At 66.5% G+C, this 110,473-nt stretch carries 116 protein-coding genes and 3 tRNA genes (2 of these 119 cut by a window edge); 97 read left to right on the top strand and 22 right to left on the bottom strand.

Annotated features, from left to right (window positions below):
• From ACFYLW_RS08830 to ACFYLW_RS08805, 6 genes are all read left to right on the top strand, one after another.
• On the top strand, positions 1-848 hold the 3' portion of the coding sequence (locus ACFYLW_RS08830; RefSeq protein ID WP_313472843.1) for an enoyl-CoA hydratase-related protein. 55 nt of this gene lie to the left of the window's left edge; the window shows 848 of its 903 coding nt (coding positions 56-903); its start codon lies off the left edge, out of view; the stop codon is at positions 846-848.
• Positions 849-857: 9 nt separating this feature from the next.
• A complete protein-coding gene (locus ACFYLW_RS08825; protein WP_313472842.1) occupies positions 858-2,849 on the top strand; it encodes a biotin carboxylase N-terminal domain-containing protein in 1,992 nt (663 codons plus the stop codon).
• Between the two features lie 172 nt (positions 2,850-3,021).
• A complete protein-coding gene (locus ACFYLW_RS08820) occupies positions 3,022-3,420 on the top strand; it encodes a DUF1489 domain-containing protein (RefSeq protein WP_313472841.1) in 399 nt (132 codons plus the stop codon).
• 65 nt (positions 3,421-3,485) lie between these two features.
• Positions 3,486-4,832, top strand: a complete 1,347-nt coding sequence (locus ACFYLW_RS08815; protein WP_313472840.1) for an MATE family efflux transporter — start codon at positions 3,486-3,488, stop codon at positions 4,830-4,832.
• A gap of 73 nt (positions 4,833-4,905) precedes the next feature.
• On the top strand, positions 4,906-6,615 hold the full coding sequence (gene metG, locus ACFYLW_RS08810) for a methionine--tRNA ligase (protein ID WP_313472839.1): 1,710 nt from the start codon (positions 4,906-4,908) through the stop codon (positions 6,613-6,615).
• 23 nt (positions 6,616-6,638) lie between these two features.
• Complete coding sequence (locus ACFYLW_RS08805; protein WP_313472838.1) at positions 6,639-7,355, top strand: 2OG-Fe(II) oxygenase family protein; 717 nt, start codon at positions 6,639-6,641, stop codon at positions 7,353-7,355.
• 42 nt (positions 7,356-7,397) lie between these two features.
• On the opposite strand, the gene ACFYLW_RS08800 is transcribed toward ACFYLW_RS08805, so the two are convergent.
• Positions 7,398-8,240: a TerC family protein gene (locus ACFYLW_RS08800; RefSeq protein WP_313472837.1), complete on the bottom strand. Its 843-nt coding sequence runs from the start codon at positions 8,238-8,240 to the stop codon at positions 7,398-7,400.
• A 93-nt stretch (positions 8,241-8,333) separates the two neighbouring features.
• Positions 8,334-9,209, bottom strand: a complete 876-nt coding sequence (gene rlmB / locus ACFYLW_RS08795; RefSeq protein ID WP_390182960.1) for a 23S rRNA (guanosine(2251)-2'-O)-methyltransferase RlmB — start codon at positions 9,207-9,209, stop codon at positions 8,334-8,336.
• Positions 9,210-9,357: 148 nt separating this feature from the next.
• Here rlmB and ACFYLW_RS08790 point away from each other — a divergent pair.
• The 6 genes from ACFYLW_RS08790 to ACFYLW_RS08765 all read left to right on the top strand — a co-directional run bounded on the left by ACFYLW_RS08790 (position 9,358) and on the right by ACFYLW_RS08765 (position 14,325).
• Positions 9,358-9,441: transfer RNA gene (locus ACFYLW_RS08790), tRNA-Tyr, on the top strand.
• Positions 9,442-9,535: 94 nt separating this feature from the next.
• A tRNA-Gly gene (locus tag ACFYLW_RS08785) sits at positions 9,536-9,609 on the top strand.
• 60 nt (positions 9,610-9,669) lie between these two features.
• Positions 9,670-10,860, top strand: coding sequence for an elongation factor Tu (tuf, locus tag ACFYLW_RS08780; protein ID WP_313413045.1), 1,191 nt, complete (start codon positions 9,670-9,672; stop codon positions 10,858-10,860).
• Between the two features lie 258 nt (positions 10,861-11,118).
• Positions 11,119-12,693: an ATP-binding protein gene (locus ACFYLW_RS08775; RefSeq protein WP_313473092.1), complete on the top strand. Its 1,575-nt coding sequence runs from the start codon at positions 11,119-11,121 to the stop codon at positions 12,691-12,693.
• Between the two features lie 69 nt (positions 12,694-12,762).
• Positions 12,763-12,897 carry a hypothetical protein gene (locus ACFYLW_RS08770; RefSeq protein WP_313473094.1) on the top strand — a complete coding sequence of 45 codons (135 nt, stop codon included), beginning with the start codon at positions 12,763-12,765 and terminating at the stop codon, positions 12,895-12,897.
• A 105-nt stretch (positions 12,898-13,002) separates the two neighbouring features.
• Positions 13,003-14,325 (top strand): hemolysin family protein, encoded by a 1,323-nt coding sequence (locus ACFYLW_RS08765; protein ID WP_313473096.1) that lies wholly within the window; start codon positions 13,003-13,005, stop codon positions 14,323-14,325.
• A 280-nt stretch (positions 14,326-14,605) separates the two neighbouring features.
• On the opposite strand, the gene ACFYLW_RS08760 is transcribed toward ACFYLW_RS08765, so the two are convergent.
• Together ACFYLW_RS08760 and cydD are read right to left on the bottom strand one after the other, a co-directional pair.
• Positions 14,606-16,264 (bottom strand): ATP-binding cassette domain-containing protein, encoded by a 1,659-nt coding sequence (locus ACFYLW_RS08760; RefSeq protein ID WP_313473098.1) that lies wholly within the window; start codon positions 16,262-16,264, stop codon positions 14,606-14,608.
• Positions 16,261-17,877 carry a thiol reductant ABC exporter subunit CydD gene (cydD, locus tag ACFYLW_RS08755; RefSeq protein WP_390182959.1) on the bottom strand — a complete coding sequence of 539 codons (1,617 nt, stop codon included), beginning with the start codon at positions 17,875-17,877 and terminating at the stop codon, positions 16,261-16,263. The genes ACFYLW_RS08760 and cydD overlap by 4 nt, the downstream gene beginning before the upstream one ends.
• Before the next feature lie 218 nt (positions 17,878-18,095).
• On the opposite strand from cydD, the gene ACFYLW_RS08750 reads away from it, so the two are divergent.
• The 4 genes from ACFYLW_RS08750 (at position 18,096) to ACFYLW_RS08735 (ending at position 21,816) form a co-directional block, all read left to right on the top strand.
• A complete protein-coding gene (locus ACFYLW_RS08750) occupies positions 18,096-19,658 on the top strand; it encodes a cytochrome ubiquinol oxidase subunit I (protein ID WP_312064545.1) in 1,563 nt (520 codons plus the stop codon).
• Between the two features lie 27 nt (positions 19,659-19,685).
• Positions 19,686-20,834, top strand: a complete 1,149-nt coding sequence (cydB, locus tag ACFYLW_RS08745; RefSeq protein WP_312064516.1) for a cytochrome d ubiquinol oxidase subunit II — start codon at positions 19,686-19,688, stop codon at positions 20,832-20,834.
• Between the two features lie 22 nt (positions 20,835-20,856).
• On the top strand, positions 20,857-20,976 hold the full coding sequence (gene cydX / locus ACFYLW_RS08740; protein WP_114818411.1) for a cytochrome bd-I oxidase subunit CydX: 120 nt from the start codon (positions 20,857-20,859) through the stop codon (positions 20,974-20,976).
• A 171-nt stretch (positions 20,977-21,147) separates the two neighbouring features.
• A complete protein-coding gene (locus ACFYLW_RS08735) occupies positions 21,148-21,816 on the top strand; it encodes an OmpW family outer membrane protein (RefSeq protein WP_312064517.1) in 669 nt (222 codons plus the stop codon).
• Positions 21,817-21,912: 96 nt separating this feature from the next.
• Here ACFYLW_RS08735 and ACFYLW_RS08730 read toward each other — a convergent pair whose 3' ends face one another.
• A complete protein-coding gene (locus ACFYLW_RS08730) occupies positions 21,913-22,668 on the bottom strand; it encodes a helix-turn-helix domain-containing protein (protein WP_312064518.1) in 756 nt (251 codons plus the stop codon).
• A 66-nt stretch (positions 22,669-22,734) separates the two neighbouring features.
• Positions 22,735-23,121: a hypothetical protein gene (locus ACFYLW_RS08725; protein ID WP_292082350.1), complete on the bottom strand. Its 387-nt coding sequence runs from the start codon at positions 23,119-23,121 to the stop codon at positions 22,735-22,737.
• Between the two features lie 98 nt (positions 23,122-23,219).
• Between ACFYLW_RS08725 and ACFYLW_RS08720 the strand changes: the two genes are divergently transcribed.
• The 7 genes from ACFYLW_RS08720 (at position 23,220) to ACFYLW_RS08690 (ending at position 26,897) form a co-directional block, all read left to right on the top strand.
• On the top strand, positions 23,220-23,756 hold the full coding sequence (locus ACFYLW_RS08720; RefSeq protein ID WP_312064520.1) for a pyridoxamine 5'-phosphate oxidase family protein: 537 nt from the start codon (positions 23,220-23,222) through the stop codon (positions 23,754-23,756).
• A gap of 135 nt (positions 23,757-23,891) precedes the next feature.
• Positions 23,892-23,967: transfer RNA gene (locus ACFYLW_RS08715), tRNA-Trp, on the top strand.
• Between the two features lie 70 nt (positions 23,968-24,037).
• Entirely contained in the window at positions 24,038-24,337 is a 300-nt protein-coding gene (gene secE, locus ACFYLW_RS08710; protein WP_292082347.1) for a preprotein translocase subunit SecE, read from the top strand.
• A gap of 13 nt (positions 24,338-24,350) precedes the next feature.
• Positions 24,351-24,926 carry a transcription termination/antitermination protein NusG gene (nusG, locus tag ACFYLW_RS08705; protein WP_292082346.1) on the top strand — a complete coding sequence of 192 codons (576 nt, stop codon included), beginning with the start codon at positions 24,351-24,353 and terminating at the stop codon, positions 24,924-24,926.
• Positions 24,927-25,124: 198 nt separating this feature from the next.
• Positions 25,125-25,556, top strand: coding sequence for a 50S ribosomal protein L11 (gene rplK / locus ACFYLW_RS08700; RefSeq protein WP_292082345.1), 432 nt, complete (start codon positions 25,125-25,127; stop codon positions 25,554-25,556).
• Positions 25,557-25,559: 3 nt separating this feature from the next.
• Positions 25,560-26,246 (top strand): 50S ribosomal protein L1, encoded by a 687-nt coding sequence (gene rplA, locus ACFYLW_RS08695; RefSeq protein ID WP_292082344.1) that lies wholly within the window; start codon positions 25,560-25,562, stop codon positions 26,244-26,246.
• Positions 26,247-26,360: 114 nt separating this feature from the next.
• Entirely contained in the window at positions 26,361-26,897 is a 537-nt protein-coding gene (locus ACFYLW_RS08690; RefSeq protein ID WP_292082343.1) for a DUF2059 domain-containing protein, read from the top strand.
• Between the two features lie 20 nt (positions 26,898-26,917).
• On the opposite strand, the gene ACFYLW_RS08685 is transcribed toward ACFYLW_RS08690, so the two are convergent.
• Positions 26,918-27,526 carry an NAD(P)-dependent oxidoreductase gene (locus ACFYLW_RS08685; RefSeq protein ID WP_312064523.1) on the bottom strand — a complete coding sequence of 203 codons (609 nt, stop codon included), beginning with the start codon at positions 27,524-27,526 and terminating at the stop codon, positions 26,918-26,920.
• 54 nt (positions 27,527-27,580) lie between these two features.
• Here ACFYLW_RS08685 and ACFYLW_RS08680 point away from each other — a divergent pair, with 54 nt between their 5' ends.
• From ACFYLW_RS08680 to ACFYLW_RS08640, 9 genes are all read left to right on the top strand, one after another.
• Positions 27,581-28,000 carry a helix-turn-helix domain-containing protein gene (locus ACFYLW_RS08680; protein ID WP_312064524.1) on the top strand — a complete coding sequence of 140 codons (420 nt, stop codon included), beginning with the start codon at positions 27,581-27,583 and terminating at the stop codon, positions 27,998-28,000.
• A 109-nt stretch (positions 28,001-28,109) separates the two neighbouring features.
• Positions 28,110-28,766 carry a DUF47 domain-containing protein gene (locus ACFYLW_RS08675; protein ID WP_312064525.1) on the top strand — a complete coding sequence of 219 codons (657 nt, stop codon included), beginning with the start codon at positions 28,110-28,112 and terminating at the stop codon, positions 28,764-28,766.
• 6 nt (positions 28,767-28,772) lie between these two features.
• Positions 28,773-29,774, top strand: a complete 1,002-nt coding sequence (locus ACFYLW_RS08670; RefSeq protein ID WP_312064527.1) for an inorganic phosphate transporter — start codon at positions 28,773-28,775, stop codon at positions 29,772-29,774.
• Complete coding sequence (locus tag ACFYLW_RS08665; RefSeq protein ID WP_312064528.1) at positions 29,774-30,208, top strand: NUDIX hydrolase; 435 nt, start codon at positions 29,774-29,776, stop codon at positions 30,206-30,208. Before ACFYLW_RS08670 ends, ACFYLW_RS08665 begins: the two co-directional genes overlap by 1 nt.
• 52 nt (positions 30,209-30,260) lie before the next feature.
• Entirely contained in the window at positions 30,261-30,428 is a 168-nt protein-coding gene (locus ACFYLW_RS08660) for a hypothetical protein (protein WP_312064529.1), read from the top strand.
• A gap of 9 nt (positions 30,429-30,437) precedes the next feature.
• The gene (locus ACFYLW_RS08655; RefSeq protein ID WP_390182958.1) at positions 30,438-30,764 is read left to right on the top strand and encodes a DUF2059 domain-containing protein; all 327 of its coding nucleotides are present in this window, start codon (positions 30,438-30,440) and stop codon (positions 30,762-30,764) included.
• Between the two features lie 296 nt (positions 30,765-31,060).
• Positions 31,061-31,576: a 50S ribosomal protein L10 gene (gene rplJ, locus ACFYLW_RS08650; protein WP_207826342.1), complete on the top strand. Its 516-nt coding sequence runs from the start codon at positions 31,061-31,063 to the stop codon at positions 31,574-31,576.
• A 55-nt stretch (positions 31,577-31,631) separates the two neighbouring features.
• Positions 31,632-32,012: a 50S ribosomal protein L7/L12 gene (gene rplL / locus ACFYLW_RS08645; RefSeq protein ID WP_105563615.1), complete on the top strand. Its 381-nt coding sequence runs from the start codon at positions 31,632-31,634 to the stop codon at positions 32,010-32,012.
• A 149-nt stretch (positions 32,013-32,161) separates the two neighbouring features.
• Positions 32,162-32,842, top strand: coding sequence for a type 1 glutamine amidotransferase domain-containing protein (locus tag ACFYLW_RS08640; protein WP_312064536.1), 681 nt, complete (start codon positions 32,162-32,164; stop codon positions 32,840-32,842).
• 65 nt (positions 32,843-32,907) lie between these two features.
• On the opposite strand, the gene ACFYLW_RS08635 is transcribed toward ACFYLW_RS08640, so the two are convergent.
• The 3 genes from ACFYLW_RS08635 to ACFYLW_RS08625 all read right to left on the bottom strand — a co-directional run bounded on the left by ACFYLW_RS08635 (position 32,908) and on the right by ACFYLW_RS08625 (position 37,509).
• Positions 32,908-34,896, bottom strand: coding sequence for a peptidase M61 (locus tag ACFYLW_RS08635; protein WP_312064537.1), 1,989 nt, complete (start codon positions 34,894-34,896; stop codon positions 32,908-32,910).
• Positions 34,897-34,946: 50 nt separating this feature from the next.
• Complete coding sequence (locus ACFYLW_RS08630) at positions 34,947-36,890, bottom strand: peptidase M61 (RefSeq protein WP_313473106.1); 1,944 nt, start codon at positions 36,888-36,890, stop codon at positions 34,947-34,949.
• A 97-nt stretch (positions 36,891-36,987) separates the two neighbouring features.
• Positions 36,988-37,509 (bottom strand): FKBP-type peptidyl-prolyl cis-trans isomerase, encoded by a 522-nt coding sequence (locus ACFYLW_RS08625; RefSeq protein WP_312064540.1) that lies wholly within the window; start codon positions 37,507-37,509, stop codon positions 36,988-36,990.
• Between the two features lie 332 nt (positions 37,510-37,841).
• Here ACFYLW_RS08625 and rpoB point away from each other — a divergent pair, with 332 nt between their 5' ends.
• Complete coding sequence (gene rpoB, locus ACFYLW_RS08620) at positions 37,842-41,957, top strand: DNA-directed RNA polymerase subunit beta (RefSeq protein WP_312064541.1); 4,116 nt, start codon at positions 37,842-37,844, stop codon at positions 41,955-41,957.
• A gap of 99 nt (positions 41,958-42,056) precedes the next feature.
• On the top strand, positions 42,057-46,253 hold the full coding sequence (gene rpoC / locus ACFYLW_RS08615; protein ID WP_292082330.1) for a DNA-directed RNA polymerase subunit beta': 4,197 nt from the start codon (positions 42,057-42,059) through the stop codon (positions 46,251-46,253).
• A gap of 111 nt (positions 46,254-46,364) precedes the next feature.
• Here rpoC and ACFYLW_RS08610 read toward each other — a convergent pair whose 3' ends face one another.
• Complete coding sequence (locus tag ACFYLW_RS08610; RefSeq protein WP_313473108.1) at positions 46,365-47,438, bottom strand: hypothetical protein; 1,074 nt, start codon at positions 47,436-47,438, stop codon at positions 46,365-46,367.
• A gap of 382 nt (positions 47,439-47,820) precedes the next feature.
• Between ACFYLW_RS08610 and rpsL the strand changes: the two genes are divergently transcribed.
• The 7 genes from rpsL to ACFYLW_RS08575 all read left to right on the top strand — a co-directional run bounded on the left by rpsL (position 47,821) and on the right by ACFYLW_RS08575 (position 55,588).
• Positions 47,821-48,195, top strand: coding sequence for a 30S ribosomal protein S12 (rpsL, locus tag ACFYLW_RS08605; RefSeq protein WP_008260482.1), 375 nt, complete (start codon positions 47,821-47,823; stop codon positions 48,193-48,195).
• A gap of 78 nt (positions 48,196-48,273) precedes the next feature.
• The gene (rpsG, locus tag ACFYLW_RS08600) at positions 48,274-48,747 is read left to right on the top strand and encodes a 30S ribosomal protein S7 (RefSeq protein WP_292082328.1); all 474 of its coding nucleotides are present in this window, start codon (positions 48,274-48,276) and stop codon (positions 48,745-48,747) included.
• 150 nt (positions 48,748-48,897) lie between these two features.
• Positions 48,898-50,976 carry an elongation factor G gene (gene fusA, locus ACFYLW_RS08595; protein ID WP_292082327.1) on the top strand — a complete coding sequence of 693 codons (2,079 nt, stop codon included), beginning with the start codon at positions 48,898-48,900 and terminating at the stop codon, positions 50,974-50,976.
• Between the two features lie 112 nt (positions 50,977-51,088).
• Positions 51,089-52,279: an elongation factor Tu gene (gene tuf / locus ACFYLW_RS08590; RefSeq protein WP_313413045.1), complete on the top strand. Its 1,191-nt coding sequence runs from the start codon at positions 51,089-51,091 to the stop codon at positions 52,277-52,279.
• Positions 52,280-52,512: 233 nt separating this feature from the next.
• Positions 52,513-53,664, top strand: a complete 1,152-nt coding sequence (locus ACFYLW_RS08585; RefSeq protein WP_312065396.1) for a GNAT family N-acetyltransferase — start codon at positions 52,513-52,515, stop codon at positions 53,662-53,664.
• Positions 53,665-53,678: 14 nt separating this feature from the next.
• Positions 53,679-54,587, top strand: coding sequence for a transcriptional regulator (locus ACFYLW_RS08580; RefSeq protein WP_312065395.1), 909 nt, complete (start codon positions 53,679-53,681; stop codon positions 54,585-54,587).
• A gap of 104 nt (positions 54,588-54,691) precedes the next feature.
• Positions 54,692-55,588, top strand: coding sequence for a GIN domain-containing protein (locus ACFYLW_RS08575; protein WP_312065394.1), 897 nt, complete (start codon positions 54,692-54,694; stop codon positions 55,586-55,588).
• Between the two features lie 155 nt (positions 55,589-55,743).
• Here ACFYLW_RS08575 and ACFYLW_RS08570 read toward each other — a convergent pair whose 3' ends face one another.
• Positions 55,744-56,493 (bottom strand): porin, encoded by a 750-nt coding sequence (locus ACFYLW_RS08570; RefSeq protein WP_292083345.1) that lies wholly within the window; start codon positions 56,491-56,493, stop codon positions 55,744-55,746.
• 584 nt (positions 56,494-57,077) lie between these two features.
• On the opposite strand from ACFYLW_RS08570, the gene rpsJ reads away from it, so the two are divergent.
• The 30 genes from rpsJ to ACFYLW_RS08420 all read left to right on the top strand — a co-directional run bounded on the left by rpsJ (position 57,078) and on the right by ACFYLW_RS08420 (position 73,531).
• A complete protein-coding gene (rpsJ, locus tag ACFYLW_RS08565; protein WP_105563630.1) occupies positions 57,078-57,383 on the top strand; it encodes a 30S ribosomal protein S10 in 306 nt (101 codons plus the stop codon).
• A gap of 23 nt (positions 57,384-57,406) precedes the next feature.
• Positions 57,407-58,138 carry a 50S ribosomal protein L3 gene (gene rplC / locus ACFYLW_RS08560; RefSeq protein ID WP_292083344.1) on the top strand — a complete coding sequence of 244 codons (732 nt, stop codon included), beginning with the start codon at positions 57,407-57,409 and terminating at the stop codon, positions 58,136-58,138.
• Positions 58,138-58,776, top strand: a complete 639-nt coding sequence (gene rplD, locus ACFYLW_RS08555) for a 50S ribosomal protein L4 (protein WP_292083343.1) — start codon at positions 58,138-58,140, stop codon at positions 58,774-58,776. The genes rplC and rplD overlap by 1 nt, the downstream gene beginning before the upstream one ends.
• A complete protein-coding gene (locus ACFYLW_RS08550) occupies positions 58,776-59,081 on the top strand; it encodes a 50S ribosomal protein L23 (RefSeq protein ID WP_003164370.1) in 306 nt (101 codons plus the stop codon). The genes rplD and ACFYLW_RS08550 overlap by 1 nt, the downstream gene beginning before the upstream one ends.
• 4 nt (positions 59,082-59,085) lie before the next feature.
• Complete coding sequence (rplB, locus tag ACFYLW_RS08545) at positions 59,086-59,922, top strand: 50S ribosomal protein L2 (RefSeq protein ID WP_312065393.1); 837 nt, start codon at positions 59,086-59,088, stop codon at positions 59,920-59,922.
• Between the two features lie 2 nt (positions 59,923-59,924).
• Positions 59,925-60,203 carry a 30S ribosomal protein S19 gene (gene rpsS, locus ACFYLW_RS08540; protein WP_184272436.1) on the top strand — a complete coding sequence of 93 codons (279 nt, stop codon included), beginning with the start codon at positions 59,925-59,927 and terminating at the stop codon, positions 60,201-60,203.
• 3 nt (positions 60,204-60,206) lie between these two features.
• Positions 60,207-60,587 carry a 50S ribosomal protein L22 gene (rplV, locus tag ACFYLW_RS08535; RefSeq protein ID WP_105563636.1) on the top strand — a complete coding sequence of 127 codons (381 nt, stop codon included), beginning with the start codon at positions 60,207-60,209 and terminating at the stop codon, positions 60,585-60,587.
• A complete protein-coding gene (gene rpsC / locus ACFYLW_RS08530) occupies positions 60,587-61,330 on the top strand; it encodes a 30S ribosomal protein S3 (RefSeq protein ID WP_292083342.1) in 744 nt (247 codons plus the stop codon). The genes rplV and rpsC overlap by 1 nt, the downstream gene beginning before the upstream one ends.
• Positions 61,331-61,336: 6 nt before the next feature.
• The gene (rplP, locus tag ACFYLW_RS08525; RefSeq protein ID WP_292083341.1) at positions 61,337-61,774 is read left to right on the top strand and encodes a 50S ribosomal protein L16; all 438 of its coding nucleotides are present in this window, start codon (positions 61,337-61,339) and stop codon (positions 61,772-61,774) included.
• Complete coding sequence (gene rpmC, locus ACFYLW_RS08520; protein WP_207826400.1) at positions 61,774-61,971, top strand: 50S ribosomal protein L29; 198 nt, start codon at positions 61,774-61,776, stop codon at positions 61,969-61,971. The genes rplP and rpmC overlap by 1 nt, the downstream gene beginning before the upstream one ends.
• A 10-nt stretch (positions 61,972-61,981) precedes the next feature.
• On the top strand, positions 61,982-62,224 hold the full coding sequence (rpsQ, locus tag ACFYLW_RS08515) for a 30S ribosomal protein S17 (protein WP_105563640.1): 243 nt from the start codon (positions 61,982-61,984) through the stop codon (positions 62,222-62,224).
• A gap of 18 nt (positions 62,225-62,242) precedes the next feature.
• Positions 62,243-62,611: a 50S ribosomal protein L14 gene (gene rplN / locus ACFYLW_RS08510; protein WP_021698481.1), complete on the top strand. Its 369-nt coding sequence runs from the start codon at positions 62,243-62,245 to the stop codon at positions 62,609-62,611.
• Between the two features lies 1 nt (position 62,612).
• Entirely contained in the window at positions 62,613-62,921 is a 309-nt protein-coding gene (gene rplX, locus ACFYLW_RS08505) for a 50S ribosomal protein L24 (protein ID WP_292083340.1), read from the top strand.
• Complete coding sequence (gene rplE, locus ACFYLW_RS08500; protein WP_292083339.1) at positions 62,921-63,481, top strand: 50S ribosomal protein L5; 561 nt, start codon at positions 62,921-62,923, stop codon at positions 63,479-63,481. The genes rplX and rplE overlap by 1 nt, the downstream gene beginning before the upstream one ends.
• Positions 63,482-63,500: 19 nt before the next feature.
• Entirely contained in the window at positions 63,501-63,806 is a 306-nt protein-coding gene (gene rpsN, locus ACFYLW_RS08495) for a 30S ribosomal protein S14 (protein ID WP_292083338.1), read from the top strand.
• Positions 63,807-63,821: 15 nt separating this feature from the next.
• Entirely contained in the window at positions 63,822-64,220 is a 399-nt protein-coding gene (gene rpsH, locus ACFYLW_RS08490) for a 30S ribosomal protein S8 (RefSeq protein WP_292083337.1), read from the top strand.
• A 1-nt stretch (position 64,221) separates the two neighbouring features.
• The gene (rplF, locus tag ACFYLW_RS08485; RefSeq protein WP_292083336.1) at positions 64,222-64,755 is read left to right on the top strand and encodes a 50S ribosomal protein L6; all 534 of its coding nucleotides are present in this window, start codon (positions 64,222-64,224) and stop codon (positions 64,753-64,755) included.
• Between the two features lie 3 nt (positions 64,756-64,758).
• Positions 64,759-65,115, top strand: coding sequence for a 50S ribosomal protein L18 (rplR, locus tag ACFYLW_RS08480; RefSeq protein ID WP_105563646.1), 357 nt, complete (start codon positions 64,759-64,761; stop codon positions 65,113-65,115).
• 13 nt (positions 65,116-65,128) lie between these two features.
• Positions 65,129-65,734 (top strand): 30S ribosomal protein S5, encoded by a 606-nt coding sequence (gene rpsE / locus ACFYLW_RS08475; RefSeq protein WP_292036860.1) that lies wholly within the window; start codon positions 65,129-65,131, stop codon positions 65,732-65,734.
• Between the two features lie 5 nt (positions 65,735-65,739).
• Positions 65,740-65,934, top strand: a complete 195-nt coding sequence (gene rpmD / locus ACFYLW_RS08470) for a 50S ribosomal protein L30 (RefSeq protein WP_105563648.1) — start codon at positions 65,740-65,742, stop codon at positions 65,932-65,934.
• 158 nt (positions 65,935-66,092) lie between these two features.
• Positions 66,093-66,686, top strand: a complete 594-nt coding sequence (rplO, locus tag ACFYLW_RS08465; protein WP_349680920.1) for a 50S ribosomal protein L15 — start codon at positions 66,093-66,095, stop codon at positions 66,684-66,686.
• Positions 66,687-66,833: 147 nt separating this feature from the next.
• Positions 66,834-68,213, top strand: a complete 1,380-nt coding sequence (gene secY, locus ACFYLW_RS08460; protein WP_312065392.1) for a preprotein translocase subunit SecY — start codon at positions 66,834-66,836, stop codon at positions 68,211-68,213.
• A gap of 24 nt (positions 68,214-68,237) precedes the next feature.
• Complete coding sequence (locus tag ACFYLW_RS08455) at positions 68,238-68,798, top strand: adenylate kinase (protein WP_292083334.1); 561 nt, start codon at positions 68,238-68,240, stop codon at positions 68,796-68,798.
• A gap of 65 nt (positions 68,799-68,863) precedes the next feature.
• Positions 68,864-69,580, top strand: a complete 717-nt coding sequence (locus ACFYLW_RS08450) for an energy transducer TonB (RefSeq protein ID WP_390182956.1) — start codon at positions 68,864-68,866, stop codon at positions 69,578-69,580.
• Between the two features lie 84 nt (positions 69,581-69,664).
• Positions 69,665-70,417, top strand: coding sequence for a hypothetical protein (locus ACFYLW_RS08445; RefSeq protein WP_312062999.1), 753 nt, complete (start codon positions 69,665-69,667; stop codon positions 70,415-70,417).
• Between the two features lie 109 nt (positions 70,418-70,526).
• Positions 70,527-70,895 carry a 30S ribosomal protein S13 gene (gene rpsM, locus ACFYLW_RS08440; RefSeq protein WP_105563653.1) on the top strand — a complete coding sequence of 123 codons (369 nt, stop codon included), beginning with the start codon at positions 70,527-70,529 and terminating at the stop codon, positions 70,893-70,895.
• A 16-nt stretch (positions 70,896-70,911) separates the two neighbouring features.
• On the top strand, positions 70,912-71,301 hold the full coding sequence (gene rpsK, locus ACFYLW_RS08435) for a 30S ribosomal protein S11 (RefSeq protein WP_292083332.1): 390 nt from the start codon (positions 70,912-70,914) through the stop codon (positions 71,299-71,301).
• Between the two features lie 94 nt (positions 71,302-71,395).
• Complete coding sequence (locus tag ACFYLW_RS08430; RefSeq protein ID WP_207826445.1) at positions 71,396-72,415, top strand: DNA-directed RNA polymerase subunit alpha; 1,020 nt, start codon at positions 71,396-71,398, stop codon at positions 72,413-72,415.
• Between the two features lie 115 nt (positions 72,416-72,530).
• A complete protein-coding gene (gene rplQ / locus ACFYLW_RS08425; RefSeq protein WP_105563656.1) occupies positions 72,531-72,947 on the top strand; it encodes a 50S ribosomal protein L17 in 417 nt (138 codons plus the stop codon).
• Positions 72,948-73,042: 95 nt separating this feature from the next.
• Positions 73,043-73,531: a GNAT family N-acetyltransferase gene (locus tag ACFYLW_RS08420; protein ID WP_312063004.1), complete on the top strand. Its 489-nt coding sequence runs from the start codon at positions 73,043-73,045 to the stop codon at positions 73,529-73,531.
• Between the two features lie 41 nt (positions 73,532-73,572).
• Here the strand turns inward: ACFYLW_RS08420 and ACFYLW_RS08415 are convergent, their stop codons facing one another.
• On the bottom strand, positions 73,573-74,436 hold the full coding sequence (locus tag ACFYLW_RS08415) for a hypothetical protein (RefSeq protein ID WP_312063006.1): 864 nt from the start codon (positions 74,434-74,436) through the stop codon (positions 73,573-73,575).
• Positions 74,426-75,349: an ABC transporter ATP-binding protein gene (locus ACFYLW_RS08410; RefSeq protein WP_312063007.1), complete on the bottom strand. Its 924-nt coding sequence runs from the start codon at positions 75,347-75,349 to the stop codon at positions 74,426-74,428. The genes ACFYLW_RS08415 and ACFYLW_RS08410 overlap by 11 nt, the downstream gene beginning before the upstream one ends.
• A gap of 100 nt (positions 75,350-75,449) precedes the next feature.
• Between ACFYLW_RS08410 and ACFYLW_RS08405 the strand changes: the two genes are divergently transcribed.
• From ACFYLW_RS08405 to bla, 4 genes are all read left to right on the top strand, one after another.
• Complete coding sequence (locus ACFYLW_RS08405; RefSeq protein WP_312063009.1) at positions 75,450-76,676, top strand: ectonucleotide pyrophosphatase/phosphodiesterase; 1,227 nt, start codon at positions 75,450-75,452, stop codon at positions 76,674-76,676.
• 95 nt (positions 76,677-76,771) lie between these two features.
• Positions 76,772-78,079, top strand: a complete 1,308-nt coding sequence (locus tag ACFYLW_RS08400; protein ID WP_312063010.1) for a TCR/Tet family MFS transporter — start codon at positions 76,772-76,774, stop codon at positions 78,077-78,079.
• A gap of 95 nt (positions 78,080-78,174) precedes the next feature.
• The gene (locus ACFYLW_RS08395; protein WP_312063012.1) at positions 78,175-79,557 is read left to right on the top strand and encodes a trypsin-like peptidase domain-containing protein; all 1,383 of its coding nucleotides are present in this window, start codon (positions 78,175-78,177) and stop codon (positions 79,555-79,557) included.
• 84 nt (positions 79,558-79,641) lie between these two features.
• On the top strand, positions 79,642-80,520 hold the full coding sequence (gene bla / locus ACFYLW_RS08390; RefSeq protein WP_312063014.1) for a subclass B3 metallo-beta-lactamase: 879 nt from the start codon (positions 79,642-79,644) through the stop codon (positions 80,518-80,520).
• Here bla and ACFYLW_RS08385 read toward each other — a convergent pair.
• Entirely contained in the window at positions 80,517-80,939 is a 423-nt protein-coding gene (locus ACFYLW_RS08385; RefSeq protein WP_312063016.1) for a VOC family protein, read from the bottom strand. The two genes, bla and ACFYLW_RS08385, sit on opposite strands and share 4 nt — an antisense overlap.
• Positions 80,940-81,006: 67 nt before the next feature.
• Here ACFYLW_RS08385 and ACFYLW_RS08380 point away from each other — a divergent pair, with 67 nt between their 5' ends.
• The 5 genes from ACFYLW_RS08380 to ACFYLW_RS08360 all read left to right on the top strand — a co-directional run bounded on the left by ACFYLW_RS08380 (position 81,007) and on the right by ACFYLW_RS08360 (position 84,610).
• Positions 81,007-82,314: a replication-associated recombination protein A gene (locus tag ACFYLW_RS08380; RefSeq protein WP_312063018.1), complete on the top strand. Its 1,308-nt coding sequence runs from the start codon at positions 81,007-81,009 to the stop codon at positions 82,312-82,314.
• Between the two features lie 74 nt (positions 82,315-82,388).
• On the top strand, positions 82,389-82,778 hold the full coding sequence (locus ACFYLW_RS08375) for a VOC family protein (protein ID WP_292083321.1): 390 nt from the start codon (positions 82,389-82,391) through the stop codon (positions 82,776-82,778).
• A gap of 69 nt (positions 82,779-82,847) precedes the next feature.
• Positions 82,848-83,300 carry a hypothetical protein gene (locus ACFYLW_RS08370; RefSeq protein WP_312063021.1) on the top strand — a complete coding sequence of 151 codons (453 nt, stop codon included), beginning with the start codon at positions 82,848-82,850 and terminating at the stop codon, positions 83,298-83,300.
• Positions 83,301-83,311: 11 nt separating this feature from the next.
• Positions 83,312-84,040, top strand: coding sequence for an RluA family pseudouridine synthase (locus tag ACFYLW_RS08365; RefSeq protein ID WP_312063023.1), 729 nt, complete (start codon positions 83,312-83,314; stop codon positions 84,038-84,040).
• A 75-nt stretch (positions 84,041-84,115) separates the two neighbouring features.
• Entirely contained in the window at positions 84,116-84,610 is a 495-nt protein-coding gene (locus ACFYLW_RS08360) for a CC0125/CC1285 family lipoprotein (protein ID WP_292083317.1), read from the top strand.
• 74 nt (positions 84,611-84,684) lie between these two features.
• Here ACFYLW_RS08360 and ACFYLW_RS08355 read toward each other — a convergent pair whose 3' ends face one another.
• Entirely contained in the window at positions 84,685-85,113 is a 429-nt protein-coding gene (locus ACFYLW_RS08355) for a hypothetical protein (RefSeq protein WP_312063026.1), read from the bottom strand.
• 374 nt (positions 85,114-85,487) lie between these two features.
• On the opposite strand from ACFYLW_RS08355, the gene ACFYLW_RS08350 reads away from it, so the two are divergent.
• The 8 genes from ACFYLW_RS08350 (at position 85,488) to ACFYLW_RS08315 (ending at position 93,752) form a co-directional block, all read left to right on the top strand.
• A complete protein-coding gene (locus tag ACFYLW_RS08350; protein WP_312063028.1) occupies positions 85,488-88,478 on the top strand; it encodes a TonB-dependent receptor domain-containing protein in 2,991 nt (996 codons plus the stop codon).
• A 108-nt stretch (positions 88,479-88,586) separates the two neighbouring features.
• Entirely contained in the window at positions 88,587-88,985 is a 399-nt protein-coding gene (gene crcB, locus ACFYLW_RS08345) for a fluoride efflux transporter CrcB (RefSeq protein WP_312063030.1), read from the top strand.
• The gene (locus ACFYLW_RS08340; RefSeq protein ID WP_312063032.1) at positions 88,982-89,977 is read left to right on the top strand and encodes an RluA family pseudouridine synthase; all 996 of its coding nucleotides are present in this window, start codon (positions 88,982-88,984) and stop codon (positions 89,975-89,977) included. The genes crcB and ACFYLW_RS08340 overlap by 4 nt, the downstream gene beginning before the upstream one ends.
• Positions 89,974-91,458 (top strand): putative 2OG-Fe(II) oxygenase, encoded by a 1,485-nt coding sequence (locus ACFYLW_RS08335; protein ID WP_312063033.1) that lies wholly within the window; start codon positions 89,974-89,976, stop codon positions 91,456-91,458. The genes ACFYLW_RS08340 and ACFYLW_RS08335 overlap by 4 nt, the downstream gene beginning before the upstream one ends.
• Complete coding sequence (locus ACFYLW_RS08330) at positions 91,455-92,132, top strand: HAD-IA family hydrolase (RefSeq protein WP_312063035.1); 678 nt, start codon at positions 91,455-91,457, stop codon at positions 92,130-92,132. Before ACFYLW_RS08335 ends, ACFYLW_RS08330 begins: the two co-directional genes overlap by 4 nt.
• 11 nt (positions 92,133-92,143) lie before the next feature.
• Complete coding sequence (locus ACFYLW_RS08325; RefSeq protein ID WP_312063037.1) at positions 92,144-92,908, top strand: ATP12 family protein; 765 nt, start codon at positions 92,144-92,146, stop codon at positions 92,906-92,908.
• Positions 92,909-93,081: 173 nt separating this feature from the next.
• Positions 93,082-93,456 carry a hypothetical protein gene (locus tag ACFYLW_RS08320; RefSeq protein ID WP_312063039.1) on the top strand — a complete coding sequence of 125 codons (375 nt, stop codon included), beginning with the start codon at positions 93,082-93,084 and terminating at the stop codon, positions 93,454-93,456.
• Entirely contained in the window at positions 93,453-93,752 is a 300-nt protein-coding gene (locus ACFYLW_RS08315; protein ID WP_312063041.1) for a transcriptional regulator, read from the top strand. Before ACFYLW_RS08320 ends, ACFYLW_RS08315 begins: the two co-directional genes overlap by 4 nt.
• Position 93,753: 1 nt before the next feature.
• Here ACFYLW_RS08315 and ACFYLW_RS08310 read toward each other — a convergent pair whose 3' ends face one another.
• On the bottom strand, positions 93,754-94,521 hold the full coding sequence (locus tag ACFYLW_RS08310; RefSeq protein ID WP_390182954.1) for a pseudouridine synthase: 768 nt from the start codon (positions 94,519-94,521) through the stop codon (positions 93,754-93,756).
• Positions 94,522-94,898: 377 nt separating this feature from the next.
• Here ACFYLW_RS08310 and ACFYLW_RS08305 point away from each other — a divergent pair, with 377 nt between their 5' ends.
• On the top strand, positions 94,899-95,327 hold the full coding sequence (locus ACFYLW_RS08305) for a hypothetical protein (protein WP_312063045.1): 429 nt from the start codon (positions 94,899-94,901) through the stop codon (positions 95,325-95,327).
• Between the two features lie 10 nt (positions 95,328-95,337).
• Here the strand turns inward: ACFYLW_RS08305 and ACFYLW_RS08300 are convergent, their stop codons facing one another.
• Entirely contained in the window at positions 95,338-95,964 is a 627-nt protein-coding gene (locus ACFYLW_RS08300) for a DUF938 domain-containing protein (protein ID WP_312063047.1), read from the bottom strand.
• 216 nt (positions 95,965-96,180) lie between these two features.
• Here ACFYLW_RS08300 and ACFYLW_RS08295 point away from each other — a divergent pair, with 216 nt between their 5' ends.
• Both ACFYLW_RS08295 and ACFYLW_RS08290 read left to right on the top strand, forming a co-directional pair.
• Positions 96,181-98,031 carry a phosphoenolpyruvate carboxykinase (GTP) gene (locus tag ACFYLW_RS08295; protein WP_312063049.1) on the top strand — a complete coding sequence of 617 codons (1,851 nt, stop codon included), beginning with the start codon at positions 96,181-96,183 and terminating at the stop codon, positions 98,029-98,031.
• 48 nt (positions 98,032-98,079) lie between these two features.
• Positions 98,080-99,090 (top strand): FAD-dependent oxidoreductase, encoded by a 1,011-nt coding sequence (locus ACFYLW_RS08290; RefSeq protein WP_312063051.1) that lies wholly within the window; start codon positions 98,080-98,082, stop codon positions 99,088-99,090.
• Positions 99,091-99,105: 15 nt separating this feature from the next.
• Here ACFYLW_RS08290 and ACFYLW_RS08285 read toward each other — a convergent pair whose 3' ends face one another.
• On the bottom strand, positions 99,106-99,840 hold the full coding sequence (locus ACFYLW_RS08285; RefSeq protein ID WP_312063053.1) for a TonB family protein: 735 nt from the start codon (positions 99,838-99,840) through the stop codon (positions 99,106-99,108).
• A 129-nt stretch (positions 99,841-99,969) separates the two neighbouring features.
• Between ACFYLW_RS08285 and ACFYLW_RS08280 the strand changes: the two genes are divergently transcribed.
• Both ACFYLW_RS08280 and ACFYLW_RS08275 read left to right on the top strand, forming a co-directional pair.
• Complete coding sequence (locus ACFYLW_RS08280; RefSeq protein ID WP_312063055.1) at positions 99,970-100,776, top strand: transglycosylase SLT domain-containing protein; 807 nt, start codon at positions 99,970-99,972, stop codon at positions 100,774-100,776.
• Positions 100,777-100,875: 99 nt separating this feature from the next.
• A complete protein-coding gene (locus ACFYLW_RS08275; RefSeq protein WP_312063057.1) occupies positions 100,876-102,018 on the top strand; it encodes a DUF2336 domain-containing protein in 1,143 nt (380 codons plus the stop codon).
• 71 nt (positions 102,019-102,089) lie between these two features.
• Here ACFYLW_RS08275 and ACFYLW_RS08270 read toward each other — a convergent pair whose 3' ends face one another.
• From ACFYLW_RS08270 to ACFYLW_RS08260, 3 genes are all read right to left on the bottom strand, one after another.
• A complete protein-coding gene (locus tag ACFYLW_RS08270; RefSeq protein ID WP_312063059.1) occupies positions 102,090-102,563 on the bottom strand; it encodes an Hpt domain-containing protein in 474 nt (157 codons plus the stop codon).
• Positions 102,564-102,625: 62 nt separating this feature from the next.
• A complete protein-coding gene (locus ACFYLW_RS08265) occupies positions 102,626-103,402 on the bottom strand; it encodes an NAD kinase (protein ID WP_312063061.1) in 777 nt (258 codons plus the stop codon).
• Positions 103,403-103,433: 31 nt separating this feature from the next.
• On the bottom strand, positions 103,434-104,576 hold the full coding sequence (locus tag ACFYLW_RS08260; protein WP_312063064.1) for a DUF2336 domain-containing protein: 1,143 nt from the start codon (positions 104,574-104,576) through the stop codon (positions 103,434-103,436).
• Positions 104,577-104,740: 164 nt separating this feature from the next.
• Between ACFYLW_RS08260 and ACFYLW_RS08255 the strand changes: the two genes are divergently transcribed.
• From ACFYLW_RS08255 to ACFYLW_RS08240, 4 genes are all read left to right on the top strand, one after another.
• A complete protein-coding gene (locus ACFYLW_RS08255; RefSeq protein ID WP_312063066.1) occupies positions 104,741-105,505 on the top strand; it encodes a class II aldolase/adducin family protein in 765 nt (254 codons plus the stop codon).
• Positions 105,502-106,278, top strand: coding sequence for a hypothetical protein (locus ACFYLW_RS08250; RefSeq protein ID WP_312063068.1), 777 nt, complete (start codon positions 105,502-105,504; stop codon positions 106,276-106,278). Before ACFYLW_RS08255 ends, ACFYLW_RS08250 begins: the two co-directional genes overlap by 4 nt.
• 110 nt (positions 106,279-106,388) lie before the next feature.
• Positions 106,389-107,522, top strand: a complete 1,134-nt coding sequence (locus ACFYLW_RS08245) for an efflux RND transporter periplasmic adaptor subunit (RefSeq protein ID WP_312063070.1) — start codon at positions 106,389-106,391, stop codon at positions 107,520-107,522.
• Positions 107,523-107,524: 2 nt separating this feature from the next.
• Positions 107,525-110,473, top strand: partial view of an efflux RND transporter permease subunit gene (locus ACFYLW_RS08240; RefSeq protein ID WP_312063097.1) — the 5' portion only. Its footprint extends 285 nt past the window's final position; 2,949 of the gene's 3,234 nt are visible here — the first part of the coding sequence; it begins with the start codon at positions 107,525-107,527; its stop codon lies beyond the right edge, outside the window.

Raw genomic sequence — 110,473 nt, 5'->3', positions numbered from 1 at the left:
CCGAGGCGGTCGAGATGAACGCCATCGCCCATCCCTTCGTCGCCGATCCGGCGCCGGACGCGGATAATGAGCTGGTCAAGATCGACGCCCTGCCGTCGGGCGTGGTCTTCGTCACCATCAACCGGCCGGAGAAGAAGAACGCCTTCGACGCCGCCACCATCGCGGCCCTGTTCGAAGCCTTCGAGACGCTGCAGGGCGCCGACCGGGTGCGCGTGGTCTTCATCCGCGGCGCAGGCGGCACCTTCAGCGCGGGCGCCGACCTGAACTGGATGGCCGACGCCGCGGGCTGGTCCGAGGCCGACAACCGCGACGACGCCATGGGTCTGGCCAAGATGCTCAAGGCCCTGCACGACGTGCCGGCCCTGACGGTGGCCCTGGTCGAGGGCGCGGCTATGGGCGGCGGGGCGGGCATCGTCGCCGCCTGCGACATGGCCGTGGCGGTCGAGGGCGCGCGCTTCGCCTTCTCCGAGGTCAAGCTGGGCCTGATCCCGGCGACCATCGCCCCCTATGTCATCGAGGCCGTCGGCGCGCGCCGCGCTCGCCAGCTGTTCCTGACGGCCAACATCTTCGACGCCGACTACGCCGCCCATGCGGGCCTGATTGATCTGGTCCTGCCGGAAGGTTCGGTGGACGAGTTCATCTCCATGCTGACCGACAGCCTGACGACCTGCGCGCCCGGCGCCATGGGCGAGGCCAAGCGTCTGGTGAACGACGTGGCGGGCGAGGCCATCGACCATCGCCTGCTGGAAGAGACCGCCAAACGCATCGCCCGCGCCCGTGTCTCGGAAGAAGGCCAGGAAGGCGTTCGCGCCTTCCTCGACAAGCGCGCCCCGAGCTGGGCGCAATAAGGTAGCCGAATGTTCAAGTCCGTCCTGGTCGCCAATCGCGGCGAGATCGCCTGCCGCGTCTTCCGCACCGCTCGCCGCATGGGCCTGCGCACCATCGCCGTCTATTCCGAGGCCGACGCCAACGCCCTGCACGTGCGCGAGGCGGACGAGGCGGTGCTGATCGGCCCGGCGGCGGCGCGCGAATCCTACCTGGATGCGGCCAAGGTGCTGGCGGCGGCCAAGGCGACAGGGGCCGAGGCCATCCACCCCGGCTACGGCTTCCTGTCCGAGAACGCCGACTTCGCCGAGGCGGTCATGGAGGCGGGCATTGTCTGGATCGGCCCGCAGCCGTCCTCGATCCGCGCCATGGGCCTGAAGGACGCGGCCAAGAAGCTGATGATTGAGGCGGGCGTGCCCGTCACCCCCGGCTATCAGGGCGAGGACCAGTCGGTCGAGACCCTGACGGCCGAGGCGAACCGCATCGGCTTCCCGGTCCTCATCAAGGCCGTCGCCGGCGGCGGCGGCAAGGGCATGAAGAAGGTCGACCGCGCCGAGGACTTCGCCGACGGCCTGGCCTCGGCGCAACGTGAGGGCCAGTCGTCCTTCGGCGATCCGCGCGTGCTGATCGAGAGCTACATCACCCGTCCGCGCCATATCGAGGTGCAGGTCTTCGGCGACAGCCACGGTACTGTCGTCCACCTGCATGAACGCGACTGCTCGCTGCAACGCCGCCACCAGAAGGTGATCGAGGAGGCCCCGGCGCCGGGCATGGACGCCGCCACGCGCGAGGCCGTCACCGCCGCCGCCGTGCGCGCCGCCAAGGCCGTGAACTATCAGGGCGCGGGGACCATCGAGTTCATCGCCGACGCCTCCGAAGGGCTGAAGGCCGACCGCATCTGGTTCATGGAGATGAACACCCGGCTGCAGGTCGAGCACCCGGTGACCGAGAGCATCACCGGCGTCGATCTGGTCGAATGGCAACTGCGCGTCGCGGCGGGCGAGCCGATCCCGCTGAAGCAGGAAGAGATCCCGATGAAGGGCTGGGCCATGGAGGCCCGCCTCTATGCCGAGGACCCGGCCCACGGCTTCCTGCCGTCCATCGGACGGCTGGATCACTTCGTCCTGCCCGACGACATTCGCGTCGATACCGGCGTGGAGCAGGGCGGCGAGGTCAGCCAGTTCTACGACCCCATGATCGCCAAGCTGATCGTCCACGCCGACAGCCGCGAGGCCGCAGCCGCCCGCCTGGCCAACGCCTGCCGCGAGGTCGAGGTCTGGCCCGTCCGCACCAACGCCGGCTTCTTGGCCCGCTGCCTGGACCACCCGCGCTTCGTCGAGGGCGACGTGGATACGGGCTTTATCGCGGCGGAGGAGGGCGAGTTGCTGAAGTCGGAAGGCCGCCCGCGCGCGGTCGCCGCCGCCGCCGGCCTGATCGGGCTTGAGGCCGACGCCGCCGCCTTCGACGTCGAGGACAAGTCGCTGGCGCCGTGGCGGGCGGGCCTGTTCGGCTTCCGCATGAATGGCGCGGCCCAGTCGCGCACGGCCCTGCACCACGGCGATCAGCATCACGACGTGACCCTCACCGGCGAGCCCGGCTGGCACGGGCGTCAGTCAAGCTTCGACGTCGGCGTGGGGGGCGAAAGCGCCCGCGTCTATGGTGAGACCGATCTGGTCGTGGTCGACGGTGAGGTCGTCACCGCCTTTGCCCCCGACGCTGAGCGCATCGTGGTCTTCGACGACGGCGACGTCATCGAATTCCGCCGCCGCAAGGCCAGCGCGGGCGCGGGCGGCTCCGCCTCCGACGGCGGCCTGCGTGCGCCGATGCCGGGCAAGATCGTCGCCGCGCCCGCCAAGGCCGGCGACGCCGTGACCAAGGGCCAGCCGGTCGTGGTGTTGGAGGCCATGAAGATGGAGCACGCCCTGACCGCGCCCTTCGACGGCGTGGTGGCCGAGTTCAACGTCGCCGTCGGCGATCAGGTCGTGGACGGCGCGGTTCTGGCCGTGGTGAAGGCGGCGGACTAACCCATCCGTCATCCCGGACGGCCGTCAGGCCGATCCGGGACCCAGGCCCTAGCTGCAAACACGGACAGGGTTGGATCAGGGCCGCCGTCTGGGTCCCGGGTTCCGCTGCGCGGCCCCGGGATGACGGAAGAGGTGGTTTCGCCGATCCGGCCAAGAGACTATCTGCACCCCCATGCCCCTTCACATGATCAAACTCTGCGTCGGCGTGTCCGAGGTTGAGACGCTGGAAGCGAACGCCGCGCGTTCTGACTGGCGCATCGTCCACACCCGCATGACGCCCAAGCGCGCGGCCGAGATCGAGGACGGCGGTTCGCTCTACTGGGTGATGAAGGGCTCGGTGACCTGCCGTCAGCGCATCCTCGACATCACGACCGTGGGCGAGGGCAAGGACAGCCGCTGCGAGATCAGGCTGGACAGCCAGGTCATCCGCACCGCGCCCCTGGCCCGGCGGCCGTTTCAGGGCTGGCGCTATTTGGATCCCAAGGACGCGCCGCCGGACCTGTCCGTGGCCGAGGCGACGGACCTGCCCGACGACCTGGCGCGCGAGCTGCGCGAACTGGGCGCCTGGTGACCCTTTTGTGGCTTTAGGCCGCAAGTGTTGACCTTTGGTCGCACCCGTGGCCTGTCCCGGCTCCCATGACCAACGCCCTGCTCAGCTTCAAGACCCGCGAGACCCTGTCCGAGCTGCTGAAGCTGGCCTGGCCGGTCGTCATGGCGCGTTTGGGCATCATGACCATGGGTCTGACCGACGCCATCGTCGTCGGCCACTACGCCAGCCGCGAACTGGCCTATCACTCCCTGGCCTGGGCGCCGTCCTCGGTCGTGCTGACCACGGCGGTCGGCCTGATGATGGGGGTCCAAGTGATGACCGCCCGCCTGCTGGGCGAGGGGCGCAAGGACGAGGTCGGCGCCGTGTTGCGCCGCGGCATGGTCTACGCCATGCAGATCGGTTTCGTCTCCATGATCGTCCTGATGGCGCTGGGGCCGTTCGGCCTGCGCCACATGGGGCTGGAAGACGGACTGGGCGAGGGCGCCTCGCCGGTCTTGATGATCTTCGCCCTGTCGATGCCCGCTTATCTGATCTCGGTCGCGGCCCAGTTCTTCCTTGAGGGTCTGCATCGGCCCAAGGCCGGCATGGTCGCCATGTGGGTGGCCAATGCGGTCAACCTGGCTCTGAACCTTCTGCTGGTGCCCGACATTCTGGGCCTCGGCATGCACGGCGCACAGGCCTCGGCCTGGGCCACCTTCGGGGCCCGCATGGCGCTGGCGATCTTCCTAGTCATCTTCATCCTGCGCCTGCCTGAGGCGAAGGAATGGGGCCTGTTCAACAAGCCCAGGCGGGACAAGGCGGTCGAGCGCGAGCAGGTCAAGGTCGGCGTCGGGGCCGGTTCGTCCAACTTCATCGAGGTCGGGGCCTTCGCCGCCATGACCCTGTTCGCCGGTCAGCTGGGCGCGGCCGAGACCGCCAGCTGGGCGGTCGTCATCAACGTTTCCGCCATCGTCTTCATGGTTCCCATGGGCCTGTCGTCGGCGACGGCGGTTCTGGTGGGCCGCAGCTACGGCGCGGGCGACAAGGCCGGAGTCATGCGCGGCGGTCTGGCGGGCATTGGCGTGGTGACGGTTCTGGCCTTCATCATCGCCATCGGCCTGTGGCTGACCGCGCCCCTGGTGGTCAGCGCCTATACGACCGACCCGGCCATCCTGGCCATCGCCGCCCCGGCCCTGGTGCTGGCGACCCTGTTCTTTGTCGCCGACGCCCAGCAGGTGGTCGCGGCCCAGGCCAACCGCGCGGCGGGCGACGTGGTCTGGCCGACGCTGATGCACCTCTTGTCCTACGGCATCATCATGATCCCGCTGGGCTGGTGGCTGGCGCACCGGATCGGCGTGGATGGCCTGGTCTGGTCGGTCATCGTGGCCAGCCTGATCTCGGGCGCGCTGCTGACCGGGCGCTTCGTGCGGATCGCCAGGCGGCTTCCGGCCTGAGGAGTGACGGCGGGGTGACGCGGGCGTAACGGGCCTCTATATCCGTCTGCTTCCTCCCGCAGACTGGACGACCATGGCCCGCATCCTCATCACCTCGGCGCTGCCCTACATCAACGGCATCAAGCACCTTGGGAATCTGGCCGGGTCCATGTTGCCCGCCGATGTCTGGGCGCGGTTCATGCGCGGGCGCGGCCACGACGTCCTCTATGTCTGCGCCACCGACGAGCACGGCACCCCGGCGGAACTCGCCGCCGCCGCCGCCGGGCAGGACGTCCGCACCTATTGCGACGAACAGCATGAGGTTCAGAAGAAGGCCGGCGAGGCCTTCAGCCTGTCGTTCGACGTCTTCGGCCGCAGCTCCAACGAGCCGAACAAGCGCCTGACTCAGCACTTCGCCAAGGTGCTGGAAGAACGCGGCCTGATCGAGGAGCGCGTCGACCGGATGATCTACTCGATCGACGACGCCCGTTTCCTGCCCGACCGCTATGTCGAAGGGACCTGCCCCCACTGTGCCTATGAGAAGGCGCGCGGCGATCAGTGCGACAACTGCGGCCGCTTGCTGGACCCGACCGACCTGATCAATCCCTATTCGGCGGTTTCGGGCAGCCGCAACCTTGAAGTTCGCGACACGCGCCACCTCTATCTGCTGCAAACCAAGGTGGCCGACGACGTCCGCGCCTGGGTCGACGCCCGTTCCGAGGGCTGGCAGCCGCTGGCCCGCTCCATCGCCTACAAGCATCTGGACGAGGGCCTGATCGACCGCGGCATCACCCGCGACCTGAAGTGGGGCGTGCCGGTCGTCGGCCCTGACGGCGGCCCGCGTCCCGGCATGGAGGGCAAGGTCTTCTACGTCTGGTTCGACGCCCCCATCGAATACATCGGCGCGACCGAGGAGTGGGCGGACGCCAACGGCGGCGACTGGCGCTCGTGGTGGCGTCTGGACGAGGGCGCGGACGACGTGCGCTACGTCCAGTTCATGGGCAAGGACAACGTCGCCTTCCACACCGTCAGCTTCCCCGCCACCATCCTCGGTTCGGGCGAGCCGTGGAAGACGGTCGATCAGCTCAAGGCCTTCAACTGGCTGAACTGGTATGGCGGCAAGTTCTCGACCAGCATGGGCCGGGGCGTCTTCATGGATCAGGCGCTGGAGCTGCTGCCCGCCGACTACTGGCGCTGGCATCTGACGGCCTATGGGCCGGAACACTCCGACGCGGCCTTCACCTGGGAGCAGTTCCAGGCGACGACGAACAAGGACCTGGCCGATGTGCTGGGCAACTTCGTCAACCGCATCGTCAAGTTCACGGAATCCAAGTTCGACGGCGCCGTGCCCGAGGGCGGCGAGGCCGGTCCGCTGGAGGTCAAGCTGGCCGCCGACATCAAGGCCGGTCTGGAAACCCTGACCGCCGAGTTCGAGGCCATGGAGTTCCGCAAGGCGGCCCAGGCCGCGCGCGCGCTGTGGGTGCTGGGCAATGAGTATCTGCAGGAAGCCGCCCCGTGGACGGCTCTGAAGACGGACCGCGACCGCGCCGCCGTCGTCGTCCGCACCGGCCTGTCGCTGGTCGCCCTGTTCGCCCGCATCACCGTACCCTTCATGCCGGGCAGCGCCGAGCGCATCGGCGCCACGGTCAGCGCCACCGACCTGTCCTGGCCGTCTGCCGAGGCCGACCTGCTGAACCTGGTTCCGGCCGGTCAGACGGTGGCGGCCGCCGCCGTCCTGTTCGCCAAGATCGAGGACGCCCAGGTGGCCGAATGGACCGAACGCTTCGGCGGCGCGGAGGGGTGACGGCGGGAGCGCACAAGCCGGCCTTGAGCGACCTGTCCCCGGACCGGCGCGCGGCGGTGCGCGGGCGTCTCGCGGCGAGCGGTCGGGCCCAGGTCCGCGATATCCTGTCGCCGGCCTCGGCCCAGGCCCTGCACGCGGCGGCCTGCGAGACGGACTATAATGTCGTGACCCGGCGCGGGACGGGCCATGTCGACCTGCCGGGCGCCTGGCTGGCCTCGCTTCAGCCGGGACAGAAGCAGGCCCTGGGTCAGGCGATCCAGTCCGCCGCCACGGACGGCTTCCAGTATCTGTATGACAACCACCCGGTCTTCGACCTGGTTCAGGCGGGACAAGCGGCGCCGATCTGGGCCGATCTGCTGGCCTTCCTGAACGGCGAGGCCTTTCTGGACCTTATGCGCGACCTGACGGACCAGCCGCGCATCGCCCTGGCCGACGCCCAACTGACCCGTTTTCGCGCCGGGCACTTCCTCACCGAGCATGACGATCACGCCGAGGGAAAGAACCGTTATTTCGCCTATGTGCTGAACTTGACGCCGGTCTGGCGGATCGACTGGGGCGGATTGCTGGCCTTCCATGGCGACGACGGCAACGTGGCCGAAGCCTTCACGCCCTGCTTCAACACGTTGAACCTGCTCCGGGTCCCGACGCCCCATTCGGTCACCCAGGTCGCCCTGTCAGCCGGGGAGGACCGGATTTCAGTCACGGGTTGGCTGCGCGGACACGAAGCGCTGACCCAGTAAAAGAGAAAAGGCCCGGATTGCTCCGGGCCTTTTGTTGTCGGGTCAGTGCGCGGGCGCCGCCTCCGGCGGCGCGCTTCGTTGTTCCCGCGCGCCGGGCAGGGCGGCGGGGGTAGCGTCCTTGCTGCCGGCGCCGGCGTGCTTCATGTGCTTGGCCTGCTCCTCGGCGCCGATGTCGAGGAAGGCGGGGGCCGAGGCGTTGAACTGGTCGGCGTGGCCGGTGCGCACGATGACCGAACGGCCGCCGTCCCAGATCATGTGCAGGGCGACGTACAGGACGATGACCAGACCCACATAGGCGATCCAGCGATAGCGGTTCAATAGCTTGGCGATGAAGCTGGCGGCCAGACCCATCAGGGCGATCGACAGGATCAGGCCGAAGACCATGATCCAGGGGTGGTCATGGCTGGCGCCGGCGACGGCCAGCACATTGTCCAGCGACATGGTCAGGTCGGCGATCATGATCTGGATCAGGGCGGCGCCGAAGGTCTTGCGCTTGAGGCCCAGTTCCTCGGGCGAGGGGCCGCCGCCGTGCTCGATGGCCATGGCCCGTTCGATCTCGGCCTCGGCCTCGGCCTGGTCATGGGTCGCCTGCTCGCGCAGCTCGCGCCACATCTTCCAGCAGACCCACAGCAGCAGGAAGCCGCCCGCCAGCAGCAGGCCGACGATGGCCAGAAGCTGCACGGTGATCAGGGCCAGACCGATACGCATGACGACGGCGGCGGCCAGACCGATCAGGATGGCCTTGCGGCGTTGTTCCTGGGGCAGGGCGGCGGCGGCCAGGCCGACGGCGACGGCGTTGTCGCCGGCCAGAACGAGATCGATCATCAGAACCTTGCCGAGGGCGGAGGCCTGACTGAGCAGATGGGGGTCTGAAAGGAATTCCATCCGGGTTTCTTAAGCCCCGGGCCGGGCTGCGCCAAGACGCCGCAGCGGCAAAGTCACGCTCCCGCCAGTCTGTGACCGGCGGGAACGATCCGGTCAGCCGGCGCGCTGTGTGCGCGCGGCTTCATAGAGGGCGATGGCCGCCGCGTTGGAGACGTTCAGGCTTTCGAAGCCGCCGGGCATGGGGATCTTGGCCAGGACGTCGCAGTGCTCGGCCACCAGGCGGCGCACGCCGTCGCCTTCGGAGCCCATGACCAGGACGGTCGGACGCGAATCGAGGGCTTCCTCCAGCGTCTGCTCGGCGGCGCCGTCCAGGGCCACGGCGCGCCAGCCCATGTCGGCCAGTTTCTCGAGCGCGCGACTGAGGTTGGTGACGCGGGCGCAGGGCAGGCGCTCGGTCGCGCCGACGGCCGCCTTCGCCAAGGCGCCGGCCAGGGCCGGCGAGTGCCGGTCCTGCACCACGATGCCCTTGGCGCCGAAGGCCAGGGCCGAACGGAAGATGGCGCCGACGTTCTGGGTGTCGGTCAACTGATCCAGCATGACGATCACGCCCTGGGCGTCTTCGGCAATCTCTTCCAGCGACACGCCTTCCAGCGGCTGAACCTTGAAGACCATGCCCTGATGAACGGCGCCGGCGGGCAGCATTCGGGCCAGGGCGGTCGAATCGATCACCTCGATTCGGTGGCCGTTCGCCAGATTTTCCCGTTCGATTTCAGCGGCTCTGTCCTCCGTGACCATCAAACGGCCCGTTCCGCGGCGGGTCGGATTGGCCAGAGCGGCCAGAACCGGATGGCGGCCCCAGATAAAATTATCCGCATCGGCCTTGCCGCGCGGGGGCTTGGAGGCGGAATCTCCCCCGGAACGACCTGCCGACGCAGCCGATCGACCCTTCTCGGGACGGTTTTCTCCACGCTTGTGGAAAGATTGTTTTTTACCGGGTTTCCGGTCGTTGCGTTCTGAAAATGACGACACTATAAGACGGCCTCCGATTTGGGCCCCAGGGCTTCGGGTCAGGCGCTTCCTCTAAAGCAGGCGTCGCCGGACACGAAGGCTTTCGCGACAAAAATGATCGAAAGATCGTGGTGTTGCGTATTCCAGACCGGTTTTGAAAACGCGCGCTGGGGGAATGTCCCGAGTGGCAAAGGGGGCGGACTGTAAATCCGCTGCGAAAGCTTCGAAGGTTCGAGTCCTTCTTCCCCCACCACGCGCGTTTCGAGGCCGAGAGGACGGGAACCCTGAAAAGGAATCGGGTGCGGAAACGCCAGTCTCTCGCGAGGTTGGGGCAACGCATTCTTCGCGCGGGTATAGCACAATGGTAGTGCAGCAGCCTTCCAAGCTGAGGATGTCGGTTCGATCCCGTCTACCCGCTCCAGGTTTTTGATCTGACAAAAGCGCCCCTCCGTCCTTGGACCCGGGCCACAGGAGTTTGGCCATGGCCAAGGAAAAGTTCGAACGCACTAAGCCGCACTGCAACATCGGCACGATCGGTCACGTTGACCACGGCAAGACGACGCTGACGGCTGCGATCACGATCACGCTGGCGAAGGCCGGCGGCGGCAAGGCGATGAACTACGCCGACATCGACGCCGCGCCGGAAGAAAAGGCCCGCGGCATCACGATCAACACGGCGCACGTGGAATACGAGACGGCCAACCGTCACTACGCGCACGTCGACTGCCCCGGCCACGCCGACTACGTGAAGAACATGATCACGGGCGCCGCCCAGATGGACGGCGCGATCCTGGTCTGCTCGGCCGCTGACGGCCCGATGCCGCAGACCCGCGAGCACATCCTGCTGTCGCGTCAGGTCGGCGTTCCGGCCCTGGTGGTCTTCCTGAACAAGGTCGACATGGTCGACGACGAAGAGCTGCTCGAGCTGGTCGAGATGGAAGTTCGTGAACTTCTGTCGTCCTACCAGTTCCCGGGCGACGACATCCCGGTCGTCAAGGGCTCGGCCCTGGCCGCCGTCGAAGGCCGCGACGCCGCCATCGGCGAAGAAGCCATCCTGAAGCTGATGCAGGCTGTCGACGACTACATCCCGCAGCCGGAACGCCCGATCGACCTGCCCTTCCTGATGCCGGTCGAAGACGTGTTCTCGATCTCGGGCCGCGGCACCGTGGTCACGGGTCGCGTCGAGCGCGGCATCGTCAAGGTCGGTGAAGAAGTCGAGATCGTCGGCATCCGTCCGGTCCAGAAGACGACCTGCACGGGCGTCGAAATGTTCCGCAAGCTGCTGGACCAGGGTCAAGCCGGCGACAACGTGGGCGTGCTGCTGCGCGGCACCAAGCGTGAAGACGTCGAGCGCGGCCAGGTGCTGTGCAAGCCGGGTTCGATCACCCCGCACACCAAGTTCGTGGCCGAAGCCTACATCCTGACCAAGGAAGAGGGCGGCCGTCACACGCCGTTCTTCACGAACTACCGTCCGCAGTTCTACTTCCGCACGACCGACGTGACCGGCATCGTGCACCTGAAGGAAGGCGTCGAGATGATCATGCCCGGCGACAACGCTGAGCTGGACGTCGAACTGATCACCCCGATCGCCATGGAAGAGAAGCTGCGCTTCGCCATCCGTGAAGGCGGCCGCACCGTCGGCGCCGGCGTCGTGGCCAAGATCGTCGCCTAAGCGATGGATCCGGGTCTTCGGACCCGAACAGTAAGCGTACCGGCCTGAAGCAGCCCGCAAGGGCGTCAGGCCAAGCGTAAAGCGTAACAGAGCGGCCCCCGGAGCAATCCGGGGGCCGTTTTGCTGTCGGGGGCGACCTTGGCGAATTGATCGGAGAGAAAATTCGCCGGGCGAGGATAATAAGTATCTGAATATCAATGATATTAACGAAGCTGCGGTGAAGTTGGCGCAAGGCCTTCCTGACGAAAGGGAAGCCTAATGACTGACATTGACTGGCCGCGTCGCGCGGGCCTGTCCGGGGCTCTGGACGAGGCGGCGATCGTGGCCATCACGGACCGCGCCGGCCAGATTCTGTACTGCAATCAGAAGTTCGTGGACGTCAGCGGCTACAGCCGCGACGAACTGGTCGGGCAGAACCACAGGCTGGTCAATTCCGGCCATCACCCGCGTGCGTTCTTCCAGGACCTTTACCGGACCATCGCCGGCGGCGGGGTGTGGCGCGGCACGATCCAGAACCGCAACAAGAACGGTGAACTGTACTGGGTCGACACGACCATCGTGCCGAATCCCGGCGAGGACGGACGGCCCGAGACCTACACGGCCATCCGTTTCGAGGTTTCCGATCACGTCCGGGCCCTGAAGGCGCTGGAGATCGCGCAGGAAGAGACCCGCCGCGCGGCCCAGGTGCGGGACCGCTTCTTCGCCAACATCAGTCATGAGGTGCGAACGCCCCTGAACGCCGTCCTCGGTCTGGCCTCGGCCCTGGCGCACACGACCCTGACCGAGCGGCAGACGCAGATGCTGTCGCTGATCACCGGCGCGGGCGATTCCCTGCGGCGCGTGCTGGACGACATGCTGGACCTGTCGAAGATGCAGGCGGGCCAGTTCCGTCTGGCGCCGGCCCCGTTCGATCTGCGCGCCGACATCGCCGCCGTGGTCGAGATGCGGGCCGCCGCCGCCGAGGAACGGGACGTGACCCTGTCGGTGAGCTTCTCGGAGGCCGCCGAAGGGCAGGTGCTGGGTGACGGCGTGCGGATCACGCAGATCGTGTCCAATCTGGTGTCCAACGCGGTCAAGTTCACGCCGCAAGGCGCTGTGGACGTGCGGGTCGATCTAACGACCGGCGCCGAGGGCGAGCGCCTGCGGATCGAGGTGAAGGACACCGGGATCGGCTTTGATCCTGAGACGGCGCAGCGCCTGTTCAATCCGTTCGTTCAGGCCGACGACACCATTTCGCGCGAGTTTGGCGGCACCGGCCTGGGGCTGTCGATCTGCCGGTCTCTGGCTGAGTTGATGGGCGGCGAGATTTCCGCGCGGTCAACGCCGGGCGAGGGCAGCCTATTCTCCGTCATCCTGCCCATCCAGCGGCTGGGCGCGGCGGCCGACACGGCTCCCGACGACGGCGCCGAAGCGATGGACAGGGCGCAGCGGGTTCTGGTGGTCGAGGACAATCCGGCCAACCAGATGGTTGTGCGCTGCCTGCTGGAACCGCTGGGTTTCGAGATCGACACCGCGGACGACGGCCGTCAGGGCGTGGATCAGTTCTTGCGCGACCGGTACGACATGATCCTGATGGACATGCAGATGCCGGTGATGGACGGGCTGACCGCGATCAGCCTGATCCGGGCGCACGAGGCGGCGCATCGACTGGACCGCACGCCGGTCGTCATGCTGACCGCCAACACGACCGAAGCCCATCAGCAGCAGGCGATGCAGGTCGGCGTGGACGCCCTTGTCGCCAAGCCGGTGACGCTCGAGATCCTGCTGGATGGCCTCAACCAGGGCATCGCTGCGGCCGAGGCCTGGCGCGCCGAGGCGTGCGCCGCCGCCTGAGGTCACGGCCAGGGAACCGCCGTTCGCCCATGACGTTGGCTAACGACGTTAACAATCGGGTAACCATAAATGCGGCGCGCGATCCGGCTGGGACTGTTCATCGGCACCATCATCGGCATGAGCGCCTGCGCGGCGGTTCAGGACGGCGGGCGACCATCCGAGCCAGGAGCTTACGGCTCGGTCGGCGTCGGCCGGACGTGGTGAACCGGCCGTCGGGCGCATGATTTGCTGGCGTAGCCGCATCTTCGGCCTTATTGTCGCCGCGCGGACGCCGATTGTCGCGCCGCGCTGCGGGTTTCTCCCCTTTCGATGTTGACCATCGCTATCGCCGTCGTGCTGCTGCTTGTGGTGCTGAACGGCCTTTTCGCCATGACCGAGCTTGCGGTCGTTTCATCGCGTAAATCCAAGCTGCAAAGCCGCGCCGAGCGCGGAGATCGCGGGGCCCGGGCGGCCCTGAAGCTGTCCGAAGAGCCGACGCAGTTTCTGTCGGCGGTTCAGGTCGGCATCACCCTGATCGGCATTCTGGCGGGCGCCTATGGTCAGGCGACCATAGCGGGCGAGCTCGACCGGATCCTGGAAACCAGCTTCCCGGCGCTGGCGCCTTATTCGCAGTTCGCTTCGACGGCCCTGGTGGTCGTGCTGATCACCTATGTCTCGCTGATCGTCGGTGAGCTGGTGCCCAAGCGTCTGGCCTTGATCTTCCCCGAGACCATCGCCTCCAAGATGGCGGCGCCGATTTCGACCATGGCCCTGTTGATGAAGCCTTTCGTGCTTCTGCTGACGGCGTCGACCTCGGGCATCCTGAAACTTCTCGGCGTCAAGGACCGCGACGGTTCGGACGTCACCCAGGAAGAGGTCGAGAGCATTCTGGCGGAAGGCACGTCCGCCGGCCTGATCGAGCCTGAAGAACAGGAGATGATCGAGGAGATCCTGCGCCTGGGTGACCGCGCCGTGCGCGTGGCCATGACGCCGCGCCACGAGGTCTTCTGGATCGCCCTGGACGATTCTGAGGAAGTGCTGCGCGAGGAAATCCGCACCTGCCCCTATTCGCGCATCGTCGTGGCGCGCGAGAGCGACGTCGATAATCCCCTGGGCGTGGTTCACAAGAAGGACCTGCTTGACGCCCTGTTGACCGACGGCTCCTACGACATCGAGAAGCTGGTGGCGGAGCCGGCTTTCATTCCGCAGTCGACCTCGGTGCTAAAGGCGCTGGAGATCCTGAAGGGCTCCAAGGTTCACATGGCCTTCGTCGTCGACGAGTACGGCGCCTTCGAAGGCGTGGTGACCGCCACCGACCTGCTGGAAATGATCGCCGGCGACTTCAACGAGAGCCACGACGAACTGGGCCAGTCGGTCCGCAAGCGCGAAGACGGCTCATGGGCGGTCGACGGCCAGACCGATCTGGACGAACTGGGCGACGAACTGGGAGAGGACTTCGGCGAGCACGAAAGCTTCCACACCGTCGCCGGGCTGGTGCTGCACCACCTGTCGCGACTGCCGCAGGAGGGCGAAATCCTTCAACTGGGCCGCTTCGAGGTCGAGGTGCTGGATATGGACGATCGTCGGATCGACAAGTTGCTGTTCCGGGCCATCATTCCGGGGCAGGAAAGCGGCCCGACCGACACCGACTGATCGGCGTCGGGCCACGGTTTGCAACAACGACAAAGCGCACGTCCGTTCAACGGGCGTGCGCTTTTTTCATGGCGGGTTCCAGGTCGTTAGTTCTTCGCCTTGTCGTCCATGTTGCTCCAGACGGAGGCAAAGCCGAGGACGGCCATGAAGACCAGGAAGGCCGACACGATGGCGGCGATGACGGGAACGACGTCTGCGGGCATGGGATATCTCCTTTAATCCCAGCAAAGCCGTTCGCGAGCCCGCGCGCCTTGATAGAGATCAAAGGAATGTCGGCGGATCAGGCCGCCGCCTGCGCCTTCCGCAACGCCATCTGAACCGCCCCGGACGGCGACAGACCCGTGACGGCCAGACGCTCGTCGCACAGGGCCAGAGGGGCGGGGCGGTGGCTGACCAGGATCAGACCCTGACCGGTGCGCGCCAGACGCTCCGTCAGGCGCTCCAGCACGCGCGTCTCCGTGGCGGCGTCCAGACCTTCGGTCGGTTCGTCCAGCACCAGCCAGGGCGCGGGGCGCAGATAGGCGCGGGCCAGGCCCAGGCGACGACGTTCGCCACCCGACAGGCGGGCGCCGTTCTCGCCAAGAGGCGCGTTCAGACCGGCGGGCGCGGCGCGGATGCGGGCGGCCAGATCGGCGTCTTCGAGCGCGGCCCACAGGGCGTCGTCATCGGCGCCCGGCAGGGCCAGCTTCAGGTTCTCACGCACCGTGCCGGCCAGCAGCACGGCCTGTTGCGGGGCGTAAGCGAACAGGGCGCGGGCAGCGTCGGGCGCGGTGTCGGCGGCGTCGACGCCGCCCAGGGTCGCTTCGCCGGACAGGGGCGTGCGCAGGTGCATCAGCCGCTCGATCAGGGTGGTCTTGCCGGCGCCGGACGGGCCGGTGACGGCCAGGCGCCGTGGCGGGGCCAGCAAGAGGTCAGCGCTCAGGCCGATGATCGGGGCGGCGGGCTGCGCCGGCGCTGACGCGGGGGCTTCCAGCAGGTCGCCCAGACGCTCGACCGCCGCTTCAACCGCGCCGTTGTGGCGGAAGGCGGTCAGCAGGGCGCCAGCGCTCTCGACGGTGGTGACGGCGGCCAGAATGGCCAGGGCGATCAGGGGCGGGGAGGCGGCCCCGGCGGTCGCCATCACGCCAAGTACAGCCAAGGCCATGGCGGCTGACTGGGGCAGCAGGATCCCGCCGCCGGCCACGGCCAGGCGTTGGGTTGCGCGTTCCAGCGTCGCGCCGCGCTCGGCCAGACGCTCCACTGCCCAGGGCTTGACGCCATAGGCCTGAAGCTCGGGCGCGGCGGCGGCCAGGGCGGCGAACTCGGTCTTGAGATCGCCCGACGCGGCCTGAACCGCGCGCCCGGCGGGCTCGGCCATCCCGCGGCCGACGAGGGCCGCGGCGAGCACGCTGAAGGCGCTGGCCGCCGCGATGGTCAAGGCGGTCATCCAGCCGGTCAGCAGAGCCAGACCGATGCCTGCCACCAGACCGGCGGCGGCGCCCCAGGGCGCGGACAGGCGCACGAAACGGTTCTGAACCGCGTCAACGTCCTGAACCATCCGCGAGGAGGCATCGCCGCCCGCCAACGTCAGAGCGCGGCTTGCGGGGCCGCGCGCGACGCTCTCGAACAACTGAGGACGCAGGGCGGCCAGGGCCTTGAGCGCCGCGTCGTGGCCGGTGACCCGCTCGCCGTAGCGCGACCCGGTGCGGACGATGGCGAGGAAGCGGATCAGGGCGCTGGGCACCATGAAGTTGAAGCTGTGGGCCACCAGGGGCCCCGCAAGACCGGCCAGGGCCGAAGCCGTGATGAACCAGCCTGACACCCCCAGCAGCAGGACGGCTGCGGCGGACACGAGGGCAGCGCAGACGGAGGCGGCCAGCAGGCGAAAGCCCTGACGACGTTCCTGGGCGCGGATCAGGGTCTTGAGGCGGGCGACGCCGGACATGTTCGGTGCGCTCACAGCCGCACCACGACGTCGGCCAATTCGGCGACGACCTCGGAATGGGTGGCGATCAGGGTAGTGCGGCCCTCGGCCGCGGCGCGGATGATCGGCAACAGGGCGGCCTCCGACGCGGCGTCCAGATTGGCGGTGGGCTCGTCCAGCAGCAGGATCGGCGCGGGCTTGAGGAAGGCGCGGGCCAGACCCAGCCGCCGTCGCTCGCCCCCCGACAGACCGCCGCCGCGCTCGTCGATGATCCGGTTCAGGTCGCCGGTGAAGCCGGCGCGGGCGGCGGCTTCCATGACGCGCCCTGACGGCGCGCCGCGCCAGGCCAGGGCGATGTTCTCGGCCAGGGTTCCGGGCACCACGACCGGCGCCTGACCGGCCCAGGCGATCCAGGCGGTCAGGTCGGGATGGTCGGACAGGCGGACGTCGCCAACCTCGACCTCGCCGTCGCTTAGCGGGGACAGGCCGAGGAAGAGATGCAGCAGGCTGCTCTTGCCCGAGCCGCTGGCGCCCAGCAGGGCCACGGTGGCGCCGGGGGCGACAGCCAGATTGAAGCCGGTCAGGACGGGCGCGCCCGCTTCATAGGCGATGGTCACGTCGCGGAAAGCGACGGCGGGGGCGCTGGCGGGCGCGGGGGGCGGCGCGGCGACGGGCGCGGCGCTCTCGGTCAGCTTCCTCAGGCTGGGCACGGCGGATTCGGCGGCCTGACGGTCGTGATAGGCGGCGGCCAGGCGGCGCATGGGGGCATAGACTTCGGGCGCCAGGGCCAGCAGGAAGAAGGCGCGCGTCAGGCTGAGTTGCTCAGGCGCGGGGAAGGGCAGCAGCTTCAGCAGGTTGAAGCCGCAATAGACGGCGACCAGCGCGACCGCCAGGGCCGAGAAGAACTCCAGAATCGCCGAGGACAGGAAGGCGATCTTCAGCACCTTGCCGGTGCGGCGGGCCAGATCGTCGGAGGCGCGAGCGATCACCGCCGTCTGTTGCGTCTCGGCCTGGAAGGCAAGGATGGCGGGCAGGGCGCGGATGCGGTCGAGGAAGAGACCGGACAGCCGTTCCAGCGCCTGGAACTGACGGCGGCTCTCGGCGCCCGCCGCCATGCCGGTCAGGGCCATGCCGATGACGAAGGGCAGCAGGGTGAAGATGAGGATGCCGGCGGTGAAGGGGCTGACCACGGCGGCCACGGCGATCAGCAGAAGCGGCGTCACGGCGGCGGCCATGCGGGCGGGCCCGAAGCGTGAGACATGGCCGTCCAGCGCCTCGACCCCCTCGACGGTCGCGGTCATGGTCTCGGCGTCGGACAGGCGGCCGGAGAAGGCGCCGTTCAGGACCTGACGCCGCAGGTCCCCCTTGACCGCGCGGGCGGCGCGCGCGGCCACGACGGTCGCGACCTGAGTCAGCGCCCCGCGCGTCAGAAGCGAGGCGACGGCCAGGGCCGCGCCGGGCAGGGCGTGGCTGTATCCCTGCGGCAGGGCGCCGACGGCCAGTCCAAGGCCCGCCGCAAACCCTACGGCCGGAATCGCGTCGGCGATCACCAGGCCGCCGGCCAAGGACATGATCCGCGTGCGCGGCGACAGGGCCTTCTTCAGCCATTGGGCCGGTGCGGCGTCTGCTTCGATCGGCTGGGCCGTCATCGTCTCTCCTGCTCCGTCCGCGCGAACAGACATAGACCAGCGCGAAGGCGCATTGGGCGAATCGTCCTTGTGACGAAACAGCCTTGGGCGAAACGCCGTCTAGAGCGAGTCGTCCCGGTTGGGCTTTGATCCGGATCAAGGCGCGCCCCACGGCGCTGCTTTAGGTTATAGTAGAACGCCGGTCGATGGGGGCTGGCGGTCAGGAGCCTGAGCCCATGATCGACCTGGCGGTCGTAGACCTGTCACGCCTTCAGTTCGCACTGACGGCGCTATACCACTTTCTGTTCGTGCCCCTCACGCTGGGCCTCTCCTTCATGCTGGTCATCATGGAGAGCATCTATGTCATGACGCGCAGGCCTATATGGCGAACCATCACCCGGTTCTGGGGCGTGCTGTTCGGCATCAACTTCGTTCTGGGCGTGGCCACCGGCCTGACCATGGAATTCCAGTTCGGCATGAACTGGTCCTATTACTCCCACTATGTCGGCGACATCTTCGGGGCCCCGCTGGCCATTGAAGGGCTGATGGCCTTCTTCCTGGAAGCCACCTTCGTCGGCCTGATGTTCTTCGGCTGGGACAAGCTGCCGCGCGTAGGGCACCTGTTCGTCACCTTCCTGGTGGCGCTGGGCACCAACCTGTCGGCCCTGTGGATCCTGGTCGCCAACGGCTGGATGCAGAACCCGGTCGGCGCCGCCTTCAACCCCGACACCATGCGCATGGAAGTCGTGGACTTCATGGCGGTGATCTTCAACCCGGTGGCCCAGGCCAAGTTCGTCCACACCGTCTCGGCCGGTTACGTCTGCGCCGCCGTGGTCGTGCTGGGCATCTCGGCCTTCTATCTGTTGAAGGGCAAGCACGTCGGGTTCGCCAAGCGGTCCATGACCGTGGCGGCCGCCTTCGGCCTGCTGTCGTCGCTGTCAGTCGTCGTTCTGGGCGATGAGTCGGGCTATGCCCTGACCGACAACCAGAAGATGAAGCTGGCCGCGCTGGAAGCCATGTGGCGCACCGAGCCGGCGCCTGCCGGTCTGACCGCCTTCGGCCTGCCCAGCCTGGAAGACCGTCACACCCATTTCGAGGTCAAGATTCCCTATGTCCTGGGCCTGATCTCGACGCGCAGCATCGACAAGCCGGTGATCGGCATTCTGGAACTGGTCGCTGTCGCCGAAGACCGTATCGAACGCGGTGTTGTCGCCTATGACGCCCTGGAGAAGGTCAAGGCCGACCACACCGACACGGCTGCTCGCGCGCAGTTTGAATCGGTGCGCAACGACCTGGGCTACGGCCTGCTGCTGAAACGCTATGTCGCCGATCCGCGTCAGGCCACGCCCGAGCAGATCAAGCAGGCGGCCTGGGACACCGTACCCAATGTGCCGCTGATGTTCTGGGTCTTCCGCATCATGGCCGGCATCGGCTTCCTGATGATCGGTCTGTTCGCCACGGCCTTCGTCCTGTGCACCCTGCGCAAGCACGACACGCGCTGGTTCCTGCGTCTGGCCGTTCTGGCCATCCCCCTGCCGTGGATCGCCATCGAGTCCGGTTGGGTCCTGGCCGAAGTGGGCCGTCAGCCCTGGGCCGTGGAAGGCGTCCTGCCGACCTTCCTGGGCGCGTCCAGCCTGACCGTGCCGCAGCTTTGGACCACCATCATCGGCTTCACCGTCCTGTACGGCGCCCTGGCGGTGATCGAGGTCGGTCTGATCCTTCGCGCGATCAAGAAGGGCCCCTTCAACCAGCACGACGTCCCCGATGAACCTCAGGCGGAAGGCGAACCGGCGGTCGCCTGACCCCGGTCGTTCAAGGAAACAAGAGAGATGGAACTTCCCCTCGACTACACCACGCTCCGCCTGATCTGGTGGGGACTGCTGGGCGTGCTGCTGATCGGCTTCGCCCTGACGGACGGCTTCGACATGGGCGTCGGCGCCCTGCTGCCCTTCGTCGCCAAGACGGATGAAGAGCGCCGCATGGTGATCAACACCGTCGGCGCGACCTGGGAGGGCAACCAGGTCTGGTTCATCGTCGGCGGCGCGGCGATCTTCGCCGCCTGGCCCTTTGTTTATGCCGTCAGCTTCTCCGGCTTCTACCTGGCCATGTTCCTAGTCTTGTCGGCGCTGATCCTGCGGCCCGTGTCGTTCAAGTACCGGTCCAAGCGTGCCGACAAGCGCTGGCGCTCGATGTGGGACTGGGGCCTGTTCATCGGCAGCTTCGTCCCGGCCCTGGTGTTCGGCGTGGCTGTCGGCAACGTCCTGCTGGGCGCGCCCTTCCGCCTGGATAGCGATCTACGCTCCTTCTACGAAGGGACGCTGCTGGGTCTGTTTTCGCCCTTCACCCTGATCTGCGGCCTGCTGTCGGTCTGCATGCTGGTGCTGCATGGCGCGGCTTGGCTGTCGATCAAGGGCGAGCAGGGGCCGGTGCTGCACCGCGCCCGCGCCATCGGCACTGTCGCCGGTCTGCTCAGCCTGGTGCTCTTCGCGGTCGGCGGCCTGTTCATCGCCTTTGGCGACATCGGCTTCCGTATCACGGGCGTGCTGGACACGGCGGGCTTCTCCAACCCGCTGCGCACCACGGTCGAGGCCGCGCCCGGCGCCTGGATGGACAACTACGGTCTCTATCCGTGGATGATCATCGCCCCGGTCCTGGGCTTCCTCGGCGCCCTGGTGGGCCTGATCGGCATGTGGCGCCGGTCCCCGGCCATGGCCTTCGGCGGTTCCTCGGCTTCGGCGGTGGGGATCATCTCGACGGTCGGCCTGTCGATGTTCCCCTTCATCCTGCCCAGCTCGATCAATCCTCAGTCCAGCCTCACGGTGTGGAACGCCTCGTCCAGCCATACGACCCTGTTCATCATGCTGATCGTGGTCGTGGTCTTCCTGCCGATCGTGCTGCTCTACACCTCGTGGGTCTACAAGGTGCTGTGGGGCCGTTCGAGCACCGCCGCCCTCAAGACCAACCCCGACCTCTACTGATCCCGCGAAAGGAGATCGTCCCATGTGGTATTTCGCCTGGATCCTGGGCCTCGGCCTGGCGGTGGCGTTCGGCGTGCTGAACGGCGTCTGGCACGAGTTCCAGCTGTTCGACGAAGGGGATGAGGGCCGCTCCGAGCCCTGATCGCTTCGGTCAATGAAATCAGCCTCTTCGATCTCGGTCGAAGAGGCTTTTTCATGCGTATTTCCATGGTCTTGCGCTGGATCAAGGCGTCAGTGCAGGGGGCGTGAAAGAGTGTTCTCGACATCGAAGCCGGACCCTCCTCGATCCGGCGATTGTCGGGGATTGATACCGATGAAGACCGCCGCCGCCCTTCTGGCCGCCGCCAGCGTCTTGACCCTGGCGGGCGCCGCCTCGGCCCAAAATTCTAGGGGTATGGACGCCGCTCCCGAGCCCGTCGGCAAGGGCACGCTGATCGTCACCGCCCGCATGACCGGCGTCCTGCCGCAGGCCGACGACGCCATCCTCACCGCCGCGGGCGCCGACAGCGGCCTGCAGGTCGACGTCAGCGACGACTGGATGCCGACCCTGGGCTTCACCTATTTCGTCGCCGACCACTGGGCCGTCGAAGCCATCCTCGGCGCCACCCAGCACGAGGTCCGCGCCAAGGGGGCGGGAACGGATGTTGCGGTGCACGAGACCTGGGTCCTGCCGCCGGTGGTGACGCTGCAATACCGCCCGACGCCGAATGCGACGATCAGCCCCTATGTCGGCGCCGGCGTCAGCTACATGGCCTTCTTCGACGGCAAGGATAAGAACGGCTTCGAGGTCGATCTGGATGACGGCTTCGGCGTCGCCTTGCAGGCCGGGGCGGACTGGAACCTGTCGGGGCCGTGGACCCTGAATCTGGACGCCAAGAAGGTGTGGTTCGACACGGACGCCAGGATCAACGGCGGCGCGCTGAAGAGCAGCGTCAGCCTGGATCCATGGGTCGTGTCGGTGGGCGTCGGTCGGAAGTTCTAGGACTTCCGCGTCGATGCGGGGCGGGGGTGCGGGACGTCAGCCTGCACCCCCATCGCCCGTTTGATTTCAGGCCGCGCCTGCGATCATTCTTTCAGCTCAGGCCGCGCCCTCGCCCAGGGCCTTCAGCGCATCGGGATCGGGCAGGGCCACTTCATTGTTCGGCAGCAGTTGGATCAGGCCCGAGGTCTTGAACTGGGTGAAGACCCGGCTCACCGTCTCGATGGTCAGGCCCAGGTAGTCGGCGATGTCCAGGCGGGTCATGGGTAAGTGAACGCGGCCCTCGGCGCCGCCCAGTTGCACCTGCCGCGCCGACAGGCGGGTCAGGAAGCTGGCGATCCGCTCGCGCGCCGTCTTGCGGCCCAGCAGGACGATCTGTTCCTGCGCCGCCATCAGCTCGTCGCCGGCCATGGCCACCAGACGGTGCTCCAGCGCGGGCAGGGCGTTCAGCAGTTGATCGAAGTCGCCGCGCCGGAAACGGCAGGCGCTGAGCGGCGTCAGAGCCTCGGCGGTAAAGCTGGAGGGTCCGCGACCGCCCAGACCCAGGAAGTCGCCCTGGAACAGGAAGCCGGTGATCTGACGGCGGCCGTCGGGCAGCAGCCGATAAAGCTTCACTGCGCCCTCGACGACATTGAAGACGAAGGGATTGGGATCGCCTTCGTGGAACAGGGCCTGACCGGGCTGGGCGCTGATAGTCTCGCTGGCGCAGGCCATGCTCTGCAGTTCATGGCCCTTCAGGTCGGCGCAGACGCCCAGGGGCCGCGCCCCGCAGGTCGCGCAGGGATGGACGTCTTCCAGGCGGACGTCGGCAGGATCGGCGGCGGGTTCGGCCAGGGCGGCGTTACGGGCGGTCATGGTCGGCTCCAGCATTGCGCTGCAGCCTAGCTGAACGCGGATCGCTTTCGAAGTGGGCAGGCTGTCCTAGGCGACGTCTTCGGCATAGCGCAGCTTTGCGCCCAGCCGATGCGCCAGGGCGGTCAGCTCCACCGCCAGACTTTGCCGCACCAGAGGCCGCACGCCCATTTCCCGGACCACGAAGGGGCCGGCCCACAGGGTCTCGCCGTATTCCAGATCCGGTTGACGCCACCAACTGACGAAGCCCAGGACGCCGCCGCGCTGATTACGGGCGCTGAGGATGCCGCGACTGTCGGGGGCTGTGCGCCAGTCGCGCAGGAAGGTGCGCCATTGGTCCGCGCCCAGATCGGGCCGCCACATTCGGGCGAGGGCGAACTCGGCCGGCGCCTCGGCCTCGGTGAGGGGAACGACATCCAGGCGCGGCGCGTCTGGCATCAGGCGGGACTCGGTCATGCGGCCATTTCGCGCGCTCGGGGCCAAATCGCCTTGATCTGTGTCAAGGTGAACCCGGCGGCCCCGCCGCAGGTTCTCTCAGCCAAGGAGTTCAGGTCATGACCGCAGAGTCGACATCCAGCGTGGTCCCTATCCACGGCGGCGCGGTGGCCGCAATTTTGAAGCTGCTCGATGGCCAGCGGCTGATGACCCTGGCCTCCAATCGCGCCGACGGACGGCCCCAGGCCAGCACCCTGGGCTATCTGAACGACGGGCTGAACCTCTACTTCGTCACCGCTCGCGACAGCGAGAAGCTGCGCAACATCATCGCCGATCCGCGTGTCGGCGTCGCCGTGCGCGGCGTGGCCGGCGAGGGGGAGGCGGTCGGCCTGTCCATCGACGGCCGGGCCGAGGAGGTGACCGACGGCGACGAGGTGCAGCGTCTGAACGATCTGATCATCAAGCGTTCGCCCGAGATCAGCCCCTGGGCCCCCGGCGGCGATGCAGTGGCGGTGGTCAAGGTGATTCCCGAACAGGTCGAGGCGGTGGCCGTGATTGACGGCCGCAGCCGCGCCCAGACCTTCTCGATCGGCGATCCCGACCGCGTCGTGCATGGCGTCAGCTATGAGCCGAGCGCCGTGGCGCGGCTGTTCTGAACAAAGCTGCGCATCTATCGACGGTTATCGTGAAACGCCCCTTGAAATGCGATCGGCCGTCAGGCATATGCGCCCTCTGGCGAGGTTAGCGCCGTCGAGCTTGCTCACGGCGCATTGATCTTTGTCCGGGACACTAGGAGTGTAGCTCAGCTGGTAGAGCATCGGTCTCCAAAACCGAGGGTCGTGGGTTCGAGTCCCTCCGCTCCTGCCATTCCCCCTGTCGCGGTCGCTTGGGAGTTCCCATGTGAGGCGACAGGTTCCAGAGGTTGAAGAGACGTCATATGGCCAAGGCGAAGACCCCCGGCGGTCGCCGCACCGTGGGAAACCAGACCGCAGCCGCCGCATCCGGCGCAGCCACGGTCGCTGTTGACGCGCCTGCACCCAAGAAGAAGACGTCGCCTGCCCAGTTCTTCAGCCAGGTTCGCGCTGAAGCCCGCAAGATCGTCTGGCCCAGCCGCAAGGAGACCTGGATCACCTCGGTGATGGTCTTCATCATGGTGCTGATCGCCTCGGCCTTCTTCTGGATCGTCGACATGGGTCTGGGCTTTGCGTCCCGCTTCATTCTCGGCCTCGGCCAATAAAGGAGACGCGCACATGAGCGATGCAGCGCCCAAGCCGGCGGCCAATCCCCGCCACAAATGGTATATCGTCAACGCCTACTCGAACTTCGAAAAGAAGGTCGCGGAGCAACTGCGCGAGCAGGCGAAGCAACAAGGCCTGGAAGACAACTTCTCCGAAATCCTGGTTCCGACCGAGGAAGTCGTCGAGATCCGTCGTGGCCGCAAGGTGAACTCGGAACGCAAATTCTTCCCCGGCTACGTACTGGTGAAGATGGAGATGACCGACAACGCCTATCACCTGGTCAAGAACACGCCGAAGGTCACGGGCTTCCTGGGCGCCGCGGGCGGCACCAAGCCCCTGCCGGTCTCGGAACGTGAAGTTCAGAACATCATCGGCGCCGTGGAAGAGGGCGTCGAGCGTCCGAAGCCCACCATCCGCTTCGACATCGGCGAGACCGTCAAGGTCATCGACGGTCCGTTCGCCAGCTTCGACGGTCAGGTCGAGAGCGTCGATGAAGACAACGCCCGTCTGCGCGTGGCCGTCTCCATCTTCGGCCGCCCGACCCCGGTGGATCTGGAATACAATCAGGTCGAGAAGACCGCCGGCTAAGCCAGGTCTTTTCGGTTCAGACATTCGAGGGTCGCGCCTGCGGCCCTCGTTTGCGTTTGCAGGGCCGCCCTGCTAAACGCGCGCCTTCGCCCGTCGGCCTTTGAGTCGATCGGCGGCAAATCCGTGGGAGGCAGCCATGCCGGACCACGGCTCACCGGCCCCTTCAGTCTCTGTCGGGGTCATCCATAGGAGAGACCAATGGCCAAGAAGATTCTCGGCTATATCAAACTGCAAGTTGCGGCCGGTTCGGCCACGCCTTCGCCCCCGATCGGCCCGGCACTGGGTCAGCGCGGCGTCAACATCATGGGCTTCTGCAAGGAGTTCAACGCGCGCACCGAGAAGGTCGCCAAGGGCACCCCGCTGCCGACCGTCATCACGGTCTACCAGGACAAGTCCTTCACCTTCATCACGAAGACGCCCCCGGCGACCTTCTACCTGAAGCAGGCCGCCGGCATTAAGTCGGGCGCCAAGCTGGTCGGTCGCGAAACCGCCGGCAAGGTCACGCAGGCGCAAGTCCGCGAGATCGCTGAAGCGAAGATGAAAGACCTGAACGCCAACGACATCGATGCCGCCATGCGCATCATCGAAGGTTCGGCCCGCGCGATCGGCATCCAAGTGGTGGAGGGCTAATCCATGGCTAAGCAAACCAAGGCTCAGAAAGCCCGCACCGGCGTCACCCAGGAGCTGATGTCGTTCTCGGACGCCATCAAGCTGGTCAAGGACAACGCCAAGGCCAAGTTCGACGAGTCGATGGAAATCGCCGTCAACCTGGGCGTCGATCCGCGTCACGCCGACCAGCAGGTTCGCGGCGTGGTCAACCTGCCGTCGGGCACGGGCCGCGACGTCAAGGTCGCCGTCTTCGCCAAGGACGCCAAGGCTGATGAAGCCCGCGCCGCCGGCGCTGAATACGTCGGCGCCGAAGATCTGTACGAGCAGATCAACGGTGGTCTGATGGACTTCGACCGCGTCATCGCTTCGCCCGACATGATGGCCCTGGTCGGCCGTCTGGGTAAGGTCCTGGGTCCGCGCGGCCTGATGCCGAACCCCAAGGTCGGCACCGTGACCCCGAACGTCGCTCAGGCCGTCAAGGACGCCAAGGGCGGCGCCGTGGAGTTCCGCGTCGAGAAGGCTGGTATCGCTCACGGCGGCATCGGCAAGGTCTCCTTCACGCAGGAAGCTCTGGAAGCCAACGTCAAGGCTTACGTGGACGCTCTGAACCGCGCCAAGCCGTCGGGCGCCAAGGGCACCTATGTGAAGCGCATCACCCTGTCGTCGACGATGGGCCCGGGCTTCAAGGTCGATCCGGCTTCGCTGGGCTGATCTCAAGCCTCGCGCTGAAAATGACGAAGGCCCCGGAGAGCGATCTCCGGGGTCTTTTTCATTGACCGACGGTCTTTCAGTGGGCATGGCGAGTGGGTCTAAGGGGGAGCGATCATGCCGAAAATTTTCATTGGCCTTTGCTTGGCGCTGGCGATGCTGGCCGCGCCCATCGCGGCCGAAGCCCGGGATGAAGCGTCCGAGAAACTTGAGTTGGCCCATCGTTTCGTCGGCTTGGTACAGCCTGAAGACATGGGGCGTGCCATGGCGGAATCCCTGAGCGGGCTCTTTCCCTCTGCGGACGGCTTGCCGCCCGAGAAGGCGCGCGCCGTTCAGGAGACCATGTCCGAAATGATGCAGGAGTATATGCCGGCGCTCTTCAAGGCGATGGCGCCGGTCTATGCCGACATCTTCACCCTGCAGGAACTTCAGGCTCTGGTCGCCTTCTATGAAAGTGACGTGGGGCGGTCGATGGTCCGCAAAAGCTATGAGGCGACGCCGCGCGTCACCGCCGTGGCCCAGCAAGTGCTCCCGTCTGTGATTGAGCGCGCGATGGACCGCCTGTGCGACCGGCTGGAATGCACGGCTCAGGAGCGGCGGGAGATGAAGTCGCAACTGCAGGGTCTGAAGGCGCAGGCGGCGACCGCGAACTAGTCGACCGCCTGCAGCGAGGCTCAGTAGGCGGCGGTAAAGCGACGGCGGCTGTGGCGGTGCTGTTCCAGTTCATCGACCATGGCGATGGCGTAGTCGGCGAAGCTGATGTGGCTTTCTCCCTTGTCGTCGACGACCAGTTGGTCGCCGCCTAAGCGGTAACGGCCGAGGCGCGGGCCGTCCTCAATGAGGGCCGCCGGTGAGAAGAAGGTCCAGTCGACATCCGTTTCCGAGCGCAGTCGGTCCAGGAAGACCACACCGCCTTCGGCATAGGGTTTCCACTCGGCAGGGAACTCGGGGGTGTCGAGCAGGCGAACGCCCGGCGAGACCTCCAGGCTGGCGGCGCCGCCGGTCACCAGCAGGCGCGGCACGCCCGCGTCCTTGACGGCCATTAGCAGGGTATCCGCCGGTACATCGAAGTGAAGCGCGCTGATGACGGCGTCGGCTCCGCGCAGGATTTCGAAAAGCGCTGCGGGATTAGAGGCGTCGCCCTTCACCGGGGTCACGCCGTCGGCGGTGGGGATGGCTTCCGGGTTGCGGGCCACGCCCGTGACCTGATGGCCGCGACGGGCCAGTTCCTTGGTGATTTCCGATCCGGCGCGGCCGCTGGCGCCGAGGACTGTGACTTTCATGGGGAGGACTCCATAGGTTACCAATGGAGACCAGGTGTGATATTGGAAGCAACCATGCAAGAAGGCACCGAAACCTCATCAGGTCACCCTGCGGGAACCGCCCCGACGCTTTGGCGCGGCGACGTCTACGCCGCCAACTGCCCGACGAGGCTGCTGCTGGACCGCATCGCGGACAAGTGGACCGTGCTGCTGCTGACCACGCTGGCGGACGAACCGATGCGCTTCAACGCCCTGAAGCGACGGATCGAGGGGGTGTCCCAGAAGATGCTGAGCCAGACCCTGCGCCAGATGGAGCGGGACGGGCTGGCGACACGCACGGTCGAAGCCACGGTGCCTGTGTCCGTCACCTATGCGATCACGCCCCTGGGGCTCACGTTGGTTCAGGCCTTGCAGCCTGTGATCGACTGGGCCGAGACCCGGATGCCGGAGGTGGCGCTGGCCCAGGCGGGGTACGACGCGGCTCAGGGCCGCTGAGCACTAATGGTTGCAGGAAACGATTTCCGTGTTCTGACGACTTGACGGCAGGGGGGTAATTCCGGTCTTGGGGCGCAGTCGCTTCGGGCGGCCCTTTCGGAGACGACTGATGCTGAGCTGGTTCCAGGCGCTGCTGCCCAAGGAAGACAACTTCTTTCGCCTGTTCGACGCCCACGCCGCCACCCTGGTCAAGGGAGCGCAGGCCCTGCGCGGCATGATGGACGGCGGCGAGGCCACGCCCGACTGGTGCCAGAAGATCGTCGATCACGAGCACGAAGCCGACGATGTCGCGCGCGAAGTCCTGTTCGCCGTGCGTCGCAGCTTCATCACCCCGTTTGACCGCTCGGACATTCGCGGCCTGACCAACTCGCTGGACGACACCATCGACCAGATGCAGAAAACGGCCAAGGTCGTGACCCTGTACGAGATGCGCGAGTTCGCCCCCAAGATGCGCGAGCTGGCCGACATCGCCGTACAGTGCGGCGCGCTGACCGTCGAGGCGGTGGCCCTGCTGCCGGCGATGCGCAAGAATCACGACCGGCTTAACGAGTTGACCGAACAGATCGCCAAGCTGGAGAGCGCGAGCGACACCCTCTACGATGAAGGCATGAAGGCGCTCTACGAGCTGCATCGCCACGACATGACCGGCGGCAACACCCTGGGCTTCATCATCGGCGGCGAGGTCTATGATCACCTGGAGAAGATCATCGACCGGTTCGAGGATGTGGCGAACCGCATCAACGGCGTTCTGGTCGAGCACCTGTAGGGTCCGATGGATCACGCCCTCCTGATCCTGATCTTCCTGATCGGCGTCGCCCTGCTGTTCGACTTTCTGAACGGCCTGCACGACGCGGCCAATTCGATCGCCACCATCGTCGCGACGCGGGTTCTGCCGCCGATCTATGCGGTCGGCTGGGCGGCCTTCTTCAACTTCATCGCCTTCCTCTTCTTCGGCCTGCACGTGGCCGACACGATTGGGCGGGGCATCATCTCGCCGGACGTGATTTCGGATCAGGTGATCTTCGGCGCCCTGATGGGGGCCATCAGCTGGAACGTCATCACCTGGCTGGCGGGCATTCCGTCGTCCAGTTCGCACGCCCTGGTCGGCGGCCTGCTGGGCGCGGGCATCGCCAAGGCCGGGACCAGCGCGGTCGTCATCGCCGGGGTGCTGAAAACGGTCGGCGCCATCTTCATGTCGCCGGCCATTGGCTTCCTCTTGGCCCTGCTGCTGGTGCTGATCGTGTCCTGGCTGTTCGCCAAGGCCAATCCTAATTTCGCGGACCGCGTGTTCCGGGGACTGCAGTTCGTTTCGGCCTCGGCCTATTCCCTGGGCCACGGCGGCAATGACGCGCAGAAGACCATGGGGATCATCGCCATCCTGCTGTACTCGCGCGGCATGCTGGGCGGTGAGTTCCACGTGCCCTTCTGGGTGGTCATCACCTGTCAGGCGGCCATCGCGCTCGGCACCCTGTTCGGCGGCTGGAAGATCGTCCACACCATGGGGTCGCGCATCACGCGTCTCAGCCCGCAGCAGGGCTTCTGCGCCGAGACGGGCGGGGCGATCACCCTCTTCGCGGCGACCAGCATGGGCATTCCGGTGTCGACCACCCACACCATCACCGGCGCCATCGTCGGCGTGGGCGCGGCCAAGCGGGTCTCGGCCGTGCGCTGGAGCGTGGCGCGCAGTATCGTCACGGCCTGGTTCATCACCATGCCCGCCGCCGCCGCTATCGGCGCGATCTTCTACTTTGTCGGCGGCTTCTTCCTGACCTGATGAGCGCGACCACCCGAACAGAGACTTCCGAGACGCGTCAGGTCGCGGCCCTGCCGTGGCGGCTGGGCGACGACGGCGTCGAGGTGATGATGATCACCTCGCGCGAGACGCGACGCTGGGTCATCCCCAAGGGCGGCCGCATGGTCGGCAAGACCGATCCGCAGGCGGCGGCTCAGGAAGCCTATGAGGAGGCAGGGGTTCAGGGCGAGACCCTTGAGGCTCCGGTCGGCCATTTCCGCTACGCCAAGCGATTGAAGACCGGCGCCGAACAGGCCTGCGTGGTCGCCGTCTATCCTCTGGAGGTCCTGATTCAGTTGGGGGCCTGGCCCGAGGATCAGCAACGCCAGCGCCGCTGGATGAAGCAGGCAGACGCCGCGGACGCCGTGCATGAAGCCGATCTGGCGCAGCTGATCCGGGATTTTCGACCGCAGTAGGTGCATGGCGAACGTCGTTCGACTTCGCTATGAGTGGCGGCAGGAGAACTCCATGCGCCATCTCGCCGCCATCGCGATCATCGCCGGTCTGTCTTTCGGAACGGCGGCCTCGGCCCAGACCTCAGAGCGACAGGCCTTGGCCGAACGCTATGTCCAACTGTCCATCACCGGCATGGACAAGGCTATGCAGGAACTGCTCGACGGACAGGTCGCTCAGTAGGACGCCTCGGTGCCCGAGGAGCAGGCGAGGTGGTTTCGCCGTCACGCCCTGCAGATCATGAACACCCACATGCGGCCCATGATCGATGAAATGACCCGCGACTATGCCGAGCGCTTCAGCGAGGCGGAGCTTCGGGCGCTTGTCGCTTTCTACGAGACGCCGATGGGGCGCGGGATCGCGCGCAAGCAGATGGAGGCGGGCATGGCCCAGGGCGAGATCATGCAGCGGTTCGAGGTGGCCTATCTGACCGATCTGATGACCAAGTTCTGCGCCGAGTTCGACTGCCAGGCCGAGGCCCCGAAAGGGCAGGCCGCGAGAAAGCCTTCGGCCCGTTGATTTATCCGCCCAGCCGTGTATAGAGCGCGACTTCTCGTCAGGGCTTCGGCCTTGGCGGATCCTGTCCGAGAACTTCGGGACGCGGGGGTCGCCTGCGTCATAATCGTCAGAGAGCCTTCTGACGCCGTGGGGAGATGGGGATGCAAAGACCTTTCATCCAGCCGTTTTCGGCCGGATAGGCCTGCTTCCTTCGGACAATAAGACCGGCCTGAACGCTGTGCAGCGATGCATGGCGCTTAAGCCAAATCCGTCGTCGGGAATTAGCCCGGCGGCGAATACCAAAACTGGAGACCGCAATGGACCGCGCACAAAAAGCCGAGTCGATCGAATCGCTGAAAAGCGTGTTCGCCGACGCGGGCGCCGTGGTCGTGACCCACAACCTGGGTCTGACCGTTGCGGAGATGGAAGACCTGCGTGGTCGCCTTCGTAAAGAAGGCGGCGCGTTCAAGGTGGTGAAGAACCGTCTGGCGCTGAAGGCGCTGGGCGTCGAGGAAGGCTCGGCCTACCACGATCTGTTCAAGGGTCCGGTGGGCATCGCCTACGCCGCTGATCCGGTCACCGCTGCGAAGGTCGCGGCTGAATTCGCCAAGGGCAACGACAAGTTCAAGCTCATCGGCGGTTTCATGGGCGACAAGGTGCTGGACGCTGCTGGCGTCGACGCCCTGTCCAAGCTGCCGTCGCTGGACCAACTGCGTGGCAAGCTGATCGGCCTGCTGCAAGCCCCGGCGACCAAGGTTGCTGGCGTCCTGCAAGCACCCGCCGGCCAACTGGCTCGCGTCTTCAACGCGTACGCGACCAAAGACGCCGCCTAAGCCTCGTCATCTCTGCATATCTCTCTGAACCTCATCCTACCGAAGGAAGACTAAAATGGCTGATCTCGCCAAGATCGTTGAAGAACTGTCGGCTCTGACCGTCCTGGAAGCCGCTGAACTGTCGAAGCTGCTGGAAGACAAGTGGGGCGTCTCGGCTGCTGCTCCGGTCGCCGTTGCTGCCGTTGGCGGCGCTGCTGCCCCGGCTGAAGCTGCTGAAGAGCAAACCGAGTTCACCGTTGTCCTGGTTGACGGCGGCGACAAGAAGATCAACGTGATCAAGGAAGTCCGCGGCGTCCGCACCGACCTGGGTCTGAAGGAAGCCAAGGACCTGGTCGAAGGCGCTCCGCAGAACGTCGTCGAGAACGTCTCGAAGCAAGTCGCCGAAGAGCTGAAGAAGAAGCTCGAAGAAGCCGGCGCCAAGATCCAGATCAAGTAAGATCGGATTTTGCGCTTCGACCCTCGGGTCGAGGCTCAGACTTCAAGGAACGGGTCGGGGGGAAACCTCCGGCCCGTTTTCTTTTGGGCGTGGCGGATCGTTCCAGGGGTCCCCATCTGTGACCTCCACAATCGAAAGGACGCCCTCCCATGAAGATCCTGATGGTCCTGACGTCGCACGACCAGCTTGGCGACACCGGCCACAAGACCGGCTTCTGGCTGGAAGAGTTCGCCGCCCCCTATTACGCCCTCAAGGACGCCGGGGCTGAAATCGTGATCGCCTCGCCCAAGGGCGGTCAGCCGCCGCTGGACCCCAAGAGCGACGCCGAGGACGCCCAGAGCGACGACACCCGCCGCTTCAAGGCCGACGCCGAGGCCCAGGCCGCGCTGGCGAGCACGGTTAAACTGGCTGATGTGAAGGCTGAGGATTTCGACGCCGTCTTCTATCCCGGCGGGCATGGACCGCTGTGGGACCTGGCCAATGATCCCGTCTCCATCGGCCTGATCCAGGCCTTCGCCGCTGCGGACAAACCGACAGGCTTCGTCTGCCATGCGCCCGGCGTGCTGAAGGACGTGAAGGGCGCGGACGGGCAGCCCCTGGTCAAGGGGCGGGCCGTCACCGGCTTCACCAACAGCGAGGAAGAGGCCGTGGGCCTGACCCAGGTCGTGCCCTTCCTGGTCGAGGACATGCTGACGGCCAACGGCGGCCGCTACAGCAAGGGGGGCGACTGGGCGTCATACGTCCTGACGGACGGGACGCTGGTCACCGGCCAGAACCCCGCCTCGTCGCGCGAAGCGGCCGAGGCGCTGCTGAAGCTGCTGCAAGCCTAGGCGACAGGTGCATACGAAAAACGGCCCGGGAGCGATCCCGGGCCGTTTCTGTTTCTGACGCGGTCTTAGCGGCGGCGCGGGCTGAGGATGTCGCCGATCCGGTCCGGCGTGCCGGGGATGCGCTCCAGACGCGGGTAGCGCAGGCCGTCGTGGTAGTCGAAGGCCACGGTGCGGTAGCGGTCGCCGTTCTTGAGCAGCAGGCTGATCGACTTGTCCGTGCCCTTGGCGGCGGTGACGGCGTCACGCAGCACCTCGGCCGAGGCGGCGCGGTCGTTGACGGCGACCAGTTCCCAGCCGGGACCGATGTCGGCCTCGAAGGCGCGGCCGCCCCAGCGAATGCCCGTCAGCTTGTTCGACGAGGACAGGGTGAAGCCCAGGGAATACTGGAAGTCGGTGGCCCAGCCGGACTGGATGCGCTTTTCACCGGCCGTCAGGCTGTCGGTATAGGTCAGGCGGTAGCCGCCGCGCGCCAGACCGTCCAGCGGCGCCTTGGCGTCCGGGCCGTTGGCGTCCAGGCGGGCGCGCAGGAAGCCGGCCCAGTCGTGCGGATGGACGGCGTTCAGGGCCGTGACCACATCGTCGAAGGTGTAGCCGCGCGGGGCGTAGGAGCCGTCGTCGCCGCCGAAGAAGCCCTTGGCGAAGTCGTCCAGCGACTTCTTGCCGCCCGTCGCCTCGCGGATCAGGGTGTCGGCGTCCAGCCAGATCAGCAGGCTTTCGCGGTAGTAGTCGCCGGTCCCGCGCATCCACGACGAATAGGGATTGCTGGTGCGGTAGCCGAGCAGGTTGTGGTTGTTGACGTCCTGCAGCGGACGCCACTCGCGGCCCGGCTGGTTGTCGTAGAAGGCGGCGTTCTCGGCCACGGTGACCAGGATATCGTCCTTCGACGCCAGGCCCGAGCGGGCCGTCAGGACGTCGCCCCAGTATTCCGTCTGGCCCTCATAGACCCACAGCAGGGTGTTTTGGGTCGGGATGTTGTGGTTGGCGGTCAGTTCGTCGGCCGGGCGCTGGCGCTTGCCGTTCCAGGCGTGGACGAACTCGTGAGGCAAGAGGCCGACCGCGCCCATGCTCTTGCCCCAGTTGGTGAAGAAGTCGGTGGGGACCGAGTTCTCGGACGAGCGGTGATGCTCCAGGCCGATGCCGCCCATCTTGGACGTGGCGGCGACCAGGAAGTCGTAGCGGTCATAGGGGCGGGCGCCGAACAGGCGGTCGGTCTGGGTGACCAGGTTCTCGAACCAGGCGATCTGCTCCGGCGTTGGGGCGATGTTCTTGGCTTCGTCGGCGACGATGTTCAGGTGAACCGCCTCGCCGCGCGGGTCGATCTCGATGCGCTGGAAGTGAGCGCCGCCGAACAGGGGGCTGTCGATCAGGGTGTAGAGGTCGGTGGGGCGGAAGGTCGCCACGCCGTTCTCATAGCGCTCGGTGTCCAGCGCCACGCCGTACTTCCAGCCCTCGGGCAGGCGGATCGACGGGGCGAAGGTGATGCCGGTCGAGCGGTAGCCGGCGGGGTAGAGCAGGGCCTTCTCCCACTGCAGGTTGACCATTTCCGGCGTCATGACCACACGCCAGGTGGCGTTGTCGGGCTGGGTCAGCCACTGGAACTCGACCACGATCTCGCTGACGCCTTGGGGCACGTCGATGTGGAAGGCGTTGGGCTCGATGGTGTCGCGTAGCCAGTCGATGCGATTCCCGCCGCCCGTGACCGTCACGCCCGAGATTAGCTGGATCGGGCCGGTGGCGGCGTGATTGCCTGGCAGGAACTTGGGATAGAGCAGGACCAGAGGCCCGGCCGTGACGGGGATGGTCTGGCGGACGCGGACGATCTTGCGCTCCACGTCGGTGGCGTCGACCTCATACTTGATGACGCCGGGATAGGTCTCGGCGGTCGGCGCCGGGATCGGCGGCAGGGCGCGGGGCAGGCCGAGGGGCGTGTTCTGGGGCGTCGGCGAGGGCGGCGCCTGCGGGCCGGTCCAGGCCTGCGGGGCATGAGCCAGGGCGGTCGAGGCGACCGAGGTCAGCAACAGGGCGAGGGCGGCGGCAGGCAGGCGTCGGGTCATCGGGTATCCAGAACTCAGGGGTAATCAGGCGTAAGGCTTGGCAGGCCGCGTCAGCGACGGCGAGGCGACAGGATGTCGCCCAGCCGGTCCGGCGTCCCCTCGATCCGCTCCAGATGCGGGTAGCGCAGGCCGTCGTGGTAGTCGAAGCGGACGGTCTTGAAGACGTCGCCGTTCTTGAGGATCAGCTCGATGGGGGCGGATGTCCCCTTGGCGGCGGTGACGGCCTCCTTCAGCGCATCGGCCGAGGCGGCGCGACCGCCGACGGCGACCACTTCCCAGCCCGAGGTGAGCCCCTGTTCGAAGGCCGGGCCGCCCCAGACGACCGAGGTGATCCGGTTTGTCCGGTTCATCATGAAGCCGAGCGAATAGGTGAAGTCGTTGCGGCCCAGTTCCTTGTAGAGCGCGCCCATGTAGCCGGACGGCTGCTCCTTGAAGACCAGGCGGTATCCGCCGCGCTCGATGCCGTCCAGCGGACCGCGCGAGTTTGGTCCAACCGCGTCCAGACGCTCGCGCAGGAAGGCGGGCCAGTTGTTCGCCTGGACCCCGTTCAGCGTCGAGGTGACGGTGTCGAAGGTGTAGGGGGCCGGGTTCCAGTCGCCGTCCTGGGCGCCGAAGAAGGCCTTGGCGAAGTCGTCCAGCGACTTCTTGCCGCCGGTCTGCTCGCGGATCAGGGTGTCGGCGTCGAGCCAGATCAGCGAGCCCTCGCGGTAGTAGTCCTCGCTGCGCTGGTAGCTGCCCCAGGGCTGAGGGCGGCGCTGGGCGATGATGGGGTCGTTGGTGGTGTCCTGCATGGCGCGCCACTGGCGGCCGGGGATGTTCTGGAAGCTGGCGGCGGTCATGGCCAGGACGTCCAGCGCCTGTTGCTTGCTCATCAGGCCGGCGCGGGCGGTCAGGACCAGCCCCCAGTACTGCGTCTGGCCCTCATAGACCCAGAGCAGGGAGTTCTGCAGCGGCTCGTTGAGGTTGGGCGTCATCTGGTCGGCGGGACGGCGCCACTTGCCGTTCCAGCTGTGGGTGTATTCGTGGCCCAAGAGGTCGCGGTCGGCCAGAGTGGCTTCGCGGTCAGTGAAGTATTTGGGATCGACGCTGTTCTCGGACGAGCGCTGGTGCTCCAGACCGATGCCGCCCAGCTTGTCCGTCACCGCCACGAGGAAGTCGTAGTGGTTGTAGTGGCGCGCGCCGAACAGACGGTCGGCCTGCTGGACCAGATTGCGGTGCAACTGGATATGCTCGTCGCTGGCTTCCAGCATCTTGGCGGTGTCGGCCACGACATTGAGGCGGACGGGCGAGCGACCGCCCGGATCAAGGTCGATCTGGCGATAATGCTGGCCGGCGAAGACGGGGCTGTCGGCCAGATGGTCTAGCGTTATGGGGGCGAAAGTGGCCAGGCCGTTCTCGAAGCTGACGGTGTCGAGGCCCGCGCCGTAGCTCCAACCGGTCGGCAGCTTCAGCGTCGGCTTGAAGGTGATCTGGCGCGAGTAGTAGCCCGCCGGATAGAGCAGGGCCTTCTCCCACTGGATGTTCAGCATTTCGGGGGTGACGACGACGCGGCCCTGACTGCCCTCGATCGGCGTCAGCCACTGGAAGGCGACCTCGATCTGGCTGACGCCGGCGGGGACCTCGATCTGATAGGCCCAGGGCTGGACCGTGTTGCGCACCCACTCCAGCCGCTGACCGTTGGCGGTGAAGGTCAGGCCGCCGACGTTGGCGACGGGACCGGCGGGGCTGTGGTTGCCCGGCAGCCATTGCGGATAGAGCAGGACCATGGGCCCGGCCTGGGTGACGGGAATGGTCTGACGCACCTGGATCAGCCGACGGTCGATGTCGGTGGCGTCTACCTCGAGGCTGATGACGCCGGGATAGGCGACGTCGCGCGGGGTCGGGATGGGCGCAAGCGCCACGGGCAGGGCGGGCGTGCCGACTTGGGCCAGCGCGGGCGCGCCCATCGAAATCAGCAGGGCGGCGGCGCTGACGGCCAGGGCGAAACGCTTCATCACAGGAGATCCGGAAACGGCCGCCCCCACGCGGCCCGATGCGGGGCGCAGACCACAATGTGTCGCACCCTGCGTCAAGCCGTATGACGAAGCTGTGTCAGCTCGCCGGGTTCACTTCCAGAAGCTCGACGGTGAAGCGCAGCACCGAGTTCGGCGGGATCTCGCCGCCGACCCAGCGCGCGCCATAGGCCAGGTCGGCGGGGATGACGAACTCATAGGTCTCGCCGGTGCGCATCAGGGCGACGCCCTCGGTCCAGCCCTTGACGACGCGGTTCAGCGGGAAGCTGGCCGGTGCGTTGCGCGAGTAAGAGCTGTCGAACTCGCGGCCGTCGATGAAGGTCCCGCGATAGTGGACCTTGACGGTGTCGGTCGCGGTCGGCTGGACGCCCTCCGGCCTGGCCTTGCCGACGCGGCGGTACTGCAGGCCCGAAGGCGTGGTGGTCCAGCCGCGCTGCTGGCCGTTCCACATCAGATAGGCGGTTTGGCCGACTTCCCAGTTCTCCTGGGTGGCGGGGCCCTGCGGCGCGACGGGGGCGGTCGTGGCGGGCGCGATGGCGCAAGCGGACAGGGACAGAGCGAGGGCGGTCGCGGCGAGCGCGGGCAGGGCGATACGGTTCATACCGCTAGGCTTATCACGCGGATCGAAACTGTCACCTGTCTGCGCCAGAGGCCTTTATTTCGCCGGAGATCGGCGTATATATGCGCGCTCCGCAGATTCCAAGAATCCCGCGCGAAAGCGCCGAGGCCCGGTTTGTCGCCCTCCGACCGGTGCGCAGGCGTCGCTCCTTTCCCAAGGAGCGGGCATATCAGGCGCCCTGATCCCGTAGCGGATCGAGGGTGGGCGCCGCGAGAACTTACGGTCACGGATCGCTGTTTGGCGTTCCGTGGCTGCTGCATTGACGTCGGGTCTTCATTCCTTTGTGGGGGTGAGCTCGCGATTGGGAAAACAGAATGGCAAACTCCACTGACGGTCTCGCCCTGGGTAAGATCGCCTCCGCCACCTCGTTCACCGGAAAGAAGCGTATTCGTCACTCGTTCGGGCGCATCCCCGAAGCGGTGAAGATGCCGAACCTGATCGAGGTTCAGCGCGCTTCCTACGAGCAGTTCCTGCAGCGCGAAGTGCGCAGCGGCCTGCGCAAGGACCAGGGCATCGAGGCGGTCTTCAAGTCGGTCTTCCCGATCAAGGACTTCAACGAGCGCGCCGTTCTGGAGTACGTGTCCTACGAGTTCGAGGACCCGAAGTACGACGTCGAGGAATGCATCCAACGTGACATGACCTTCGCGGCTCCGCTGAAGGTCAAGCTGCGCCTGATCGTCTTTGAAACCGAGGAAGAAACGGGAGCCCGTTCGGTCAAGGACATCAAGGAGCAGGACGTCTACATGGGCGACATCCCGCTCATGACGGACAAGGGCACCTTTATCGTCAACGGCACCGAGCGCGTGATCGTCTCGCAGATGCACCGTTCGCCGGGCGTCTTCTTCGACCACGACAAGGGCAAGACCCACTCGTCGGGCAAGCTGCTGTTCGCCGCCCGCGTCATTCCCTACCGCGGCTCCTGGCTGGACTTCGAGTTCGACGCCAAGGACGTGGTCTACGTTCGTATCGACCGTCGCCGTAAACTGCCGGCCACCAGCTTCCTGCTGGCCCTGGGCATGGACGGCGAGGAAATCCTCAAGACCTTCTACGAGACCGTGCCCTACGAGAAGCGCGGCGAAGGCTGGGTCACGCCCTACAAGCCCGAGCGTTGGCGCGGCGTGAAGCCGGAGTTCGACCTGGTCGACGCCGACACCGGCGAAGTGGTCGCGCAAGCCGGTCAGAAGATCAGCGCCCGCGCCGCCAAGAAGCTGGCCGACGGCGGTCTGGTTTCGCTGTCGCTGGCGGCTGACGCCCTGCTGACCAAGTATCTGGCGGCCGACGCTGTCAACTATGAGACCGGCGAGATCTACGCCGAGGCCGGCGACGAGCTGGACGCCGAAACGATCGCTCTGCTGGAAGAGCGCGGCTTTACCACCATCGACGTGCTGGACATCGACCACGTCACGGTCGGCGCCTACATGCGCAACACGCTGCGCATCGACAAGAACACGGGTCGTGAAGACGCCCTGTTCGACATCTATCGCGTCATGCGTCCGGGCGAGCCGCCGACCCCGGAAGCCGCCGAGGCCATGTTCAACTCGCTGTTCTTCGATGCCGAGCGCTACGACCTGTCGGCCGTGGGCCGCGTGAAGATGAACATGCGTCTGGAAACCCCCGAGGTTTCTGACGAAATCCGCGTCCTGCAAAAGGACGACGTGCTGAAGGTGCTGCAGATCCTGGTCGGCCTGAAGGACGGCCGCGGCGAGATCGACGACATCGACAACCTGGGCAACCGTCGCGTGCGTTCGGTCGGCGAGCTGCTGGAAAACCAGTACCGCGTCGGTCTGCTGCGCATGGAGCGCGCCATCAAGGAGCGCATGAGCTCGGTCGATATCGACACGGTCATGCCGCACGACCTGATCAACGCCAAGCCGGCCGCCGCCGCCGTGCGTGAATTCTTCGGCTCGTCGCAGCTGTCGCAGTTCATGGACCAGACGAACCCGCTGTCGGAGATCACCCACAAGCGTCGTCTTTCGGCGCTTGGCCCGGGCGGTCTGACCCGCGAGCGCGCCGGCTTCGAAGTCCGCGACGTTCACCCGACGCACTACGGCCGCATCTGCCCGATCGAAACGCCGGAAGGCCCGAACATCGGTCTGATCAACTCGCTGGCCACCCACGCGCGCGTCAACAAGTACGGCTTCATCGAGAGCCCCTACCGTCGCGTGAAGGACGGCAAGGCCACGGACGAGGTGGTCTACATCTCGGCCATGGAAGAGGCGAAGCACGTTATCGCCCAGTCCAACATTGAGCTGAAGGCGGGCGAGATCGTCGAGGACCTGGTCCCCGGCCGGATCAACGGTGAATCCCAGCTGCTGACCAAGGCCGACGTCGACATGATGGACGTGTCGCCGAAGCAGGTCGTTTCGGTCGCCGCGGCCCTGATCCCGTTCCTGGAAAACGACGACGCCAACCGCGCACTGATGGGCGCCAACATGCAACGTCAGGCCGTGCCGCTGGTGCAGTCGGACGCGCCGCTGGTCGGCACCGGGATGGAAGCGGTCGTGGCCGTGGACTCGGGCGCTGTGGTGATCGCCAAGCGTGACGGCGTCGTCGAGCAGATCGACGGCACGCGTATCGTTTTGCGCGCCACCGGCGACGTGGACGCCGGTCGCTCGGGCGTCGACATCTACCGCATGTCGAAGTTCCAGCGTTCGAACCAGTCGACCTGCATCAACCAGCGCCCGATCGTGCGCGTGGGCGATGAAGTGAAGGCCGGCGACGTGATCGCTGACGGTCCGTCGACGGACCTGGGCGAACTGGCTCTGGGCCGTAACGTCCTGGTCGCCTACATGCCCTGGAACGGTTACAACTTCGAAGACTCCATCCTGATCTCGGAGCGCATCGTGCGCGACGACATCTTCACCTCCATCCACCTCGAGGAATTCGAAGTGATGGCGCGTGATACGAAGCTTGGGCCGGAAGAAATCACCCGCGACATCCCGAACGTCGGCGAGGAAGCCCTGCGCAACCTCGACGAAGCGGGCATCGTGGCCATCGGCGCCGAAGTCCAGCCGGGCGACATCCTGTGCGGCAAGGTCACGCCGAAGGGCGAAAGCCCGATGACGCCGGAAGAGAAGCTGCTGCGCGCCATCTTCGGCGAGAAGGCTTCGGACGTCCGCGACACCAGCCTGCGTCTGCCGCCCGGCGTCGCCGGCACGGTCGTCGACGTGCGCGTCTTCAACCGTCACGGCGTCGACAAGGACGAGCGCGCCGTGGCCATCGAACGCGCTGAAATCGAGCGCCTCGGCAAGGACCGCGACGACGAGCTCAAGATCCTTGAGCGCAACGTCTATGGCCGCCTGAAGCCGTTGCTGCTCGGCAAGGACGCCGTCTCGGGCCCCAAGGGCATGGGCCGCGGCGAAGTGACCGAAGAGAAGCTGGCCGAAGTGTCCAAGGGCCTGTGGTGGCAGGTCGCCCTCGACGACGAGAAGGCGATGGGCGAACTCGAGGCGATGAAGAAGCAGTTCGAGGACGCCCGTAAGGCCCTCGACCGCCGCTTCGAAGACAAGGTCGAGAAGCTGCAGCGCGGCGACGAGCTGCCGCCGGGCGTCATGAAGATGGTCAAGGTCTTCGTGGCCGTGAAGCGCAAGCTTCAGCCGGGCGACAAGATGGCCGGCCGTCACGGCAACAAGGGCGTCATCTCCAAGATCCTGCCGATCGAGGACATGCCGCACCTGGACGACGGCACCCACGTCGACATCGTTCTGAACCCGCTGGGCGTGCCTTCGCGCATGAACATCGGTCAGATCTTCGAAACCCACCTGGGTTGGGCTGCCGCCGGTCTCGGCAAGCAGATCAAGGGTCTGCTCGATAACTGGATGGACGGCGGTCTGCGCGAGGCCCTGGTCACGCGCCTGACCGAGATCTACGGCGCCGACACGCCTCTGCCGGAATCGGACGAGGACCTGATCGAGCTGGCTCAGAACCTGGCCAAGGGCGTGCCCTTCGCGACCCCGGTCTTCGACGGCGCGCACATCTCGGACATCGAGGACCTGCTGGAGACGGCCGGTCTGGATCGTTCGGGTCAGTCGATCCTGTTCGACGGTCAGACGGGCGAGCAGTTCAAGCGCCCGGTCACGGTCGGCTATGTGTACATGCTGAAGCTGCACCACCTGGTCGACGACAAGATCCACGCCCGCTCCATCGGCCCGTACTCGCTCGTCACCCAGCAGCCGCTGGGCGGTAAGGCGCAGTTCGGCGGTCAGCGCTTCGGGGAAATGGAGGTCTGGGCTCTGGAAGCTTACGGCGCCGCCTACACCCTGCAGGAAATGCTGACGGTGAAGTCCGACGACGTGGCCGGCCGCACCAAGGTCTACGAAGCGATCGTCCGCGGCGACGACAGCTTCGAAGCCGGCATTCCCGAGAGCTTCAACGTGCTCATCAAGGAAATGCGCTCGCTGGGCCTGAACGTGGAGCTGGAGAACGGCTGATCGGAAACAAGGCCCTCTCCCGCACGGCGGGGGAGGGCGGTCCGACCGCCTCTCCTCTCTGAATGATTTTCGCGGGGCAGCCCCGCAGAAGGAAAAAAGATGAACCAGGAAGTCCTGAACATCTTCAACCCGGTTCCGGTCACCCCGACCTTCGACCAGATCAAGATCGCCCTGGCCTCGCCGGAGAAGATCCGTTCGTGGTCGTTCGGCGAGATCAAGAAGCCGGAAACCATCAACTACCGCACGTTCAAGCCCGAGCGTGACGGCCTGTTCTGCGCCCGTATCTTTGGCCCGACCAAGGATTACGAATGCCTGTGCGGCAAGTACAAGCGCATGAAGTACAAGGGCATCATCTGCGAGAAGTGCGGCGTTGAAGTCACGCTGGCTCGCGTTCGCCGTGAGCGCATGGGTCACATCGACCTGGCCGCCCCGGTCGCCCACATCTGGTTCCTGAAGTCGCTGCCGTCGCGCATCTCGCTGATGCTGGACATGGCGCTGAAGGACGTGGAACGCGTCCTCTATTTCGAGAACTACATCGTCACCGAGCCGGGCCTGACCCCGCTGAAGCAGAACCAACTGCTGACGGAAGACGAGTTCTATCGCTACCAGGAAGAATACGGCGACGACGGCTTCACGGCTGAAATCGGCGCCGAGGCCGTCCGCAACCTGCTGATGGGCATCGACCTGAACGCTGAGGCCGAGCGCCACCGCGCCGAGCTGGCCGACAACCCGTCGGAAATGAAGGCCAAGAAGGCGTCCAAGCGCCTGAAGCTGATCGAGGCCTTCCTGGAGTCGGGCAACAAGCCCGAGTGGATGATCCTGACGATCGTGCCGGTCATCCCGCCCGAACTGCGTCCGCTGGTGCCGCTGGACGGCGGTCGCTTCGCGACGTCCGACCTGAACGACCTCTATCGCCGGGTCATCAACCGTAACAACCGCCTGAAGCGCCTGATCGAGCTGCGCGCGCCCGACATCATCATCCGCAACGAAAAGCGGATGCTGCAGGAGTCGGTCGACGCCCTGTTCGACAACGGCCGTCGCGGCCGCGTCATCACGGGCGCCAACAAGCGTCCGCTGAAGTCACTGGCCGACATGCTGAAGGGCAAGCAGGGTCGCTTCCGTCAGAACCTGCTGGGCAAGCGCGTCGACTACTCGGGCCGTTCGGTCATCACCGTGGGCCCCGAGCTGAAGCTGCACGAGTGCGGCCTGCCGAAGAAGATGGCGCTCGAGCTGTTCAAGCCCTTCATCTATGCGCGTCTGGACGCCAAGGGCCTGTCGGGCACTGTCAAGCAGTCCAAGCGCATGGTCGAGCGCGAGCAGCCGCAGGTCTGGGACATCCTGGAAGAAGTGATCCGGGAACACCCGGTGATGCTGAACCGCGCGCCGACGCTGCACCGTCTGGGCATCCAGGCGTTCGAGCCGAAGCTGATCGAGGGCAAGGCCATCCGCCTGCACCCGCTGGTCTGCACCGCCTTCAACGCCGACTTCGACGGCGACCAGATGGCCGTTCACGTCCCGCTGAGCCTCGAGGCCCAGCTGGAAGCGCGCGTCCTGATGATGTCGACGAACAACATCCTGTCGCCCGCCAACGGCAAGCCGATCATCGTGCCGTCGCAGGATATCGTTCTGGGCCTGTACTACCTGTCGCTGGTCAAGGATAACCAGCCGGGCGAGAACAAGCTGTTCGCCAACATGGGTGAAATCGACGCCGCCCTGGACGCTGGCGTCGTCAAGCTGCACACCAAGATCAAGGCCCGCTGGACCGAGATGAACGAGGCTGGCGAAGTCGTCACCAAGGTCATCGACACGACCCCGGGTCGGATGAAGCTGGGCGCTCTGCTGCCGCACAACGCCAACATCGGCTACCGCCTGCTCGACAAGAACCTGACCAAGAAGGAAATCGGAAACCTGATCGATCAGGTCTATCGTCACTGCGGTCAGAAGGCGACGGTCATCTTCGCCGACCAGATGATGCAACTGGGCTTCCGCGAAGCCGCCAAGGCCGGCATTTCCGTTGGTAAGGACGACATCGTCATCCCCGCCAAGAAGGAAGCCCTGGTCAACGAAACCCGCACCCAGGTCGAGGAGTACGAGCAACAGTACGCCGACGGTCTGATCACCAAGGGTGAGAAGTACAACAAGGTCGTCGACGCCTGGGCCAAGGCTACGGACAAGATCGCTGACGAGATGATGGGCGAAATCGCCCAACCTCGCGTCCTGATCAAGGGCCAGGAGCCGGACATCAACTCCGTCTTCATGATGGCCAACTCCGGCGCCCGTGGTTCGCAGGCGCAGATGAAGCAGCTGGGCGGCATGCGCGGCCTGATGGCCAAGCCCTCGGGCGAGATCATCGAGACGCCGATTATCTCGAACTTCAAGGAAGGCCTGACCGTCCTTGAATACTTCAACTCCACCCACGGCGCCCGTAAGGGTCTGGCCGACACCGCGCTGAAGACCGCCAACTCGGGCTACCTGACCCGTCGTCTGGTGGACGTGGCGCAGGACTCCATCGTCACCGAGGAAGACTGCGGCTCGACGCGCGGCATCACCCTGCGCGCCGTGGTCGAAGGCGGCGACGTCCTGGTCTCGCTGGGCCAACGCGTCCTGGGTCGCTATGCGGCCGAGGACATCAAGGAACCGGGCGGCGACACGATCCTCTTCCCCGCAGACACCTACCTGCAGGAAGAAGAGATCGAGGTCATCGATCAGGCCGGCGTCCAGTCGATCAAGGTCCGTTCGGCCCTGACCTGTGAAGCTGAAGCCGGCATCTGCGGCATGTGCTATGGTCGCGACCTGGCGCGCGGCACCAACGTCAACATCGGCGAAGCGGTCGGCGTCATCGCCGCTCAGTCGATCGGCGAGCCGGGCACCCAGCTGACGATGCGTACCTTCCACATCGGCGGTACGGCCCAGGTGGCGGAAACCTCGTTCTACGAGGCGACCAACGCCGGTACGGCCAAGATCGTCGGCCCGACCGTCACCGCCGCACACGGCGACCTGGTGGCCCTGAGCCGCAACGTGGTCGTGGTCGTGGTCGTCGACGGCAAGGACCGCGAGACCCACAAGGTCCCCTACGGCGCCCGCATCCGCGTCAAGGAAGGCGCAGACATCGCCAAGGGCCAGCGTCTGGCGGAGTGGGACCCCTACACCACGCCGATCCTGACCGAAGTCGGCGGCGTCGTTCGCTTCGAGGACCTGGTCGACGGCCTGTCGGTCCGCGAAGAAACCGACGAAGCGACGGGCATCGCCCAGCGCGTGGTTTCCGACTGGCGCGCCAGCCCCCGCGGTTCGGACCTTCGTCCGGCCATGGGTATCACGACTGGCGACACCTACGCCAAGCTGGCCTCGGGCTCTGACGCCCGCTACCTGCTGCCCGTGGGCGCCGTTCTGTCGGTGTCGAACGGCGACGAGGTCAAGCCGGGCGAGATCATCGCCCGTGTTCCGACCGAAGGCGCCAAGACCCGCGACATCACCGGCGGTCTGCCGCGCGTGGCCGAACTGTTCGAAGCCCGTCGTCCGAAGGACTGCGCCGTCATCGCCGAAATGGATGGCCGCGTTGAGTTCGGTCGCGACTACAAGAACAAGCGTCGCATCAAGATCACCCCGGAGCCGGATGCCGACGGCAACCAGGCCGAGGCGGTCGAGTTCCTGATCCCGAAGGGCAAGCACATCTCTGTGCACGACGGCGATCTGATCCAGAAGGGCGACTACATCATCGACGGCAACCCGGATCCGCACGATCTGCTGCGCATCCAGGGCGTCGAGGCGCTGGCCGAGTATCTGGTGAACGAAGTGCAGGAGGTCTACCGACTGCAGGGCGTGCCGATCAACGACAAGCACATCGAAGTCATCGTCCGTCAGATGCTGCAGAAGGTCGAAGTCATCGACTCCGGCGAAACCACCCTGATCCGTGGCGACACGGTCGAGGTGGCCGAGGCGGCCTTCGAGAACGCCAAGGTCGAGAAGCGCGGCGGCCGTCTGGCTGTCACGCAACCGGTCCTGCTGGGCATCACCAAGGCGTCGCTGCAAACCCGCAGCTTCATCTCGGCGGCGTCCTTCCAGGAAACCACGCGCGTCCTCACCGAGGCTTCGGTCCACGGCAAGAAGGACCTGCTGGAAGGCCTCAAGGAAAACGTCATCGTCGGTCGTCTGATCCCGGCGGGCACGGGCGCCTATCTGCGCTCGCTGCAGAAGCTGGCGAACGAGCGCGACGCCCAACTGACCCAGGCTCGCGAAGACGCCATCGAGCCCCTGCCGGCCGATCTGGCGCTGGAACTGGAGCAGCCGGAAGGCTGATCCGTTCTCGGACCTGAAGACTGAAGAGGGCGGCGCCGGCGACGGCGCCGCCTTTCTTTTTTGCGCCGTTGGGCGGCTTGAGGCCGAAGCGGGCCGGGGCTCCCAGGCCTTCTATTGCGGCGGACGCTCAAGCGTTCGACGTTCGCCTTCGTTGACGGTGCTGCGCGCGCCTTGGCGCATGTCGACGCCCTGGACGTCCCTGAGGTGGGCGCCGGCGCAGCCTGTGCCGAAGTTTGAGCCGGGGCAGTCGGCCGGCCCCAGGACGCCGACGCCGCCAGACAGAGGGCGACGTTGCTGTTCGTAGCGCTGCATCTCCCGCGCGCCTTCGCGAGCGAAGCGGGCGTCGCGTTGGGCGTTGCCGCTGCCCGTGATGGCCCGCTGGGCGCCCTCGGCGGCGCGGGCGTTGAAGCGCTCGTCGCAGATGGCCTGTTCGCCGCGCGTCAGGATGGCCGAGGAGGGGCATCCCGCCGGAGAGGTTCGCAGGGCGCGGGCGTTGCGTCCGGCCTGGCCTTCAGGGGCGACGCGCCAGGCGTCGGAGACGCCGTCCACGCCTGAAGCCGCCGCCGAGGGGGCGCCGGGCGCCGGGTTGGCGAGCCGCGGGGCTGGGGCGGCGGGCAGGCCGTCGCGCGCTTCGTCTTCATCCTTCTTGCGGGGACGGAGCGCCGTGACGGGGGCGGTAGCGGCCGGCGCCGCGCGTTCGGCTGCAGCGGGAGGCGCCGGCGTGGGCGCAGGGACGGGCGCCGGGGCGGGCGGAGCGGGAGCACGCGTCGGTGCGGGCAGGGGCGTCGGGGGAATTGTCGGCGCAGTCCGGGGCGGCGCCTGAGGCAGCGGCTGCGGCGCAGGTGTTGGAGCGGGCGTCGGCAAGGGGGCGGGTGCTGATCGTTCGGGCGTGGGCACGGCCCGTTCGGGCGTCGGCGTCGGAAGCGGCTCGACGGTCGGTTCAGGCAGCAGCGGCGTCGGCCGCAGGATCGGCTGGAGCGGCGGCAGGGACGGCCGCTCGATCTCGAGCTGGATGATGGGTTGCAGGTCGGGGGGCGCGACCGGATGCTCTTCGCTGGCCGCAAGCAGGACCATCGAGCCCAGAACGACCACATGCATCACGAGCGAGGCGCCGGCCAGCAGCGTGCGGCGCGTCCCAGGACGTAGACGACGAACTGGCGCGCGGGCCAGAACTGCAACGCTCATTGCGGCTCCCCAATCCTCGTCGAGAAAGATGGCAAGGCAAGCATGGCAATATAGGGGCGAGTCTCGCCCTTTATGGAACCGTGTTTCTGACGGGGCGCGTTGGCCGCCTCCGGGCGTGAATCACTTGACGCCTTTACCCATCGCGCGTAAACGGCGCGCACTTTCGAGACGTGGGCGGTTCGCTGTCTGCTGAGATCGTGACAATTGAACGGACGGGCTGTGCCCGCCGGAACGCCCAAAGCGCGCGTTCCGGCTTTTTCGTTTGGCTGTTCCGGCTCGCTCGATCAACACCCGGGCGGCGCTTCGGCGGCGTCCAAAAGAAGGCTCATGAGGCGCCCCGGCCGAAAGGCACACGCCTCCACATCGAAAAGAGACAAATCGTATGCCTACGATCAACCAGCTGATCCGCAAGCCGCGCAAGCCCAAGCCCACCCGCAACAAGGTGCCGGCTCTGGAGGGTTCGCCCCAGCGTCGCGGCGTTTGCACCCGCGTCTACACCACGACCCCGAAGAAGCCGAACTCGGCTCTGCGTAAGGTCGCCAAGGTCCGTCTGGCCAAGAACGGCTACGAAGCCGTTTGCTACATCCCCGGCGAAGGCCACAACCTGCAGGAGCACTCGGTCGTGCTCATCCGCGGCGGCCGCGTGAAGGACTTGCCCGGCGTTCGCTACCACATCCTGCGCGGCGTGCTCGATACGCAAGGCGTCAAGGACCGCAAGCAGCGTCGTTCGCACTACGGCGCCAAGCGTCCGAAGTAAGCGAACCGCTTTCAGGCCTGCTGGTCTGGACCCTCAGAGATTTTCCCGGCGTCAGTCGGGTACTGCAAGGAATAACCCATGTCGCGTCGTCACCGCGCCCAGAAGCGTGAAGTTCTGCCGGATCCCAAGTTCGGGGACCTGGTGGTCACCAAGTTCATGAACTACGTCATGTACGAAGGTAAGAAGGCCGTCGCCGAAAACATCGTTTACGGCGCCTTCGACATCCTGGCCGAGAAGAAGAAAGACCACACCGCGGTCGAAACCTTCCACGCCGCTCTCGACAACGTCGCCCCGTCGGTCGAAGTCCGTTCGCGCCGCGTCGGCGGCGCCACCTACCAGGTGCCGGTCGAAGTCCGTCCGGACCGTCGTCGCGCCCTGGCCATCCGTTGGCTGGTCAACGCCGCTCGCAAGCGCGGTGAAAACACCATGACGGAAAAGCTGGCTGCTGAGCTGCTGGACGCCTCGAACAACCGCGGCACCGCGGTCAAGAAGCGTGAAGACACCCACAAGATGGCCGAGGCCAACCGCGCCTTCAGCCACTACCGCTGGTAAGCGTCTTAAAACCGTCCCCCTTTGCGTTTATGGGGACGGCGGCGTTCTAAGACGATCCGGCGCGGGCGTTCAGACTGAACCGCCCGCGCCGTCATATCCGACACCAATGGGCGCTCGCCGCGTCCGGGAAGCAGCCCGAAGGCAACTCCAATGCCCCGCACACACAAAATCGAAGACTACCGCAACTTCGGCATCATGGCCCACATCGACGCGGGCAAAACGACGACGACCGAGCGGATCCTGTTCTACACCGGCCGTAACCACAAGATGGGCGAGACGCACGACGGTGCGTCCACCATGGACTGGATGGACCAGGAGCAGGAACGCGGCATCACCATCACGTCGGCCGCGACGACCGCCTTCTGGAAAGGCAAGCGCCTCAACATCATCGACACCCCCGGCCACGTGGACTTCACCATTGAAGTCGAGCGCTCGCTGCGCGTGCTCGACGGCGCCGTGACCGTTCTGGACGGCAACGCCGGTGTTGAGCCGCAGACGGAAACCGTCTGGCGTCAGGCCGACAAGTACAAGGTTCCGCGCATCGTCTTCGTCAACAAGATGGACAAGATCGGCGCTGACTTCGCTGCTTCGGTGCAGTCGATCCGCGACCGTCTGGGCGCCAAGGCTGTGCCGATCCAACTGCCGATCGGCGCTGAAAACCTGCTGAAGGGCGTCATCGACCTGGTCGAAATGAAGGCTCTGGTCTGGGAAACCGACACCGTCGGCGCCGACGCCGATGTCCGCGACATCCCGGCCGACATGGCTGACGAAGCCGCCGCTGCTCGCCAGTACCTGATCGACAACGCCGTCGAACTCGACGACGACGCCATGGAAGCCTACCTGGGCGGCGAAGAGCCCTCGGTCGAAGTGCTGAAGAAGTGCATCCGTAAGGCTGTTCTGACCGGCGCCTTCTACCCGATCCTCGGCGGCTCGGCCTTCAAGAACAAGGGCGTTCAGCCCCTGCTCGACGCCGTCATCGACTACCTGCCGTCGCCGACCGACATTCCGGCCACACCGGGCATCGACTTCCGTACGGAAGAGCCGGTCACCCGCAAGGCCTCGGACGAAGAGCCCCTGTCGGTTCTGGCGTTCAAGATCATGGACGACCCCTTCGTCGGCTCGCTGACCTTCTGCCGCCTGTACTCGGGCAAGATGGAAACCGGCATGTCGCTGCTGAACTCGTCGCGTGACAAGAAAGAGCGCGTCGGCCGCATGCTGCAGATGCACTCGAACAACCGCGAGGACATCAAGGAAGCCTACGCCGGCGACATCGTCGCCCTGGCCGGCCTGAAGGAAACCCGCACGGGCGACACCCTGTGCGACCCGATCAAGTCGCCCATCATCCTCGAGAAGATGGAATTCCCGGCGCCGGTGATCGAGATCTCGGTCGAGCCGAAGACCAAGGCCGACCAGGAGAAGCTGGGCGTGGCTCTGGCCAAGCTGGCTTCGGAAGACCCCTCCTTCACCGTCTCGACCGACCACGAGTCGGGCCAGACGATCCTGAAGGGCATGGGCGAACTGCACCTGGACATCAAGGTCGACATCCTGAAGCGCACCTACAAGGTCGAAGCCAACATCGGCGCGCCGCAGGTGGCCTACCGTGAATCGCTGGGCCGCAAGGTCGACATCGACTACACGCACAAGAAGCAGACCGGCGGTACGGGTCAGTTCGCTCGCGTCATGATCACCTTCGAGCCGGGTGAAGCCGGTTCGGGCTTCGTGTTCGAAAACGCCATCGTCGGCGGCGCGGTGCCGAAGGAATACATCCCGGGCGTCGAGAAGGGTCTGGAATCGGCCAAGGAAAACGGTCTGCTGGCCGGCTTCCCGATGATCGACTTCAAGGCGACCCTGACGGACGGCAAGTTCCACGACGTCGACTCCAGCGTCCTGGCCTTCGAAATCGCGTCGCGCGCCGCCTTCCGTGAACTGAAGGAAAAGGGTTCGCCCAAGCTGCTCGAGCCGATCATGGCGGTCGAGGTCGTGACCCCCGAGGAATACCTCGGCTCGGTCATCGGCGACCTGAACGGCCGTCGCGGCATGATCCAGGGCCAGGACATGCGCGGCAACGCCATCGTCATCAACGCCTTCGTGCCGCTGGCGAACATGTTCGGCTACGTGAACACCCTGCGCGGCATGTCGCAAGGCCGCGCCCAGTTCACCATGCAGTACGACCACTATGAGCCGGTGCCGCAACACGTCGCCGACGAAGTGATCAAGAAGTACGCCTAAGTCCGTCATTTCGACGGACCCACTTGAAAACGGGGCGGTTTGACCACAAATCGCCCCGCCTATCCCCAAACCAAATGGACCCCCGGTTCGGGGACCCTCCAGGAGCTAGAGAATGGCCAAGGAAAAGTTCGAACGCACTAAGCCGCACTGCAACATCGGCACGATCGGTCACGTTGACCACGGCAAGACGACGCTGACGGCTGCGATTACGATCACGCTGGCGAAGGCCGGTGGCGGCAAGGCGATGAACTACGCCGACATCGACGCCGCGCCGGAAGAAAAGGCCCGCGGCATCACGATCAACACGGCGCACGTGGAATACGAGACGGCCAACCGTCACTACGCGCACGTCGACTGCCCCGGCCACGCCGACTACGTGAAGAACATGATCACGGGCGCGGCTCAAATGGACGGCGCGATCCTGGTGTGCTCGGCCGCTGACGGCCCGATGCCGCAGACCCGCGAGCACATCCTGCTGTCGCGCCAGGTCGGCGTTCCGGCCCTGGTGGTCTTCCTGAACAAGGTCGACATGGTCGACGACGAAGAGCTGCTCGAGCTGGTCGAGATGGAAGTTCGTGAACTTCTGTCGTCCTACCAGTTCCCGGGCGACGACATCCCGGTCGTCAAGGGCTCGGCCCTGGCCGCCGTCGAAGGCCGCGACGCCGCCATCGGCGAAGAAGCCATCCTGAAGCTGATGCAGGCTGTCGACGACTACATCCCGCAGCCGGAACGCCCGATCGACCTGCCCTTCCTGATGCCGGTCGAAGACGTCTTCTCGATCTCGGGCCGCGGCACCGTGGTCACGGGTCGCGTCGAGCGCGGCATCGTCAAGGTCGGTGAAGAAGTCGAGATCGTCGGCATCCGTCCGGTCCAGAAGACGACCTGCACGGGCGTCGAAATGTTCCGCAAGCTGCTGGACCAGGGTCAAGCCGGCGACAACGTGGGCGTGCTGCTGCGCGGCACCAAGCGTGAAGACGTCGAGCGCGGCCAGGTGCTGTGCAAGCCGGGTTCGATCACCCCGCACACCAAGTTCGTGGCCGAAGCCTACATCCTGACCAAGGAAGAAGGCGGCCGTCACACGCCGTTCTTCACGAACTACCGTCCGCAGTTCTACTTCCGCACGACCGACGTGACCGGCATCGTGCACCTGAAGGAAGGCGTCGAGATGATCATGCCCGGCGACAACGCCGAGCTGGACGTCGAACTGATCACCCCGATCGCCATGGAAGAGAAGCTGCGCTTCGCCATCCGTGAAGGCGGCCGCACCGTCGGCGCCGGCGTCGTGGCCAAGATCGTCGCCTAAGCGATGGATCCGGGTCTTCGGACCCGAACAGTAAGCGTACCGGCCTGAAGCTGCCCGCAAGGGCGTCAGGCCAGGCGTAAAGCGTAACAGAGCGGCCCCCGGAGCAATCCGGGGGCCGTTTTGCTGTCGGGGTGAAGGGGCGCATAAACCATGGCGGTAAACGCTGCCGAAAGGCGGGGGCGTCAGAACCGGCTGGAATGGATCTTGCTGTCCATTTGCTCAAAGAGAGACCGATGTCCGGCGCACTGATCCTCGATATCCGATCCATGGACAGCCTGACGGCTGACGAGCGCGGGCAGTGGAACGGCTGGGCTGCGGCCGATCCGGATCTGGCCAGCCCCTATTTCCGCGTCGAGTTCGCCGAGATCGCCGCGCGGATCAGCCCGGACTGCGGCCTGGCCGTCTTCCGTCGCGACGGCGCCGTCGTCGGCTACTTCCCCTATCAGAAGCGCGGGGGCGCGATTCAGCCGATCGCCGCGCCGATGAACGACTATCACGGGGTCATAGGCCCGAAAGGCGCTACGCCGAGCCTGGATGAGGTCGCCCGCCTGCTGGGCGGCCGGCGGTTCAGCGTCAACGGCTGGGTGGGGGCGGCGTCGGGCGGCGTCCGGGGCGAGAGCTTCCGCACCACGATTCCCCAGGAGGGGGGCTATGACGCCTGGTACGCGGCGCGACGTCAGGCCTTTGGCAAATACTTCAAGGACAAGGAGAGGGCGCGGCGCAGCATGGCGACCGAGTTCGGTCCGGTCGAGGTCGAGATGGGCCTGCGCGACGGCGCCCTGCTGGACGAGCTGATCGCGCTCAAACGCGAGCAGTACCGGCGGACCACCCGGCACGATGTGTTCGCTTGCGGCTGGACCCGCGACCTTCTGCACGCCCTGATGACTGAGGGGCATGAAGATTTCGGCGCTTCAATCGCGGTGCTGCGCGCCGGCTCCAGGATCGCCGCCATGGAGTATTCGCTGCACGCGGGCCAACGGTTCCATTTCTGGTTCCCTGCTTATGTTCCCGCCCTGGCCCGGTGCTCGCCTGGGATCATCCTGAGCATGGAGACCATCCGGCTGGGGGCGGAGCAGGGGTATCGCGACTTCGACTACGGCTTCGGCGGCGAGGCCTACAAACGCTACTTCTGCGACACGGTGCAACCGGTCACAGAGGCGGCGATCCTTCGACCGGGGCTCCCGGCCGTGCTGGGCGACATGACCGAGGCCGTGCTGAAGCTGGCGGGGCCGGAGCGGGCGGAGAAGCTGGGCAACAGCCTGCGCCGCCGCTGGAACGTCATCGAGGCCTGTGAGACCAACGGCGTGGACCGCTTGAAGGGCGCCGCCCTGGCCGCGCGCGTGGCCTTTTCCAACGCCATGGATCGATCGGCGAACGCATCATGAAGACGAGGACCATCATGTCTGAACGCGGCACCCGCTATCCGGGCCCTATCGCCGAAGCCGCCGTTCATCCGCATAGCCTGATTGCTCAGGGCTTCGCCGAGGATGCGGCCTTGGCCGAGGTTCTCGACCGCTATCCGGCCGAACTGTTCGACATCAACCTGTATGACTACGACGATGAAGGGCAGGTCTCGCTTCGCACCGGCGCGCGCGGACGGCTGGACGGCGGGCAGTTGTTGGAAGCGATCCAGCAGGGCCGGCTGTGGGTCAACCTGCGCGGCGTGCAGACGGGGTGGCCGGCGCTGTGGGCTGCGGCCATGACTGAATATGGCCAGATCGAGAAGACCTATCCGGGGCTGAGGGCGGTCACCAACGCCGGCCAGCTGATCCTGTCGTCGCCCAAGGCGCGGGTGCCCTATCATTTCGACGCGGCCGGGGTGGTGCTGTTCCACCTGCGGGGCCGCAAGCGGATCTTCGTCTATCCTGGCGACGAGGCGCATCTGCCCGAGCGCAACATGGAACAGGTCGTGGCGCGTCAGACGACCGAGGAACTGCCCTACGCCCTTGCCTTTGAGCAGGACGCGCGGATCATCGATCTGGAGCCGGGGCAGGCCCTGACCTGGCCCCTGTATGCGCCGCACCGGGTGGAGAACCTGGACCGGTTCTGCGTCTCCCTGTCGATGGATTTCCAGACCTGGCCGTCGCGGTTCCGCAACGGGGCGCTCTACACCAATGCGGTGATGCGCAGCCGGGGCGGGGCGCCGCGCTTCACTGACCAGATGGGGCAGGGGGAGCTGGCGGCGCGCTGGGCGGCGTCCCTGGCCCTGCGCCGCATGGGAGCATTGAAGAGCCGGATCGCTCATTTCGAGCGGGACTTCGAGCCCGAGGTCGGCGCGGCGGACGGGGCAGGGGCTCTTCAGTCCTGAGCGCTCCAAGCCCATTCCTTACAACGGCTTCATGACCTCGATTTAAAATGACTTGGCGGGCGCCCGCGGTCACCTTCGCCACAGATCAGGAGAGGGACACCGCCATGAAGATCGCCGTTTACGCCGCAGCCTCCGCCGCCGTTCTGGCCGCAATCGCCGCCGCACAGCCCGCCGCCGCCCAGGAGGCCGAAATCCGCAATGCGGTCGCCCGGGTCATCGTGATCCCCGAGGACCGGGCCGACATCGGCGTCGAGATCACGCAGGGCTCGGCCGACCTGCCGCAACTGACCATCGAGCGCCGTGGCGACAAGGTTCGCATCGACGGCGGGCTGGGTCGCCGCCGCAGCATGCTGCAGTTCTCCAACGACAGCATCCGCGAGTGCAACAACGGCCGGGCGGATGCGCGCCAGCCGGGCGAGGGCGCGACGGTCGAACTGGCCGGCAAGGGGCGCATTCGCCTGGGGGACGCGCCGCTGATCGTCCTGCGCACGCCGCGGGAAGTGGACGTCAGTTCGGGCAGCGGCGTTTACGGCTCGATCGGACGCGGGGCCCGCTCCGTCGATCTGGGCGCCGGCGGCTGCGGCAACTGGACCGTGGCCAATGTCGACGGCCGACTGGAGATCGGCGTCGGGGGCTCCGGCACGGTCCGCGCCGGAACGTCGCGATCGCTGGAGGCGTCGGTGGGGGGCTCGGGTTCGATCTTCGCCGGGGCCACGGGTGATCTTGAGGCCAATGTCGGCGGCTCGGGTAATATCGTCGTGGCGAACGTGAACGGCCCGGTGGACGTTTCCATCGGCGGTTCAGGCGATGTGAGCATCCGCGGCGGTCGCGCCTCCAACCTGGACGTCGCCGTCGCCGGTTCGGGCAATGTGCGATTTGACGGAACGGCGGGTAGCGTGGATGCGTCCATCGCCGGGTCGGGCGACGTTCGCATCGCCGAGGCGACCGGTCCGGTGTCGCGCTCGATCGTCGGTTCCGGCGAGGTGCGCATCGGACGCTGATCCGACAGCCTCGCCGCGAAGAAGGCCCGGGAGCGTGGAACCCCCCGGGCCTTTCTCATGTCTGGTCGTGGCCTGCTCTGGCCAAGTCCATAAAAAAACCCCGGCGGATCGCTCCGCCGGGGTTTTCGACCTAGAAGTCGAAGGTCTTCGTTGGCTTAGAAGCCGCGGACGACCGGCAGGCTGGCCAGGGTGCGGCCCAGGTTGGCGCCGGCGCGGTCCAGCGACTGCAGGGTGCCGCCGAAGTTGTAGCGAGCGCCGATCATGAAGACGTCAGCGTCGACGTCGACGTTGGCGATCTCGCTCGACACGCGCTGGTACGAGCCGTTGACGCTGAACGGGCTGTTGGCGAACTGGTACTCAGCGCCGGCGCCGTAGGCCCAGACGTCCGAGTCGCCCAGGTCGGTGTCGACGTTGCTGTACGACACGCCAGCGTTCAGGCGGAACGACGGGTTGACGTAGTAGGCGGCGTCGCCGCCGACGGTCCAGGCGTCAGCGCCGTCCAGGTCCGAGTAGGAGACCAGGCCGGTCAGGGTGGCCGAGGCCAGGTACTTCTGGATTTCAGCGCCAACCGTGAAGGTCTCGTCGCCGCCCAGGTCGGTCACGCCGACGAAGCCGCCGGCGCGCAGGTCCGAACCGAAGGTCTTGGTCAGGTGGGCGGCAGCGGCGGCCGTGGTGTCGTCGCCGAAGTCGCTGTCAGCATAGTTGACGGCGCCGTTGACGGTGACGGTCCATTCCGGGGCGACCTTGAAGGCGCCGACGCCGTCCAGTTGAGCGCCGTCGGTCTTGAAGCCTTCGGTGTCCGAGTGAACGTAGCCGATGCCGGCCGAGCCGACAGCGTCTTGAGCGAAGGCCGGAGCGGCGATCAGGGTGGCGGCGGCGACCGAAGCGAGGAAGACGGTTTTCATTATGATTATCCTTTTTATACGCCGCCGGGTTCGCACCGTGGCGGCACGGGGAAGATAGGCCCCGCATTGTCGTTTCGCTGTTACGAACTTGTCATCTTTCAGCGGTTTAGGGGCGATGTTGCCGAAGGGTGACGCATTGCGGCACGTTTGCGTCGCGAGCCGGGGCGACAATGCGGCGGACGGTTAACAAGCCCGTCATGTGGCCTCGCTTTCGCCTCAGGCCTTAAAAAACGCCCGGCGTCCGATGCGGGATCGGCCTATTATAAGGAGTCTCGGGGCAGGCGAGGGGATGAGTCTCAAACGCCCGCCACGCAACGGTTTCGGCGCTTGACGAAAACGGAATCGGCGGGCATAAGCAGCCCTCTTGTTGGACCGGCTGTGCATCTTCGGGTGCAGACGCGGTTCGCAGGAACGACCTAAGTTACTGTTCTTTGCAGCATTCTTGGGACTTTATGGCCTTCGCGGGGAACTGCGTGGGCCAATCGTTTTTGCGGATTTGCGTTCCTTGGGGCTCTGCCCGAGGCTTCGGTCTTTGAAATGGTTCACAGGGACGCGGTTCCGACCGCTTGGGAATAACAACCGATATGGATCAAAGCATCCGCATCAGGCTCAAGGCCTTCGACCATCGCGTCCTCGATTTTTCGACGCGCGAAATTGTCAACACCGCCAAGCGCACCGGGGCGACCGTTCGTGGTCCGATCCCGCTGCCGACCCTGATCGAAAAGTTCACCGTGAACCGCTCGCCGCACGTCGATAAGAAGTCGCGTGAGCAGTTTGAAATCCGCACGCACAAGCGCGTGCTCGACATCATCGACCCCACCCCGCAAACCGTGGACGCGCTCATGAAGCTCGACCTGTCGGCCGGTGTGGACGTCGAGATCAAGATTTAAGAAAGAAAGAGGCGGGATCCGACATGCGTACGGGCGTGATCGCCAAGAAACTGGGTATGACGCGCGTCTTCGCTGAAGACGGCGCGCACATCCCGGTCACGGTTCTGCAGCTGGATGGCTGTCAGGTCGTGGGTCAGCGCACTCAAGAGCGGGACGGCTACGTCGCCCTGCAACTGGGCGCCGGGACCAAGAAGGCAAAAAACACCAACAAGGCTCAGCGCGAAGTTTTCGCCAAGGCCGAGGTCGAACCTAAGCACTATGTGACCGAGTTCCGCGTTGACGCGGATGCTCTGCTGGACGTGGGCGCCGAGCTGTCGGCCGATCACTTCCTGGCGGGCCAAAAGGTCGACATCCAGGGCGAGACCATCGGTAAGGGCTTCGCCGGCGCCATGAAGCGCTGGAACTTCGGCGGTCTGCGCGCCACGCACGGCGTCTCGCTGTCGCACCGTTCGCACGGTTCGACCGGCCAGCGTCAGGACCCGGGCAAGACCTTCAAGGGCAAGAAGATGGCCGGCCACTACGGCCAGGAAGTCGTCACCCAGCAGAACCTGACCGTCGTCCGCGTGGACGCCGAGCGCGGCCTGATCCTGATCAAGGGCGCTGTCCCGGGTCACGACGGCAGCTACGTCAAGGTTCGCGACGCCGTTAAGAAGGCTCGTCCGGCTGAAGCCCCGTTCCCGGGCGCTGTGAAGTCGGCTGCTGCTCCGGCTGCTGCTGCTCCGGCAGTGGAAGCCAATGAAGGCGGTGAAGCGTAATGAAACTCTCGGTCATCAAACTCGACGGCAAGGCTGCTGGCGACGTTGAGCTGTCGGAAGCCGTCTTCGGCATCTCCGACATCCGCGGCGACCTGCTGGCCCGTTACGTCAACTGGCAGCTGGCCAAGCGCCGCGCCGGCACGCACAAGGTTCAAACCCGCAACGAGAACTCTCGTACGGGCAAGAAGATGTACAAGCAAAAGGGCACCGGCGGCGCTCGTCACGGTTCGCGCCGTGCACCGCAGTTCGTCGGCGGTTCGCGCGCCTTCGGTCCGGTCGTTCGCGACCACGGCTATTCGCTGCCGAAGAAGGTCCGCGCCCTGGCTCTGCGTCACGCTCTGTCGTCCAAGGCCAAGGCCGGCGACCTGATCGTGGTCGACAGCGTTTCGGTCAAGGAAGCCAAGACGGCCTCGCTGCGCGAGACCTTCGGCAAGCTCGGCTGGACCAAGGCCCTGATCATCGCGGGTCCGGAAGTCGACACGAACTTCGGCCTGGCCGCTCGCAACATCCCGCACATCGACGTGCTGCCGAATGCCGGCCTGAACGTCTATGACATCCTGCGGGCCGACAAACTGGTGCTGACCAAGGCCGCCGTCGAGGCGATCGAGGCGCGCTTCGCTGAGAAGGAAGCCGCATAATGGCCGCCGCTCAACCCACCGCCAAGCACTACGACACCATCCTGGCTCCGGTGATCACCGAGAAGGCCACGATCCTGTCGGAACAGAACAAGGTCGTCTTCCGCGTCGCCGGGACCGCGACCAAGGACGAGATCGCTGCTGCGGTCGAAAGCCTGTTCAAAGTCAACGTCCTCAAGGTCAACACCCTGGTTCAAAAGGGCAAGACCAAGCGCTTCCGGGGCATCCTGGGCCGTCGCGTGGACATCAAGAAAGCGATCGTGACGCTGGCCGAAGGTCAGTCGATCGACGTCACGACGGGGCTCTAAGAAGATGGCTCTGAAGCATTACAATCCGACGTCGCCGGGCCGCCGCGCCCTGGTGCTGGTCGACCGGTCCGAGCTCCACAAGGGCCGTCCCGAGAAGTCGCTGACCGAAGGCCTGACCAAGTCGGGCGGCCGTGGTCAGGGCGGTCGCATCGCTGTCCGCTTCCGCGGCGGCGGCGCCAAGACCCTGTACCGCAAGATCGACTTCAAGCGTCGCAAGTGGGACGTGGTCGGCACGGTCGAGCGTCTGGAATACGACCCGAACCGCACCGCCTTCATCGCCCTGGTGACCTACCCGGACGGCGAGAAGACCTACATCATTGCTCCGCAACGCCTGAAGGCCGGCGACGTCATCGTCGCTGGTGAGAAGGTCGACGTGAAGCCGGGCAACGCCATGCCGCTGCGCTCGATGCCCGTGGGTACGATCATCCACAACATCGAGATGAAGCCGGGCAAGGGCGCTCAGCTGGCCCGTTCGGCCGGCGCCTACGCCCAGCTGGTCGGTCGCGATCAGGGCTACGCCCAGATCCGTCTCGGCTCGGGCGAGCTGCGCATGGTTCTGGACTCGTGCATGGCCACTGTCGGCGCCGTGTCGAACCCGGACCACATGAACCAGAACCTCGGCAAGGCCGGTCGCGTTCGTCACATGGGCTTCCGTCCGCACGTTCGCGGCGTCGCCATGAACCCGATCGACCACCCGCATGGTGGTGGTGAAGGCCGGACCTCTGGTGGTCGTACCCCGGTTACGCCGTGGGGCAAGGACACCAAGGGCACCCGCACCCGCAAGAACAAGGCTACGGATAAGTTCATCATCCGTACTCGCCACGTGAAGAAGGCTCGCTAAGAATGGCCCGCTCCTCCTGGAAAGGCCCGTTTGTCGACGGGTATCTGCTCAAGAAGGCCGACGCCGTTCAAACGTCGGGCCGCAAGGACGTGATCAAGACCTGGTCGCGCCGCTCCACCATCCTGCCCCAGTTCGTCGGTCTGACGTTCGGCGTCCACAACGGCCAGAAGCACGTGCCGGTGATGGTCAACGAAGACATGGTCGGCATGAAGTTTGGCGAGTTCGCCCCGACCCGGAACTTCCCGGGTCACGCGGCGGACAAGAAGGCCAAAAGGAAGTAACTGATGGCCAAGTCCAACAACCCCCGCCGCGTCGGCGCCACCGAGGCTCGCGCCAAGCTGGTCAACGTTCGCATCAGCCCGCAAAAGCTGAACCTGGTCGCCGCTTCGATCCGCGGTCTGCCGGTCCAGAAGGCGCTGAACGAGCTGGAATTCAGCCGCAAGCGCATCGCCACCGACGTCCGCAAGGTTCTGTATTCGGCCGTTTCGAACGCTGAAAACAACCACAACCTCGACATCGACAACCTGGTCGTCGCCGAGGCCTTCGTGGGCAAGAACCTGGTGATGAAGCGTTTCGCGAGCCGCGCTCGTGGTCGCTCGTCGCGCATCCTGAAACCGTTCAGCGAGATCACGATCGTGGTCCGTGAAGCCGGCGAGGCCGCCTGATGGGACAGAAAATCAATCCGGTCGGTCTGCGCCTCGGCGTCAACCGCACGTGGGACAGCCGCTGGTTTGCCGGCGGCGCCGACTACGCCCGCCTGCTGCACCAGGACCTGAAGCTGCGTACGTGGCTGAAGGAACGCCTGGTCGCCGCCGGCGTGTCGCGCATCATCATCGAGCGCCCGCACAAGAAGTGCCGCGTGACGATCTACGCCGCTCGTCCGGGCGTCGTGATCGGCAAGAAGGGCGCTGACATCGAGAAGCTCCGCAAGGACATCTCGGCTCGCACCGAAGGCGAAGTTCACCTGAACATCGTCGAAGTCCGCAAGCCGGAAACCGATGCTCAGCTGATCGCTGAAAACATCGCTCAGCAGCTGGAGCGCCGGATCGCCTTCCGTCGCGCCATGAAGCGTTCGATGCAGTCGGCCATGCGCCTCGGCGCCAAGGGCGTCCGCATCAACGTTTCGGGCCGTCTGGGCGGCGCCGAAATCGCTCGTATGGAATGGTACCGCGAAGGTCGCGTGCCGCTTCACACCCTGCGCGCCGACATCGACTATGGCTTCTACGAAGCCAAGACGACCTACGGCATCATCGGCGTGAAGGTCTGGGTCTTTAAGGGTGAAGTGCTCGAGCACGACCCGATGGCTCAGGACAAGCGTTGGGCCCAGGAAGCCTCGGGTCCGTCGTCCAACGAAGGCCGTGGCGGCCCCCGCGGTGATCGCGGTCCGCGCCGTGGTCGTGAGGGCTGATAGGCCATGTTGCAACCGAAAAAGACCAAGTACCGCAAGGCCTTCAAGGGCCGCATCCATGGCTCGGCCAAGGGTGGTTTCTCGCTGAACTTCGGCTCCTACGGCCTGAAGACGGTGGAACCCGAGCGCATCACCGCGCGCCAGATCGAGGCGGCTCGCCGCGCGATCACGCGTCAGATGAAGCGTCAGGGCCGCGTCTGGATCCGCGTCTTCCCGGATCTGCCCGTCACGGGCAAGCCGGCTGAAGTCCGGATGGGTAAGGGCAAGGGCGCCGTGGACCATTGGGCCGCGCGCTGCCACCCGGGCCGTATCCTGTTCGAAATCGACGGCGTGCCGGACGATGTGGCTCGCGAAGCGCTGCGCCTCGGCGCCGCCAAGCTGCCGGTCCGCACCAAGGTGGTCACCCGCCTGGACGCCGGCATCGTTATGGAGCAAGCCGCGTAATGACCAAGATCGCTGATCTGCGGGCTCAAACCCCCGACCAACTGGCCGACGAGCTGCTGAAGCTCAAGAAGGAACAGTTCAACCTGCGCTTCCAGGCCGCCACCGGCCAGATGGAAAAAACCCACCGGGTCTCGGAAGTGCGTAAGGACATCGCCCGTATTTCCACGCTTCTGCGTGCGAACCGCGCGGCGGGTTAAGGAAACACCTATGCCCAAACGTATTCTTGAAGGCGTGGTCGTGTCCGACAAGGGCGACAAGACGGTCGTCGTGAAGGTCGAGCGCACTCTGCTGCACCCGGTCCTGAAGAAGATCGTCCGCCTGTCCAAAAAGTACCACGCTCACGATGAGGGCAACGCCCTCAAAGTCGGCGACGTCGCGCGCATCGTCGAGTGCGCCCCCAAGTCCAAGCTGAAGCGTTGGGAAGTCGTTTCCCCCGCCTCGGCTTCCTAAAGAAAAGGATCGGATCCCATGATCCAGATGCAAACTAACCTGGAGGTCGCCGATAACTCGGGCGCCCGCCGGGTCATGTGCATCAAGGTGTTGGGCGGCTCCAAGCGCCGCTACGCCTCGGTGGGCGACACTATTGTCGCCTCGGTGAAGGAAGCGATTCCTCGCGGCCGCGTGAAGAAGGGCGACGTCGTTCGCGCCATCGTCGTTCGCACCGCCAAGGACATCCAGCGCAAGGACGGCTCGGTCATTCGTTTTGACAAGTCGGCCGCCGTCATCGTCAACAAGCAGAACGAGCCCGTCGGCACGCGGATCTTCGGCCCGGTTCCTCGCGAACTGCGCGCCAAGAACCACATGAAGATCATCTCGCTGGCTCCGGAGGTCCTGTAATATGGCCGCCAAGATCAAGAAGGGCGACACGGTCGTCGTCCTGACCGGCAAGGACAAGGGACGCACCGGCCAGGTGCTGAAGGTCCTGCCGACCGAAAACCGCGTCGTCGTGCAAGGCGTCAACATGGTTCAGCGCCACACGCGCCCGACCCAGGCTGACCCGCAAGGCGGCATCAAGCACAAGGAAGCCTCGCTTCACCTGTCGAACGTCGCGATCGCCGACGCCAACGGCAAGGCGACCCGCGTCGGCTTCAAGGTCGAAGGCGACGCCAAGGTTCGCTTCGCCAAGACCACGGGAGACGTCATCTAATGGCTGACACCAAGTACACGCCGCGTCTCAAGACCGAATATCAGGAGCGCATCCGCGCCGCCCTGAAGGAAAAGTTCGGTTACACCAACGAGATGCAGATTCCCAAGCTGGACAAGATCGTCCTGAACATGGGCGTCGGTGAAGCTGTCGCAGACTCCAAGAAGGTCAATGCGGCCCTCAAGGACCTGACGGCCATCGCCGGTCAGAAGGCTGTGCCGACGAAGGCTCGTAACTCCATCGCCGGCTTCAAGCTGCGCGAAGGCATGGTCATCGGCGGCAAGGTCACGCTGCGCGGCGCCCAGATGTACGAGTTCCTGGACCGCTTCATCACGATCGCGCTGCCGCGCGTGAAGGATTTCCGTGGTCTGAAGGGCACCTCGTTCGATGGTCGCGGCAACTACGCCACGGGTCTGAAGGAACACATCGTGTTCCCTGAGATCAACTACGACCAGATCGATCAGATGTGGGGCATGGACATCGTCGTCTGCACCACGGCCAAGACCGATGAGGAAGCCAAGGCTCTCCTCACCGAGTTCAAGTTCCCGTTCATCAAGAACTGAGCGGGAAGGGAAGAGAACAATGGCTAAGAAAAGCGCCGTAAACCGTAACGAAGCCGTCAAGGCTCTGGTTGCGAAGTATGCCGCAAAGCGCGCCGCCCTTAAGGCGACCGCCAACGATGAAAGCCTGCCGCTGGAAGAGCGTTTCGACGCTCGTCTGAAGCTGGCAGCCCTGCCGCGCAACTCCGCGCCGGGCCGCATTCGCAACCGTTGCGAAGTGACGGGTCGCCCGCGGGCTTACTACCGTAAGCTCAAGATGAGCCGTATCGCCCTGCGCGAACTCGGCAACCTGGGGCAGATCCCCGGCCTGACGAAGTCGAGCTGGTAAGGGGAGCGAACAGATATGATGATCAACGATCCCCTGAGCGACATGATCGCTCGCATCAAGAACGCGGCGACCCGCAAGCGTTCCAAGGTGCTGACCCCGGCCTCCCGTCTGCGCCAGCGCGTCCTCGACGTGCTGCAGGACGAAGGCTACATCCGCGGCTATTCGCTGGTTCAGAACCCCGGCGAGTTCCCGCAGTTCGAGATCGAGCTGAAGTACTTCGACGGCCAGCCGGTGATCGCTGAGATCGCCCGCGTGTCGAAGCCCGGCCGCCGCGTTTACTCGGCCATCAACGAGCTGAAGCCGGTCAAGAACGGCCTCGGCATCTCGATCCTTTCGACTTCGAAGGGCGTCATGTCCGACGCCGCCGCTCGCGACGCTAACGTCGGCGGCGAAGTCCTCTGCAGGGTCTACTGATATGTCCCGTATTGGCAAGAAAACCATTGCTGTGCCGAAGGGCGTGACTGTCACGCTCAACGGCCAGACCGTCTCGGTCAAGGGTCCCAAGGGCGAACGCTCCTGGACCGTGGCCGAAGAGATCGAAGTCAAGCAGGAAGGCGACGAACTGTCGCTGACCCCGCGTTCGGACACGCCTCGCGCTCGCGCGATGTGGGGTCTGTCGCGCACCCTGGTCGACAACATGGTCACCGGCGTGACCTCGGGCTTCGAAAAGACCCTGGAACTGGTGGGCGTGGGTTACCGCGCCGCCCTGAAGGGTCAGGCCCTGTCGCTGCAGCTCGGCTTCTCGCATGAAGTCGACATCGCGCCGCCGGCCGGCATCACCTTCGTCGTGCCGAAGCAGACCGAGATCAAGATCTCGGGCAACGACAAGCAGGCCGTCGGTGAAATCGCCGCCGTCATCCGCAAGCTGCGTCCGCCGGAACCCTACAAGGGCAAGGGCGTGCGCTATCAGGGCGAGACCGTCCGGCGCAAGGAAGGCAAGAAGAAGTAAGTCATGGCTCTTTCTCTGCAACAACAAGCCAAGCGCCGCGCCGAACGCAACCGTCGCCGCCTCAAGGCTGTCGCCAACGGTCGTCTGCGCCTGTCGGTCTTCCGTTCGGACAAGAACATCTCGGCTCAAATCATCGACGACGCCCAGGGCGTCACGGTGGCCGCCGCCTCGTCGCTGGAAGGCGGCAAGGGTTCCAAGGGTTCGGACGTCGCCGCAGCTGCTGCGATCGGCAAGCTGATCGCCGAGCGCGCCAAGGAGAAGGGCGTCACCGACGTCGTCTTCGACCGCGGCGGCTACATCTATCACGGCCGCGTCAAGGCGCTGGCGGAGGCCGCGCGTGAAGCCGGCCTGAACTTCTAAGGGATCGAGAAGCATGGCTCGTGAACCCCAACGCGGACAAGGTGGTCAGAACCGCGACCGCCGCGACCGCAACGCTCCTGTTGTCGACGGCCCGGATTCGGACATCGTCGAAAAGCTGGTGCACATCAACCGCGTCGCCGCCACCGTTAAGGGCGGACGTCGTTTCTCGTTCGCAGCCCTGATGGTCGTCGGCGACGGCAAGGGCCGCGTCGGCTTCGGTCACGGCAAGGCGCGCGAAGTGCCGGAAGCCATCCGTAAGGCGACCGAAGAAGCCAAGAAGACGATGATCCGCGTTCCGCTGCGCGAGAACCGCACCCTGCACCACGACGGCAACGGCCGTTGGGGCGCCGGCAAGATCATGATGCGCGCTGCCCCTCCCGGCACGGGCGTCATCGCCGGCGGTCCGATGCGTGCGGTCCTCGAAACCCTCGGCGTCCAGGACGTCGTGGGCAAGTCGACCGGCTCGTCGAACCCCTACAACATGATCCGCGCGACCTTCGAAGCTCTGAAGGTTCAATCGTCGCCGCGTCAGGTTGCTGCAAAGCGTGGCAAGAAGGTCGCCGACCTGATGGGCCGCCGCAACGACGGCGCCTCGGCGCCTGAAGCAGTCGAGGGCTGATAGACATGGCCAAGAACGAAAAAGCCACCGTCACGGTTCGCCAGACGGCCAGCCCGATCCGCCGCAAGTCGGATCAGCGCGCCACCCTGTCGGGCCTGGGTCTGAACCGCATCGGCCGCGAGTCGACGCTGGAAGACACCCCCTCGGTCCGTGGGATGATCGCCAAGGTCGCCCACATGGTCGAAGTGGTCGAGAAATAAGACGATGCGCCCTCTCCCGATCCCGGGGGAGGGCGTTTCTCTTTGAAGAAGCATCTTGCGATGCTGCGACGGGCCGCCTAGAAGCGGCCCTTCAATTTTTCCAACGCCGAGTCAGAGTCGCCTGCGGCCTGGCGCTAGAACCCGAAAGGATCAGGCATATGAAACTGAACGAAATCCGCGACAACGAAGGCGCACACAAGAAGCGCATGCGCGTCGGCCGCGGCCCGGGTTCGGGCAAGGGCAAGACCGCCGGTCGCGGCGTCAAGGGTCAGAAGTCGCGTACCGGCGTCGCCATCGGCGGCTTCGAAGGCGGCCAAATGCCGCTGTACATGCGTATGCCGAAGCGCGGCTTCAACAACCCGAACGCGCTGAAGCTGGCCGAAGTGAACCTGTGGCGCGTGCAAGAAGCCATCGACGCCGGCAAGCTGGACGCCAAGGCTGAAATCAACGGCGCCGCCCTGGTGGCCGCCGGCGTGATCCGTCGCGTCAAGGACGGCGTCCGCGTTCTGGGCGAAGGCGAACTGAAGGCCAAGCTGAACCTGGTCGTCTGGTCGGCCTCGTCGGGCGCGATCAAGGCCATCGAAGCCGCCGGCGGCAAGGTCGAGCAACAGCGCATCGCCGCTGAAGCCAAGGCCGCTGCCCGCGTCGAGAAGCGCAACGCCGCCAAGGGCAAGGCTCCGGCCGCCAAGGCGCCGCTGGGCGACGCCAACAAGGTCTCGGCCCGCGCCAAGCGCGCCGCCGCCAAGGCCTAAAATCGATATCGTCATCCCGTGCTAGCGCCGCTGATGCGGCGTTCGCCGGGATCATCCGCACCGGGATGACGATTTTCCGAAAGCGGCTCTCGCAAGGGAGCCGCTTTCCGCCTATCTGACGACGGGCATAGTCGTGGGGACCGCCTGATGGCTTCGGCCGCTGAACAACTCGCTGCCAATATGAACATGGGCTCGTTCGCGAAAGCGACCGAGCTGCACAAACGCCTGCTGTTCACGCTGGGCGCGCTGCTGGTCTATCGGATCGGCACCTATGTTCCGATTCCCGGCATCAATTCCGAGGCCTTCCTGGCCTTCTTCCAGAACCCGGACGGCCAGCGCGGCATCCTGGACATGTTCAACATGTTCTCGGGCGGCGCGGTCGAGCGTATGGCTGTCTTTGCGTTGAACGTGATGCCGTACATCTCGGCCTCGATCATCGTGCAGCTGATGGGTGCGGTTTACCCGCCCTGGGAGAAGCTGAAGAAGGAAGGCGGCGAAAGCGGCCGCAAGCAGCTGAACCAGTACACCCGTTACCTGACGGTCTTCCTGGCTCTGGCCCAGTCCTTCGGCATCGCGGCGGGCCTGAACGCCCAGGCCGGCCTGATCGACCAGCCCGGCATCTTCTTCATCATCTCGACGGTCACCACCCTGACCGGCGGCACCATGTTCCTGATGTGGCTGGGTGAGCAGGTGACGGCGCGCGGCGTCGGCAACGGCATCTCGCTGATCATCTTCGCCGGCATCGTGGCGGTTCTGCCGTCCACCGTGGCGCGTCTGCTGGGTCTGGCCCAGCAGGGTCAGATGTCCGCCTTCACCCTGCTGTTCATCGCCATCATGGCCGTGGCCGTGATCGTCTTCATCGTCTTCATGGAACGCGCCCAGCGCCGTCTTCTGATCCAGTATCCGAAGCGCCAGGAAGGCAACCGCATGACGGGCGGCGAGCGCTCGTTCCTGCCGCTGAAGGTCAACACCGCGGGCGTCATCCCGGCCATCTTCGCCTCGTCGCTGCTGATGCTGCCGACGACGGTCGCCACCTTCACCGCCCAGGCCAACCTGCCCGAGTGGATGAGCTGGCTGCCGCTGGTGACGGCTCAGCTGACGCACGGCCAGCCGCTGTTCATGATCCTGTATGCGGTCCTGATCGTCTTCTTCTGCTTCTTCTACACCTCGATCACCTTCAACCCCGAGGACACGGCCGAGAACCTGCGCAAGTACGGCGGCTTCCTGCCGGGCATCCGTCCGGGCAAGCGCACGGCCGAGTACCTGGACTATGTGCTGACGCGCCTGACGGTGATCGGCGCCGCCTACATCACCGCGGTCTGCCTGCTGCCTGAGTTCCTGGTCAGCAGCCTGGGTAACAGCCTCTACTTCGGAGGAACGTCTATCTTGATCGTCGTCTCGGTCACGATGGACACTGTCGCCCAGATCCAGTCCCAACTGCTGGCGCACCAGTACGAGGGCCTGATCAAGAAGGCCAAGCTGCGTGGTCGCGGCGGCCGGGGCGGTTCCGCCCCCGCCCGCCGCTGATCGTCGGGTAGGGGAGCCCGCAAGATGAATCTGATCCTATTCGGGCCGCCCGCGGCCGGCAAGGGCACGCAAGCCAAGCGTCTGGTCGAGGAGCGGGGCATGATCCAGCTCTCGACCGGCGACATGCTTCGCGCGGCGATTGCGTCCGGCTCGGAACTGGGCCTCAAGGTCAAGGACGTGCTGGCGCGCGGCGACCTCGTCACCGACGAGATCGTCATCGCCCTGATCGAGGACCGCCTGCCGGAGGCCGAGGCCGCCGGCGGCGCCATCTTCGACGGCTTCCCGCGCAACGTCGCCCAGGCCGAGGCCCTGGACGCCATGCTGGCCAAGCGGGGCGCTCAGATCGACCGCGTTGTTCGCCTGAAGGTCGACGACGAAGCCCTGACCGCCCGCATCGGCAAGCGTTTCGCCGAGCAGGGCCGTCCGGACGACAATCCGGAGACCTTCAAGGATCGCCTGGCCGTCTACAACGCCCAGACCGCGCCGCTGCTTCCCTATTACGAAGCCCAGGGCAAGCTGACCGAGATTGACGGCATGGGCGATATCGCCACGGTCGCCGCCGCCATCGACGGCGCTTTGGTCTAGGACGCCCTGATCGGAAGCGATGTTCGGGCGTTAGGCGTTCGAGCATTCGCTTCAAAGGGGCGCAGATGAGCAGCAGACCGTCGTCTCGAAACGTCAGGCTCGCCAAGGCGAGCGTGACGGTGGGTGTCGGTTTCCTGCATCTGGTCCTGTTCGGCCTGCTCGGGCGCCTTCAGCCCGACATAGCCCCCACGCCTATGTCGCGGCCGGTTGAGGTAGAGCTCGTCCGGCCGTCGCCAATTCCGCCCCGACCGCTTCCTCCGCCCAAGCCTGCGCGCGCCGAAGGCGGCGGGGCCCCGGCGGCGGCGTCCAGGACCCATTCGCCGCCGCGCAAGGCCGAGCGCCGGCCGGAGTTGACTGCGCCGCCTCGGCCCGCGCCTCAGCCGCCGCTGGTGATCGGCGTCGCGCCTGAAGCCAGCCCGACGCCTGGGCAGGGGTTGGGCGGCGAGGGGGGCGGGTCCGGCGTCGGTGTCGGCTCCGGGGCGGGGCCAGGGTCAGGGGGCTCCCGTTTCAGGTTGTTGCGCGGGCCGACCCAGGCCGATCTGCGGGCGGTCCATCCGCCAGCGGCCTTTCGACGACGCATGGGGGGGCGTGTATCCCTGTCCTGCCGTATCCGGTTGGACACCCGTCTGGAGGCGTGCCGAGTCATGGAGGAGGCCCCGCCGGGCTTGGGCTTTGGTCAGGCGGCCCTGGCGGTATCGGTCCATTTTCGCTTTCAGCCGCCGGTTCGCGACGGTGCGCCTGTGGACAATCAGGAGGTTCCTGTCGTGGTCATCTGGCCCTGACGGTCGGCTAGGGGTTGAACGCCGTGCATCCTGGCGCATGATGGCCGCATCTCGTTGTTATTTTGAATGCGGCGGAGAGGCCCGATGACGATTGCCGTGAATTGGGGGGCTGGCGACCAGAGGCGTCTGGGCGTGGTTGCTCTGGTCAGCGTTGCGCATCTGGCCCTAATCATCGCTTTCGCCATGAACCGGCTTGAGGCGGCTGAAGAGCCGCTGGCGCAACCCGTGTTTGATGTTCTCATGATGCGACGTCCCCTCACGGCGTCGACGGCGAGGGGCCTAGAGGCGGGCGGAGAGGGCAGGGCGACGCCGTCGCGAATTCACGTCCAACCGGACCCCGACGTTGAACGGGCCGAGTTGGCGGCGCCGCAGGCCTTGGCGCCGCTGCCGGCGCTTGAGATCGGTCAGGCTGTCGCGCCTTCCATCGACGCGGGCATGGGCCTGGGCGATAGCGGGGAAGGTCGCGGTCTGGGGGAAGGCGACGGGAATGGCTCAGGGCTGGGGCGCGGCGCGGGGCCAGTCTTGATCAGCGGCCCGCGGGGCGCCGTCATGACGACGGACGTCGCCGCCAGTTCTCTGGCTGCGCTTCCCGGCGCCTATGCGATCATGCAGTGCTATATCCGAGCGGGTCGCGACCGGCTCGAGGACTGTCGCGTCAGGGAGGAACACCCCGTCGGCCGGGGCGTGGGGCAGGCCGCCTTGCGCAAGGCGGCCGAGTTTCGCTATCAGCCGCCCAGTCGGTTGGGCCGATTTGGCGGTCGGCACCGGCAGATGATCGCAGTGGCCTTTCCCCCGGCTGCGGTGGAAGCCGAGGCCGCTGGCGAGCGCGCCCGTTGACGCCATGAGAATCCCCTGTATAAGGGCCGCTTCCGCGAAGGGCGCACACGTTCCAGGTCTGTTGACCGGAGCGGTTTCCGCGTCTGTTTAAGCGTATCTGGAGATTCTCGTGGCCCGTATCGCTGGCGTCAACATTCCGACCAACAAGCGCGTCGAAATCGCGCTTCAGTACATCCATGGCATCGGCGCGCACGCCGCCAAGGAAATCACCGCGAAGGTCGGCATTGAGCCTGCTCGCCGCGTCAACTCGCTGACTGATGCTGAAATCCTGCAGATCCGTGAAACGATCGACAAGGATCACACCGTCGAGGGCGACCTGCGCCGTGAAACCTCGATGAACATCAAGCGCCTGATGGACTTGGCCTGCTACCGCGGCCTGCGTCACCGCAAGGGCCTGCCGGTCCGCGGTCAGCGCACGCACACCAACGCCCGCACCCGCAAGGGCCCGGCCAAGCCGATCGCCGGCAAGAAGAAGTAAGAGAAAGAGCTGACCGATGGCTAAGGAACCGGGTCGCATTAAGCGCCGCGAACGCAAGAACATCACGTCGGGCGTGGCTCACGTGAACGCCTCTTTCAACAACACCATGATCACGATCACGGACGCCCAGGGGAACGCGATTTCCTGGTCGTCGGCCGGTCACATGGGCTTCAAGGGTTCGCGCAAGTCGACCCCGTACGCTGCCCAGATGGCTGCTGAAGACGCCGGCAAGAAGGCTCAAGAGCACGGCGTGAAGACGCTGGAAGTCAACGTCTCGGGTCCGGGTTCCGGCCGTGAGTCGGCGCTCCGCGCTCTGCAGGCCGTCGGTCTGACGATCACGACCATCCGCGACGTCACCCCGATGCCGCACAACGGTTGCCGTCCGCCCAAGCGTCGCCGCGTCTAATCGCGACAGCGTTCCAGGCACCCCCAATCTCCGTCGGCTCCACCATGGCCTCGTCGACAAGGCCGGAGCCGACGAAACCCGTTCGAGGGACTCTATGATCGAAAGAAACTGGCAAGAGCTGATCCGTCCCGAGAAGCCGCAAGTGGAAGGCGGTTCCGACCCGCTGCGCAAGGCGCGTCTGGTCGCTGAGCCCCTCGAGCGCGGTTTCGGTGTGACGCTCGGCAACGCGCTTCGTCGCGTTCTGCTGTCCTCGCTGCAAGGCGCGGCGGTCACGGCTATCCAGATCGACGGCGTTGTTCACGAGTTCTCGTCGCTGGAAGGCGTGCGGGAAGACGTGGTCGACATCGTCCTGAATATCAAGCAACTGGCGCTGCGCATGCACGCCGAAGGCCCCAAGCGCATGACCCTGCGCGCCACGGGCCCCGGCGTCGTCACGGCGGGCCAGATCGAAGTTCCGGCTGACATCGAGGTTCTGAACCCCGATCACGTCATCTGCACGCTGGACGACGGCGCTTCGATCCGCATGGAACTGACGGTCCAGAACGGCAAGGGCTATGTCGCCGCCGAACTGAACCGTCCGGAAGATGCGCCGATCGGCCTGATCGCCGTCGACGCCCTGTACTCGCCGGTCAAGCGCGTCGCCTATCGCGTCGAGCCGACCCGTCAGGGCCAGTCGATGGATTACGACAAGCTGATCCTGGAAGTTGAAACCAACGGCGCCGTCTCGCCGGTTGACGCGGTGGCCTATGCCGCCCGCATCCTGCAAGACCAGCTGCAGATCTTCATCACCTTCGACGAGCCGACCAAGGCGGTTGAGGCGACGGACGGCAAGCCCGACCTGCCCTTCAACCCGGCCCTGCTCAAGAAGGTCGACGAACTGGAGCTGTCGGTCCGTTCGGCGAACTGCCTGAAGAACGACAACATCGTCTACATCGGCGACCTGATCCAGAAGACCGAGGGCGAAATGCTTCGCACCCCGAACTTCGGCCGCAAGTCGCTGAACGAGATCAAGGAAGTTCTCGCGACGATGGGCCTGTCGCTCGGCATGGACGTGCCGAACTGGCCGCCCGAAAACATCGAAGATCTGGCCAAAAAGTTCGACGACCAGATCTGATCATCAACCCTCCGCCCAGCGCCTGTCGGCGCGGATGGGGCGGTTAGAATGAAAAGGCCCCAGGTCCCGCCCCTATGATTAGGCCGGAAACCAGGGTTGAGTAGGAGAGACCCCGATGCGCCACGGCGCCGCTTACCGCAAGCTCGGCCGTACGGTCAGCCACCGCCAAGCCATGTTCGCCAACATGGCCGCCTCGCTGATCAAGCACGAGCAAATCACGACCACCCTGCCGAAGGCGAAGGAACTGCGTCCCTTCGTTGAGAAGCTGGTCACGCTCGCCAAGAAGGGCGACCTGCACGCTCGTCGTCAGGCCATCAGCGCCGTCCGCGACGTGCCGCAAGTCGGCAAGCTGTTCGAAACGATCGGCCCGCGCTACGCCGAACGTTCGGGTGGTTACATCCGCATCATGAAGGCCGGCTTCCGTCACGGCGACAACGCCGCGATGGCCGTGATCGAGTTCGTCGATCGCGACGTCGAAGCCAAGGGCAAGGACTCCGGTCCGGTCTTCGCCATCGAAGGCGACGAAGCCTGATCGGCTTCTTCAACCTGAAGACATGAAGAGGCGGCTGGAGCGATCCAGCCGCCTTTTTCATTGTCCGCCGCGATGCGGGGGGCGATAGAGCGAGCATGAGTAAGCTCGAAGACCGCATCGTCGCCTACACGCCCGACCATCGCGCCGTTTGGAAGGCGCTCAACGCGGATTGGCTGGCTGAGGGCGGCTTCGCCCTGGAGGCCAAGGATCATCTGACGCTGGACGATCCCGAGGGCCAGATCCTGGCCAAGGGCGGTCACATCTTCTTCGCCGAGCGGGGTGGGGTTTCGGTCGGCTGCTGCGGCCTGATCGCCATGGCGGACGGCGGCTATGAGGTGACCAAGATGACGGTGCGGCCTGAGGCGCGCGGCGGCGGGCTGGCCCTGCGGCTTCTGGAGGCCTGCGAGGCGGCGGCCCGGGATGCGGGCGCGCACCGCCTCTATCTGGAGACCAGCTCGACGCTGGGCCCGGCGCTGGGGCTCTATGCCCGGTTCGGCTTCGTGAACCTGCCGCCCCAGCCGACGCCCTATGCGCGCGCCGACGTCTGGATGGAGAAGCGGCTGATCTCTCAGGCGAAGATCTGAATTTGGACGCGAGGGCGTCCAAACCGATTTCGCTCTCGCCGCTACTCCTTCGACAGGTCCTGACGGCTGAACCAGGCGATGGCGGCCCCAAGGGGGACGAGGCTCCACAGAGCCAGGCTGACGATGGCCTTGATGGCGACGCCGTCGGGCAGGGTGGTGGCTGCCATGCCGCCCTTGATCAGCGTCTTGAGCGTCTCGAACGCGGCGCCGGGGAGCAACAGGTGCGTCAGCCAGTCGCCCGGCTCCAGCCCCAGCAGGGGCGCGAACGGCCCGCCGAGGAAGAACTGGCCGATGCCGAGCACCAACGGGATGAACAGGGCCGCCAGCAGGGATCGGGTGACGGTGGCGGCCAGCAGGCTGATCATCAGAAACTGAACCACCCGCACGAAGGACAGCAGGAAGAGCAGCCCGAACTGGCCAGCTTCGGTCGCGCCGAAGGTGAAGGTCAGGGGGCGGGCGAAGATCGCGGCCTTGATCACTTCGGACAGGGCGTCGCTCAGCAGGAAGATCAGCATGGCCGCCAGCGCCAGCATTTTCAGCACCCCGACCTTGCCCAACAGCAGGTTCGGTCGGCTGTTACGGGCGCTGATCAGACGCCAGGTCTCCCAGCGATAGTCGCCGGCATAGAGGGTGGCGGCGCCGATCAGGAGGAAGGCGAGGATGGCCGGGTTGGCCAGGTCGCCGGCATTGCTGGCGAGAGCCTGACCCAGGTCCAGAGGGCCGCCGAGCGACAGTTCGGGGGGCAGTTGGCCGCCGTTGATCTGGGCCGCCTTCGACTTGAGCAGGAAGAAGCCGAGGGCCGATACGAGCAGGCCGACGACGGGCACGAAGAAGATGCTCCAGAAGATCGCGGTGCGGTTCTGAAGCAGGCGCCAGGATTCGGAGCGGATGGCGTCAGCCAGCATGGAGGGCCTCGCGGATTTGCGCCTCGGTGCGCGCGGGGCCGGTCTCGGCCATGAAGACGCTTTCCAGATCGGCGCCGACCCAGCGGGCTTCGTCGATGTCCACGCCCTGTTCGATCAAGGCGCGCAGCAGGGCGGGACCCTCGGCGCGCGGAATGGCGGCCAGAACGGCGTCGCCGTCCAGCGACCCCTTGTCGCCCAGGACGCCCATGATCCTGGCCAGGGGCGTGGCCGACAGGCGCAGGCGCTCGCCCGCAGCGGTCAGTTCGCTGACCTTGCCCTCGGCGGCCAGGGTCCCGCGATTGAAGATGGCGACGCGGTCGCAGACGCGCTGGACCTCGAGTAGCTGGTGGCTGGCCAGGATGATGGTCACGCCGTCGTCGTCGGCCAGGCTGCGGATCAGGGCGCGCATCTCCTGGATGCCGGGCGGGTCCATGCCGCTGGTCGGCTCATCCAGGATGACGAGATCGGGCTTGGTCATCAGGGCGGCGGCGACGCCGAGGCGCTGCAACATGCCGACCGAGAAGCCGCGCACCCGGCGGTTGGCCGCCTCGGTCAGGCCGACGCGGTCCAGCCAGGCGTCGATGGCGGCCTCCTTGCCCATGCCGTGGGCCAGAGCCAGCCATTCCAACACCTGACGCGCAGTCATGTAGGGCGGGAAGCGCGGGGTCTCGATCATCGAGCCCATGCGGCGCGTCACGGCGGGATCGCCCGTGTGCTGGCCCAGGACCCGGACCTCGCCTGCCGTCGGCCGGATCAGGCCCAGCAGGATGCGGAACAGGGTGGACTTGCCGGCGCCGTTCGGCCCCAGCACGCCGTAAACCCCGCCGCGCGGGATAGAGAGGCTCAGCCCGTCCAGGGCGCGCACCGCGCCATAGGTCTTGGTCAGGCCGATCGTTTCGATAACAGTGGTCATGCTGCAGAGCTTGGCCCGGTGGGGATAAACCGGCAAGCCGTCTTCTGCCTGTCGCAGATTAAGCTTAGGCAATCTCCCCGAAATCGCTTCGGAGTTCCCCATGTTTTCTCGCGTCGCGGGCCTGTGTCTGGCCCTGCTGCTGACCGCCTGCGCCACCACGCCGGTTCAGACCCCCGAGCCGCAGCCGGTCGAGCCGCCGCTGGTCATGCTGATCTCCATCGACGGGTTCCGCGCCGACTATCTGGACCGGGGTGTCACGCCCAACCTGTCGCGTCTGGCGGGCGAGGGGGCCACGGGGCCGATGCGGCCGTCCTTCCCCAGCGTGACCTTTCCGAACCACTACACCTTGGTGACGGGGCTGCATCCCGACCATCACGGCATCGTCGGCAACAACATGGTCGACGCTGAACTGGGCCGGTTCTCGCTGGGCAACAAGCAGGCCGTGACCGACCGCCGCTGGTGGGATCAGGGCGAACCGATCTGGGTCTCGGCTGAGAAGGCAGGGGTGAAGACGGCGACCATGTTCTGGCCGGGCTCCGAGGCCGATATCCGCGGCGTGCGCCCGACCTACTGGACCACCTTCGATCAGGGGATGCCGGGCGATGCGCGCGTGGACCGCGTGCTGCAATGGATGGACCTGCCGGCGGATCAGCGACCGCAACTGACCACCCTCTATTTCGACATCGTCGACACGCAGGGCCACCACAACGGTCCTGACGCGCCCGAAACCGCCGAGGCGATCCGCTCGGTCGACGCCTCCATCGGCCGTCTGGTCGAGGGGCTGAAGGCGCGGGGCCTCGATGAGCGCACCGTGCTGGTGGTCGTGTCCGATCACGGCATGGCCGCGACCTCGCCCGAGCGGGTGACGTGGATCGATGATCTGATCGACCCTGCGGCCATCCAGATCATCTATTCCGGCGCGGTGACCTTCCTGAACCCCGTGGCCGGTCGCGAGGCCGAGGTCGAGGCGGCGCTGCTGGGCTCACGTCCGCATCTGGACTGCTGGAGGAAGAGCGAGATTCCGGCGCGGTTCGTGCTGGGCTCCAACCCGCGCGTCTCGGCCATCGTCTGCGCCTCCGAGCCTGGCTGGACCTTCACGACCAGGGCGCGGCCGGTGACCAAGCCGGGCGGGGCGCACGGCTATGACAACGCCTCGCCGGACATGGCGGCCATCTTCATCGCCCACGGGCCGGGCGTGGTTCCGGGTCGACGGTTGACCGATCTGGACAGCGTGGACGTCCAGCCCTTCCTGGCCCGCCTGCTGGGCGTCGACGCCCCGCAGGGCGACGGACGTGCAGAAGACACCCTGCCGGTGACGACCCGCTGACGGCGCCATCTGTGGTCCCGGATAGCCCTGCGGGCTTCCGGGATGACGGGAGAGGGGGCGCGGTCTAGAACACCCGTCCAACAGATCGGCGTTCCATGTCCCTGCATCATCCCAAGGTCCGCCGCGCGGCGATCGCCTTCATCCTCGTGACCGCGGTGCTGGACATCGTGGCCATGGGGATCGTCATCCCTGTGCTGCCGCACCTGATCGAGGAGTTCGTCGGTTCCAACGCCCAGGCGGGCTTGCTGAACGGACTCTTCATCGCCCTGTGGGCGGGGATGCAGTTCCTGGCCTCGCCGGTGATCGGCTCGCTGTCGGACCAGTACGGGCGTCGGCCGGTCATCCTGATCAGCTGCGCCGGGCTGGCGGCGGACTATGTGCTGATGGCCCTGGTGCCGAACCTGTGGTGGCTGGCGGCAGGAAGGCTGATTGCGGGGGTCACCTCGTCCAGCTTCACCACCATCTACGCCTACATGGCCGACATCACTGAGCCGGAGAAACGGGCGCGCGCTTACGGCCTGATCGGCGCGGCCTTCTCGGGCGGCTTCGTGCTGGGGCCGGTGCTGGGTGGGTTCCTCGGCGAGTTCGGGCCGCGCGTGCCCTTCTGGGTGGCGGGCGGTCTGTCGGGCGTGGCCTTCCTCTATGGCCTGTTCATCCTGCCCGAGAGCCTGGCGCCCGAGAAGCGGATGAAGTTCAGCTGGGGCCGCGCCAATCCGGTGGGGGCCATGATGCTGCTGCGTCGCCATGCGGAACTGACCGGCCTCGCGATCGTGAACTTCCTGCTCTACTTCGCCCACCACGTCTTTTCGGCGGTCTTCGTCCTCTATGCCGGGCTGAGATACGGCTGGGGGCCGTGGGAGGTCGGGATGCTGCTGGCCCTGGTCGGCGTGCTGGACATGATCGTCCAGGGCGTTCTGGTGGGGCCGGTGTCGAAGAAGCTGGGCGACCGGATGACCATGATCTTCGGTCTATGCGGCGGCACCGTGGGCATCGCCCTGATGGGCTGGGCCCCGACGGGCGTCGCCTTCATCATCGCCATGCTGCCCAACGCCCTGTGGGGCCTGGCCATGCCGACGCTGCAATCCCTGATGACGCGGCGGGTAGGCGAGAGCGAGCAGGGCCAGTTGCAGGGCGCCAACATGAGCGTCGCCTCCATCGCGGGCGTGGCCTCGCCGCTGTTCTTCGGCTGGATCTATTCGGTGTCGGTGGGCGAGGGCTTTGGGCCGGCGACGGCATGGTTGCGGGGCGTCGGCATCGACGCGAAGCTAGCGTCGGCAGCGGTGGACGCCATTTCGACGCCGGGTCTGGCCTTCTATCTGGCCGCCGTCGTCCTGGCCCTGGCCGCCCTGATCGGCTGGATCACGGCGCGACGGGCGGAACGAGATGAGGTCACGCTCGTTTGATCGCGGCGACGCTTCGAGGCGTTCGGCGGCCTTGATCCTGTCGAAAAGCCGAGGCGGAATGGCGTGAACGCCCAAGCTTGTAGAACCGGGACGAGATGAAGACTTCCAGACTGGCCCTCGCCGCCGCCCTGATGCTGTCCGCCTGCGGCCAGCCGCAACCGTCCAAGGCCCAGGAAGGCGTCTTCGCCGAACAGCCGCGCCAAGCCCCGCGCGACGCCGGCTCGATGAAGTCCAGCTTCGCCCCCGTGGTGCGCGAGGCCGCGCCCGCCGTGGTCAACATCTCGGCTCTGAGGCGTGAGCAGGCCGATCCATTCTGGACGATGTACACAGGTCAGACAGTTCGACAGTCCGGCTCAATCGGATCGGGTGTCATTGTGAGGGCGGATGGGATCGTGGTGACCAACAACCACGTCATCCAGAACATGCAGCAGATCCGAGTCACCTTGAATGATCGGCGCGAATATCCCGCCAAGGTTTTGCTGGCTGATGAGCGCTCTGACATTGCGGTACTGCAGTTGGAGGGGGGCGAGGGCGACCTGCCGGTGATGCGGATCGACGATCAGGAAGAACAGCAGGTCGGCGACCTGGTCCTGGCCATCGGCAATCCTTTCGGCGTCGGTCAGACGGTGACCACGGGGATCGTGTCCGCCCTGAACCGCACCGAGACGGGGATCAGCGATTCCAGCTCCTTCATCCAGACCGACGCGGCCATCAACCCTGGCAACTCCGGCGGGGCGCTGGTTGACATGGACGGCGATCTAATCGGGATTAATACGGCTATTTTCTCGCGCAGCGGCTCGTCCAGCGGCGTGGGCTTTGCTGTGCCGGCGACCATGGTGAAGCGGGTGGTCGAGTCGGCTGTCGGCGGCGCCAAGGCCGTGGTGCGGCCATGGCTGGGCGTGAAAGGGGATGCTGTAAGCGCCGATATCGCCCGCAGCCTGGGCCTGTCGCGGCCGCAGGGCCTGATCATCACCGAGGTCTATCCCCAGGGGCCGGGCGCGCGCGCCGGCCTTGAGGAGGGAGATGTCGTCACCGCCATCGACGGGGCCGAGATCAACGATCAGGGCGGGCTGAACTTCCGCGTGGGGACCCGCTCGCCGAACGACACGGTGGCCGTGACCATTCTGCGCGAGGGCCGGATCCAGACGGTCAATGCGCGCGTCTCGGCCTTGCCGGGCGACGCCGATCCGGGGCAGGGGACAAGCGTGGGGCAGGGGGCGCTGGCGGGTCTGCAGGGCGTGGCGCTGAACCCGGCCTTGGCCGACCGTCTCGGCGGCGACCCCTTCACCAGCGGCGTGGTAGTGACCGGCCTGCAGCGCAACAGCATTCCGGCCCGCATCGGCCTGCGTCCCAACGACCTGATCGTTCAGGTGGACGGTCGCCCGGCGACCTCGGTCGCCGCCCTCGGCCGGGCCCAGCGCGGCTCGGAACTGACCATCGTGCGCGGCGGACGGAAGCTGACGGGGCGCCTGCCCTAGGTCGCCGGAGACGAGGCTGGGGATAGCTGCGCCGTTCGGTTTGGCGCGGCTTGCGTCGGGGCGCGGCGCGTGTGGAATGGCGGGATGATCCTGCCCTTCGCCGCCGCGCTCGCCCTGATGTCCGCAAGCGGGGGCGCCGTCCATGACGATCCCCTGACCCAGCCGATCCCCGGCAATGCCGACTGGGAGAAGCCGCAGGCGCCGCTGAAGCTGTACGGCGACACCTATTTCGTCGGCACCGGCGGCCTCAGCCTGGTGCTGATCGACACCGGCGACGGCCTGATCCTGATCGACGGCGCCCTGCCTCAGACCGTCGAGGCGACGAAGGCGAACATTCGCCATCTAGGCTTCCGGGTGGAGGATATCCGCTACATCCTGAACACCGAGGCGCACTACGACCATTCAGGCGGTCTCGCCGCCCTGGCGCGCGACAGCGGGGCGGAGGTGATCACCAGCCCCGTCGGCGCCGCCGCCCTGCGGACAGGCCAGACCGACGTCCATGATCCGCAGGCCTCCAGTGTTCCGGCGCATCCACCGGTTCTCAATGCTCGGGGGATCGGAGACGGCGAAGCCGTGCGCCTGGGGCGGACTGCCGTAACGGCCGTCTTTACCCCCGGCCACACGCCCGGCAGCGTCAGTTGGACGTGGAAATCCTGCGAAGCCGACGCCTGCGTGGACGTGGTGTTCGCGTCCAGCCTCAACGCCGTGGCCAGCGGGGACTACACCTATACGGCCCATCCCGACGTGACGGCGACGCTGCGGGCCTCCATCGCCCGCGTGGAGGCGCTGCCCTGCGACCTGCTGATCTCGGCGCATCCCGACAACTCGGGCGGCGACGTCAAGATCGCGGCCTTGCAGGCTGGCGCAACGCCCAACCCCTTCCTCGATGCCTCAGCCTGTCGGGCCTATGCGGAGCGGGCCAGGGGTAGGCTTCAGGCGCGGCTGGATCGCGAAGCCTCCTAGACGCTCTTTGCCGGGCCGCCGATGGACCAAGTGTGGCCGAAGGGGTCGCGGACCTGGCCGTAGCGGTCGCCCCAGAACTGATCCTCCAACGGCATGACGGGGATGGCGCCGGCCACCAGGGCGCGGGTCCACCATTCGTCGGGATCATCGACCTGAAGGTGCAGGGTGACGCCTTTGGGCGTGATGTCGGCCTCGCCGGTCCACTCCGGGAATTCGTCGGCCAGCATCAGACTGGCGCCGTTGATCTTGAGGTGGGCGTGCATCAGCCGTTCGCCGTCCTCGGCGGGCGCCCGCATGATCTCCTCGGCGCCGAAGGCCCGGCCATAGAATTCGATGGCCGCCTGGCCGCCCCGCGACGGAATGGTCAGATGGGGCGTGAGGCCGCCGGTCGGGCCCTGGTTCGGCTGGGATTCGGACATGGTTCCTCCGTTCGGGCCGCTGGAAGTGCGTGTATTCGCCTGAACGAACGCCTATCTAGGCTGTTCCATGACTGACCTGTTCGAAGCCTCCGGCATCCACGCCCCTGACGCGCCCTTGGCCGACCGTCTGCGTCCGCAGACGCTGGAACAGGTCGTGGGTCAGGATCATCTGCTGGGCGAGGGCGGTCCGATCCGCCGCATGATCGGGGCCGGACGTCTGGGTTCCATGATCCTGTGGGGGCCGCCTGGCACCGGCAAGACGACCATCGCCCGCCTGCTGGCCAAGGCGACGGGCTATGAATATCAATCGATTAGCGCCGTGTTTTCCGGCGTCGCTGACCTGAAGAAGGCCTTCGAGGCGGCGAGGATGCGCCGGGCCGCGGGCCAACAGACCCTGCTGTTCGTGGACGAGATCCACCGCTTCAACCGCGCCCAGCAGGACGGCTTCCTGCCCTTCGTCGAGGAGGGGGTCGTCACCCTGGTCGGGGCCACGACCGAGAACCCCAGCTTCGAGCTGAACGGCGCGCTGCTGTCGCGCAGTCAGGTCTATGTGCTGAAGCGTCTGGACGACGCGGCGCTGGATCAGTTGCTGGATCGGGCGGCGGCCCTGATGGAGCGGTCCCTGCCGCTGACGACCGAGGCGCGTCAGGCCATGCTGGCCCTGGCCGACGGCGACGGCCGCTATCTGCTGACCATGTCCGAGGTCCTGTTCGATCTTCCCGAAGGCGAGCCCCTGGACGTTCAGGCGCTGGCCGGCGTGCTGCAGAAGCGCGCGCCCGCCTACGACAAGTCGCGCGAGGAACACTACAACCTCATCTCCGCCCTGCATAAGTCGGTGCGGGGGTCGGACCCGGACGCCGCCCTCTACTGGCTGGCGCGGATGCTGAACGGGGGCGAGGACCCGCTGTATCTGGCGCGGCGTATCGTGCGGATGGCGGTCGAGGACATTGGTCAGGCCGACCCCCTGTCCATCCTGGTCGCCAATGCGGCCAAGGACACCTACGACTTCCTGGGATCGCCCGAAGGGGAGCTGGCGTTGGCGCAGGCGGTGGTCCACCTGGCCACGGCGCCCAAGTCGGTCGGGGTCTATGAGGCCTTCAAGGCGGCCAGGAAGGCGGCGCATGAAACCGGCTCCCTGATGCCGCCCGCCCATATCCGCAACGCCTCGACCAAGCTGATGAAACAGCTCGGCTACGGCAAGGGCTACCAGTACGATCCCGACACGCCCGAGGGCTTCTCGGGCGCGAACTTCTTTCCCGACGAGATGGAACGCCGCACCTTCTACAGGCCCAAGGGCGAGGGGCATGAGGAGAAGGTCAAGGCGCGGCTGGAGCGCTGGGCGGCGCTGCGGGAACGAGCGCAAAGGGAAGGCTGAGGCGCGGGCGGCGTTGAAGCGAGGCCGTGGGATTCCTAAGTCCTGCGTCCCTCAGTTGTGAAATGCGTACCGCCATGAATCTCAATCAGGTCACAGTCGAAACGACGGACATCCCGCGCGCCAAGGCCTTTTATCAACGGCTGGGGCTGACCATGATCGTGTCCAGCGACCACTATGCTCGCTTTGTTTGCCCCGGCGACGGATCGGGGGCGCCTGCGACCTTTTCCATCCATCTGGCCGAACAGGTCACCCCCGGCGGCGTCGGCGTCTATTTCGAGTGCGCCGATCTGGACGAGCGGGTGGCGGCGCTGAAGGCGGCGGGCGTGGCCTTTGATCATGATCCCGTGGATCAGACCTGGCTGTGGCGCGAAGCCTGGCTGCGTGACCCCGACGGCAATCGCCTGTGCTTCTACCGGGCGGGCGAGAACCGGATGGACCCGCCGTGGCGTGTCGCGGGTTCCTGATCGCCGTTCATTGTTAAGCATGGCCGTTCGGGCTTAGCCTCTGGCTGATCGCAACCTGGGGAGGGAATGATGATCGATATTGCGAGGCGTCAAGCGACGCCCTGGCATCTGTGGCTTGTGGGCCTGCTGTCGCTGCTGTGGAGCGGCTATGGCGGATACGACTTCATCCAGACCACGACGCGCGGCGAAGCCTATATGCGCGAATCCGGTTTCGGCGACAACATGATCGCCTATTTCAACGCCATGCCGACTTGGATGTATGTGCCGTGGACGCTGGGCGTCTGGGGCGCGGTGATCGGGTCGCTGCTGCTGTTGTCGCGCAGCCGCTGGGCGGTGCACGCCTTCGCTCTGTCGTTGCTGGGGGCGGTGGTCAGCCTGGTCTATTCCAAGTTCATCAACCCGCCGCCGGCCCTGCCGCCCCAGTTGGCCATGATGGAGTGGATGCCCTTCGTCATCGTCGGGATCGCGGCCCTGTTGCTGTGGTACGCCTCGGCCATGGCGAAGAAGGCCGTCCTCCGCTAAAGGCTCGGCGGGTGAAAACCCGCCAGCCCGCTTCCCTGACCGAAGAAGACATCGCCGCCGTCCGTTCGTGGGTCATCCACGAGGACGCGCACATCATCGCCTTCAACAAGCCCTCGGGCCTGTCGAGCCAGGGCGGGCGCATCCAGGCCCATACCCTGGACGACCTTTTGTGGGCCTTCGCTCGCTCGAACGGCAAGCGGCCCGAACTGGTGCATCGGTTGGACCGCGACACCTCGGGCGTCATCCTGGCGGCCAAGACCAAGCCCGCTGCCGGGTTCCTGGGCAAGGCCATGCAAATGCGCCGGTTCCAGAAGACCTATCTGGCCCTGGTGTCGGCCGCTCCTGAGCCCAAGTCGGGCCGCATCACCGCCGCCCTGCGCCGCGAGGAAATCGGGCGCGAGAGCTATATGCGGGTGGTCGAGTTCGATGCCCCGGGCGCGCAGGGCGCCGTCAGCGGCTATCGCACCCTGGCCGCCAGCGAGGAGGGGGCCCTGGTCGAACTGGCGCCCGAGACGGGACGGATGCATCAGTTGCGGGTTCACATGGCCTCGATCGGCCGGCCTCTGGTCGGCGACGTGCGCTACGGCGGGGCTCTGACCTTCGCCGGTCGTGGGGCTTCGCGTCTGATGCTGCACGCCGCCAAACTGTCCTTCCCGCACCCTGAGGGCGGCGAGCGCGTGACGCTGGAGGCGCCCTTGCCCGAAGATTTCATGGCCCTGAAGGCGGCGGCGGGGCTCTAGCCGGTTCAGTCTCTGTTCAGCTTCGCGGCGGAACATCCCGGCAGGCTCGACGCTAATCGGGCAGGGAGATTTCGCATGAAACGTCTGACCTTCGGCCTGATCGCAGCCTCCGCCCTGGCGCTGAGCGCCTGCGCCAGCCTGGCCCCCTATGGCCCGCAGCAGTCTGGGCGAGGCCAGGGCTTCAGCGAGCAGCAGATTGAAACCAACCGCTTCCGTGTCACCTACAACGGCGTCGGCGCGCCCGGCCCAGTGGCGGACCGCGCCCTGTTCCGCGCGGCGCAACTGACCGTCGATCAAGGCTATGACTGGTTCGAGGTGACGCAGCGCTGGATCGACGGCCGCCCCGACAGCGCCGGCGGCGTGCGCCCTAGCGTCTCGATCGGCGCGGGCTCGGGCCGCTATGGCGGCTGGTCGACCTCGGGCGTCGGCGTGGGCCTCGGCTTTGACCTAAGCGGGCCGCAGCCGACCTCCACCACGCTGGAGATCGTCATGAGCCGGGGCGCCAAGCCGGATCGTCCCGACGCCTATGATGCGCGTCGGGTTCAGGATGCGATCAGATCAAGGCTCTAGAGCGGCTGGCTAGCTAGAGCGTACAGGGCGAACGCTCTGCCTTTACTGTTCTAGAAACGCATATTTCTTGACCGCTACTGTCTCTTGGCGCGCACCGCGGGGTAATCAGCGACCTTCAGCAGGTAGCTGCCCATGGCGGCGCGGCGGATCTTGATGGGCAGGCCGGCGCGCGCGCGGAACTGGAGCGGGGTCGTGTCGATCTGACGCCAGACCGACCCGTCCGCCAGATAGAAGGTCCATCCTTGGCCCGCCGCATGGCTGGCGCGCTCCAGCGACGTTTCGACCTCGTTCAGGGCTTCCGTTTCTCCGCCGAGAAGGCTGCTGGGGAAGGCGGGCAGGCTGAAGCCGAATACGGCGCGCCTGGCTTCTATGACGCGCTCACGCTCGACGACGACGATTTCGCCCTGGCGTTCGGCGGCGTCGAGCGATGCCGCCGCTGCGTCGTAACAGTCGACACGGGTGCTGCGATCCTCGATGCGCCTGCAGTCGAGAAGCTGCTGCATCTGTGCCGCCTTTGGGGCCGGATCTGCGTTCGCGTAACTCTGATTTGCAAAGGTGCACATCGCCGACATTGCGCACAAACTTGCAATAATTCTTCCGTGAACAGCGTTCATGTTCGGAAACTCTTTTGTCATTTCGTTAAATATGAGGCGGTGTTGCCTGGCGGCGTGCTTCGTCAAAGCGTGGCTAGTTTGCGACATATGGGACAACTTAATCTTACGGCTCAGTAATTTTGTGTCGTAAATTGGACGCCATGGCGTAATCGGTAGGGGATTGGCGGGCGAATCTAAGATTTGTCTCGCGTCAGGATGCGGGGGCGGAAGCGAGGAAAAGGTCCTCTGCTTTGTTGCCGAACGCCAGGAGAGGGTTTTAAAAATTGACCAACAAACGTGAACGGTTGCTGGCCACGACGATGATCGCGGGCATTGCGCTGGCGGGCTTTGCCGCGCCGGCCATGGCCCAGTCGCAGGCCCAGGATGAACAGGCGACCCAGGTGGGCGAGATCGTCGTCACCGGCTCGCGGATTGCCCGTCAGGACTATCAGTCGACGAGCCCGATCGTCACGGTCGACGCTCAGGACTTCCAGGCCACGGGCTCGGTGACGATCGACAGCCTGCTGAACGACATGCCGCAGTTCGTGCCGTCGGTCAGCTCGACGTCGAACAACCCGTCCAACGGCGGTCAGGCCAACCTGAACCTGCGCGGTCTCGGCACCTCGCGCACCCTGGTGCTGATGAACGGCCGTCGCGTCGTGCCGTCCAACGCCACCGGCGTGGTCGACATCAACATCCTGCCTACCGCCCTAATCAAGAACATCGAAGTCATCTCGGGCGGCGCTTCGGCCGCTTACGGCTCCGACGCTCTGGCCGGCGTGGCCAACTTCATCCTGAACGACAGCTTCGAAGGCGTTCAGATCGACGCCCAGTACGGCGAAACCGACCGTAGCGACGGCATCACGGAAAGCTACTCGCTGACCGTCGGCGGCAACTTCGCCGACGACCGCGGCAACATGGTGCTGTCGATCGGTCGCTCGACCCGCGCTCAAATCTACAACGGCGCCCGCGACTGGGCGGCCGTCTCGGGCGCTTCGGGCACCACGCCGCTGGGTTCGACGACCTTCGACTCGAACAACCTGCCGACCCAGGCCTTCATCAACACCTACTTCGGCACGCCGACCGTCTGCGCGACCTCGTCCAACCCGTCGGCGCCCTGCGTCGGCAACTCGGGCCAGTTCGGCTTCAACAACGACGGCTCGCTGTTCAGCTATGTTCTGACCCGCAACTTCAAGAGCCCGGGCGGCATCACCTATGATGGCTTCGCTCAACCGGGCGTGGGCACCTACGCCTTCAACACCGGCGCCCTGAACTCGCTGCAACTGCCGCTGGATCGCTGGAGCGCCTATGCCGGCGGTCGTTACAAGCTCAACGACGCCGCCGAAGTCTATTCGAGCCTGCTGTTCACCCAGTACACGGCGCAGCAGGAACTGGCGGCGACGCCGGCCGCCGGCAACGTCCCCAGCACCGGCTTCCGTATCCCGACGACCAACCCGTTCATCGGCGCGACGCTGCGCTCGTTCCTGAACGCGCGCCCGAACCCGAACGGCTCCTTCCTGCTGAACAAGCGCTTCACGGAAGTCGGCGGCCGCATCGGCAATGACCGCTACAACGTCTATCAGCTGACGACTGGCGTCCGTGGCGATATCCCGGACAGCGAATGGACCTATGACGTCTATGCGCAGTACGGCCGCGTGGACAACACCACCACCCAACTCGGCAACGTGTCGCGTTCGGCCGTGCAGCGTCTGCTGGACGCGCCTGACGGCGGCCGCAGCCTCTGCGAAGGCGGCTTCAACCCGTTCGGCGAGTCCAACCTGTCGGCGTCCTGCGTCAACTACATCTCGCGGGCCGGTCAGAACACGACCATCTCCGAGCAAACCGTCGTTGAAGCCTCGCTCCAAGGGCCTCTGTTCACCCTGCCGGCCGGCGAAGCGCGCGGCGCCTTCGGCGTGCAATACCGCCAGGACAACTACGCCTTCCGCCCCGACGCCTCGCTGGCCCAAACCAATACGGTCGTGCCGCGTCCCGACGGCGGTTCCAACGGCGGTTCGGAAATCGCGGGCTTCAATGCCTCGCAGGCCCTGAACGGCGACACGAACTCCAAGGAACTGTTCGCCGAAGTCCTGCTGCCTCTGCTGTCGGATCTGCCGTTCGTGCAGCAGTTCGACCTCACGCTGGGCGCTCGTTATTCGGACTACAGCTCGATCGGCGGCGTTTCGGCCTACAAGGCTGATTTCGAATGGCAGGTCATCGACGGTCTGCGCTTCCGCGGCGGCGCCAACCGCGCCGTGCGTGCGCCTTCGATCGGCGAGCTGTTCGCACCGACCAACACCAGCTTCCCGTCGATCGGCACCCCGTCGGCGACCGGTCTGTCGGGCGACCCCTGCGATATCCGCAGCAGCTACCGCAATGGTCCGAACGCGGCCAAGGTCCGGGCGCTCTGCATCGCTCAGGGCATTTCGGCTAACGCTGTCGACAGCTACCAGTTCGGCAACAACCAGGCCACGGGCATCACCGGCGGCAACGTCAACCTGCAGGAAGAAACCGCCGACACCTGGTCGGTCGGCGCCATCTATCAGTCGCGCTTCCAGCATCCGCTGCTGTCGGGCTTCTCGGCTTCGATCGACTACTACAACATCGAAATCACCGATGTGATCGGCACCGTGGGCGCCTCGGCCCAGCTGCAAGGCTGCTACAACGCCCAGGGCCAGAACCCGAACTACGATCCGACCAACAGCTACTGCCAGCTGTTCATCCGTGACTCGCTGACCGGCAACGTGACGCAGGCGCGCGAACTGAACCAGAACCTGGCTACGCTGAAGACCTCGGGCATCGACGCCCAGTTCGACTGGAACGTGCAGTTGGCTGACGCCGGTCTGCCGGATTGGGGTTCGCTGAACGCCAACGTCGTGGTCGGCTGGCTGGACACCTGGGAGCGCCAAGACACCGCCGGTGGTCCGTTCATCAACCGCACGGGCACCATCGACAGCGTCTTCGGCAACACCTTCCCCGAGTGGAAGATGCTGTCGTCGCTGAACTGGTCGATGGGTTCGTTCGGCGCGGGCGTGCGTTGGCGCCGGGTGGGTGAAATGACCCAGTTCGGCACCACGACGGTGCTGGAGCCGCTGCACTACTTCGACCTGAACGGCTCCTGGACGCTGAACGACGCCGTCGTCCTGCGTGCGGGCGTGAACAACCTGACGGACGAGGATCCCCGGACCTACGCCCCGGGCGTTCAGGCGAACACCGACCCGTCGACCTACGACGTGCTCGGCCGTCGCTACTACGTCGGTCTGACCGCGCGCTTCTAAGCCCGGCCATCACGACCAAGAGAGAGGGCGGCGGATTTCGATCCGCCGCCTTTTTCCTTTCAGGACAGCGCCTTCGCCAAAGCGGGTCGGTCGGTGTACAAGCCCGGCATGACGCAATTTCTTCTTGTCGCCGCCGGCGGCGCCCTGGGGGCTGTGGCCCGGTATGGGCTGGGCCTGACGGTCGGGCGACTGGCGCCCGGCGCGGCTTGGCCTTGGGGCACCTTCGCCGCCAACATCGTCGGCGGCCTGCTGATGGGGCTGCTGGCCGGCTGGCTGGCGCTGAAGGCGGGCGCGGGGCAGGAGAGCATCCGTCTGTTCGCCGCCGTCGGCGTGCTGGGGGGCTTCACCACCTTCTCGGCCTTTTCGCTGGAAGCGGCCTTGATGATCGAACGCCGTGAACTGGCCACGGCTTTCGTCTATGTGGCGGGTTCGGTGGTTCTTTCCATCGCCGCCCTGTTCGTCGGCCTGATGATCGCGCGCAAACTGTTTACCGGAGTGGGCGCATGAGCCGCGAAGTCCAGACCCTCTACGTCGCCGAGGACGAGCACGACATCCGCCTGGACCGTTGGTTCAAGCGCCGCTGGCCGCACCTGACCCACATCCAGGTCGAGAAGATGGCCCGCAGCGGCCAGATCCGCGTCGACGGATCGCGGGTCAAGCCGCAGGACCGCCTGACCGCCGGCGCCGCCGTGCGTGTGCCGCCTCTACCCGACGCCAATCCGCGCAAGCCCGGCGATCTGCATGAACTGAGCGAGCGCGACGTGGCCTACGCCAAGTCGCTGGTCCTCTATGAAGACGACATGGTCATCGCCCTGAACAAGCCGCACGGCCTGGCCGTGCAGGGGGGCACCAAGACCACCAAGCACGTCGACCGCCTGCTGTCGGCTTGGGGCGAGGGGATGGGCCGTCCGCGCCTGGTCCATCGCCTGGACCGCGACACCTCGGGCGTCCTGCTGCTGGGCAAGGGGCCGGAGGCGGCCAAGCGTCTGGCCGGCGCCTTCGCCCGCCGTCAGGCCAAGAAGACCTATTGGGCCATCGTCATCGGCAACCCCAAGCCCTCGGCCGGTCAGATCGACATGGCGCTGAAGAAGACCGGCATCAACGACTTCGAGATGATGCGCCCCGCCGATCCCAAGGACCCCAAGGGCGAGCCGGCCGAGACCGCCTTCGCCACCATCAGCCGCGCCGCCCACCGCGCCGCCTGGATGGCCCTGCGACCCTTCACCGGCCGGACGCACCAGCTGCGCGCACACATGGCCGCCATCGGCCACCCCATCCTGGGCGATCCCAAGTACGGCGATGAGAAGTCGCGCGAACTGTCCGGCGTGCTGAAGCTGCAGCTTCACGCCCGCCGTATCGAACTGGACCATCCGCGCGGCGGCAAGCTGATCGTCGAGGCGCCGCTCAGCCCCGAGATGAAGGCCGGCTTCGCCCACTTCGGCTTCTCCGAGGACGAAAGCGAGGTCGACCCGTTCGAAGGGGTCAAGCGCCAGCGATGAGCCACGACGGTCGTCTCAACCCGGGTCTAGCGGCCATCGACGGGCTGATAGCGGCCGGACGCCTCGACGAAGCCCTGGCGGCTTTGCAGGCGGGGCCGAACGCGACGGAGACCCGGCCGATGCAGGCCGATCTGCTCAAGCGGTTGGGACGGCTGGACGAAGCTTTGGCCCTGCGCGTCGCTCAGGTCGAGGCCAGGCCGGCCAGCAGCGTGTCGGAGCATAACCTGGCGGCGCTTCTGGGCGACATGCGCAGATATGCCGAGGCAGAGGCCGCGGTCCGTCGCGCCTTCGCAAAGGGCGGGAATGCTCCGGAGACCTGGCTGGTGATGGCCCGTGCGCTGGCCGGGCAGGAGAGGCATGACGACGCGGAACAGGCCTATCGTCAGGCGGCCGCGCGTCGACCGGCCTATGCCGAGGCCCTTCGCGAACTGGCGCAACTGATCTGGATGCGGACGGCGGACGCCGCCCTGGCTCTGAGCCCCGTTCGCGAGGAACTGGACCGGGCGCCGCGCGACAGCGGGCTTCGTCGCCTGATGGCCCTGTTGATGGAGTATATGGGCTCGACGCCGCGCGAAGTCCTGAGCGCTCTGGTCGAGGGCGGGGCGAGGGACGCCGGGATCGATCTGGCCGCGGCCAGTGCGGCCCTTTCATTCGATCTGGACCTGGCCTTGCAATACGCCGAGGCGGCCGTAGCCGGGGCGCCGGGTCACCCCGTCGTCGTGCTGAAGCTGGCCGAGATCCGCCTGGCGCGCGGAGAGCTGGATCACGTCGCGGCCTTGCTTGCGCGAACCGTCAGGGCGGCGGACGATCAGAACTGGTTGTCGCTGCAGGCCACATATGAGCGGCTGGCGGGCGTGACCGGCGGCGCACGGCTGAACGACTATGACGCCTTCGTGCAGGGCGCGATGATCGACACGCCCGAGGGCTGGAGCGACCTGACCGCCTACCTGAAGGATCTCGCGGTCGCCCTGCGTCGTCTGCATACGCTCAAGACCCATCCCGTGGGGCAGAGCCTGCGGCACGGCACCCAAACACCGGTTGATTTGCGATCCAGCGACGATCCGGCCATTCAGGCCTTCTTCGTCGCCATCGACGGCCCGATCAAAGGCTATATCGCGCGCCTCGGCGCCGGCGACGATCCTCTGCGGCGACGCAATACGGGCGCCTATCGCCTGTCGGGCTGCTGGTCGGTGCAACTGGCGCCGAACGGGTACCATGCGCCCCACGTCCACCCCGAGGGCTGGCTATCCTCGGCCTGCTATATCGACCTGCCGGCCGCCGTCGACGCGGGCGGGCGCGAGGGCTGGATCGGCTTCGGCGCGCCGCCGTTCGACTGTGCCGCGCCCACGCCGCCTGAGCATTTCGAGAAGCCGGAGCCGGGCAAGCTGGTGCTCTTTCCCTCCTACATGTGGCACGGGACCGTGCCTTTCACCGGCGAGGAGACGCGCCTGACCATCGCCTTTGACGTGGTTCCCGCATGATGCGCCCGCTCGCTGTTTTCGACATCGACGGCACCTTGGTGGACAGTCGGGCCTCGATCCATCGGGCCTCGTGCGAGGCGGCGAGGGTCCTGGGCCTGCCCGAACCCTCCTATGACCGCGTGCGCCAGATCGTCGGCCTGTCGCTGGACAAGGCGTTGCACGTGCTGGAGCCCGATCTGACGCTGGCGGAGCTGGCCGATTTCGTCGCGGCTTTTCAGGCCAGCTTCCGCGCCATGTACGACGCCGGGCACGAGGAGCCCCTCTATCCCGGCGTCATGGACACCCTGCGCCGTCTGAAGCGCGACGGCTGGCGCCTGTCGCTGGCGACGGGGCAGAACCGGCGTGGCGTGGCCCGCAACCTGGCGCGTCCGGAGTGGAGCCAACTGTTCTTGTCCAGCCATTGCGCCGCCGACGGTCCGGGCAAGCCCGATCCGGCCATGCTGTTCGCCGCCATGACCGCTTGCGGGGCCGATGCGGCCTCGACTGTCATGATCGGCGACACCAGCCACGACATCACGATGGCGCTGAACGCCGGTGTGCATCCGCTGGGCGTCGGCTGGGGTTTCCATACGCATGAGGAACAGGTCGCGGCGGGCGCGCATCACGTCGCCGTCGACTGCCCTGACCTGGAGGCGGCGCTGGATCGCTTCGCCTCTACCGCCATCGCCGCCTAGAAGACTGTCCCATGTCCCACATCCCCCCGCTTGATCCCAACGTCGCGGCCCGCAAGGGCTTTCGCGAGTCCGAGGAGCGCGTCAAACGCTTCTGGAAAGCCGTTGATGTGACCAGAGACGACGCCGGCTGGACCGTGCGTCTGGACGGGCGGACGCCCAAGACCCCGGCGGGAAACACCCTGACGCTGCCGACAGAGGCCGCCGCGCAACTGGTCGCGGACGAATGGGCGGCGCAAGGCGAGTTCGTGGAGCCGGGGACCATGCCCGCCACCCGTCTGGCTTCGACCGCCATCGACCGAGTCAGCCAGACGCGCGAGCCGGTAGCCGCCGAGATCGCCGCCTACGCCGGGTCGGACGTCATCTGCTACCTTGCCGAGCATCCGACGACCCTGATCGAGCGTCAGCAGGCCGAATGGGGGCCTTGGCGCGACTGGGCGGCGCGTGAGTTGGACGTGGTGCTGCACACCGCCGAGGGCATTGTCCACCGGCCTCAGGCCCCCGAGGCGCTGGAGCGGGTGAAGACGCTGGCGCTGGAGATGGACGACCACGCCCTGACCGGGCTGGCGACGGCGGTGCCGCTGTTCGGCTCGGCGGTGCTCGGGCTGGCGGTGCAGCGGGGGGCGCTGTCGGGCGCGGCGGCGCTGGACCTGTCGCGTCTGGACGAGGCCTTCACCGAGGAGCGCTGGGGCGTGGACGAGGAAGCCGCCGCCCGCGTCGACGCCCACCGCGCCGAGGCGACCCTGTTGCAGCGGTGGTTCGAGGCTCTGCGGTCTTAATTTTCCAATCTGGAAACTTATGACTTGCCTATCTGGAAAGTCGCCTCTATTCTTTCCGTATTGGAAAGCGAGGTTTGGTCATGTCGCAAAATCCCCAGGGTCCTCAAGACGCCCCGAATCCTCAGGACGCCTTGGCGTCGATACGGGCCGCGCGCAGCAGTATCGCGCCATCGATGGATTACCCCATTGGCTATGATCTGGCCTACGGCGCCGTATGCGGCCTTCTGGTGGCGGGGCAGGGCATGCCTCAGCCATGGTCCCTGATCGTCCTGCCCATCGCCTTGGGGGGTCTCGCCGTCATGGTGATGTGGTGGCGCAAGAAGTTCGGCTGGTGGGTCAGCGGCTACTCGCCCAAACGCGCGCGCTGGGTGGCGTTCGGACTCCTCGCTGTCTTTCTCGGACTGATCAGCCTGTCGCTTTATGGGCGCTTCGTCGGGCCCTGGTGGCTGTTCATAGTGTCCGGCGCGCTGGGCTTCATCGCCGCAATCGCGGGCAGCAGGCTTTGGATCGCCGTCTGGCGGCGGGAGTTGGCGGAGACGGGCCAATGAGCACCGCGCCGGTTTTCGACACCGTCATCCATGCGCCGGGGCGGCTTCAGATCTGCGCCCTGCTGTCGGGTGTTGATGATGCTGAGTTCGCCATGATCCGCGACCGGATCGAGGTCTCGGATTCCGTACTGTCCAAGCATTTGAAGCAGTTGGAGGAGGCGGGCTATGTCACGCTTCGCAAGGCGGCGTCCGAGGGACGTCAGCGGACATGGATCAGTCTGACGTCTGCAGGCAGAAAGGCCTTCGCCAGCCATGTGGCGGAACTGACCCGGTTGGCCGGGATCGCCCTGACCTGAATCAGTCCATCTGACCGCTGATCAGGGCGTCGCGTTCCTCGGCCGTGATCATTCGCCACTTGCCCTCGGGCAGGTTGTCCAGGCGGATCGGACCGACGCGGATGCGCAGCAGGTCAACGACCTCAAGATCCACCATCTCGCACATGCGGCGGATCTGGCGGTTGCGGCCCTCGGTCAGGGTGAAGCGCAGGCGGTTCTGCTCCATGCGCGAGACCTTGGCGTACTTCAGCACCCGCCCGTCCAGCATCAGGCCGCGGCGCAGCAGGGCCAGCTTCTTCTCGGTCACGTCGCCGGCGACGCGGACCAGGTATTCCTTGTCCAGGCTTGACTGCGGCCCGATGACCGCCTTGGCGACCACGCCGTCCGACGACAGCATAAGCAGGCCGCGCGAATCCTCGTCCAGCCGGCCGATCGGGGGCAGGGAGGCATCCTCCGCCGGGACGACGCCTTCACCGACGCGGTTGGCCTCGGTCAGCAGACGCACGGCGGGGATCTTGTCCGGTTCAGGCTGGCCCGAGACATAGCCGACCGGCTTGTGGATCAGAATGGTGACGCCCGAGGCCAGCGCAGCCTCGCCCTTGTCGCTCAGGGTCAGGGTCTGGCCCGGCTCGATCTTGCGGCCGGCGTCGGTGACGACCTCGCCGTCGATGCTGACCAGGCCCTCCGCGATCAGTCCGTCGGCCTCGCGACGAGAGCAGACGCCGCTCTGGCCCAGCCACTTGTTGATGCGGACGGGCTCGGGGCCGTCATAGGTGCGTGTGAAAGCCATGGCGTCGGTCCTCGAAGATGCCGCTCTGTAGAAGGCCGGGGCCAGGGCAGGCAAGGCGTCAGACGACGGATGTGCGGAAAGATTTCGCAGCGCTTTTCTAAATATCGCTGAGATCAAGTGGTCCCGATCTGGCATTGACGCTCAGCGCAAGGGGCCTATATGCTCAGTCACCCTTAAAAACTGATCCAGATCGCGTTCGGCCACGCCGTGACGCGGCGATTTGCGTTTTCAGTTTGTCTTCAGGGCCATTTCACCCAATCGGTTCCGAGCGGGTGATCGAATATTGAACGACAACCTTTGAAGGAGACGTCTTGTCCGCTCAACGCAACAGCTCGACCGCTTCACGCCCTCGTCAGGGATTCAACCGACCCGCCCCCGTGCGTCTGCGCGTGGGCCTGATTATGCGCAAGGGCATGGATTTCGGTCCTTTGGGCGACATGGAGACAGCGCTGCGCTTTGACGGCGTGTCCCTGGCGCCGATCTCCACCGGCGACGCCAGCCTGATCAGCGGCGGCGTGACCGTTCTGGCCACCGCCACGGCGGACGACATCACCAGCGGAAGGGTCAAGGGCGTGGTCGTGCCGGGCGGCGAGGCGGATGAAGCGGGCGTGGCTCAGGTCAAGGCGCTGCTGGGTCTGGCCAAGGCGCAGGGCCTGCCGGTGCTGGCCTTCGCCGACGGCGTGGCCCTGGCGGCTGAAGCCTTCGGCGTGGCGGCGGATGCGCCGGGCGCCGTCTTCCGGGGCGGCAAGGTCGCGCTGATCAACGAGCGCGCCGAACTGTCGGCGGTGGTCGCGACGATTTCCTGATCGCGCCTGACTAGGTTCGTCTGAACAGAAGGCTGATGTTGTTGGCGGGCATTTCCGTCCGCAGCGTCAGCGTCAGGCCATGCGATCGGGCCAGAGCGACGACCTCGTCCCGGTCACGCAGGCCCCAGGCTGGATCGCGGGCCTTCAGATTGGCGTCAAACGCCTCGTTCGACGGCGCCAGCGGGATCTCGGCCTCGTGATAGGCCCCATAGAGATACAGCAGTCCGCCGGGACGGGGCAGGGCGCGCTCCGCCAGCTTCATCAAGCCTTCGGTCGCGGCCCATGGACTGATGTGGATCATGTTGATGCACAGGACCGCGTCGAACTGACCCTCGGGCCAACTCGTTGGGTCCATGCAGTCCAGCGCCAGCGGCGTTTGCAGGTTTGGGGCCCCCGCCTGAGCGGCCCAGGCGGCGATGCTGGCGCGGGCGTCCGGGCTGGGATCGCTGGGGGTCCATTCCAGGCCTGGCAGGGCGCTGGAAAAGGTCAAGGCGTGCTGGCCGGACCCGGCGGCGATCTCGAGCACCCGTCCGGTTTTCGGCAAGTGCGCGCGCAGCAGCTTCAGGATGGGCTCGGCGTTGCGAACCGAAGCCGGCGAGGCCAGCGCGCCGTCGGGCAGGGCGGTCAGGGTGTCCATGGTTCGCATCGGTCCGTGATATCGCCGCCAGGCGTCTGTCGCGACCGGAAAACTTGCTGCGACGCAGCAAATTTATTCCGACAAGAGTGAATTGCAGCAACGGTTGACCTTACGTCGTCTCCGGTGGCATTGCGCCCTGTAACAGGGCGTGATCGGCGCCCGACTCGTCACGACGGCGTCAGATCGTCGGGCGGCACGGTTCAGGAGACCATTACTGTGACTGCAGACGTATCGATTCCCGGACTCTATCCGGCGCCCACCGCCCACAAGGGCCTGATCGCCTGGGTCGAGCAGATTGCGGCCCTGACCAAGCCGGACCGGGTGCATTGGTGCGATGGATCCGAGGCCGAAAAATCGGCCATCATCGCCGACCTGATCGGCGAGGGCACGCTGAAGGAACTGGATCAGTCCAAGCGTCCCGGCTGCTATTACGCCGCCTCGGACCCCAAGGACGTGGCCCGCGTCGAGAGCCGCACCTTCATCTGCTCGGAAGACGAGGCTGACGCCGGCCCGACCAACAACTGGGCCGATCCGATCGAGATGCGCGATCGCCTGGACGGCCTGTTCGACGGCTGCATGAAGGGCCGCACCATGTATGTGGTGCCGTTCTGCATGGGCCCGCTGGGCTCCAAGATCTCCGCACTGGGCGTCGAGATCACCGACAGCGGCTATGTCGCCGTGTCGATGGGCGTCATGACCCGCATGGGCAAGGGCGCGCTGGACATGCTGGGCGCCGACGGCGTCTTCGTCCCCGCTGTTCACACCCTGGGCGCGCCCCTGGCTGACGGCCAGGCCGACGTGCCGTGGCCCTGCAACGACGACAAGTGGATCGTCCACTTCCCCGAGACTCGCGAAATCTGGTCCTACGGCTCGGGCTACGGCGGCAACGCCCTGCTGGGCAAGAAGTGCTACGCCCTGCGCATCGCCTCGATCATGGCCCGCGACGAGGGCTGGCTGGCCGAGCACATGCTGATCCTCAAGCTGACCAGCCCCGAGGGCGTGTCCAAGTACGTGGCCGCCGCCTTCCCGAGCGCCTGCGGCAAGACCAACCTGGCCATGCTGCAGCCGGCGCTGGACGGCTGGAAGGCCGAGACGGTCGGCGACGACATCGCCTGGATGCGCTTCGGCGACGACGGCCGCCTCTATGCCGTGAACCCGGAAGCGGGCTTCTTCGGCGTGGCGCCCGGCACCAGCCGCAACACCAACCACAATGCGCTCGAGACCCTGGCGAAGAACACCATCTTCACCAACGTCGCCCTGACCGCTGACGGCGACGTCTGGTGGGAAGGCCTGACCAAGGAAGCGCCCGCGGGCCTGACCAACTGGAAGGGCCAGCCGCACGATCCGGCGTCCGGCGAGCCCGCCGCTCACCCCAACGCCCGCTTCGCCGCCCCCGCCGGCCAGTGCCCGGCCATCGCGCCCGAATGGGAAGACCCGGCGGGCGTGCCGATCGACGCCATCCTGTTCGGCGGTCGCCGCGCCTCGGCCGTGCCGCTGGTGACGGAAGCCTTTGACTGGGAGCACGGCGTCTTCATGGGCTCCACCGTGGCCTCGGAAGGCACCGCTGCCGCTGAGAACAAGGTCGGCGAGCTGCGCCGCGACCCGTTCGCCATGCTGCCCTTCTGCGGCTACAACATGGGCGACTACTTCGGCCACTGGCTGAAGATGGGCGAGAAGGCGGATGCCTCGAAGCTGCCGCGCCTCTTCTTCGTCAACTGGTTCCGCAAGAACGAAGACGGCAAGTTCGTCTGGCCGGGCTTTGGCGACAACGCCCGCGTGCTGAAGTGGATCGTCGAGCGTCTGGACGGCAAGGCCGAGGCCGTGGACACCGCAGTCGGCCGTGTGCCGACCAAGGCCGCGCTGGACCTGTCGGGCCTCAGCCTGTCGGACGCCGATCTGAAGATCCTGCTGGACGTCGACGCCGACGTCTGGACCGAGGAAGCGGCCCTGATCCCCGCCTTCTACGAGAAGTTCGGCGAGCGCCTGCCCAAGGCTCTGTGGGGCCAGCACGCAGCCCTGACCAAGCGTCTGGAAGAGGCCCGCGCCGCCAAGCTCGCGGCCGAGTAAGACAAAAGCCGGGTTGAAATCGGGGCGCGGGAGGTCGAAGGACAGCCCGTGCCCCTTTTCAATTCTCAAGACATCCTGGTGGTCGGCGCGGGCGTTCTGGGCCTGTGCGCGGTGGCGGAACTGGTCCGGCGCGGCCATGCGGTGACGGTGGTCGATCCCGGCGGGCTGAACGCCTCGGGTGTCGCGGCGGGGATGATCGCCCCGGCGATGGAAAGCGCCGTCGATGACCTGAGCCCCGAGCACGCCGCCCTGCTGCGCCGCGCCCGCGACGCCTGGCCAGATTTCGCGGCGGCGACCAGTGTTCGGCTGGACCGCGATCTGGCCGAATGGCGGGGCGGGAACGTCGAGGTGTTGGCCGGACGATTGGCGGCCTTGGGCTTTGAACACGCCTACGACCGCGTGGCCGGGCGACTGACGACAAGCGAAGACTGGAAGATCGAACCGGCTCAGGCCCTGGCGGCGCTGACGCAGGGTGTTCGGAGGCTGGAAGGCCGCGCGACGTCCTTGTCGCGGACAGACGGGCGTTGGCGCGTCGAGGCGACGGCGGGGCTGGTCGAGGCGGATCAGGTCGTGCTGGCGACCGGGGCGGGGGCGGCGCCGGACGGCCTGCCTGAAACCGTAGCGCGTCTGCTGGGCCTGATCTCGCCCATTCGGGGGCAGATCGGTCTGGTGAGCGAGCGGCTGGTCGACCACGTCGTGCGCGGTCCCGGCGCCTATGTCGCGCCTATGGGAACCGGCAGCGTCATCGGGGCGACCATGGAGGCGGGCGAGCGGTCGCTGACGCCGGATCCCGAACGCTGCGCACAGATGCTCGACGCGGCCTGGGCCGTGCTGGGCCAGACGCCGCGTCCGCTTCAGATCGAATGGCGCGCGGGCGTGCGCGGCGCGACGCCGGACGGCCTGCCGATGGCGGGTTCAGTCGAGGCCGGGCTGCATCTGGCGGTCGGGCCGCGTCGCAACGGCTGGCTGCTGGGGCCGCTGGTCGCCGGCGTGGTGGCGGACGAAGTCGAGGGCCGGTCCTCGAAAGAACCGACCCTCGCCCCCCGTCGCTTCATCTAGCTTTCGAGGGCAGTCCTATTCGGGCAGGTTGAAGCGAATGGCCATGCTGACGCGGGCGCCGTCGACAGCTTGACCGTCCACGGTGCGCGGGCTGAGGCGGAAGTAGCGGGTCAGGCCCATGGCGGCGCGTCCGAAGCCCTGATTGCCGGGCGTCTCGGATGTCACCGAACAGCCGGTCAGGCTCCCGTCGACCCTCACCAGACAGGACAGGTTGGCGACGCCGTTGACGCCCCGCGCTTCGGCCGCTGAGGGATAGGCTCGCATCATCTGTTCCGCCGTCGGTTTGCGCACCCAGTCGGGGTTGGTGATGACCGGCGGCGATCGGACCGGTTCGGCCGCAACCGCGGTTCCGGTCGATGGCTCGCTGGCGGGCGCGGTCAGGTTGATGACCGGCCCGGCGTCCAGCGAGGTGACCGGGGCGATGGGAACCACCAGAGGCGGCACTTGGGACGAGATGATGTTTTCCGCCCGATGGATCGGCGGCGTCGGCGCCGGCGGGACCTTGGGCGCGATAGTCGGCTCCGGAGGCTTCGGCATGGGCAGGATGTCGATGACGGTGGTCGGCCCGTCCTCGACCGCCGGGATCTCCGCCAACTCGAACCGTTGATTGTAGAGCCACACCCCGGCGCCGACGTGGACCAGGGCGGATGCCCCGATCGCCGCCCACATCCAGCGTGGAATCGGCTTCTTGCGTTCGGCAAAGTCTATCGGGCTCACCAGTCCGGGGCCGCCCGCGGTTCTGATCATCATGGCCTTCAACGCCTCCTGTCGCAGGCCCTCCCCAGCGCCCACGGAACAATGGTCGCGCTCGGCTTGCGGCTTTATTGCGGCGCTTGGGCGTTAGGTTTTCGTTAACCTTAGTTAGCGACCGTCAACCATATGAGCGTAGGAGCGATTCCATCATCTGGCGGGGTTGAGGCGGCCATCCGGCGTGCGTCCAGCACGACCGGCGTGGACTTCGATTTCCTGATGAAGACGGCGCGCCGCGAAAGCGCGATGAACCCGTCGGCGCGGGCTCCGACCTCCTCGGCATCGGGTCTGTTCCAGTTCATCGAGCAGACCTGGCTGGCCACGGTGAAGCAGCACGGCGCCAAGCACGGTTACGGTCAGTACGCCGACCTGATCCATCGCGGCGATGACGGGCGCTGGCGGGTGCAGGGCTCGGCCCGCAACGTGGTGCTGGACTTGCGGTTCGATCCTCAGGCCGCCTCGACCATGGCGGCGGAGCTGACGGCCTCCAACGCCGCCTATCTGCGCGGCCGCACGGGGCAGGAGCCGGGCGCGGGCGATCTTTACGCCGCCCACTTCCTCGGCCCGGCGGGCGCCGCCAAGCTGATGGAGGCCATGCAGGCGCGACCGGGCGCCAGCGCCGCGTCCTTGTTCCCCGAAGCGGCGTCGGCCAATCGTTCGATCTTCTATCGCAACGGCCGCCACGCCACGGTGGCCGAGGTTCACGCCAACCTGCAACGCACGGCGGGCGAGGGCGCTCCGGCGGCGGGCGTCGGCTCGGGTCCGAAGAACGCCGTGCCGGACCTGAGCGAAAAGGACCGCATGCTGGCCGCGCGTCTGGATCGCCTGAAGCAGGACCAGAGCCTCTTGGCCTTGCTGCTGGGACAGGACGGCCAGGGCGGCAAAAGCAGCGGCTTCGGCGGGGCTTTCGCGCCGCCCTCGGAGACGGCGGCGTAAAAGAACGTGGTTTCGCCTCATTCCTAATAAGGCGTTAACTATGTAACGCTAAGCGTGACGATTGATTCTTCGCCCGCCGCCTAGCTTACGAGCTCCCGCATGACCGCCTACCGCGCCCGACTGACGGAAAGCGATATCCGGCGCCTGATCAAATCGGATGCCGAAGACGACCGCGCCGCGGCGGCGCACAAGCTATGCCGCAGCATCGACCGGATGCAGATGGACGACGCCGATCGGGCGGCGGCTCAAAAAATTCTGGGCGTTCTGGCCAATGACGCCGCCGAACTGGTTCGTCGCGCCATGGCCGTCACGCTCAAGGCGTCGGACCTGATGCCGCGCGAGGTGGCGCGCCGCCTCGCCGCCGATGCAGACAGCGTGGCCCTGCCCATCATCGCCAGTTCGCCGGCGTTCACCGACGACGACCTGATCGAGATCATTCGCGCCGGCTCGGTCGTGCGCCAGAACGCCGTCGCCTCTCGCGGGCGCGTGCCGCGCGACGTGGCCACGGTCCTGGCGGCCGAGGGTTGCCGCTCGGCGGTGCAGATTCTGGCTTCGAATGATAACGCCGACCTTTCCGAGGCCGCCCTGGGCGTGGTCATTGACCGCTTCGGTCAGGCGTCCGAGGTCGTGTCCGCCATCGCCTACCGTCAGGTTCTGCCCCTGTCCGTGACGGAACGCCTGGTGGCCCTGGCCAGCGACGCCGTGCGCGAGCATCTGGTGACGCGCCATGCCGTGGCCCCTGAAACCGCCATCCAGTTCGCCCAGTTCACGCGCGAACGGGCGACGGTCGATCTGGTCGATCAGGCGCGGGTCAGCAACGACCTGCCGGCCTTCGTCGCCGGGCTGAACGCGCGCAAGGTTCTGAACGCCTCCCTGCTGCTGCGGGCGCTGGCTCGCGGACAGATGGCCCTGTTCGAGCACGCCCTGGCCGAGTTGGCGGGCACGCCGCATCATCGCGCCTGGCTGATGGTGCACGACGCCGGGCCGCTGGGGCTCAAGGCCATCTATGACCGGGCTGGCCTGCCGCCGCGTCTCTTCCAGGCCTTCCGCGCCGGGGTCGACACCTGGCGCGCCCTGCAGGCTGAGGGCGGCGACACCGCCAGCGACGCCTTTCGCCAGCGCATGCTGGAGCGCTTCCTGAGCCAGCGGCCCAACGCCTCGCGCGACGATCTGACCTATCTGATGGAGCGCCTGGATCGTCCGGCGGCGCCGGGCGCGGAGGCGGCGGTCAGCGCGGCCTGATCCAGGCCATCGCCCATGAAAAAAGGCGCCCCGACATCGGCGGCGCCTTTTCTTGTGGCTGTGAGCGGGCCTCAGGCCAGATGTTCGGCGACGCGGGCTTCCAGGGCTTCGGCCAGGTCGCGTCCCACCGGATGATCGTCCGTCTGGATTTCGTCGCGGACCACGGCGCGGATGGCGTCGACATGGGCGTCCAGAATGGCGACCGGCGCCTGCATCCGCTTGTCGGCGTCGTCCATCATCCGGCACAGGGAGCCGGCGATCCGGGTCACCAGCGGATACTGATAGGTGGCGCCCAGCCCCTTAAGGTCGTGGGCGCGGAAATACAGGGCCTCGGCGGTTTCCGACGTATAGCCCTTGGCGCGGATGTCGGCCTGGGCCTGATCCAGCTTGACGACCTCGTCGTTTAGCCACTGGCCGAACTGGGCCGACATGGCCTTGAGCGCGGCCTCGGCCTTGGCGATGGCGTCGGCGTCGATGCCGCCGAATCCGCCGACCTTGGCGCGCAGCGGGTGGGGCGGGCGAATGACCTGGGGAGGATTGCTCACGTGACGGCTCCTGAACTCTTGGCGGAGAGCCTAGGGGCGGAGGCTTAAAATCCCGTGACGTTTCAGCTGGCGAACTGTTCGGCCATGACGCGCTCCTCGAACGAGCGCCCGGCGTCGAACAGCATGGTCAGGCTGATGTCACGGCGCTCGCGGACCTCGACCCGTGTGACGCGGCGGACTTCGAAGTTGTCGGCGGTGGCGCTGACCGGGCGCTTGTCGGGCTCCAGCACCTCGAAGCGAACGCGGGCTGTGTGCGACAGCAGGGCGCCGCGCCAGCGCCGGGGGCGGAAGGCGCTGATCGGCGTCAGGGCCAGGCTGGGCGCGTCCAGCGGGATGATCGGACCATGTGCTGACAGGTTGTAGGCGGTCGAGCCGGCGGGCGTGGCCACCATGCAGCCGTCGCAGCTCAACTCCTCAAGCCGCACCTTGTCGTTGATGCTGACGCGCAGCTTGGCGGTCTGACGCGTCTGACGCAGCAGGGAGACCTCGTTGATGGCCAGGCCGCTGTGGACTTCACCGCTTTCGACCCAGGCGTCCATCTGCAGGGGGTGGATGACGGTCCGGTCGGCGCCGGCCAGGCGCTCCTGCAGGTCGTTCTCCTCATAGTCGTTCATCAGGAAGCCGACCGAGCCCCGGTTCATGCCGTAAACCGGCGTACGGAGCTGCAGGTTGTTGTGCAGGGTCTCCAGCATGAAGCCGTCGCCGCCCAGGGCGATGATGACGTCGGCCTCGGCCACCGGAACCGAGCCGTAGCGTTCGCTCAGCCGTTCGCGCGCCGCCTCGGCTTCGGGGCGGTCGCTGGCGACGAAGGTCAGGGCGAGGGGAGCGGTCTTGTTCACAGTGCTAGGCAAGCGGAGCAGGGGGCCCGTGTCAAACGGAAGCGCCGCCCAGTTCCGCCATCAGCAGGCGGAATTCGTAGGCGGCTTGATCCGCCGAGCGGTCCGCCAGCCGCCAGGCCGAGGCATCGGGATCACGCGGGAAGCCTCCGTTCAGCTTTCGGATTTCGGTCAGAAGCGCGGGGAAGGCGGCCCGGTCCAGTCCCACGGCGATGCAGGCCAGGAAGAGCGGGCGGGCCGTGTCGCCGGCCAGGGCCCGGCGGATCTGGGCGATCTCGAAGCGCCCCAGCACGGCCAGGCCGTGAGCAAAGACTCCCAGCTTTTCCTCACGCAGGGCCCGGATCAGATAGGCGGGGCGCAACTGACCGGCCGCGTGCAGCTTGGCCACCAGTCGGGCGTCCGTTTGGTCGGCGGATGCGGCGTCCCAGGCGACGGCCGTGTCGCGAACCGTGGCCTGGGCCGTGGTCTGGACCGCGCTCTGGAGCGCCTCGGTCAGCCGGGCGGGGTCCAGGCTGAAGCGGTCGCCGATCGCCTGACGCAGGGCGTCGCCGACCCACTGGTAAAGGCGCAGCGCCAAGTCTTCATTCAGCGATGGGTGGCGGGTCAACGGCGCGCGCAGGGCGGCCAGCTGGCGGGACCGTTCGACCAGATCGGCGAAAACGGCGGGATCGATCCGAGCGCTCCGATTGCTGGCCAGGGCGGTCATCACGGCCGGATCGGCCCCCGCGACGATGGCGCGGGCCACGGCGGCGCCGAGATCGGGGCGAAGGGCCACCTGAATCTGATGCTCGATTGAGCAATCGGCCAGCAGTTGCAACAGGTCGTCATCGAGCAACAGGGGGCTGCCTGCGATCACCGGACGGGCGATCTCGATCTCGTCGGCGGCCAGCATCCGCACCAGGGCGGCGGGCGCCCAGTCGACCTTGGCCAGCCGCTGCGCCAGAACCTGACGGATCTCGCGTTCGGCCTTTCGGGTCAGGGCGATGAAGATGTCGGCCAGGGCGTCGGGCGCGCCGCCGTGCTCGGCGGCGGATTCATAAAGGCCCGCCACCCCCATCAGCAGGCGATGCTGATCGTCGGGCGACCGAGTTTTGGCCAGATCCAGCAGCTGGCTCAGGCCCGCCAGCGGCACGGCCTGGGAGGGCTTGTCCGGGTCTAGCGGAACGACTGTGGACACTGGCGGCTCCGCGCATCGAAAAACGGCCGCCCGGGCCGCGCGGCATAGTCATCCTGACGGCGTGAAAACAGGGTTAACGAAAACCTTCCGGGGCGAACGCGGGTCGCTTGACGTCGCGCCGGAGCGGGGCGAGGTTCAACCGAACAATGATAAGGGAGGTCGTCATGGCGGACGGATCGGCGTCGTCGCTTAAGTCGCGGGTGTCGGAGGCCGAGTGGCAGGCGCGGGTGGAACTGGCCGCTCTGTATCGGCTGGTCGCTCTGCACGGGTGGGACGACATGATCTTCACCCACATCTCGGCCCGCGTGCCGGGGCCCGAACACCACTTTCTGATCAACCCCTACGGCTGGTATTTCGATGAAATTACAGCCTCTTCCCTGGTGAAGGTCGATCTGGACGGCAATATCGTCCAGGAGACGACCAGCTTCATCAATCCGGCCGGCTTCACCATTCACTCGGCGGTCCACGCTGCACGCGAGGACGCCAAGTTCGTCATCCACCTGCACACGGTGAACGGCGTCGGGGTGGCGGCGCAGAAGGACGGCCTGCTGCCGATCAGCCAGAACGCCTGCCTGCTGCAGCATCAGGTGGCCTATCACGGTTACGAAGGTCTGGCGCTGAACCATGACGAGCGCGAGCGGCTGGTGGCGGATCTGGGCGACAAGCCGCTGATGCTGCTGCGCAACCACGGCACCCTGGCGGTCGGCGAGACGGCGGCCCAGGCCTGGGTGGGGATCTTCTTCCTGGAGCGGGCCTGTGCCCAGCAGGTGGCGGCCCTGTCGGGCGGACGTGAGCAGGTGCTGATCGCTCCGGACGCGGCGCAGGCCGAGACCAAAGATCAGGGTCGAGGCATCGGCTTTGTGTCTTCCCTCGCCTGGCCGGGCGCCCTGCGTCAGCTGGAACGAAAATCGCCGGGCCACGACGTGTGAAGGCGGTCGGGGGGCTGCTGATCGGGTTGGCGACGGCGGGGGCGTCGTCGTCGGCCTTGGCGGGAAGCTGGGCTCTGCCGAAGGGGCAGGGGCAGACCATCCTGAAGTACGAGGAAATGCGCGCCGATCGAGGCTTTGTCCCCGGCGGCACGGTCCGGCTGCCGGTCGAGCGCAGGGATCGTTCGGCGTCGCTGCTGGTCGAGTATGGCCTGACCGAGCGGTTGACCCTGCAGGTCAAGGGCGAATGGCAGCAGGGACAGGACGCCTTTGTCCGATATGACGGGCGTGGGCCGGTCGAGATCGGCGCGCGGTGGCAGGCCTACCGTGACGACGACAAGGTTGTGGCCGTCTATGCCGGCTATGCCCAGGGCGGGGCCGGCCGCAACGCCGGCTATGCGGCGCCGGGCGCGGGCGACAGCGACTGGGAGCTGCGAGGGCTGGTCGGGCGCTCCTGGGATTCCGACGGTCGCCGCTGGGCGCCTCGGCGCGCCTTCGCAGAGGCTCAGGTGGCGCGACGCTGGCGTCAAGGCTTGCCTGACGAGGTCCGGGTCGATCTGACGGCGGGGACGCATCTCAATGACGACTGGATGCTGATGGCGCAGGGGTTCGGCGGCGCGACCGACGGGGAGGGCGCGCGGTGGCTGTCCGTCGAGGTCTCGGCCGTTCGTCACTTCGGCGCCTGGAGCATTCAGGGCGGATGGCGACAAGCTGTCGCGGGGCGGGAAACACCCGTCGCGAGAGGTCCGATCATCAGTGTTTGGCGTCGCTTCTGACGCAATTTGCCGCGACGGAAACCAAACCCCTCCACGTTACAGATACTTTATTTGCGTAACGGCCATGACCCGCTAAGCGGGACCGCTTGTTGTCGGGGAGACTGCGTCGCGTGTTCAAACGCCATTTTTTCATCATCGCGGCGGCCTGTCTGGTGGGGCTCATGGTCCTGGCGGCGGTGCTGAAGATCACCCTCGCTGACGACAACAAGAGCGGCGCGGGCGGTCCCGGTCGCAGCGGTCCCGGCGGCGGACGCGGTCAGGCGGTGGCCGAAGCCGTCGCGACTCCGCGTGAGTTCGCCGACCAGATCCGGGTCCTGGGCGTGGCCCGCAGCAAGCGTTCGGTCAACATCACCTCCAATACGACCGAGCTGATCACGCGCGTCATGTTCACCGACGGCCAGCGGGTCGCGGCGGGCGCCCCACTGGTCGAACTGCAGGCGCGCGAGGAAGACGCCGACCTGATCCAGGCTCGGGCCCAGCTGGCCCAGGCCCAGCGCGAATACGACCGCTTCAAGATTCTGGCCGAGCGCGGCGTGGCCCCGCGCGTGACCGCCGAGCAGGCCGAAACCGCCCTGCAGAGCGCTCGCGCCGCCGTCGCGGCGTCGGAAGCCCGTCGCGGCGACCGTGTGCTGCGCGCGCCCTTCGCCGGGGTTCTGGGTTTGACGACGGTGACGCCGGGGACCCTGATCTCGCCCGGATCGGTCATCACCACCCTGGACGACACCAGCGCCATCCGCGTCGATTTCCCCCTGCCGGAACGCTATCTGGGCGTGCTTCAGGTCGGCACTCCCCTGATCGCCACGGCCGACGCCTATGCCGGCGAGAGCTTCAATGGCCGCATCGCCCTGCTGGATACGCGCGTCAATGAGCAGACCCGCGCTGTCATCGCCCGGGCCGAGTTCGCCAATCCCGGCGCCCGCATCCGTCCCGGCATGATGATGCGCGTGGCCGTGCAGCAAGGCCGCCGTCAAAGCCTCTCGGTGCCCGAAGCCGCCGTGCAGTACGAAGGCCAGGGCGCCTTCGTTTATCGCATCGCGCGCGGCGAGAAGGGCACGACCGCCCAGCGCGTCGAGGTGCAGACCGGCGCCGTCGAGGGCGGCTTTGTCGAGATCCTGTCGGGTCTGGACAACAATGACCGCGTGGTGGCTTCGGGCCTGAACCGCATCCAGCCGGGCGCGCCCGTCACGGTCGGCGGGGGCGGCGACAAGAAGGGCGGCGCGCGCGCAGCTCAGGCGGCGCGCTGATGATGCTGTCTGATGTTTCGGTCCGGCGCCCCGTCTTCGCGGCGGTGGCGGCCATCGTTCTGTGCGTCATCGGCCTGGCGGCCTTCTTCTTCCTGCCGGTGCGGGAACTGCCGGACGTCGATCCGCCGATCGTCTCTGTCAGCACCAGCTACGCGGGCGCCTCGGCCGAGGTGATCGAAAGCCGGATCACCGAGCCGATCGAGCAACAGATCGCCGGCATCCAGGGCGTCGAGCGCATCAATTCGACCAGCCGCGACGGCCGCTCGAACGTCAACATCGAGTTCTCGCTGGACCGCAACATCGACGACGCCGCCAACGACGTGCGCGACCGCGTCTCGCGCGTCCAGGGGCGTCTGCCGGATCAGGCCGACCCGCCGGAAGTGGCCAAGGCTGACTCCGACAGCCAGCCGATCATGATCATGTTCCTGCGCTCCACGACGATGAATCGTCTGGAGCTGACGGATTACGCCGACCGCTACCTGGTGGACCGCTTCGCCACCGTGCCGGGCGTGGCCCAGGTCAACATCTTCGGCGAGCAGCGCTACGCCATGCGCATCTGGCTGGACGCCGCCGCCATGGCCGCGCGCGGCCTGACCGTCGCTGACGTCGAAACCGCCCTGACCAACCAGAACGTCGAACTGCCCGCCGGTTCGCTGGAGTCGACCCAGAAGGACTACACCGTCCGCGTGGCCCGCACCTATGCGCGGCCCGCCGACTTCGCCCAGTTGCCTATCGGCACGCGCGGCTCGGCCTCGACGGCCACCGGCGCCCAGGCGTCCGGCACGCTCGGCGCGGCGTCCGCCGCCATGACCAACGGCGTGACCGGCGCCCTGCTGGGCAATGCGGCCTATGTCACGCGTCTGGGCGACATCGCCCGGATCGAGGAGGCCCCCGCCGAGGCGCGTCGCCTGTTCCGCGGCAACGGCATCGACCAGATCGGTCTGGCGGTCACCCGTCAGGCCCAGTCCAACGACCTGCAGATCTCGGACGGCGCGCGCGCCCTGATGGAGCAGATCAAGCCGACCCTGCCGCCCGGCACCACGCTGGAAGTCGGGTCCGACAACTCGGTCTTCACCTCGCACGCCATTGACGAGGTCTGGATCACCATCGGCATCTCGATGGCCCTGGTGGCCCTGGTCAACTTCATCTTCCTGGGCAGCCTGCGCGCCGCGATCATCCCGTCGGTGGTGGCGCCCATTTGCTTGCTGGCGACCTTCATCGTCCTGGCGCCCCTGGGCTTCTCGCTGAACCTGCTGACCTTGCTGGCTCTGGTGCTGGCCATCGGCCTGGTGGTGGACGACGCCATCGTCGTGGTCGAGAACATCCAGCGCCGTCTGGACCACGGGGAGCCGCCGCTGGTGGCCGCCGAGCGCGGCGCGCGTCAGGTCTTCTTCGCTGTCGTGGCGACGACCGTGGTGCTGCTGTCGGTGTTCGCGCCCCTGCTGTTCCTGCCGGGCTACGTCGGTCGTCTGTTCGTCGAACTGGCGGCGGCCATCGCCGCGGCCGTGGCCTTCTCGGCCTTCCTGGCGCTGAGCCTGTCGCCGATGCTGGCGTCCAAGATCCTGAAGCCGGCCCAGACCGGCGGCTGGCTGGCCCGTCGCGTCGACCGGGCCATGGAGGCGCTGAAGCACTCCTACGCCAACTCGCTGAACGCCCTGCTGGGCCGTCGCGCCGCCGTGGGCGGGGTCATCGGCCTGATCGTCCTGGTGGCGGCGGGTGCGGGCGGCATCTTCCTGGTCCTGCCCAACGAACTGGTGCCGAACGAGGATCGCGGCCGCGTCCAGATCCGGGTGCAGGGGCCCGAAGGCGCTGGCTTCGACTACACCCGCAAGATCATGCTGGGGCTGGAGCCGATCCTGGCCGAGTACCGCGACAGCGGCGAAGCCGCCAACTACCTGATCTCGTCGCCCGGTTTCGGCGGCGGCAGCTACAACTCTGGAAACGGGGTTCTGAACCTGGCCGACTGGTCCCAGCGTTCCCGATCGGCTGACGAGATCGCCCAGGAACTGAACGGCAAGCTGCGGGGCCAGACGGACGCCCAGGTCAACGCCTCGACCCCCGGCGCCTTCCAGCGCGGCGGCGGCAACTCCAACTCGGTCGAGATGATTGTGACGGGCGCCGAATACGGCCCGATCTACGACTGGCTGCAGCCCATCCTGGCCGCGGCGCAGGAAAACCCCGGCCTCTCGCGCCCGCGCCTGAACTATGAGCCCAACGCGCCGCGTCTGCTGGTCGACGTCGATCCGCAGAAGGCCGCCGCCCTGGGCGTCTCGTCGCAGCAGATCGGCCGCGCGCTGGAAACCATGTTCGGCTCGCGCCGCGCCACCACCTACATCAAGGGTGGTCAGGAGTACGACGTCATCCTGCAGACCGACCGCGACAACCGGCGAGGCGTGACCGATCTGGAGGCTCTTTACGTCTCCACCGGCGCGGGCCAGCTGGTGCCGCTGTCGGCGGTGGTCACCACCAAGACCTCCGGCGACACGCCCGATCGCCGACGTCTGGATCGCCAGCGCGCCATCACGCTTTCGGCCGATCTGAACCCCGGCACCACCATCGACGACGCGGTCGCCTTCCTGAACGCCGAAGTGGCCAAGCAGCCGCAGGGCGCCGTCACGATCCGGTGGGGCGGCGCGGCCCGCGATCAGCAGGAGGCGGGCAGCGCCGTGGGCTGGGCCTTCGGTCTGGCCTTGCTGCTGGTCTTCCTGGTTCTGGCGGCTCAGTTCGAGAGCTGGATCACCCCCGCGGTCATCATGCTGACCGTGCCTCTGGCGGCGGCGGGTGGTCTGTTCGGCCTGTTGATGGCGGGCTCCAGCCTGAACATCTACAGCCAGATCGGCCTGATCATCCTGATCGGGGTCGCGGCCAAGAACGGCATCCTGATCGTTGAGTTCGCCAACCAGCTGCGCGATCAGGGGCGGAGCATCCGTGAGGCCATTATCGAGTCCTCC

The organism is Brevundimonas sp. NPDC007368, assembly GCF_042869015.1.
GTDB lineage: Bacteria > Pseudomonadota > Alphaproteobacteria > Caulobacterales > Caulobacteraceae > Brevundimonas.
This window is presented reverse-complemented; position numbering and strand designations above follow the sequence as displayed.

Bases quoted from the DNA above. Each gene is read 5' to 3' on its own strand.
- ACFYLW_RS08825 (WP_313472842.1), top strand. From the start codon at position 858: ATGTTCAAGTCCGTCCTGGTCGCCAATCGCGGCGAGATCGCCTGCCGC.
- ACFYLW_RS08820 (WP_313472841.1), top strand. From the start codon at position 3,022: ATGCCCCTTCACATGATCAAACTCTGCGTCGGCGTGTCCGAGGTTGAG.
- ACFYLW_RS08815 (WP_313472840.1), top strand. From the start codon at position 3,486: ATGACCAACGCCCTGCTCAGCTTCAAGACCCGCGAGACCCTGTCCGAG.
- metG (WP_313472839.1), top strand. From the start codon at position 4,906: ATGGCCCGCATCCTCATCACCTCGGCGCTGCCCTACATCAACGGCATC.
- ACFYLW_RS08800 (WP_313472837.1), bottom strand. From the start codon at position 8,240: ATGGAATTCCTTTCAGACCCCCATCTGCTCAGTCAGGCCTCCGCCCTC.
- tuf (WP_313413045.1), top strand. From the start codon at position 9,670: ATGGCCAAGGAAAAGTTCGAACGCACTAAGCCGCACTGCAACATCGGC.
- ACFYLW_RS08775 (WP_313473092.1), top strand. From the start codon at position 11,119: ATGACTGACATTGACTGGCCGCGTCGCGCGGGCCTGTCCGGGGCTCTG.
- ACFYLW_RS08770 (WP_313473094.1), top strand. From the start codon at position 12,763: ATGCGGCGCGCGATCCGGCTGGGACTGTTCATCGGCACCATCATCGGC.
- ACFYLW_RS08765 (WP_313473096.1), top strand. From the start codon at position 13,003: ATGTTGACCATCGCTATCGCCGTCGTGCTGCTGCTTGTGGTGCTGAAC.
- cydD (WP_390182959.1), bottom strand. From the start codon at position 17,877: ATGACGGCCCAGCCGATCGAAGCAGACGCCGCACCGGCCCAATGGCTG.
- cydB (WP_312064516.1), top strand. From the start codon at position 19,686: ATGGAACTTCCCCTCGACTACACCACGCTCCGCCTGATCTGGTGGGGA.
- cydX (WP_114818411.1), top strand. From the start codon at position 20,857: ATGTGGTATTTCGCCTGGATCCTGGGCCTCGGCCTGGCGGTGGCGTTC.
- ACFYLW_RS08735 (WP_312064517.1), top strand. From the start codon at position 21,148: ATGAAGACCGCCGCCGCCCTTCTGGCCGCCGCCAGCGTCTTGACCCTG.
- ACFYLW_RS08730 (WP_312064518.1), bottom strand. From the start codon at position 22,668: ATGACCGCCCGTAACGCCGCCCTGGCCGAACCCGCCGCCGATCCTGCC.
- ACFYLW_RS08725 (WP_292082350.1), bottom strand. From the start codon at position 23,121: ATGACCGAGTCCCGCCTGATGCCAGACGCGCCGCGCCTGGATGTCGTT.
- ACFYLW_RS08720 (WP_312064520.1), top strand. From the start codon at position 23,220: ATGACCGCAGAGTCGACATCCAGCGTGGTCCCTATCCACGGCGGCGCG.
- secE (WP_292082347.1), top strand. From the start codon at position 24,038: ATGGCCAAGGCGAAGACCCCCGGCGGTCGCCGCACCGTGGGAAACCAG.
- nusG (WP_292082346.1), top strand. From the start codon at position 24,351: ATGAGCGATGCAGCGCCCAAGCCGGCGGCCAATCCCCGCCACAAATGG.
- rplK (WP_292082345.1), top strand. From the start codon at position 25,125: ATGGCCAAGAAGATTCTCGGCTATATCAAACTGCAAGTTGCGGCCGGT.
- rplA (WP_292082344.1), top strand. From the start codon at position 25,560: ATGGCTAAGCAAACCAAGGCTCAGAAAGCCCGCACCGGCGTCACCCAG.
- ACFYLW_RS08690 (WP_292082343.1), top strand. From the start codon at position 26,361: ATGCCGAAAATTTTCATTGGCCTTTGCTTGGCGCTGGCGATGCTGGCC.
- ACFYLW_RS08685 (WP_312064523.1), bottom strand. From the start codon at position 27,526: ATGAAAGTCACAGTCCTCGGCGCCAGCGGCCGCGCCGGATCGGAAATC.
- ACFYLW_RS08680 (WP_312064524.1), top strand. From the start codon at position 27,581: ATGCAAGAAGGCACCGAAACCTCATCAGGTCACCCTGCGGGAACCGCC.
- ACFYLW_RS08675 (WP_312064525.1), top strand. From the start codon at position 28,110: ATGCTGAGCTGGTTCCAGGCGCTGCTGCCCAAGGAAGACAACTTCTTT.
- ACFYLW_RS08670 (WP_312064527.1), top strand. From the start codon at position 28,773: ATGGATCACGCCCTCCTGATCCTGATCTTCCTGATCGGCGTCGCCCTG.
- ACFYLW_RS08665 (WP_312064528.1), top strand. From the start codon at position 29,774: ATGAGCGCGACCACCCGAACAGAGACTTCCGAGACGCGTCAGGTCGCG.
- ACFYLW_RS08660 (WP_312064529.1), top strand. From the start codon at position 30,261: ATGCGCCATCTCGCCGCCATCGCGATCATCGCCGGTCTGTCTTTCGGA.
- rplJ (WP_207826342.1), top strand. From the start codon at position 31,061: ATGGACCGCGCACAAAAAGCCGAGTCGATCGAATCGCTGAAAAGCGTG.
- rplL (WP_105563615.1), top strand. From the start codon at position 31,632: ATGGCTGATCTCGCCAAGATCGTTGAAGAACTGTCGGCTCTGACCGTC.
- ACFYLW_RS08640 (WP_312064536.1), top strand. From the start codon at position 32,162: ATGAAGATCCTGATGGTCCTGACGTCGCACGACCAGCTTGGCGACACC.
- ACFYLW_RS08635 (WP_312064537.1), bottom strand. From the start codon at position 34,896: ATGACCCGACGCCTGCCTGCCGCCGCCCTCGCCCTGTTGCTGACCTCG.
- ACFYLW_RS08630 (WP_313473106.1), bottom strand. From the start codon at position 36,890: ATGAAGCGTTTCGCCCTGGCCGTCAGCGCCGCCGCCCTGCTGATTTCG.
- ACFYLW_RS08625 (WP_312064540.1), bottom strand. From the start codon at position 37,509: ATGAACCGTATCGCCCTGCCCGCGCTCGCCGCGACCGCCCTCGCTCTG.
- rpoB (WP_312064541.1), top strand. From the start codon at position 37,842: ATGGCAAACTCCACTGACGGTCTCGCCCTGGGTAAGATCGCCTCCGCC.
- rpoC (WP_292082330.1), top strand. From the start codon at position 42,057: ATGAACCAGGAAGTCCTGAACATCTTCAACCCGGTTCCGGTCACCCCG.
- ACFYLW_RS08610 (WP_313473108.1), bottom strand. From the start codon at position 47,438: ATGAGCGTTGCAGTTCTGGCCCGCGCGCCAGTTCGTCGTCTACGTCCT.
- rpsL (WP_008260482.1), top strand. From the start codon at position 47,821: ATGCCTACGATCAACCAGCTGATCCGCAAGCCGCGCAAGCCCAAGCCC.
- rpsG (WP_292082328.1), top strand. From the start codon at position 48,274: ATGTCGCGTCGTCACCGCGCCCAGAAGCGTGAAGTTCTGCCGGATCCC.
- fusA (WP_292082327.1), top strand. From the start codon at position 48,898: ATGCCCCGCACACACAAAATCGAAGACTACCGCAACTTCGGCATCATG.
- tuf (WP_313413045.1), top strand. From the start codon at position 51,089: ATGGCCAAGGAAAAGTTCGAACGCACTAAGCCGCACTGCAACATCGGC.
- ACFYLW_RS08585 (WP_312065396.1), top strand. From the start codon at position 52,513: ATGTCCGGCGCACTGATCCTCGATATCCGATCCATGGACAGCCTGACG.
- ACFYLW_RS08580 (WP_312065395.1), top strand. From the start codon at position 53,679: ATGTCTGAACGCGGCACCCGCTATCCGGGCCCTATCGCCGAAGCCGCC.
- ACFYLW_RS08575 (WP_312065394.1), top strand. From the start codon at position 54,692: ATGAAGATCGCCGTTTACGCCGCAGCCTCCGCCGCCGTTCTGGCCGCA.
- ACFYLW_RS08570 (WP_292083345.1), bottom strand. From the start codon at position 56,493: ATGAAAACCGTCTTCCTCGCTTCGGTCGCCGCCGCCACCCTGATCGCC.
- rpsJ (WP_105563630.1), top strand. From the start codon at position 57,078: ATGGATCAAAGCATCCGCATCAGGCTCAAGGCCTTCGACCATCGCGTC.
- rplC (WP_292083344.1), top strand. From the start codon at position 57,407: ATGCGTACGGGCGTGATCGCCAAGAAACTGGGTATGACGCGCGTCTTC.
- rplD (WP_292083343.1), top strand. From the start codon at position 58,138: ATGAAACTCTCGGTCATCAAACTCGACGGCAAGGCTGCTGGCGACGTT.
- ACFYLW_RS08550 (WP_003164370.1), top strand. From the start codon at position 58,776: ATGGCCGCCGCTCAACCCACCGCCAAGCACTACGACACCATCCTGGCT.
- rplB (WP_312065393.1), top strand. From the start codon at position 59,086: ATGGCTCTGAAGCATTACAATCCGACGTCGCCGGGCCGCCGCGCCCTG.
- rpsS (WP_184272436.1), top strand. From the start codon at position 59,925: ATGGCCCGCTCCTCCTGGAAAGGCCCGTTTGTCGACGGGTATCTGCTC.
- rplV (WP_105563636.1), top strand. From the start codon at position 60,207: ATGGCCAAGTCCAACAACCCCCGCCGCGTCGGCGCCACCGAGGCTCGC.
- rpsC (WP_292083342.1), top strand. From the start codon at position 60,587: ATGGGACAGAAAATCAATCCGGTCGGTCTGCGCCTCGGCGTCAACCGC.
- rplP (WP_292083341.1), top strand. From the start codon at position 61,337: ATGTTGCAACCGAAAAAGACCAAGTACCGCAAGGCCTTCAAGGGCCGC.
- rpmC (WP_207826400.1), top strand. From the start codon at position 61,774: ATGACCAAGATCGCTGATCTGCGGGCTCAAACCCCCGACCAACTGGCC.
- rpsQ (WP_105563640.1), top strand. From the start codon at position 61,982: ATGCCCAAACGTATTCTTGAAGGCGTGGTCGTGTCCGACAAGGGCGAC.
- rplN (WP_021698481.1), top strand. From the start codon at position 62,243: ATGATCCAGATGCAAACTAACCTGGAGGTCGCCGATAACTCGGGCGCC.
- rplX (WP_292083340.1), top strand. From the start codon at position 62,613: ATGGCCGCCAAGATCAAGAAGGGCGACACGGTCGTCGTCCTGACCGGC.
- rplE (WP_292083339.1), top strand. From the start codon at position 62,921: ATGGCTGACACCAAGTACACGCCGCGTCTCAAGACCGAATATCAGGAG.
- rpsN (WP_292083338.1), top strand. From the start codon at position 63,501: ATGGCTAAGAAAAGCGCCGTAAACCGTAACGAAGCCGTCAAGGCTCTG.
- rpsH (WP_292083337.1), top strand. From the start codon at position 63,822: ATGATGATCAACGATCCCCTGAGCGACATGATCGCTCGCATCAAGAAC.
- rplF (WP_292083336.1), top strand. From the start codon at position 64,222: ATGTCCCGTATTGGCAAGAAAACCATTGCTGTGCCGAAGGGCGTGACT.
- rplR (WP_105563646.1), top strand. From the start codon at position 64,759: ATGGCTCTTTCTCTGCAACAACAAGCCAAGCGCCGCGCCGAACGCAAC.
- rpsE (WP_292036860.1), top strand. From the start codon at position 65,129: ATGGCTCGTGAACCCCAACGCGGACAAGGTGGTCAGAACCGCGACCGC.
- rpmD (WP_105563648.1), top strand. From the start codon at position 65,740: ATGGCCAAGAACGAAAAAGCCACCGTCACGGTTCGCCAGACGGCCAGC.
- rplO (WP_349680920.1), top strand. From the start codon at position 66,093: ATGAAACTGAACGAAATCCGCGACAACGAAGGCGCACACAAGAAGCGC.
- secY (WP_312065392.1), top strand. From the start codon at position 66,834: ATGGCTTCGGCCGCTGAACAACTCGCTGCCAATATGAACATGGGCTCG.
- ACFYLW_RS08455 (WP_292083334.1), top strand. From the start codon at position 68,238: ATGAATCTGATCCTATTCGGGCCGCCCGCGGCCGGCAAGGGCACGCAA.
- ACFYLW_RS08450 (WP_390182956.1), top strand. From the start codon at position 68,864: ATGAGCAGCAGACCGTCGTCTCGAAACGTCAGGCTCGCCAAGGCGAGC.
- ACFYLW_RS08445 (WP_312062999.1), top strand. From the start codon at position 69,665: ATGACGATTGCCGTGAATTGGGGGGCTGGCGACCAGAGGCGTCTGGGC.
- rpsK (WP_292083332.1), top strand. From the start codon at position 70,912: ATGGCTAAGGAACCGGGTCGCATTAAGCGCCGCGAACGCAAGAACATC.
- ACFYLW_RS08430 (WP_207826445.1), top strand. From the start codon at position 71,396: ATGATCGAAAGAAACTGGCAAGAGCTGATCCGTCCCGAGAAGCCGCAA.
- rplQ (WP_105563656.1), top strand. From the start codon at position 72,531: ATGCGCCACGGCGCCGCTTACCGCAAGCTCGGCCGTACGGTCAGCCAC.
- ACFYLW_RS08420 (WP_312063004.1), top strand. From the start codon at position 73,043: ATGAGTAAGCTCGAAGACCGCATCGTCGCCTACACGCCCGACCATCGC.
- ACFYLW_RS08415 (WP_312063006.1), bottom strand. From the start codon at position 74,436: ATGCTGGCTGACGCCATCCGCTCCGAATCCTGGCGCCTGCTTCAGAAC.
- ACFYLW_RS08410 (WP_312063007.1), bottom strand. From the start codon at position 75,349: ATGACCACTGTTATCGAAACGATCGGCCTGACCAAGACCTATGGCGCG.
- ACFYLW_RS08405 (WP_312063009.1), top strand. From the start codon at position 75,450: ATGTTTTCTCGCGTCGCGGGCCTGTGTCTGGCCCTGCTGCTGACCGCC.
- ACFYLW_RS08400 (WP_312063010.1), top strand. From the start codon at position 76,772: ATGTCCCTGCATCATCCCAAGGTCCGCCGCGCGGCGATCGCCTTCATC.
- ACFYLW_RS08395 (WP_312063012.1), top strand. From the start codon at position 78,175: ATGAAGACTTCCAGACTGGCCCTCGCCGCCGCCCTGATGCTGTCCGCC.
- bla (WP_312063014.1), top strand. From the start codon at position 79,642: ATGATCCTGCCCTTCGCCGCCGCGCTCGCCCTGATGTCCGCAAGCGGG.
- ACFYLW_RS08385 (WP_312063016.1), bottom strand. From the start codon at position 80,939: ATGTCCGAATCCCAGCCGAACCAGGGCCCGACCGGCGGCCTCACGCCC.
- ACFYLW_RS08380 (WP_312063018.1), top strand. From the start codon at position 81,007: ATGACTGACCTGTTCGAAGCCTCCGGCATCCACGCCCCTGACGCGCCC.
- ACFYLW_RS08375 (WP_292083321.1), top strand. From the start codon at position 82,389: ATGAATCTCAATCAGGTCACAGTCGAAACGACGGACATCCCGCGCGCC.
- ACFYLW_RS08370 (WP_312063021.1), top strand. From the start codon at position 82,848: ATGATCGATATTGCGAGGCGTCAAGCGACGCCCTGGCATCTGTGGCTT.
- ACFYLW_RS08360 (WP_292083317.1), top strand. From the start codon at position 84,116: ATGAAACGTCTGACCTTCGGCCTGATCGCAGCCTCCGCCCTGGCGCTG.
- ACFYLW_RS08355 (WP_312063026.1), bottom strand. From the start codon at position 85,113: ATGCAGCAGCTTCTCGACTGCAGGCGCATCGAGGATCGCAGCACCCGT.
- crcB (WP_312063030.1), top strand. From the start codon at position 88,587: ATGACGCAATTTCTTCTTGTCGCCGCCGGCGGCGCCCTGGGGGCTGTG.
- ACFYLW_RS08340 (WP_312063032.1), top strand. From the start codon at position 88,982: ATGAGCCGCGAAGTCCAGACCCTCTACGTCGCCGAGGACGAGCACGAC.
- ACFYLW_RS08335 (WP_312063033.1), top strand. From the start codon at position 89,974: ATGAGCCACGACGGTCGTCTCAACCCGGGTCTAGCGGCCATCGACGGG.
- ACFYLW_RS08330 (WP_312063035.1), top strand. From the start codon at position 91,455: ATGATGCGCCCGCTCGCTGTTTTCGACATCGACGGCACCTTGGTGGAC.
- ACFYLW_RS08325 (WP_312063037.1), top strand. From the start codon at position 92,144: ATGTCCCACATCCCCCCGCTTGATCCCAACGTCGCGGCCCGCAAGGGC.
- ACFYLW_RS08320 (WP_312063039.1), top strand. From the start codon at position 93,082: ATGGATTACCCCATTGGCTATGATCTGGCCTACGGCGCCGTATGCGGC.
- ACFYLW_RS08315 (WP_312063041.1), top strand. From the start codon at position 93,453: ATGAGCACCGCGCCGGTTTTCGACACCGTCATCCATGCGCCGGGGCGG.
- ACFYLW_RS08310 (WP_390182954.1), bottom strand. From the start codon at position 94,521: ATGGCTTTCACACGCACCTATGACGGCCCCGAGCCCGTCCGCATCAAC.
- ACFYLW_RS08300 (WP_312063047.1), bottom strand. From the start codon at position 95,964: ATGGACACCCTGACCGCCCTGCCCGACGGCGCGCTGGCCTCGCCGGCT.
- ACFYLW_RS08285 (WP_312063053.1), bottom strand. From the start codon at position 99,840: ATGATGATCAGAACCGCGGGCGGCCCCGGACTGGTGAGCCCGATAGAC.
- ACFYLW_RS08280 (WP_312063055.1), top strand. From the start codon at position 99,970: ATGAGCGTAGGAGCGATTCCATCATCTGGCGGGGTTGAGGCGGCCATC.
- ACFYLW_RS08275 (WP_312063057.1), top strand. From the start codon at position 100,876: ATGACCGCCTACCGCGCCCGACTGACGGAAAGCGATATCCGGCGCCTG.
- ACFYLW_RS08255 (WP_312063066.1), top strand. From the start codon at position 104,741: ATGGCGGACGGATCGGCGTCGTCGCTTAAGTCGCGGGTGTCGGAGGCC.